The 101,101-nt window shown below is 28.4% G+C and carries 91 protein-coding genes and 4 pseudogenes; 84 read left to right on the top strand and 11 right to left on the bottom strand.

The annotated features are described in order from the left end of the window. Window positions 1-215: pseudogene (locus SY27_RS17570) on the bottom strand (hypothetical protein); the annotation flags it as partial. A 277-nt stretch (window positions 216-492) separates the two neighbouring features. On the opposite strand from SY27_RS17570, the pseudogene SY27_RS17565 reads away from it, so the two are divergent. The 8 genes and pseudogenes from SY27_RS17565 to SY27_RS17535 form a co-directional block, all read left to right on the top strand. Then, window positions 493-1,320 (top strand): annotated as a pseudogene (locus tag SY27_RS17565) (RHS repeat-associated core domain-containing protein); the annotation flags it as partial. A gap of 5 nt (window positions 1,321-1,325) precedes the next feature. Next, complete coding sequence (locus tag SY27_RS17560) at window positions 1,326-1,730, top strand: hypothetical protein (RefSeq protein ID WP_045972811.1); 405 nt, start codon at window positions 1,326-1,328, stop codon at window positions 1,728-1,730. A gap of 190 nt (window positions 1,731-1,920) precedes the next feature. Then, window positions 1,921-3,216 (top strand): RHS repeat-associated core domain-containing protein, encoded by a 1,296-nt coding sequence (locus tag SY27_RS19330; protein ID WP_045972809.1) that lies wholly within the window; start codon window positions 1,921-1,923, stop codon window positions 3,214-3,216. A 5-nt stretch (window positions 3,217-3,221) separates the two neighbouring features. Then, window positions 3,222-3,740 carry a hypothetical protein gene (locus SY27_RS17550; protein ID WP_045972807.1) on the top strand — a complete coding sequence of 173 codons (519 nt, stop codon included), beginning with the start codon at window positions 3,222-3,224 and terminating at the stop codon, window positions 3,738-3,740. 92 nt (window positions 3,741-3,832) lie between these two features. Then, window positions 3,833-4,093, top strand: a complete 261-nt coding sequence (locus tag SY27_RS19325) for a hypothetical protein (RefSeq protein ID WP_045972805.1) — start codon at window positions 3,833-3,835, stop codon at window positions 4,091-4,093. Next, on the top strand, window positions 4,078-4,266 hold the full coding sequence (locus SY27_RS19320; protein WP_369793081.1) for a JAB-like toxin 1 domain-containing protein: 189 nt from the start codon (window positions 4,078-4,080) through the stop codon (window positions 4,264-4,266). The genes SY27_RS19325 and SY27_RS19320 overlap by 16 nt, the downstream gene beginning before the upstream one ends. A 5-nt stretch (window positions 4,267-4,271) precedes the next feature. Then, entirely contained in the window at window positions 4,272-4,550 is a 279-nt protein-coding gene (locus SY27_RS17540) for a hypothetical protein (protein WP_045972803.1), read from the top strand. Between the two features lie 16 nt (window positions 4,551-4,566). Beyond that, window positions 4,567-5,151 carry a hypothetical protein gene (locus tag SY27_RS17535; RefSeq protein WP_045972801.1) on the top strand — a complete coding sequence of 195 codons (585 nt, stop codon included), beginning with the start codon at window positions 4,567-4,569 and terminating at the stop codon, window positions 5,149-5,151. Between the two features lie 316 nt (window positions 5,152-5,467). Here SY27_RS17535 and SY27_RS17530 read toward each other — a convergent pair whose 3' ends face one another. The 4 genes from SY27_RS17530 to SY27_RS18390 all read right to left on the bottom strand — a co-directional run bounded on the left by SY27_RS17530 (window position 5,468) and on the right by SY27_RS18390 (window position 14,750). Next, window positions 5,468-6,094 (bottom strand): hypothetical protein, encoded by a 627-nt coding sequence (locus SY27_RS17530; protein ID WP_045972799.1) that lies wholly within the window; start codon window positions 6,092-6,094, stop codon window positions 5,468-5,470. Window positions 6,095-6,148: 54 nt separating this feature from the next. Beyond that, window positions 6,149-8,197, bottom strand: a complete 2,049-nt coding sequence (locus SY27_RS17525) for an ATP-binding protein (protein WP_045972797.1) — start codon at window positions 8,195-8,197, stop codon at window positions 6,149-6,151. 616 nt (window positions 8,198-8,813) lie between these two features. Next, window positions 8,814-12,404 (bottom strand): hypothetical protein, encoded by a 3,591-nt coding sequence (locus SY27_RS17515; RefSeq protein WP_045972795.1) that lies wholly within the window; start codon window positions 12,402-12,404, stop codon window positions 8,814-8,816. 933 nt (window positions 12,405-13,337) lie between these two features. Continuing rightward, window positions 13,338-14,750: a hypothetical protein gene (locus SY27_RS18390; protein ID WP_052705420.1), complete on the bottom strand. Its 1,413-nt coding sequence runs from the start codon at window positions 14,748-14,750 to the stop codon at window positions 13,338-13,340. Between the two features lie 299 nt (window positions 14,751-15,049). Here SY27_RS18390 and SY27_RS17505 point away from each other — a divergent pair, with 299 nt between their 5' ends. From SY27_RS17505 to SY27_RS17475, 7 genes are all read left to right on the top strand, one after another. After that, entirely contained in the window at window positions 15,050-16,969 is a 1,920-nt protein-coding gene (locus SY27_RS17505) for a T9SS type A sorting domain-containing protein (protein ID WP_045972793.1), read from the top strand. A 68-nt stretch (window positions 16,970-17,037) separates the two neighbouring features. After that, a complete protein-coding gene (locus tag SY27_RS17500) occupies window positions 17,038-17,931 on the top strand; it encodes a 1-aminocyclopropane-1-carboxylate deaminase/D-cysteine desulfhydrase (protein ID WP_082084388.1) in 894 nt (297 codons plus the stop codon). Continuing rightward, window positions 17,928-18,794 (top strand): glucosaminidase domain-containing protein, encoded by an 867-nt coding sequence (locus SY27_RS17495; RefSeq protein WP_045972789.1) that lies wholly within the window; start codon window positions 17,928-17,930, stop codon window positions 18,792-18,794. The genes SY27_RS17500 and SY27_RS17495 overlap by 4 nt, the downstream gene beginning before the upstream one ends. After that, window positions 18,794-20,080 (top strand): glutamate-1-semialdehyde 2,1-aminomutase, encoded by a 1,287-nt coding sequence (gene hemL, locus SY27_RS17490; RefSeq protein ID WP_045972787.1) that lies wholly within the window; start codon window positions 18,794-18,796, stop codon window positions 20,078-20,080. Before SY27_RS17495 ends, hemL begins: the two co-directional genes overlap by 1 nt. Before the next feature lie 99 nt (window positions 20,081-20,179). Further along, a complete protein-coding gene (locus SY27_RS17485) occupies window positions 20,180-21,082 on the top strand; it encodes a LytTR family DNA-binding domain-containing protein (RefSeq protein WP_045972785.1) in 903 nt (300 codons plus the stop codon). Between the two features lie 89 nt (window positions 21,083-21,171). Further along, entirely contained in the window at window positions 21,172-21,780 is a 609-nt protein-coding gene (locus SY27_RS17480) for a hypothetical protein (RefSeq protein ID WP_045972784.1), read from the top strand. A gap of 398 nt (window positions 21,781-22,178) precedes the next feature. Continuing rightward, a complete protein-coding gene (locus tag SY27_RS17475) occupies window positions 22,179-23,462 on the top strand; it encodes a citrate synthase (protein ID WP_045972782.1) in 1,284 nt (427 codons plus the stop codon). Window positions 23,463-23,513: 51 nt separating this feature from the next. Here the strand turns inward: SY27_RS17475 and SY27_RS17470 are convergent, their stop codons facing one another. Next, window positions 23,514-23,879: a hypothetical protein gene (locus tag SY27_RS17470; protein ID WP_045972780.1), complete on the bottom strand. Its 366-nt coding sequence runs from the start codon at window positions 23,877-23,879 to the stop codon at window positions 23,514-23,516. A gap of 136 nt (window positions 23,880-24,015) precedes the next feature. Between SY27_RS17470 and SY27_RS17465 the strand changes: the two genes are divergently transcribed. The 29 genes and pseudogenes from SY27_RS17465 to SY27_RS17330 all read left to right on the top strand — a co-directional run bounded on the left by SY27_RS17465 (window position 24,016) and on the right by SY27_RS17330 (window position 53,742). Next, a complete protein-coding gene (locus SY27_RS17465; protein WP_045972778.1) occupies window positions 24,016-24,930 on the top strand; it encodes a dimethylarginine dimethylaminohydrolase family protein in 915 nt (304 codons plus the stop codon). A 55-nt stretch (window positions 24,931-24,985) separates the two neighbouring features. Then, window positions 24,986-25,120: a four helix bundle protein gene (locus tag SY27_RS18425; protein ID WP_082084387.1), complete on the top strand. Its 135-nt coding sequence runs from the start codon at window positions 24,986-24,988 to the stop codon at window positions 25,118-25,120. Between the two features lie 43 nt (window positions 25,121-25,163). Next, complete coding sequence (gene ctlX, locus SY27_RS17460) at window positions 25,164-26,099, top strand: citrulline utilization hydrolase CtlX (RefSeq protein ID WP_045972776.1); 936 nt, start codon at window positions 25,164-25,166, stop codon at window positions 26,097-26,099. 6 nt (window positions 26,100-26,105) lie between these two features. Beyond that, on the top strand, window positions 26,106-26,519 hold the full coding sequence (locus SY27_RS17455) for an Rrf2 family transcriptional regulator (RefSeq protein ID WP_045972774.1): 414 nt from the start codon (window positions 26,106-26,108) through the stop codon (window positions 26,517-26,519). Between the two features lie 74 nt (window positions 26,520-26,593). Continuing rightward, window positions 26,594-26,827 carry a DUF2061 domain-containing protein gene (locus SY27_RS17450; RefSeq protein ID WP_045972772.1) on the top strand — a complete coding sequence of 78 codons (234 nt, stop codon included), beginning with the start codon at window positions 26,594-26,596 and terminating at the stop codon, window positions 26,825-26,827. Next, window positions 26,815-27,540, top strand: coding sequence for a phosphoadenylyl-sulfate reductase (locus SY27_RS17445; RefSeq protein WP_045972770.1), 726 nt, complete (start codon window positions 26,815-26,817; stop codon window positions 27,538-27,540). Before SY27_RS17450 ends, SY27_RS17445 begins: the two co-directional genes overlap by 13 nt. Before the next feature lie 5 nt (window positions 27,541-27,545). Next, a complete protein-coding gene (gene cysD, locus SY27_RS17440; protein WP_045972768.1) occupies window positions 27,546-28,439 on the top strand; it encodes a sulfate adenylyltransferase subunit CysD in 894 nt (297 codons plus the stop codon). 2 nt (window positions 28,440-28,441) lie between these two features. Further along, the gene (locus tag SY27_RS17435; RefSeq protein ID WP_045972766.1) at window positions 28,442-29,686 is read left to right on the top strand and encodes a sulfate adenylyltransferase subunit 1; all 1,245 of its coding nucleotides are present in this window, start codon (window positions 28,442-28,444) and stop codon (window positions 29,684-29,686) included. Window positions 29,687-30,255: 569 nt separating this feature from the next. Further along, on the top strand, window positions 30,256-30,891 hold the full coding sequence (locus SY27_RS17430) for a RadC family protein (RefSeq protein WP_045972764.1): 636 nt from the start codon (window positions 30,256-30,258) through the stop codon (window positions 30,889-30,891). Window positions 30,892-31,308: 417 nt separating this feature from the next. Continuing rightward, the gene (locus tag SY27_RS17425; RefSeq protein ID WP_152640786.1) at window positions 31,309-32,280 is read left to right on the top strand and encodes a tetratricopeptide repeat protein; all 972 of its coding nucleotides are present in this window, start codon (window positions 31,309-31,311) and stop codon (window positions 32,278-32,280) included. A gap of 2 nt (window positions 32,281-32,282) precedes the next feature. Further along, entirely contained in the window at window positions 32,283-32,543 is a 261-nt protein-coding gene (locus SY27_RS17420; RefSeq protein WP_045972759.1) for a hypothetical protein, read from the top strand. A gap of 225 nt (window positions 32,544-32,768) precedes the next feature. Continuing rightward, window positions 32,769-33,215 (top strand): hypothetical protein, encoded by a 447-nt coding sequence (locus SY27_RS17415; protein ID WP_045972757.1) that lies wholly within the window; start codon window positions 32,769-32,771, stop codon window positions 33,213-33,215. A gap of 436 nt (window positions 33,216-33,651) precedes the next feature. After that, on the top strand, window positions 33,652-35,325 hold the full coding sequence (locus SY27_RS18740) for a DNA mismatch repair protein MutS (RefSeq protein WP_052705418.1): 1,674 nt from the start codon (window positions 33,652-33,654) through the stop codon (window positions 35,323-35,325). After that, window positions 35,326-35,730, top strand: a pseudogene (locus SY27_RS18735) (transposase); the annotation flags it as partial. Between the two features lie 317 nt (window positions 35,731-36,047). Then, a complete protein-coding gene (locus SY27_RS17400) occupies window positions 36,048-36,653 on the top strand; it encodes a hypothetical protein (RefSeq protein WP_045972753.1) in 606 nt (201 codons plus the stop codon). Window positions 36,654-36,826: 173 nt separating this feature from the next. Further along, window positions 36,827-39,961 carry an AAA domain-containing protein gene (locus tag SY27_RS17395; protein WP_045972751.1) on the top strand — a complete coding sequence of 1,045 codons (3,135 nt, stop codon included), beginning with the start codon at window positions 36,827-36,829 and terminating at the stop codon, window positions 39,959-39,961. 156 nt (window positions 39,962-40,117) lie between these two features. Then, window positions 40,118-40,297: a hypothetical protein gene (locus SY27_RS17390; RefSeq protein ID WP_045972749.1), complete on the top strand. Its 180-nt coding sequence runs from the start codon at window positions 40,118-40,120 to the stop codon at window positions 40,295-40,297. After that, the gene (locus tag SY27_RS17385; protein WP_045972747.1) at window positions 40,298-40,504 is read left to right on the top strand and encodes a hypothetical protein; all 207 of its coding nucleotides are present in this window, start codon (window positions 40,298-40,300) and stop codon (window positions 40,502-40,504) included. Between the two features lie 86 nt (window positions 40,505-40,590). Continuing rightward, window positions 40,591-40,809, top strand: a complete 219-nt coding sequence (locus SY27_RS17380) for a hypothetical protein (RefSeq protein WP_045972745.1) — start codon at window positions 40,591-40,593, stop codon at window positions 40,807-40,809. A 76-nt stretch (window positions 40,810-40,885) separates the two neighbouring features. Next, window positions 40,886-41,386 (top strand): DUF4280 domain-containing protein, encoded by a 501-nt coding sequence (locus SY27_RS17375; protein WP_045972743.1) that lies wholly within the window; start codon window positions 40,886-40,888, stop codon window positions 41,384-41,386. After that, entirely contained in the window at window positions 41,383-43,932 is a 2,550-nt protein-coding gene (locus SY27_RS17370; RefSeq protein WP_045972740.1) for a hypothetical protein, read from the top strand. The genes SY27_RS17375 and SY27_RS17370 overlap by 4 nt, the downstream gene beginning before the upstream one ends. After that, window positions 43,929-45,035 (top strand): SH3 domain-containing protein, encoded by a 1,107-nt coding sequence (locus SY27_RS17365; RefSeq protein ID WP_045972738.1) that lies wholly within the window; start codon window positions 43,929-43,931, stop codon window positions 45,033-45,035. The genes SY27_RS17370 and SY27_RS17365 overlap by 4 nt, the downstream gene beginning before the upstream one ends. A 242-nt stretch (window positions 45,036-45,277) precedes the next feature. Continuing rightward, a pseudogene (locus SY27_RS17360) lies at window positions 45,278-45,781 on the top strand (transposase). 139 nt (window positions 45,782-45,920) lie between these two features. Then, window positions 45,921-46,295 carry a hypothetical protein gene (locus SY27_RS17355; protein ID WP_045972736.1) on the top strand — a complete coding sequence of 125 codons (375 nt, stop codon included), beginning with the start codon at window positions 45,921-45,923 and terminating at the stop codon, window positions 46,293-46,295. A gap of 745 nt (window positions 46,296-47,040) precedes the next feature. Then, window positions 47,041-47,499 (top strand): hypothetical protein, encoded by a 459-nt coding sequence (locus SY27_RS17350; RefSeq protein WP_045972734.1) that lies wholly within the window; start codon window positions 47,041-47,043, stop codon window positions 47,497-47,499. Between the two features lie 1,859 nt (window positions 47,500-49,358). Continuing rightward, entirely contained in the window at window positions 49,359-51,146 is a 1,788-nt protein-coding gene (locus SY27_RS17345) for a serine hydrolase (RefSeq protein WP_045972732.1), read from the top strand. 297 nt (window positions 51,147-51,443) lie between these two features. Further along, a complete protein-coding gene (locus tag SY27_RS17340; RefSeq protein WP_045972730.1) occupies window positions 51,444-52,391 on the top strand; it encodes an FAD-dependent oxidoreductase in 948 nt (315 codons plus the stop codon). A 162-nt stretch (window positions 52,392-52,553) separates the two neighbouring features. Continuing rightward, window positions 52,554-53,132: a tetratricopeptide repeat protein gene (locus SY27_RS17335; protein ID WP_045972728.1), complete on the top strand. Its 579-nt coding sequence runs from the start codon at window positions 52,554-52,556 to the stop codon at window positions 53,130-53,132. A 127-nt stretch (window positions 53,133-53,259) separates the two neighbouring features. Next, complete coding sequence (locus SY27_RS17330; RefSeq protein ID WP_045972726.1) at window positions 53,260-53,742, top strand: YdeI/OmpD-associated family protein; 483 nt, start codon at window positions 53,260-53,262, stop codon at window positions 53,740-53,742. 165 nt (window positions 53,743-53,907) lie between these two features. Here the strand turns inward: SY27_RS17330 and SY27_RS17325 are convergent, their stop codons facing one another. Further along, window positions 53,908-54,531 (bottom strand): MarC family NAAT transporter, encoded by a 624-nt coding sequence (locus SY27_RS17325; protein ID WP_045972725.1) that lies wholly within the window; start codon window positions 54,529-54,531, stop codon window positions 53,908-53,910. 105 nt (window positions 54,532-54,636) lie between these two features. Between SY27_RS17325 and SY27_RS17320 the strand changes: the two genes are divergently transcribed. Further along, window positions 54,637-54,993, top strand: coding sequence for a CoA-binding protein (locus SY27_RS17320; RefSeq protein ID WP_045972723.1), 357 nt, complete (start codon window positions 54,637-54,639; stop codon window positions 54,991-54,993). Here the strand turns inward: SY27_RS17320 and SY27_RS17315 are convergent. Next, window positions 54,970-56,490, bottom strand: a complete 1,521-nt coding sequence (locus tag SY27_RS17315) for a sodium:solute symporter (RefSeq protein WP_045972721.1) — start codon at window positions 56,488-56,490, stop codon at window positions 54,970-54,972. The genes SY27_RS17320 and SY27_RS17315 overlap by 24 nt on opposite strands. A 77-nt stretch (window positions 56,491-56,567) precedes the next feature. Here SY27_RS17315 and recR point away from each other — a divergent pair, with 77 nt between their 5' ends. From recR to SY27_RS17275, 8 genes are all read left to right on the top strand, one after another. Then, window positions 56,568-57,188: a recombination mediator RecR gene (recR, locus tag SY27_RS17310; RefSeq protein ID WP_045972719.1), complete on the top strand. Its 621-nt coding sequence runs from the start codon at window positions 56,568-56,570 to the stop codon at window positions 57,186-57,188. A gap of 68 nt (window positions 57,189-57,256) precedes the next feature. Then, window positions 57,257-58,060 carry a polysaccharide biosynthesis/export family protein gene (locus tag SY27_RS17305; RefSeq protein ID WP_045972717.1) on the top strand — a complete coding sequence of 268 codons (804 nt, stop codon included), beginning with the start codon at window positions 57,257-57,259 and terminating at the stop codon, window positions 58,058-58,060. Between the two features lie 10 nt (window positions 58,061-58,070). Then, window positions 58,071-60,533 carry an exopolysaccharide transport family protein gene (locus SY27_RS17300; RefSeq protein ID WP_045972715.1) on the top strand — a complete coding sequence of 821 codons (2,463 nt, stop codon included), beginning with the start codon at window positions 58,071-58,073 and terminating at the stop codon, window positions 60,531-60,533. A 25-nt stretch (window positions 60,534-60,558) separates the two neighbouring features. After that, window positions 60,559-61,536, top strand: coding sequence for an SDR family oxidoreductase (locus SY27_RS17295; protein WP_045972713.1), 978 nt, complete (start codon window positions 60,559-60,561; stop codon window positions 61,534-61,536). A gap of 3 nt (window positions 61,537-61,539) precedes the next feature. Continuing rightward, a complete protein-coding gene (locus SY27_RS17290; protein ID WP_045972711.1) occupies window positions 61,540-62,928 on the top strand; it encodes a UDP-glucose 6-dehydrogenase in 1,389 nt (462 codons plus the stop codon). A 3-nt stretch (window positions 62,929-62,931) separates the two neighbouring features. Then, window positions 62,932-64,209 (top strand): nucleotide sugar dehydrogenase, encoded by a 1,278-nt coding sequence (locus SY27_RS17285; protein ID WP_045972710.1) that lies wholly within the window; start codon window positions 62,932-62,934, stop codon window positions 64,207-64,209. A 59-nt stretch (window positions 64,210-64,268) separates the two neighbouring features. After that, on the top strand, window positions 64,269-65,447 hold the full coding sequence (locus tag SY27_RS19315) for a sugar transferase (protein ID WP_045972708.1): 1,179 nt from the start codon (window positions 64,269-64,271) through the stop codon (window positions 65,445-65,447). A 14-nt stretch (window positions 65,448-65,461) separates the two neighbouring features. Next, entirely contained in the window at window positions 65,462-66,595 is a 1,134-nt protein-coding gene (locus SY27_RS17275) for an aminotransferase class I/II-fold pyridoxal phosphate-dependent enzyme (protein ID WP_045972705.1), read from the top strand. On the opposite strand, the gene SY27_RS17270 is transcribed toward SY27_RS17275, so the two are convergent. Continuing rightward, entirely contained in the window at window positions 66,588-67,322 is a 735-nt protein-coding gene (locus SY27_RS17270; protein WP_045972704.1) for a tyrosine-protein phosphatase, read from the bottom strand. The two genes, SY27_RS17275 and SY27_RS17270, sit on opposite strands and share 8 nt — an antisense overlap. Before the next feature lie 206 nt (window positions 67,323-67,528). Here SY27_RS17270 and SY27_RS17265 point away from each other — a divergent pair, with 206 nt between their 5' ends. From SY27_RS17265 to SY27_RS17145, 25 genes are all read left to right on the top strand, one after another. Continuing rightward, the gene (locus SY27_RS17265) at window positions 67,529-68,398 is read left to right on the top strand and encodes an ABC transporter permease (RefSeq protein ID WP_045972702.1); all 870 of its coding nucleotides are present in this window, start codon (window positions 67,529-67,531) and stop codon (window positions 68,396-68,398) included. A 23-nt stretch (window positions 68,399-68,421) separates the two neighbouring features. After that, window positions 68,422-69,714 (top strand): ABC transporter ATP-binding protein, encoded by a 1,293-nt coding sequence (locus SY27_RS17260; RefSeq protein ID WP_045972700.1) that lies wholly within the window; start codon window positions 68,422-68,424, stop codon window positions 69,712-69,714. Next, complete coding sequence (locus tag SY27_RS17255) at window positions 69,707-70,249, top strand: DapH/DapD/GlmU-related protein (protein WP_082084385.1); 543 nt, start codon at window positions 69,707-69,709, stop codon at window positions 70,247-70,249. Before SY27_RS17260 ends, SY27_RS17255 begins: the two co-directional genes overlap by 8 nt. Further along, a complete protein-coding gene (locus SY27_RS17250) occupies window positions 70,246-71,046 on the top strand; it encodes a hypothetical protein (protein ID WP_045972698.1) in 801 nt (266 codons plus the stop codon). The genes SY27_RS17255 and SY27_RS17250 overlap by 4 nt, the downstream gene beginning before the upstream one ends. Window positions 71,047-71,048: 2 nt before the next feature. Continuing rightward, window positions 71,049-71,873, top strand: coding sequence for a glycosyltransferase family 2 protein (locus SY27_RS17245; protein WP_045972696.1), 825 nt, complete (start codon window positions 71,049-71,051; stop codon window positions 71,871-71,873). Further along, window positions 71,874-72,986, top strand: coding sequence for a GDP-mannose 4,6-dehydratase (gene gmd, locus SY27_RS17240; RefSeq protein WP_045972694.1), 1,113 nt, complete (start codon window positions 71,874-71,876; stop codon window positions 72,984-72,986). It abuts the gene before it with no gap. After that, entirely contained in the window at window positions 72,986-74,071 is a 1,086-nt protein-coding gene (locus SY27_RS17235) for a GDP-L-fucose synthase (protein ID WP_045972692.1), read from the top strand. The genes gmd and SY27_RS17235 overlap by 1 nt, the downstream gene beginning before the upstream one ends. A 179-nt stretch (window positions 74,072-74,250) precedes the next feature. Then, entirely contained in the window at window positions 74,251-74,895 is a 645-nt protein-coding gene (locus tag SY27_RS18385) for an acyltransferase (protein ID WP_052705417.1), read from the top strand. Between the two features lie 31 nt (window positions 74,896-74,926). Next, window positions 74,927-75,559: a CatB-related O-acetyltransferase gene (locus SY27_RS17225; RefSeq protein ID WP_200894168.1), complete on the top strand. Its 633-nt coding sequence runs from the start codon at window positions 74,927-74,929 to the stop codon at window positions 75,557-75,559. Continuing rightward, window positions 75,543-76,706: a glycosyltransferase gene (locus SY27_RS17220; protein WP_045972688.1), complete on the top strand. Its 1,164-nt coding sequence runs from the start codon at window positions 75,543-75,545 to the stop codon at window positions 76,704-76,706. Before SY27_RS17225 ends, SY27_RS17220 begins: the two co-directional genes overlap by 17 nt. A 7-nt stretch (window positions 76,707-76,713) precedes the next feature. After that, a complete protein-coding gene (locus SY27_RS17215) occupies window positions 76,714-77,715 on the top strand; it encodes a glycosyltransferase (protein ID WP_045972686.1) in 1,002 nt (333 codons plus the stop codon). Beyond that, a complete protein-coding gene (locus tag SY27_RS17210; RefSeq protein WP_045972685.1) occupies window positions 77,716-78,387 on the top strand; it encodes a cytidylyltransferase domain-containing protein in 672 nt (223 codons plus the stop codon). It begins immediately after the preceding gene. Between the two features lie 6 nt (window positions 78,388-78,393). Next, window positions 78,394-79,434 carry an N-acetylneuraminate synthase gene (gene neuB, locus SY27_RS17205; RefSeq protein ID WP_045972682.1) on the top strand — a complete coding sequence of 347 codons (1,041 nt, stop codon included), beginning with the start codon at window positions 78,394-78,396 and terminating at the stop codon, window positions 79,432-79,434. Between the two features lies 1 nt (window position 79,435). Beyond that, complete coding sequence (neuC, locus tag SY27_RS17200; protein ID WP_045972846.1) at window positions 79,436-80,557, top strand: UDP-N-acetylglucosamine 2-epimerase; 1,122 nt, start codon at window positions 79,436-79,438, stop codon at window positions 80,555-80,557. After that, window positions 80,557-81,993 (top strand): MBOAT family protein, encoded by a 1,437-nt coding sequence (locus tag SY27_RS17195; protein WP_045972680.1) that lies wholly within the window; start codon window positions 80,557-80,559, stop codon window positions 81,991-81,993. Before neuC ends, SY27_RS17195 begins: the two co-directional genes overlap by 1 nt. Further along, window positions 81,993-82,886, top strand: a complete 894-nt coding sequence (locus SY27_RS17190; protein ID WP_045972678.1) for a hypothetical protein — start codon at window positions 81,993-81,995, stop codon at window positions 82,884-82,886. Before SY27_RS17195 ends, SY27_RS17190 begins: the two co-directional genes overlap by 1 nt. Continuing rightward, window positions 82,879-84,258 (top strand): hypothetical protein, encoded by a 1,380-nt coding sequence (locus tag SY27_RS18380; protein ID WP_052705415.1) that lies wholly within the window; start codon window positions 82,879-82,881, stop codon window positions 84,256-84,258. Before SY27_RS17190 ends, SY27_RS18380 begins: the two co-directional genes overlap by 8 nt. Then, a complete protein-coding gene (locus SY27_RS17180; protein WP_045972676.1) occupies window positions 84,258-85,409 on the top strand; it encodes a glycosyltransferase family 4 protein in 1,152 nt (383 codons plus the stop codon). Before SY27_RS18380 ends, SY27_RS17180 begins: the two co-directional genes overlap by 1 nt. Beyond that, window positions 85,410-86,201, top strand: coding sequence for a hypothetical protein (locus SY27_RS17175; RefSeq protein ID WP_045972674.1), 792 nt, complete (start codon window positions 85,410-85,412; stop codon window positions 86,199-86,201). Further along, on the top strand, window positions 86,191-87,024 hold the full coding sequence (locus SY27_RS17170; RefSeq protein ID WP_161794172.1) for a bifunctional 2-polyprenyl-6-hydroxyphenol methylase/3-demethylubiquinol 3-O-methyltransferase UbiG: 834 nt from the start codon (window positions 86,191-86,193) through the stop codon (window positions 87,022-87,024). Before SY27_RS17175 ends, SY27_RS17170 begins: the two co-directional genes overlap by 11 nt. Window positions 87,025-87,035: 11 nt before the next feature. Next, window positions 87,036-88,163 carry a glycosyltransferase family 4 protein gene (locus SY27_RS17165; protein WP_045972670.1) on the top strand — a complete coding sequence of 376 codons (1,128 nt, stop codon included), beginning with the start codon at window positions 87,036-87,038 and terminating at the stop codon, window positions 88,161-88,163. Between the two features lie 50 nt (window positions 88,164-88,213). Further along, a complete protein-coding gene (locus SY27_RS17160) occupies window positions 88,214-89,305 on the top strand; it encodes a glycosyltransferase (RefSeq protein ID WP_063124240.1) in 1,092 nt (363 codons plus the stop codon). Then, window positions 89,296-90,660 (top strand): O-antigen ligase family protein, encoded by a 1,365-nt coding sequence (locus SY27_RS17155; protein ID WP_045972668.1) that lies wholly within the window; start codon window positions 89,296-89,298, stop codon window positions 90,658-90,660. Before SY27_RS17160 ends, SY27_RS17155 begins: the two co-directional genes overlap by 10 nt. Further along, window positions 90,629-91,648, top strand: a complete 1,020-nt coding sequence (locus SY27_RS17150) for a glycosyltransferase family 4 protein (RefSeq protein ID WP_045972666.1) — start codon at window positions 90,629-90,631, stop codon at window positions 91,646-91,648. The genes SY27_RS17155 and SY27_RS17150 overlap by 32 nt, the downstream gene beginning before the upstream one ends. Window positions 91,649-91,717: 69 nt before the next feature. Continuing rightward, complete coding sequence (locus SY27_RS17145) at window positions 91,718-93,103, top strand: sugar transferase (RefSeq protein WP_045972664.1); 1,386 nt, start codon at window positions 91,718-91,720, stop codon at window positions 93,101-93,103. A 4-nt stretch (window positions 93,104-93,107) separates the two neighbouring features. On the opposite strand, the gene SY27_RS17140 is transcribed toward SY27_RS17145, so the two are convergent. Both SY27_RS17140 and SY27_RS17135 read right to left on the bottom strand, forming a co-directional pair. After that, entirely contained in the window at window positions 93,108-94,220 is a 1,113-nt protein-coding gene (locus SY27_RS17140) for a DUF4105 domain-containing protein (RefSeq protein WP_045972662.1), read from the bottom strand. Between the two features lie 6 nt (window positions 94,221-94,226). After that, window positions 94,227-95,297: a PorV/PorQ family protein gene (locus SY27_RS17135; RefSeq protein ID WP_200894167.1), complete on the bottom strand. Its 1,071-nt coding sequence runs from the start codon at window positions 95,295-95,297 to the stop codon at window positions 94,227-94,229. Between the two features lie 202 nt (window positions 95,298-95,499). On the opposite strand from SY27_RS17135, the gene SY27_RS17130 reads away from it, so the two are divergent. Genes SY27_RS17130 through SY27_RS17105 form a run of 6 tightly spaced genes read left to right on the top strand, consistent with a single transcriptional unit; the run spans window position 95,500 to window position 100,832 of the window. Further along, window positions 95,500-96,237 carry a phosphatidylcholine/phosphatidylserine synthase gene (locus SY27_RS17130; RefSeq protein WP_200894166.1) on the top strand — a complete coding sequence of 246 codons (738 nt, stop codon included), beginning with the start codon at window positions 95,500-95,502 and terminating at the stop codon, window positions 96,235-96,237. A 4-nt stretch (window positions 96,238-96,241) separates the two neighbouring features. Further along, window positions 96,242-97,108 (top strand): glycoside hydrolase family 25 protein, encoded by an 867-nt coding sequence (locus tag SY27_RS17125; RefSeq protein WP_082084384.1) that lies wholly within the window; start codon window positions 96,242-96,244, stop codon window positions 97,106-97,108. Between the two features lie 44 nt (window positions 97,109-97,152). After that, on the top strand, window positions 97,153-98,052 hold the full coding sequence (locus SY27_RS17120) for a MerR family transcriptional regulator (protein ID WP_045972659.1): 900 nt from the start codon (window positions 97,153-97,155) through the stop codon (window positions 98,050-98,052). A gap of 28 nt (window positions 98,053-98,080) precedes the next feature. Next, a complete protein-coding gene (locus tag SY27_RS17115) occupies window positions 98,081-99,544 on the top strand; it encodes an NAD(P)/FAD-dependent oxidoreductase (protein ID WP_045972657.1) in 1,464 nt (487 codons plus the stop codon). Further along, window positions 99,544-100,383, top strand: coding sequence for a phytoene/squalene synthase family protein (locus tag SY27_RS17110; protein ID WP_045972655.1), 840 nt, complete (start codon window positions 99,544-99,546; stop codon window positions 100,381-100,383). Before SY27_RS17115 ends, SY27_RS17110 begins: the two co-directional genes overlap by 1 nt. Continuing rightward, complete coding sequence (locus SY27_RS17105) at window positions 100,383-100,832, top strand: sterol desaturase family protein (protein WP_045972653.1); 450 nt, start codon at window positions 100,383-100,385, stop codon at window positions 100,830-100,832. The genes SY27_RS17110 and SY27_RS17105 overlap by 1 nt, the downstream gene beginning before the upstream one ends. Window positions 100,833-101,101 lie beyond the last annotated feature (269 nt).

The following is a 101,101-nucleotide window of genomic DNA, read 5'->3' as shown; positions in this document are numbered from 1 at the left end:
ACACTACTTAAAGCCGTTCTAAAAGCTTTACCCACTTTTGCCGAACCTCCAAACTCGGCATTGTTCTCTCTTGTTCTCACAAAGTTTGCACCTGTTGCAATCCTTTCTTTTGTGGGTCCTCCAGCTGTTCTAGCAAGATACTCACCATTAGAAGTATAAAAACTCATACCCCCAATATTACCAACTAACTTGATAATCCCTTTTTGCTTACTCATAATTACAAAATTTAAAGGTTAATAAAAATAGGTAGTCTTGGTATCATATAGCTTGTTCTTTAGTAAGCATTAACAAGTTACGTGCCAAAAAAGTAAGAAAATAAGTTAAAAAAAAGATAAAAAAATAATGACCAAATACAGGCGATAAAACAAAAAAAGTACTATTTTTGGGCTACGTTCTTACAAGGAGTAAACCTGTTTTTGTAAAAAAAGAGACCTAGAAAAAAGGAAAAAGAGGACATTTTTTGAAGTTATGACATACTAGTATAAATACAACGGTAAAGAGTATCAAGATGAATTAGGGCTTAATATGTATGCTATGGATATGCGTCAATATGATCCAGCAATTGCAAGATGGGTAGCGCAAGACCCTGTTGTGCATTATGATTATTCTACATATAATTCTTTTGATAATAATCCAATATTTTTTGCAGATCCTAGTGGTGCGGATAGTGAAGTAGGAAATCGAAATCAAGAAGATGATTTACAAAAAAGGAAAATTGAAAACAGTAATATTGGTGGACGTATTAAAGACTATTTTGATAAAGAAACGGGCGAATTTTTAGGAAGAGGAGGAACTGATGACATTAAGTTCATTGAAAGAAAGTTTTGGGACCTTAATTTACTAGGCTTAGCAGATAATGATGCAACACAATTAAGTGACGAAGCTTTTAAAAATGTATTGCTTCACTATGTAGGGAAAACTGATAAGAAAATACATAGTAATTTTGAAATAAGAGTAAGAGAAAATACAGGTATATATACTGGATATGATGAAAAGTTAGATTTAGTATATCTAGCAATTAGTAAAGACAGAATAGGAAAACAAATAATAAATAGGTTTGATGCTATAAACATGCATGAACACGAATCATTTTCTCACGGAAATGATTGGAGAAAGTTATGGTTTACATATAAAAGACGTTACGATTCTTCTTCACAATCAGATTTTGATCTTTTTGAAAGTAATGCAACAAATTACCAAATAAAGACTTCAAGTTGGAAAAACACAAGTAAACAATGGAATAGTATTATATATGACCATTATGGGCATTATGTACCCTCTTCTTTGCAGAAAAAATATTTTCCTAATTATACTAATTAAATAACATGAAATCAATTTTTATATATTGCTTTTTAGCTTTTTTGGCTTTTTCCTGTAAGTCAACATATAATTGTATTAACAAAGTAACTTTTGAAAGAGAGAAAGATGGTCCTTCTCCTGATTTAATCACATTAGAAACTTTTTTATCTGAGGAATACGTAAAAAAAATTCCTACAAATAAGTTTCTTAATTTGAATTTTTACATAGATAAAAATAATTCTTTTTCAACCCATGATTGGCTAATAAAAAAAGAAGATAGTAATTACGTTTTTTATATAAGAACTACTTTCTTTAATAGAAAAAAGGGGTTCAAGGAAATTGATTTTTATGATTTAATAGATTCATCTAAATCCCTAAAAGTAGAAATAGTAGATAGAAATGATAAATTTATTTTTATGAAATGTGATTAATTATAGTAATGGGTAATGTTTCAGATTTAGTGATACAACTTTTATTGGAGATTAATAATTTGATAATCAATAAAAAAAATAGAAACAGGTATTAAAAAGGAACGCAATATTGCGTTCCTCTTCCTGTTATATAAAGCTCTTAAAACGAAGAAAATGATAAAAAAGTCGACCTCGTGTATCAGAATTAGTGATGCSTTTTTTACTTATAAAAATAGTTGTAGGCATCAATACTATTACCTATATTTACAATGCAACAGGGCAAAAAGTAAGCAAAATAGTGACCGAAAACAGCACCATAACCCAAACCAATTATTTAGCAGGAGGCTTTCAATATAAAAACAATGTATTGCAGTTTTTTCCGCATGCTGAGGGCTATGTAAAACATGAAGCAGACAATTACAGCTATGTTTTTAATTATACCGACCATTTAGGAAACGTAAGGGTAAGTTATAGTGATATTAACAACAGCAATATCATAGATGCTGATGAAATAGTGGAAGAAAATCAGTATTATCCTTTTGGACTAAAACATGCTAATTATAACATGAGTAGAAAAGCATATTACAAAAGTGGTGGAGATCTTGTCTTAGAAGAACCTTGCCCTAGTTGTCCTATTGATTTTAAATATAATTATAAATACAACGGTAAAGAACTGCAAGACGAATTAGGGCTTAACATGTATGATTATGGTGCAAGGAATTATGATGCTGCTTTGGGTAGATGGATGAATATTGATCCACTTGCGGAGCAAATGCGCAGACACTCTCCTTATAACTATGTCTTTAATAATCCTATTAGATTCATTGACCCAGATGGGATGGCTCCTGATACAGATTATGGGATTGTAAAATCAACAGGACAGATTAAACAAATTGGACCAACAGATAATAAACCAGATAGGTTATTTGCTTTAAATGATGATGGCACTAAAAATACTAGTGTTAATGCTATTACAGTTAATGACAAAAAGTTACTGCCAAGTTTGACTAAGGATAATTTCAGTGTTAAAACTCTTTGGGGAGTTAAAACTGGTGCTTCCGCTGTAACAAAAAGTAAAACAGATGCATTTAATGTGTTTCATTTTATGTCTACTAATTCTAATGTTGAACTTGGATTACAAGTACATAAGAATAGTAAATATTTAATAGCAAATAATCATAGTCCAAACACTGTGGGTAGTGTTACAGCTGCTACGGCGAATGGTTTGAACTCTGAAACATTAATAAGTGACTATCATACACACCCAAATAAAAATTACACTGAAACAGACGATAGAGCTTCAGGTATGATTGGAGATCAAGGTCATGCATCAGGCATAATTAATGATAGGACAATGAATCATAATATTCCTTATACTACAGAAAATATGCCTAAATTCTACATATTTAGACCAAATGTAAAACAACCATATATGTTTGAATATTCACCTTGGACACAGAAAAAGAATCCAAGAAATGTTAACTCTGGAAATGATTTAAAAAGATAAATGAAATGAAAAAGAATTTATTAATAATTATGTTTTTTATTTTAATATCATGTAAAAATGAAGACAATAATTTTTTAAATAAAGTATTAATAGAGTATCATGAATCTAAAAACAATTATACCAGTATGATTACTTTAGACTTTAATAGTTCTGAACTTTATTTATTAAAGATATATAACAATCAAAATAGTTTATTAAAAACTCCTGATGAATATGCAGAAAATAATGGTTCTATTTATAAAACTGAAGAAAAATTAGATGAAGATTTAAAAAGAATAAATTTAACAAAACAAGAAGTTGACGAATTGTTAGGAATAATTGAATCTTTTGAAAAAGAAGATTATAAGTCGAAAAAAGGGATTGGTTTTATTGATGGGGGCTTTGTTAATTATCATTTAGTATATAAAGAAAAAGTAGTTAATATAAAAAGAATTAATGATTCTAGTGATAAACAGGTTAGGTTTAATAATTTAGTATTTGATATAATAAAAAAGTCAAATATTGATTTAAAAAAAGATAATTAGTTTTATAAATATAATGGGAAAGAGTTTCAAGATGAATTAGGTTTAAATCTATACGATTATCAAGCTCGTAATTATGACCCAGCTTTAGGCAGATGAATGTTGATCCACTTTCGGAACAAATGCGTAGACACTCTCCATATAATTATGCTTTTAATAATCCAATGCGATTTACTGATCCTGACGGAATGGCTCCAGAGACAGATTATGGAGTAATTAAAAAAACTGGAGAGGTGAAACAGATAGGGCCAACGGATAATAAACCAGATAGATTATTTGCTTTAAATGATGATGGTACAAAAAACACAAAAGTTAAAGCTATTCAGTTAATGATAAAAAAATACTACCAAGTTTAAGCAATGCTTCTGAATTAACACAGGACGATGGTAGTGCAAAGCACAACCAAGAACCTGTTTATTATGCCAAAACTAATAATTCTAAAGATGTAATGAATGTGTTTAAGTTTTTATCAGATAATTCGCCTGTAGAATTCGGTTTATTAGGAAATAAAAAAACGAATGGGTTATAGGAACAATGAGAAGTAATACTGTTGGAGCAATGCTAGAAAAAGTTAAAGGATTTGATTTTAAAAACCTTACAACTCATATTCATTCACATGGAGAAAATAATCAACATGCCTTTAGACCATCAGGAAATGATGTGTATATAGCAAAACAAATTAGATCATTTAATCCTTCGGCTGCTGTTAATATCTATATGCCACAGTTGAATATGAAAAACTGGAATAAAGCTTTCCCTAATCAGAAGATTAACTACAATCCAGACAAAATGTATAAGGTTATAACAAATTAAATTTAATGAAAAACAAATGAAAAAAATATTTTTAATTTTGATTTTATCCTTTTTTGTCAATTGTAAGAGGAATACAGATTTTAATAATGAAGATTGTGTCTCACTTTTTGAAACTATTTTCTATAGCTCGAATTTAAAAGAAAATATAGAATCAGTTAATTTATTAAATAATAAAATTCTAAAGAGTGAACCATATTATTACAAAATAATCATTAGTGATAGTCTAAAGAATGGTGTTGATTATGATTTTAAATTATTAAGGGATAAACAAAGGACTCCAGATATTAATCAATTATCAATTTGTTATAAAACCAAAGATTCCATATTAATTAATAATATAATTGAAAAACAAGCAAATTTAGATAAATATTTAAATATCATTAATTTAAATGGAGATGAAATATTTACTGAGTTTTCAATAGAATCTAGTAAGTCTGGAAAAATGAATGTAGCGGAATGGAAAAATAGTATTAATTTATTAAAAGTCATTTTAAAAAAAATCACAGAAAAACAAATTATAAAAAATGAAGATAAACCTTTTAGGATGTTATTTATTCTTAAAGGAGATTGTTATTTACAACCAGGACCTCCTCCCAAATAAAGTATGTTAGTGATACAATAAGTAAAAAAGGCGAGCTTAACGGTTCGTCTTTCACAACCAAACCCATTATAAGTCACATATAAACCTCAAAGACCATAAACAATAACAAACTTATAAATGGTTTAAAAGGTCTTAAATGAGGTGTATAAGGGTTATGGGAGTATAATAGTTAAGTTAATAAGAATATAAAACCACTTCATTAATTTGGAGTGGTTTTTTAATTTAGTTTTATCAACTAAAACAATATAAAAAGGTTAATTTTTCTAAGCTCAATTTTTTTTTGAGTAAAGTTTAGCTTTCGACCATTTTAAATGTTTTATTCCTTTTTTTGTTCAATTTTTAAATTAGGAAAATGATCGATTTTACTTTTTAAGAATGTTTGTGGAATTGAATAACTTAATAATAATGTAAGTATAATTGAAAAAGTAAAAACTATTAAAAAATTAAAATTACAAATAATAACAGAATTTAATTTATCAAATAATAGTACATTCCAAACGAGTGTTACAATAAATGAAAAAAGAATTGCAACTTTTGATGTTGAAATATTTGCTCCACTTATTGGGTTCCAATAATTATTTTGAGTTTCTTTGTTTGCAAACACATAATAGATTCTTTCTTCTGGGGCTAATTTTAATAAATCTTTTTCACATTCATTCACTAATGTAATAAAATTAATATTCCAATAATAGTAACCTTTTGTTGACCAATACCAAAACAATGAGGTTGTATAACCTAAAATTAAAAGTGCTATTTCTTCTTTTAATAATTCTTTTTGTTGTGTTACTAAAGTATAATAGCCAACAAATAAAGTACCAATTGCAACATAAAAGTAAGTTGTCCACTTATTAAAATTCTCATAATGAAAATTTCTTGCATTTATAAGAAACTCATATCGCTCTTTTGAAGTTATCTTTACTTTTTTTATTTTCTTTTTGGACATTTCTTCTATGGATTTAAAGTAATGTTATATTAAAAATATTTTTAGAACAATATTTTATTTAACCAATCTTAATTGAGCAGATATTTTTTCATCAATTAATTCAGCATACTCTTCTTCAAATTTTAACTTAACTGATTTGTCTTTAATGTTAAGCTTGTTAGACAAATAACCTAACTTTCTTTTGTTTTGCTCTATAAGTTCAGACCATTCCATTACATAAACTTCAATGTTTTTTTCAGTTTTAATATCATATAAAAAAGGATTGTCTGGAAAATTAACTCTTCTTGAATTAACTTGTGATTTGGCAAATTTTGTTAAATGGGAAGATATTAAAATAAGTTTGTATTTTACTTTATCATTGGGTAGTGCTGAATTTTGTTCAATAGTAAATGCATATTCATCAATTTGGTTTAATTCTTTTTTACTTATTGCGCATTTTGGAGCTTTTAATTCAACAACCATTATCTCTTTAACATTTGAATCAGTAATTTTTTCATTAAAAAAGAATAAATCAGTAATGTCATTTAGACCATCTCCATCTAATTTAATTAAGTTATCCTCTTCATCTGTTGGGAGACAGTTAAAGTACTTTTCTCTTAATTCTATTAAAATGTTACCAATCTTTTTATCTGACCACAATTTTGGTGTACCATTATAATTTTCTCCAAACAACCATAATTCATTTTCAACTATTTTGTGCAATTGACTCCTTTCTTTTAAGTGTTTTGAAATACTTCCATAGGTTAATTCATGAAGAAATTCTAAAAACTCTGTTTTTTCAGCTACAACACTTGCAAAATGAACAACGTCTTCCAAATCAGTCTTTTCTAGTAGGTTATGAAATTTTTCTAAACTTTCATCTGATAGTTTTAAAACTTTTTTGAAAATATATTCAATGTTTCCATTTCCTATTGCTTTATCAAGTAAAGGATATAAAAAATTTCTAATCTTATCATCTTTTTGAATGAGTTTATGTTCATCTTCTAATAGATAAGCCACTTTCTTGAATAAAACCTCTTGAGATTTGGACGCAGGATATTCATTATTTTGATAAGGATAATATTTATCCTTTTCTAAATTATTTAAAAATTTCTCAAACCTTTTATTTTTTGCTTTAAAAAAATCATTAATTGTTTCTTTTATACTATTCTTTAAATTATTAATCTCTGCTTCCCCTAAAGCTTCTAAGTCTAAGTTTCTAAATAAATCAGTGTTTAGAATTGGAGATTCAATATATATAAACCAAGTTCCCAAATCTGGAGTATACCAATCTGACGAGTATGTGTATTCGTGTGCAACACTCTTTAAACCTGCATTGTCTGTTTGAAAGAATACTTTTACTTTATTTAGATTAGATTTTATATTATAAAAATAAAAGTTTAAGGTGTGTTCTTTACCTTTTTTATCAATATAATCTATTGTCTTTTTTGAAGGTTTGTCAATGACAAAATGCTCCCTCTTTAGGTTTTTACCATTAACTATGAAATTAACAGTATTATGGAAAATTTCAAACGGGTAATGTTCAAAAATTGCTTGGTTTATATTTTTAGCAAGAAAGTTTTCATGAATACTATTTCGCTTAGCTATTTTTTCTTGTTTATTATGATGAAGTTCTTCTATTAATACTTTATAATAAGGGTTTAGTTTGTTCTTAAGGTACTCATAATCAACTTTAAATTCAGTTTCTTCTAATTGCGCATCGTTAAAATCTAATGTATCTATGCTGAATTTAGTTTTTGAAAATTGTTTTTTATCACTATCATATCCAACAGTTTCAATATGCATCAATTCTCCAATTTGTAATGAACTGAATCTGCCTATACCTTGACCACTTGCTTTAGAAGTTGTTCCAATTTCTAAAATTCTTTTATCAAATTCATTGAAAGGAACTCCATATCCATCATCTTTTATTTCAATACTCTTAATTGGAGATTTAATGTTTACTTCATTTACATATTCAATATTAATCTCGATATTTTTTGAATCAGCTTGTAAAGAATTGTTTATTAATTCACGAAAAGCCTGAAATGTATCTTTGTATTTGGTTAATAAGTCTTTTATGACTCTGGTATTTGTAGTAATCTTTTTAGATGTTGATTTCATTTTCTTCTTGTTAATGAGTAATTTTACAATGAAAATTTTACTTTTTTACTGAAATTGACCTAATGTAAATAATATTTTTAATGTTTTCAAATCTACTAAATTTTAGTAACATATTTGATTAAAATAATGACTGAAAAAGGGTAATGTTTCAAAGTTAGTGATACAACTTTTATTGGGGATTAATAATTTGATAATCAATAAAAAAATAGAAATAGGTATTAAAAAAGGAATGCAATATTGCGTTCCTTTTCCTGTTATATAAAGCCTTAAAAACGAAGAAAATGGTAAAAACTAAAACCTTGTATATCAGAATTAGTGATAGCTTAATTTGCCCAAACTGTAAAACTAAAAACTTAATAAAAAAGGGCTTTACAAAAACAAAAAGCAACAGTTTTATTGTAAAAATTGTCATAAAAGACGTATCGTTTTTTTGGGAAACTTACATTAGTAGTTCTTTTTCTATATGGTATGGTGTTGAATTTTTTCTGCGTTTTTTGCAATATAAAAATTGGAATTTGACTTATAGGAATATTTCGTTTGAAAGAGAAGCATATTCAAATGAAAATGACCTTAACTATCTAAAGAAAAGGTCATTTTGGATGTTTTTAAAATATATTTAGAAAATTACTTTTTTGTGAATGATATTTCCATTTACTAGTTCTATTTGAAGAATTAATGTTGTATTGTTTTTTTGTAAATTTTGAACGATAACTTCTGAAGTACTTATGTTTTGAATATCGGTTAGTTTTTTACCTAATACATCAAAAATTTGAATAGTCTTGATTTCTTTTTCTGTGGCTTTGATTGTTAAGTTTTCATTTGAAATTACAATTATATTATTTTCATTAGGTGTAACATCTAAATTGCTTAAAGTATTAGTTGTGTATCTTAATATAAAACGATTATCAATATTTCCAGAGTTTGATGTAAAGCTATATGGGTTTAACTTTAAGTCATGAATAATTTCATTTTGTAAATCTTCAATATATATATTGTTGTTAGAATCACTAAATAAACCATCAACAGCATTAATCGCAATTGAATAAGAACCACTTTGAGGAATATACATTCCAAGTTGAACCTGATCATCTATTACAAAAGGAAGTTTTCTACTTTGAATATTTAGTTTTGCAGTTTCTGCAATAGAGTAAATATCAAAATTGTTTTTATCAACTGCAGTTGCATCATAAAGTCTATCGATTTCGTTTGTTGCATTTGTAATATAACCGATCATTGTTCTTGCTGAACTTCCTGTTTGGTCAATAATATCTAGCCATATTCTGTTTTTTTCAATTTGAGTAGAACCCGAAGTTCTGAAGAATTGATTATTGCTATAAGTGTTATGTCTCATAGAGTTATTGAAAAGAACATTTTCAGAAGTTGATGAACTTGTGTGGTTCATTAAAACAAAAAATCCTTGACCAGCAGCAATATATCCATCATAAGTATTAGGACCTGATGAGCTACCAGCAGCGTTATAAGTAATGTAGTCATTAACAGTATAGTTGTATCCAAAGTCTTCATAGAATGGATCAGGAATTGCTAAACTAGGAAGTGTTCCGTGTGTCCAAACTTTTATGAAACCTGCTATGTTTGTGTTTAAAGTTAGAAAATCAATTGCATTAATTGATGATGGATATGGATTTCCTATTAAATTCCAATTGTCATCGTCTTTTGTTACAGGCGTAGTAGTTGGACCAAGGTAATTAATTCCGTTATAACTACTTCTAACTATAGGAACACTAATATTACCATTGTTTGGAGTTCCTGTGAATGTTCCTGTAAGAGTTTGAAATGTGTTCAGAAAATTACTTGGTGATTTAACAATGTATCCTTTTCCTGTTAACATGTTTTCTCCAGTACTTATCCAATTACCAAAATCACTAGTATATCCAGATGGGATAGTAGGTTCCCATTTGTATTTTGAACTTCCAAGAATGTTAGTTAGTGGGAAATTTGATACTGGTGATGACCAATATACATAGTCTAAACGTCTAACATTTGCATTTCTATGCATATTCATTATTCCTGTATTAGCAATATTGTTTATTTGAATTAAACTTGCATTGTCTTGTAATTCTAGATTTCCACCTAGATTTATGTTTACCCAATCGGTAATGGTTATGTTGTTATCTGATGTGACTGTTAAATTGGCATTATTGTGAATTAATAGATTTAATCCTAATCCATTATAACTAGTTCCGTTAATAATAGGATCTGTTGAAGTGCTAGGAATTACTACACAATCTAAATCTGTTGGAACACCTGTTGGAGTCCAGTTATTTGCGTTGTTCCAGTCGCTGTTTACTGAACCAACCCAAACTTTGTTGCTATTGATGGTTATAGTGGTTTCATCTATTTCAGTTAAAGTTGCTCCTCCACAAAGTTGATAAGTTACTTCCGCAGTGTAAGTAGTGGTGCTTGTTGGGCAAACATTGATTTGATCTGTATTTCCTACAATTAATCCAGAAGTTCCAGATCCTTCATACCAAGTTATTGATGTTATAGAATTTCCATCTGGAACAAATCTCCATGCTTCATTTGTTACAGCCCAGTTTGGGTCTAATCCGTTTCTGTTTGGAGCAACTGTTCCAATTGTTCCTGTTTCGTTTTGTATTCCTACAACAGCATTACCATCATTCCATGTTCCGGCACCTAAATTATCTATGTTTTTTTCTTTGATATAGACTTCAATAACATTTGTGTTTTCATACAACACAATCATTCCAGTATATAAACTGCTATTTTCTTCATACATTGGAACATCATTCCATGAAGCTACTAAAGCACGACAACCAGTATTTAAAGTGATTAATTCCCAACCAACTTCTCCTCCTTTTGAAGGGTCTATATCGTGGAATACTCCAAAAATGGAATTTTCAATTAATGAATTATCTCCACTTACAGGTAGGTTGGCATTAAAAGACCATCCACAAGTATCTCCTGGTAAGTTATTTGTAATGTCAAAAGTTATAACACCATTTGAACCTATTAAACATTGATTATATGTGTTTCCGTAAAAACAAAATTCGAAAGGTAAGTTTATTATTGGTGACCAAATATCATCTGTGTTGACACTAACAGGGTTTTTTAAGCAATTAAATTGATATGGTGGTTGATAGGGTATAGATTCTACAAGGTATGATGTGGTTTCTCCTAAATTCAAGTAAGTAGCTTCAAGATCAATGCATGTTGAGGTTGCTGAACAGCTTATAGGATCAGGGTCACTTCCGCTTAAATTGAGGCCTCCTGATGTTACAGATGGGCAACCTAAAGTTGTTGTTCCTTGACTATCTCCTTGTGTACAGGTAATAGATGTGTTAGGTGTGGTGGCACAAATTCCGAATGTTCCATAAGTATTGTTATAGCCCCATATTCTTACATATATAGTTGCGCCAGATGTTAATCCTGTTCTTGTTATCTTAGACATACTTCCATTTGTACTTCCGTCATCATTACATTCTAATAGTGATAAACTACCGCATGTTCCTGTGTACCATGCCATTCCTGCATCCGTCATGGTTCCTGTTTGCATGTCAACGGTAACATTTCCGCTTGGAGGAACTGTAAAAGAAAACCAGACATCTCCTCCTAAATAAGTAGCACAATTAGGATCTGGAGGTGTTGAAGGAGTTGTAGAGGCAGTTGCAGATGAATTAGAGTATGTGGTATAATTACAAGTTGCATTTATGGTTAATGGAATTGCACCTGTACAATTATCATTTGTTAAGGATGAGGATGTTACACAAATGCTACTTAAAGTCATATTATTGTTACTTCCATTATTGATAACTTTAATGTAGTATATTCCATTGGATAAAGTTGTACTGATGGTTTCGGTTTGAGCTCCATTCGTGGTGGTGGTATTTGCACAGTTTATTTGGCTTAAGCCTGTACATGATGATGTAGAAGATAATAATTGTAAAAATAGATTTTGATTAGTTGCATTAGCTGCAATGGATATGTTTAAAGGGCCTCCAGTGACCGTGAAACTATACCATCCTTCTCTTCTAAAAGTTCCAAATGAACATCCAGAAGCGTTTGGTGCACTTTGGGTGTTATCACTAATTGTACCACTTCCACATGCCCCGTTTATGGTTAGATTAGTGGCGGAAGAACAATTTGTTCCTTGAGAATATAATTTATTAATACCGATAAGACTAAAAAAAAATATTGCTGTGGTTAATAGAAAGTAATTTTTTTTCATTTTTTATTGTTAATTTTTCGTTAAAAAAATGTTAAAGTACGGCTAAGATAGATATATGTTTAACTAAATAAAAAATAATTGTTCGTTTTTTTTAATGTTTTAGATATAATGCATAAAAAAACCTTTAAACGGTAAAAAAATATTCTTTTTTTTATAAAATTAGGTTAATTATTGTTTTTTTTAGAAAAGGTAGAGTTGAATTTTGTTAACTCTAAAATAGAGAGCAGCTATGTGTGTCTTTTTTGGAGATTTTAAAAGTATGTTTCTCTGTTTTAGGATTGTAGTATGTTTCTGTGTATTTAAAATTTACTAACTTTTATTTAATAGCGTTTAAAAGTGATGATAGGTAAGAACCTATTTTTTATTGATTTGTTTTGGTGTTTCTGGTTTGAGATAAATTAAATTATTTTTGAAATATATCCTCTGTTTTGAAAAATTGCACAGTCAAAGATTTGTTGTTTTATGCTTTTAAAGGTTAATAGGTGTTTTTTTATTTTAAAAAAGATGGTGTTACGAGAAGTTTTTTATTCATGAAAGGCTCAAAAAAACATTGTCCAATTATATATATAATTGGACAAGTAATAAAGTGAAGAATTCACGGAAATAGGATGTTAACTTAATTTTTAATCTCTTTAGAAAATAAAATAATTTTCTCTTTCTTTTGTTGAAATATTTTTGAATTTATCAGATTTTAAATTTCATTAGAATTATGATATTATTTGAAAAGAAAAAAATCGACATTAATCTATAAGCCAAGAATTAATACAATACAATGGTTTTTAAATTAGGTGTTTTCTTTTAATTCTAAGTTTAGAATTTAGTGAACCCAATAGTTGTTAAAACTTTTGATTTGAGATAAGTATTGCTTGATTATATCAAGGTACTGAATTTTGGCGTTGAAGAATGTCTAGTCGATTTTTTAGATTTAAACGTTTATTTAATTTCTGGATTTTTAGATTTTGTAGTACTTTGTTTTAATGGTGTTGGTCCATAAGGAAGTCTTAAGTCTTCATAATAAGAAGTTATATTCCCGCTTGTGTCTTTTGAATTAGCTCTGTTTCCTACAATATGCCAAGAAAAATCAATATTACTTTTTCCGTTATTTAATTCTTTAACGAGGAAGCCATTTTTGCTTTTTTCAGAAACATAAACACCATTACATTCTCCTTCTAGTTGTATGAATACTTTTAAAGGGTGATTTGCATCTATTTTTAATGAGTTTGCTACAATCTTGTCTAATTCAATGTAGCTTTGTCCGTCGGTTAGCTTTCCAGTTCCATAGTCTTCAAATAAAACTTCGGGTGCTTCAGGACAAAACATTACTCTTGGAATATTGTTTTCGTCTGGAATTAATGTGGAAACCACTCCGTTACCTACTATTTTGTAATTTGTTCCTCCTGTTGCTGTAGCATCATTATTGTGATTATATTTTAAGCCTACATAACTATAAGAGATTCCTGCAGCAGATGTTCCTGCTGTAAAATATCCTCCGTATAATATTCTTCTTGAAGTTGCTCCTAATACTGCAATAATTTGTTCGTCCTTGCCTGCTATAGAAGCGTAAGCGCTTCCGTTGCTTGTTGCGGCATTATTGTCAGAGTCAAGACTAAAAACTCCTGCGCTATTTCCGTTATGTGCTGCATTGTTAGGGGCTCCATTTCCTGTATTTCCAAAGATTCCATGTCCATTTACAGCTGAACCTGCAACTCCAGCCCCTTTATTAGGATATACTCCATTAATTCCGTTTGCGGCAGCTAGTAAGGTTGTTCCGGTTGTATGAGAATTTCGTGCCCAAACTGAATTGGTTATATTGTCGTTATTTCTAGTAATAAGAGCATCGTTAGTTCCTGCTGCAACAATATCTACTTGTGAGCCAGTGTTTCCAGTGCTGTTGATACCTATGGTACCATTACTAAGAATTCGCATTCTTTCCAAATTATTGGTGTTGAAATGAAGGTTTACAGCATCTGTTGTTCCTAGGAAATTTGTGCCAGCAGTCGTGCCACTATTTCCAGCTAGTGACCAATCTAATCCACCTGGAGATCCTGCCAATGCAATCCATTTTGTACCATCCCAATAGTAAAGACCTGGAGCTACATTGTTTGGTGAAGTTCCTGCTGTGGCTGTATTCCAAACTATTGTTCCGGAAACTAATGCTCCAGTTTGTGGGTTTAGTACCGGTGCAGCAACAGTAGTTGAGGTTAATGCTACTCTTGGAGGTATAAAACCGTGTATAGTAGAACTTATATCTAATGCTCCTGTTGGGGTTGTAGTACCGATTCCTACTTGACTGTGTGCTAGTGATACACTAAAAAAAAATAATCCAATAAGTATTTGTTTTTTCATTGTTAAATATGTTTTTGATATTAAGGTTAGTTATCGTAAATATAAAAATTAAAACTTAATTAATAATTATATTAAAATTGTCATTTTTGTTAAAGTTTTAATTGATAAAGATTAACGTTGTTGAAAGTGTATCATGACTTTAGGTAGGTTTTTGTTTCTTTCTAAAGGGATACTGATAAATAGTTGGTGGAGATAATTAAAAGTGATGTGAGATTTGAAAAATAAAAATAATTTTAATGCGTAGATGATTATTTTTTGTTATTTTTGTAGCGTACTGAAATGAAGTTAAATTATTGAATATGAAAAAAATACTACTAATCTTTGGGGTTGTATATTTGGGTTTGTTAGATCTAAATGCACAAATGTATGTTAGTCCAAACAGTTATGTGTTTGTGAATGATCAATATGTTTATGTCACTCAAGATGTTAATCTTGCAAATAACGGTAATTTCTATTTAAGGAATTCATCACAATTACTTCAAGGAACTTCTGGAAGTGGGACTAATACAGGTTTAGGAAATTTGTCGATTTTTCAAGAAGGAACATCTAATAATTTTGGATATAACTATTGGTGTTCTCCAGTAGGGGTTCCATCTGCATCAACTGGAAATTCAAGTTTTGGAATTACAAGGTTGTTTAGGCCTACTACAATAACAACAAGTGTAGCTCCAACCATTTTACCTGCTGGACAAAGTAATGGGGTTGCGACTAATTCATCACTGTCAATTGCTCAAAAATGGATTTATAAATTTGTACAATCAAATCAATACGGTCAATGGACGTATGTTGGTAATGCAAATACAATTGCTCCTGGTGAAGGATTTACTATGAAAGGTGTTTCTGGTAGTGATAATACAGTTGCAGATGCAACAGAAGGAAAAGAAAACAATCCATCAAATAATCAAAGGTATGATTTTAGAGGATTACCAAATGATGGAACTATTAATATTCCAGTAGGGAACTCTGCTGGACCAAATCCAAATAGAACATTAACAGGAAACCCTTATCCTTCAGCTATAAATTTAAATTTATTTTTGTTGGAAAATAGCGGATATACAGTGGATTATTCAACAGGAGCTGTTACTTCTGGAGGTTCTGCTGTTATTGATGGAAACGCTTATTTTTGGGAACATTCAAAATCAGCCAATTCTCATTTATTAATAAATTATGTAGGAGGTTATGGTACTTATGCTCCTAATAATGTAAATGCGTTTTCGCCAGGAACATATACTGCTCCTACATGGAATACATACAATGAGGATGGAACATTAAATGTAACAGGAGCTTCAAGTGGTAGCACATATAAAAGAATGTTTGCTCCAGTAGGACAAGGTTTTAAAGTACAAGGTGTTGTAGCCTCTGGAAATGCTCAAATGAAAAATATTTACAGAGTTTTTACAAAAGAAAGTGTTGCAAATAACTCGCAATTTGAACGTGTAGTAAATCCAACTGCTTCTGTTCAAAGTGATAAATGGGAAAATGTTCCTAACGTTGCAGGTGTAGACTATACACAGTTTTCAAAAAGAGAAGTGCCTCAGTTTAAGATTCATACAATTATGAATAATCAATATACTAGAGAAACGGCTGTTGCTTTTAATAATAATGCGACTGATGGTTTTGATTTAGTAATGGATGCTGTTACTTCTGAGTCTACTTTGCCAAAAGATGTTTACTTTCCGTTAGATGGAAATAAGCAGTTTGTTATTAATACGTTAGCTTTTGATGAGGATAAAAAAATACCTTTAGCATTTAAAGCAGATGAGGAAACAACATTTACTATTACTGTGTCAGAATTGATTAATTTTGATTTAGCTGATAATATTTATGTTCATGATAAAGTAGCAGATACATATCATGATATTAAAAACAGTACTTTTAGTACAGATTTGCCAGCAGGAGTTAATAAAGATCGTTTTGAAATTACATTTAAAGATGCAAATAATACTTTAGTGAATCCAAGCGAAATTGCTAATACTTTTCAAGTGTATCAAAATAATGATAATAGCAGCTTAACAATATTTAATTCTCTGAATAAAGATGTAGTTTCATTAAATTTATATGATGTAACAGGTAAAAGAGTTATTAGTAAATATAATTTAGGAACTGATGAGCAATATGAAATTTCAACATCAGGATTAAGTGATGGGATATATATAGTTAAATTAGAAACTAAAGACAATCTTAATGTTGATAAAAAAGTTTCTATTTATAAAAAATAAGTAGAAAAATAAAAAAGATAGATACATTGAACCTCGATTTTTATCGGGGTTTTTTGTTATTTTGCAGTGTGAACGAAAAAATTAATTTGCAACTACCCAATAATATCGAACTCTATATTAAGAGAGATGATTTGTTGCATCCTTTAATATCTGGAAATAAGTTTAGAAAATTAAAATACAACATCAAAGAAGCCAAAAAAGAAGAAGCAAAATTATTAATAACATTTGGAGGAGCTTATTCAAACCATATTTTAGCAACTGCAGCAGCAGGTAAGGAATATGGATTGAATACTTTAGGAATTATAAGAGGAGATGAATTACAAAATAAAATAATAGAAAACCCTACATTGTTATATGCTCAAGAAATGGGTATGAATTTTGAATTTATTTCTAGAGAGGCTTTTTCAAAGAAAGAAGATATTTCGTTTTTAAATGAGCTTAAAAGAAAGTATGGAAATAGCTACATCTTGCCAGAAGGAGGAACAAATGAATTAGCAATTAAAGGATGTGAAGAAATTTTAACAAAAGATGATGCGATCTTTGATTATGTATGTTGTGCGGTAGGAACAGGTGGTACAATTTCAGGAATAATAAATTCATCAAGGGACCATCAAAAAATAATAGGTTTTTCTGCTTTAAAAGGAGACTTTTTATCTGATGTAATTTGTAAATTTGTAACCAAGAAAAATTGGAATGTAAATTCAGATTATCACTTTGGAGGATATGGGAAAATAACAGATGAGTTGATTATTTTTTTAAATGATTTTTATGATACAACAAGAATTCCTTTAGATCCAATTTATACAGGTAAAATGGTTTACGGTGTTTTAGAGTTAATAAAACAGAAAGTGTTTCCAGATAATTCTAAGATATTGTTAATTCATACTGGTGGTTTACAAGGGATAATGGGAATTAATCAAATTCGAAAGATAAAAAATAAAACAATATTAAAATACTTATGATTAAGAAAATAGTTTATGTTTTTATAGTAATCCTAATTACTAGTTGTGGTACTTCGAAGAATAGAAAAGGAAGTAAATCAAGTGGGAAAACATCAGTTGAAAACACTACTCCTAGAAAGAAAACAACTGTTACTACACGAAAAGTAGTGACTCAAAAGCCAGCTAATACATCTAACACTTCAACCGAAGAATTAGAAGCTACTTCAAAAGTTTCTGCAACATATAGTAATGTACAGGATTATATTGTCAGTTTTAAAGAAATTGCAAAACAAAACATGAAAGAATATGGAATTCCAGCGAGTATAACTTTAGCACAAGGAATTTTAGAATCAGGAGCAGGAAACGGTAGATTGTCTAGAGAAGCTAATAATCATTTTGGAATAAAATGTCATAAAGAATGGAATGGACCTTCAATATCACATGATGATGATGCCGCTCAAGAATGTTTTAGAAAATATAGTGATCCAGCAGAATCTTATAGAGATCATTCTTTGTTTTTAACATCAAGAAGTAGATACAGTAGCCTTTTTAATTTAGATAAAAGAGATTACAATGGATGGGCTAAAGGCTTAAAATCGGCAGGTTATGCGACAGATCCTAAATATCCAGCAAAGTTAATTGGAATTATTGAGAGATATGAATTGTATCAATATGATAATGAGATTTTAAACACAGAAAAAGGAGAATTGTTAGAAAGAAGTGAAATAGAATCGAATACTAAAGATTCTTCTTATACAGTTCAAAAAGGAGATACATTGTATTCATTATCAAAAAAATTCAATATTTCTGTTGATGAATTGAAAAAGAAAAATAGATTAAATGATAATTCATTATCAATAGGTCAGAAATTAAAAATAAAATAATGTTATATAAAAGAAGTAGCGAATTATTTGTTGAAGCAAACAAAGTAATTTCTGGAGGTGTAAATTCTCCTGTAAGAGCTTTTAAAGCAGTTGGAGGAACACCAATATTTATTAAAGAAGCAAAAGGACCATATTTATATGATGAAGATGGTAATAAATATATAGATTATATTAATTCATGGGGACCAATGATTTTAGGTCATGCTTATGAACCAGTAGTAAATGCAGTAATTGAAAGAGCTAAAAAAGGAACTTCTTTTGGAACCCCTACAGAGTTGGAAACTAAAATTGCTGAATTAGCTGTTTCAATGGTGCCAAATATCGATAAAATTCGTTTTGTTAGTTCAGGAACAGAAGCTTGTATGAGTGCTATTCGATTAGCAAGAGGCTTTACTAAAAAAGAGAAAATAATTAAATTTTCAGGATGCTATCATGGACATTCAGATTCTTTTTTAATTGCAGCAGGAAGTGGAGCTAGTACGTTTGGAATACCAAATAGTCCTGGTGTAACAGAAGGAACTGCAAAAGATACTTTATTAGCAAAATATAACGACATTGAAAATGTAAAAGCGTTATTTGAATCGAATAAAAACGAAATTGCAGCTTTAATTATAGAACCTGTTGCAGGAAATATGGGATGTATTCCTCCTCAGAATGAATTTTTAAGACAATTAAGAGAAGTTTGTACTCAAAACAAATGTTTGTTAATATTTGATGAAGTTATGACTGGATTCCGCTTAGCAAAAGGCGGAGCGCAAGAACTTTTTAATGTTGATGCTGATATTGTTTGTTTTGGAAAAGTAATTGGTGGAGGTTTACCTGTTGGTGCTTTTGCTGCAAGAGAGGAAATTATGAATTATCTTTCTCCTTTAGGACCAGTATATCAGGCAGGAACATTATCGGGAAACCCGTTAGCAATGGCTGCGGGATATGAAATGCTAAAGGCGTTAAATAATAATGCTATTATTTTTGATAGATTAGAAGAGAAAACAGCCTATTTAGAAAAAGGAATTCATAAAGTATTAACAGCTAAAAATATTGTTTATACTATAAATAGAGTTGGTTCAATGATTTCTGTACATTTCGATGAAGGAGCAGTTTATGACTTCGAGACTGCTAAAAATGGTGATAATGATACTTTTAAGAAATTTTTTCATGGATTGCTTAGGAAAGGAGTTTATATTGCTCCTTCTGCTTATGAGACTTGGTTCATTACAGACGCTTTAACCTATGAAGATTTAGACTATACAATTAAAGCAATTGATGAAGTTGCAGATGAATTATAATAAAGCTGTATAAAACAAAAACACTTACTAAATTTTTGGTAAGTGTTTTTTGTTTTATTGTTAAATTCGCACAAATGTTTTGCGAATCTTATTACAATAATGATACTTTCATATTTAAAAAAAGCTTACCCTCTAAACAACTCTTTAAAGCGTAATCTTTTAATAGGAACTATAGTCGGACTCTTTATCTTTGGAATAAATATATACTCTTATGATGATGAAGTTATGTCTCATTTTAGAATGTCATATACAAAAATGGCAGCTATTTTTGGATTCATTACTTTTATTTCAGTCATAGTTGTTCTTTATATATTGCCTCAATTTGTATTCTCCAATAAAATTAAAGAGAATTGGACAGTCTTAAAAGAAATAGGATTAATTATCTTTCTACATATCATAATAATTCTTTCAAATTTTATTTTCTTTATGTTGATAGTAAAAGAAGATACCATTTTATTGACAAGTAGTTTTATTTTTTGGTCAATTTTTTCAACATTTTTACTCGGTTTTTTCCCTTCAATGTTTATTCTTTGGATTGATTATACTTTAAGACTAAAAAAAGCTTTGCTAAAAGTATTGACTTATAATAATCAATTAGAACAAAATATAAAAGAAAGCACTTTTTTTCAAGAAGAATCAATAATACGATTACAATCAAATAAACTGAATGATTCCATAGTCTTAGATGTAAATGATTTGATATTTATTAAGTCTGATGGAAACTATATTGAAATTTTTACATCAGATAATGGTAAAATAGTAAAAACATTATATAGGTATTCTTTACAATTAATAGAAGAGCAGTTAAAACAATATCCTTTTATACTAAGAGTGCATAGATCTTTTATTATAAATATTTATAAGGTTAATAAAGCTTCAGGAAATGCAAGAAATTATCAACTTTATTTTAAAGGAATTGAAGAAAATGTTCCAGTTTCTAGAACTAAATTTGAGATATTTATAAATAAATTTAATAGCATTATGTCATCTAATCACAAATAAATGTCATTTCATGTCAAATAGTTGATATTGAATAGCCTATTTTAATTCAATATATAGTTTTGCGTTGTTAAACAATAAAAAATCAAGTTATGATTAAAGCAAAATTAGTAGTTATTGTGTGTGTTTTAATGACAAATTATTTTACATTTTCTCAAGAAAAAGAAAAAGACAAGGAAGAAAGGCATTATGTTTTTGAAACGTTTGATTCTGTAGTTGGCTTTGGTGGGCCTGTTCTGCAATTTTCGTCAATTGATAATAAATTTAGTTTATTTACAGGACTAAAAGGAGGAATAATACTCAATCATAAAATTGTACTAGGACTAGAAGGTTATTATTTAAATACGATAGTTGAGAGTAAAAATTATATTAATCGCGATTTAGATTTTACTTATGGAGGTCTTTTTATAGGTTGTATCTTTAATAATAACGCTAAAGTTCACTTGTCACCATCTTTGCTCATTGGTTGGGGAGGAATTGAAGATGAATTGATAAATGATGAAAATAGTTTCTTTAAATTTTCGGATGATTTAGTAGTATTGCAACCTAGTTTAGAACTAGAAATAAATGTTTCCAAATATTTAAGATTTGGTATTAGTACCAATTATCGATATGTTTCAGGTGTTGATTTACGAAATTATACGAATAGTGATTTTGCAAGTTTTGGAGGAGCAATAGCTTTAAAATTTGGAAAATTTTAAAATATCAAAACTATTTTATAAAATTTTAAGACATAAATATAGAAATGGGTCAATACAAGCTTTTTGGTTAAGGTGTTTGTCCTTAGGTGTTTATTGTTTTTTTAATTTTTGTGTTTAATAAAAAAAAATCTGTTTTAAAACGATAATATAACTTTTTAAGTCATAAAATTTTATTTTTATAGATATTAGAAATAGGAATTTGATAAAATAGATGAAAAATATTTTATTAAATGTAAAAAGTTATTCTTAATTAAACTATAAATTATCAAATTGTCATTTTGTAGTGATTTTACCTATCAAATTATAACAATATATTATCTTTAATTACTTTAAAATTAAATTAATATTCGTTAAATTCGCAAAATACTTTACAAATTTTCATAAAACACATTATATATATGTCGAAAACTGCAATATTAGAAATTGATGGCAAAAAGTATGAGTTTCCTGTTATCGTGGGAACTGAAAATGAGGTTGCTATCGATATAGACAAGTTGCGTGGTGCAACAGGTGCTATTACAATTGATCCAGGGTATAAAAATTCAGGATCATGTAAAAGTGAGATTACTTTTTTAGATGGAGAAGAAGGGATTTTGCGTTATAGAGGATATTCAATTGAAGAATTAGCAGATAAAGCAGATTTTTTAGAAGTTTCTTTTCTTTTAATTTTTGGAGAATTACCAAATAAAGCTCAATTAGAAAAATTTGAGAACGATATTAGAAAACATACATTAGTAAATGAAGAAATGAAAACCATATTAGAAGGTTTTCCAAAAACAGCTCACCCAATGGGCGTTTTATCTTCACTTACAAGTGCATTAACAGCATTTAACCCTAAATCGGTAAATGTAGAAAATGAAAAAGAAATGTATGAAGCAGTTTGCAAAACTATGGGTAAATTCCTAGTAATTGCAACATGGACATACAGAAGAAGAATGGGATATCCTTTAAATTATTATGATAATACAAAAGGATATGTTGAAAATTTCATGCGATTAATGTTTGAAATTCCAACAGAGCCTTATAAAATGGATAAGAAAATAGTTGATGCATTAGATAAACTATTTATTCTTCATGCTGATCACGAACAAAACTGTTCAACATCAACAGTAAGAATTGTAGGTTCTTCTCATGCAGGATTGTTTGCTTCAATATCAGCAGGTGTTTCAGCACTTTGGGGACCATTACATGGTGGAGCAAATCAAGCTGTATTAGAAATGCTTCAAGAAATTCATGATAATGGCGGAGATGTTGAGAAATTCGTTTTAAAAGCAAAAGATAAAGAAGATCCATTCCGTTTAATGGGATTCGGACACAGAGTATATAAAAACTTTGATCCAAGAGCAACAATTATCAAAAAAGCAGCAGATGATGTTTTAGATGCTTTAGGTGTTGATGATCCATTATTAGATATCGCAAAACAATTAGAAAAAGTAGCTTTAGAAGACGAATATTTCAAAGCAAGAAACTTATATCCAAATGTAGATTTCTATTCTGGAATTATTTATAGAGCAATGGGAATTCCTGTAGAAATGTTTACAGTATTATTCGCTATTGGTCGTTTACCAGGATGGATTGCACAATGGAAAGAAATGCGTTTGAATAAAGAACCTATAGGTCGTCCAAGACAAGTTTATGTAGGGAATGCTTTAAGACCTTTCAAAGAAGTAAAAGATAGATAAAACAAAAATCCGAGCTATGCTCGGATTTTTTTATTTAAAAGATATTTGTAATTACTCTGGAGATTGTGATTCCTCTTTAGTTTCTGTTGACCTCGAAGTTTCTTCTTTTTTATCTTTTGTTAGTTCATCAAATTTTTCTTCAGCCTTTTCAACAACCTCTACTATAGCTTCCTTTACCTCATGAGCTTTTTCTTCAGCCCATTCAGCCGCTTCGCCTGCTTTTTCTTTTGCAGTTTTTACAAATTCATCTGCTTTTTCAGATAAATGCAATTCATCCAATTTTTTTGAAGCAGATTCTGTTAACTCTTCTATAGATTCTTTTACTTCCGCAGCAATTTCTGCAACCTTATCTATAGTCTCATCAGTGGTCTTCTTTGTTTTACCAAATAATGAATTAAAAAAATTTGAAATTCCCATAATACTTTAAGTTTTATATAAATGTATAAATTTATTGATTACATTGTTCTAAGAAAGAATAAAATATATATATAATTTAATTAGTAGAATTAAACTTTTAGATTCCTTTTTCTATCTTTGTCAAAAGCTAAAAGCGATGTTACAATTAAATGTAAAAAACGAATCATCAAGATTAAAGGCAGTAGTTTTAGGAACTGCTATAAGTAATGGTCCAATGCCTACAGTAGAAGAGGCTTATGACCCAAAATCATTAGAACATATTATTGCAGGAACATATCCTGTAGAAGAAGACATGGTAAAAGAAATGGAAGCTTTTAACCAAGTTTTTCAAAAATATAATGTACAAGTTTTTCGTCCAAATGTTATTCAAGATTACAATCAAATTTTTTCAAGAGATATAGGATTTGTTATAGATGACATTTTTATTAAAGCAAATATTTTACCAGATAGAGAAAGAGAACTAGACGCAATCCAATATGTAATAGATCAAATTGATCCTAAAAAAGTAGTGCGTCCACCAGAAGAAGTACATATTGAAGGAGGAGATGTAATGCTTTGGAATGATTATATTTTTATAGGTACCTATAAAGGATCAGATTATAAAGACTATATTACTGCTAGAACAAATATGGCAGGKGTCAATTATATTAAAGAATTGTTCCCTCATAAAATTGTAAAAGAATTTGATTTAGTAAAATCTAAAATTGAGCCTAGAGACAATGCTTTGCATTTAGATTGTTGTTTTCAACCTGTAGGAACAAATCTTGGAATTATTTATAAAAGTGGTTTCCGTGAAGAATCAGATTATATGTATTTAGTAAATCTATTTGGAAAAGAAAATTTGTTTCATATTGAAAGAGAAGAAATGTATCACATGAATTCTAATGTTTTCTCAATAGCTCCAGATGTAGTTGTTTCTGAACGAAATTTTACTAGACTAAATAATTGGATGAGAAGTAAAGGGATTACTGTAGAAGAAATTCCTTACGCAGAGATTTCCAAACAAGAAGGCTTATTAAGATGTTCAACATTACCTTTAATTAGAGAATAAAGAAAGTTCTAAGTTATAGGTTCTAAGTTTCAAGTTGTAAAATTTAATTAAGGGTATGAAAAGCTATGAAGATTTAGATATTTATAAAATTAGTTTAGCATTGTTTTATGAAATTCATCAACCTTCATTACTTTTGCCAAAGCATGAATTGTACGAATTAGGTAGTCAAATAAGGCGCTCGTCAGATTAAAAAAACAGAAAACAGTCAACTGATAATAAAATTTTAAAACAAAATGAATCAAACTACAAATACAATATTAATGATTCGTCCGGTTGCATTCCGAATGAACGAGCAAACAGCAGTAAATAATTACTATCAAAAAGTATTAGATGGTTTATTGCCAGCAACAGTTAATGCAAAAGCACAAGCAGAGTTTGATGCTTATGTAGAAAAATTAAGAGCAGTAGGAATTAATGTCATAGTTGTAGATGACACAGTAAGTCCAGATACTCCAGATAGTATTTTTCCGAATAACTGGGTTTCTTTTCATGAAACAGGAGATGTGGTTTTGTATCCAATGTTCGCTGAAAATAGAAGACAAGAAAGAAGAGAAGATATCTTAGATATATTAGAAGAAAAAGGATTTCTGATTAATGAAATCATGGATTATACTTCAGCAGAAGAAGATGAATTCTTTTTAGAAGGAACAGGAAGTATCGTTTTAGATAGAAAAAATGGAATTGCTTATTGTGCTTTATCTCCAAGAGCCGATGAAGAGTTATTTATCGAATTTTGTGAAGATTTTGACTATTCACCTGTTATCTTCGAAGCCTTTCAAACAGTAAATGGGCAAAGAAAACATATTTATCATACTAATGTGATTATGTGTGTAGCAGAAACTTTCGCAGTTATTTGTGCCGATTGTATAGATGATAAAGCAGAACGAAAAATGGTGCTTTCTAATTTGAAAGAATCAGGTAAGGAAGTTATTTTAATTACAGAAGAACAAGTGAATAACTTTGCAGGAAATATGTTGCAAGTACAAGGAAAGGATAATGAACGTTTCTTAATTATGAGTAATGCAGCTTATGAGAGTTTAACTAAAGAGCAAGTAGGTAAAATAGAAAAACATTGTAAAATTGTACATGCAAGTTTAGACATAATTGAAGCTTGTGGTGGAGGAAGTGCTCGTTGTATGATGGCTGAAGTTTTTTTACCAAAAGCATAATATAAAATGTTATCAAGAAAAACAAAATACGGACTTAAAGCATTAATTTATATGGCAAAGCAAGATAAATTAATGCCAGTCCTTATTTCTGAAATATCAGAAAAAGAAAATATATCTAAAAAATTCTTAGAATTAATCCTATTAGACTTAAAAAAAATAGGATTATTAGGTTCTAAGAAAGGCAAAGGAGGAGGTTATTATTTACTAAAAGATCCTAAGGAAATTTCTGTAGCAAAAATTATCCGATTTTTAGATGGACCAATTGCTTTGTTGCCTTGTGTAAGCCTAAATTTTTACGAAAAATGCAACGATTGTCCTAGTGAAGAAGCATGTGCTTTAAATAAATTACTGATTGAAGTAAGAGATAATGCTCTTAAAGTATTGGAAAACAAGTCATTATACGATTTGTCTTCTTTTTGATTTTTTTTACCAAAATAGACTACTAAATCAATAGACTAATAGTATCTTTGAAAAATTAAAAATAGGAAGTCATTATGTTATTAGATTTATTAAAATTTAAAAAACAAATTGCAATAAATAAGGAAGTTAAAATTTCAGCATATAAAACAATTACTTGGCGTATTTTAGGTACAATAGATACAGTAATAATATCATATTTAATGACAGGAAACTTTAAAATTGCATTTTCAATAGGTGGTTTTGAAGTATTCTCTAAAATGATATTATATTTTATTCACGAAAGAGTATGGACAAAATGGACAAAATAAAAAACGAATTATCAAATTATAATAGCATTCTTGAGAAATTAAATCTCGAAGAAAGCTTAAGCTATGTTATAGATAATATTGAAGGAAAGAAAGTATTTTCCACTTCATTCGGAATTGAAGATCAATTATTAACACATTTTATAAACTTAATTAACAAAGAAGTTTCTGTTTTTACATTAGATACAGGAAGACAGTTTAATGAAACCTATGAAGTGTTTGATAAAACTCAAAACAAGTATAAGAATATTGATTTGAAAGTATATTATCCAAATGAAGATCAAATACAAGAATATGTAAAAGAAGAAGGAATTAATGGATTTTATAATAGTGTAGAAAGTCGTAAAAAATGTTGTTTTGTTAGAAAAGTAGTTCCCTTAAAAAGAGCATTAGAAGGAGCAGATATTTGGATAACAGGATTAAGAGCAGAACAATCGGCAAACAGAGAAACCATGCAGTTTTTAGAATGGGATGAAGACAATAAGTTAATAAAATTTAATCCTTTACTAAAATATACTTTGGAAGAAGTTGAAGAAGTAGTAAACAAATATAATATTCCAATTAATAGCTTATATAAAAAAGGTTATCTAAGTATTGGATGCGCACCATGTACAAGAGCAATTGAAAAAGGAGAAGACTTTAGAGCTGGTAGATGGTGGTGGGAAAACGGAAAAAAAGAATGTGGACTTCACATTCATGTAGATAAAAATAATTAATAAAAATGCGAAATCATTTAGAAGAATTAGAAAACGAGAGTATTTATATCCTGAGAGAAGTTGCAGCACAGTTTCAAAAACCTGTTTTATTATTCTCAGGAGGAAAAGACTCAATAACAGTAGCAAGATTAGCCCAAAAAGCATTCTATCCAGCTAAAATTCCATTTACTTTTATGCATATAGACACAGGACACAATTTTCCTGAAACTATAACATTTAGAGATAAATTAATAAAAGAACTAGGAGTTGAACTTATTGTTAGATATGTACAAGACAGTATTGATACCAATAAAGTACAAGAAGAAACGGGGAAATATGCAAGTAGAAATTCACTTCAAACAGTAACACTTTTAGATGCAATAGAAGAGTTTGGTTTTGATGCATGTATTGGAGGTGCAAGAAGAGATGAAGAAAAATCGAGAGCTAAAGAAAGAATATTTTCAGTTAGAGACGATTTTGGACAATGGGATGCAAAAAAACAAAGACCAGAAATGTTTACCATTTTAAATGGGAAAATCAATTTTGGTGAAAACGTTAGAGCTTTTCCTATTAGCAATTGGACAGAAGAAGATGTATGGAGCTATATTAAACAAGAAGATTTAGAACTACCTTCAATATATTTTGCACACGAAAGAAAACTAGTAAAACGTGATGGAACATTTTTAGCGCATTCAGATTACTTAAACCTAACAGAAACAGATGAAATTGTTACTGATGTAGTAAGATTTAGAACAGTTGGAGACATGACTTGTACAGCAGCATTAGTATCTAATGCAAGTTCGATAGAAGATGTAATGTATGAAAACAAAACGTCTAAATCATCTGAAAGAGGAGCAAGAATTGATGATAAACGTTCTGAAGCTGCTTTAGAACAAAGAAAAAAAGGAGGGTATTTTTAATTATGGAATTACTTAAAATTAATACAGCAGGAAGTGTAGATGATGGAAAGAGTACTTTAATAGGACGATTTCTATATGATAGTAATGCATTAACTATTGAGCAAGAAGAATTAGTGCGACAAAAAACCAAAGAAAAAGGATTAGAAGATCTTGATTTTTCAGTTATTACAGATGGTTTAATAGCAGAAAGAGAACAAGGAATAACAATAGATGTAGCTCATATTTATTTCTCATCAGATACTAGAAAATTTATAATTGCAGATAGTCCTGGACATGTAGAATATACTAGAAACATGGTAACAGGTGCTTCAAATTCAGATTTATCCATAATCTTAATAGATGCTAGAAAAGGGTTGCTAGAACAAACACATCGTCATTATTTTATTAGTAGATTATTACGATTAGAATCGGTTATTTTCTGTGTTAATAAAATGGATTTAGTAGATTATGACGAAGATGTCTTCTTAAAAATCGCTACAGACATTAATAAAATGGTAAATGAGTTTGAAGAATTAAATCAAACAATATCTATTATTCCTATTAGTTCATTGAAAGGAGATAATATTGTGCATAACTCTAAAAACATGAACTGGTATACAGGAGAAACCTTATCAAATGTTCTTCATAGTTTTAAAAAGAATACCCAATTTACAGATAGCTTTAGAATGGATATTCAGCAAGTATATCATGTTCAAAATACTGAATTTGTAGATTATAGATCTTATGCAGGTAGAGTAAATTCAGGACAATTAAAAGTAGGAGATAAGGTAACGGTTTTACCATCTTGTAAATCATCTGAAGTTGTAGAAATTAGAAAGTTTACTTCTTTGTTAAATGAAACATCAGTTGGTGAATCTGTACAAATTCGATTAAAAGACGATCTAGATATAAGTAGAGGAATGATGTTTGTAAAAGAACAAAATGACGCTCTATTCGAAAAGGAAATTACAGCTAAAATGGTATGGTTAGATGAAAGACAGGCAAATAAAACCTCAAAATATTTTATTCAAGCCAATTCAAGAACAGCAATTTGTAAAATTCAAGATTTTATCCATCTTATAAAACCAGAAAATCCACTTGAAAGATTTCCTTGTGAAAACATACGACTAAATGATATTGCTTTAGTGAAATTAAAATTAGCTAATCCAATTTATTTAGACAAGTATGCCGATAATAAAGCTAATGGAGCATTTATTATCGTAGATTCTCAAACCAATAATACTGTTGCAGTAGGTTTTGTAGAATAATTAAAAATTGGTAAAAAAACCCTAAATACAAATGTGTTTAGGGGTTTTTGTGTTTTTATACGCATCTAAAAGAGTAGCTCAAAATACCATCAGAGTAGTAAACCCAAACCAAACCCACAATCTTGTCATGCTGAAAGCATCTCATTAGAATAGCACAAACCAAATCCACCATCTTGTCATGCTGAAAGCATCTCATTAGAATAGCACAAACCAAATCCACCCACCATCTTGTTATACTGAAAGTATTCCATTAGAATAGCACAAACCAAATCCACCATCTTGTCATGCTGAAAGCATCTCATTAGAATAGCACAAACCTAATCCACCATCTTGTCATACTGAAAGTATTCCATTAGAATAGCACAAACCAAACCCACAATCTTGTCATGCTGAAAGCATCCCATTAGCAGCTCACGTTTATCTTGTCGATTATCCGTTGTTCGTTTTCAACATACAACATACAACTTCAAAAAAAACACCATAGAACGTTTTGAATATACCAACAAATATTATAAATTTATCCCACTGCAAAAGCCAAAATACACGCTATATAAAAAGGAAACACACTAATGGATATTACACTAACCGATGAACAACGCATAAAAATTCTCAATTCCGATGATATTTATGGCATTATGCAGCAAGTGCTCTTGCGAGAAAACAAAATAGACCAAGACAAAGAACATTTTTGGGTAGTGGGGCTTGCCAACAACAATAGAGTGTTGTTTATAGAGTTAGTAAGTTTGGGCACCGTAAACCAAACATTGGTAGAACCTATGGAAGTTTATAGTTTGGCATTACAAAAAAGAGCCGTAAAAATTATACTTTGCCACAATCACCCTAGTGGAGAATTGAAACCTTCAGAAACCGACAAAGACGTTACCGACCGCTTAATACAAGTGGGCATCATTGTAGATGTCTTGGTCATAGATCATTTGATTATTTCTACCAAAAGCTACCTTAGCTTTAAAGACATTGGGCTTCTTGGCGAACTAGAAAAAAGCACCAAATATGTGCCAAAATACGTATTGGAAGAAAGAATGCGAAAAGAAGCAACAGCAATTGCTAAACGTGATGAAAAAATTGAAATCGCCAAGCAATTCAAACGAAAAGGCATTGCCAACGAAACCATAGCGGAAGCCACAGGACTCTCTTTAGAAGAAGTGGCAAAACTGAGAGTAAAAAAAGCAAACAATATAGAATAGTACTCCTTAAAAAATATTTTTTTTACTCGTTTACGGATTACCGTACAAAACAGAAAAAGTACTGCATTACCTTTGAAAAAGCAGCCGAACTGTCTTTCGTACGTATTTATGCGTACAAAAAACACCCAAAAATACGTATTTATACGTATTGTGGGTTTAGAAAGAATGGTTTAGGTTTGTGAAAAGGAAATATGACGTTTGTTATACATATAAACGAGTTGCTCACAATAATAAAAAAAGTGACAGCAGATTAAAAGTACTTTTGATGATTTATAAAAAATAAAAAGCAACGATAATTGAGCCAATCTATACAAAAATGGATAGCTATGCTCAACTAATTTGCAAAAAACTGAGTATATAAATGAGTTAGCAGACATATTAGAAAAACGAAACGTTAATCAACAAAAAACAAGAAATATGAAAAAAATAATTTTAACATTACTATTTTTAAGTAATTTATCCTATTCACAAAATAGATATTCACAATCATCAACTTCAACATATACACCTATGACATTAAGTGAGATGATGGTTGTTCCTCAAAACTTAAGTAATAAATATAACGAAAATCAAAAATATTTGTATTCTTTAAAAAACTGGATTTTAGAATTAAAACCACAAGTAACAGAACAATCATTCATTGACAGATTTAATAATGAATATAATGACCTTGTAAAAATTGAAGATAAAGATTTGTCTAAAGCAACCCAATATTTACAACAAACAGAAAATGCAATAAGAGAAATAATTTCAGATTATAACATTTACGTTGCAAAACTAAATAAAGAAAATCAAGCTAAACAAAATCAAACTTCAACAAATAATTCATCAGAAAACTTAATCCAAGTTGCCTTTAAATATTATGAAGAAAAAGATTTTGCTAAATCTGTAGCCACTTTTTCAAAATATTTAGAAAATGACAAAAATAACACAGATGTGATTTTTTATCGTGCCTTAGCAAAAACTGAATTAAATGATTTCTATGGTGCTATATCTGACTATGAAAAAATCATTGAGTTAAACTCTAATTATCCTTTACAACATAACAAATTTGCAACAGTTTATAATAACAAAGCATATACTTTAGTTAGACTTAAAAAATTCCAAGAAGCTTTGCCTTTTGTTGAAAAAGCATTAGAACTTGACAAAACAGAATGGTTTATTTGGGACACAAGAGGGGAAATTTATTATAATTTAGCTAATTATGATAAAAGTTTAAAAGATTTAAACAAAGCAATTGAATTAAAAGAAAATGACAACTCGTATTTTTTAAGAGGTTTAGTTTATATCAAACTAGGTCAAAAAGAAAAAGGATGTAAAGATTTATCAAAATCGGGAGAACTTGGTAATACAGAAGCATATGAAAAAATTAAAATTAATTGCAAATAAATATGATAAATAGCCAAACTATAGAAAGTTATAAAACAAGTGATTTTGAGAAATTAATGAATTCTAAAATAAAAATTACTTTAAAAAAAACATTAAAAATTAAATCAACAGAAGAAGTAGGAAACGTATTTATTGGACAAATTGTTAGTTTAGGTTTATCAGCTAATTCACCTCATTTACCTGTAAGTATTGATTTTTTAATTGAAAATACAGATGATAAAATATCTCCAAATATTTTTCAAATAGATAGTATAGAAATATAAATACGTCCCCAGCTAGCGCGAGCATCTTGCTCGTGCCTACAAACAGAATCAAACAAAATCAGGTTAAATAGGTTTTAATAGTTTTGTTATTTTTACAAAATGAGTAGAAAGTATAAATTTGGAGAGCAATCAGGAGCCTATTTTATTATTTTTTCAGCTAGCACGAGCAAGATGCTCGCGCTATAGATGGGTATATAAACAAGTTAGCAGTAATATTACCAAAAAATGAACGAAAGAAAATTTAACGAAATTCAAAATCTACTAAAGCTAAAACTTGGTGATAAAGTTATCTGTTCAGAAGAAAACGGAACAAAATATTTACAAATAAAAAATACAGAATTTTGGATGTCAACAGAATTCGAGGAACTTGTTGTTGGAATTGGATTAAATCACACTCATTTTAGTGAAAAATATGGAAATCTAAACGAAGGAATTATTCAAACATTTGATTTATTAACTAATAAAATAAAAACAACAAATTTTATAAAAGGAAAAACGATTTTTAAAAAAATAGTTGAAATTGAATATCCAAATTTTGAAATTGCAAATATTGGAGAAACAGGAATATTAATCTTTCCTTTTTGGAAAAAAACCAGAATTGAAACAACAATGACTGAGCCTATAATTAGCAAAAAAGAGATTGAAAACGAAGTGAATATTATTATTAACTAAAAATACTACCTCCAGCTAGTGCGAGCATCTTGCTCGTGCCCACAAACAAAATCAGGTTTTAATAGTTTTGTTATTTTTACAAAATGAGTAGAAAGTATAAATTTGGAGAGCAATCAGGAGCCTATTTTATTAGCTTTATTCACGGTTTATTATTTTTATAAAGGAGTTCATGCATCCGCTTTGCTCAAGTGCAACAGTTAATTGGATAGACGTATTTTACGAGAATAGAGTATTTTGATTTAATTATAGAATCAGCTCCTTAAAATCTCCTGACTTTGAGGATTAATAATATATTTAATACAAATAAGAATAAAAGAAGGTTTTTTAGACGACTGGAGTTAGCGATAATGAGAAAACATTCTGTTAAAATTCACAAGATTAACAATAGACAGAATTTTTTTGTAACATTAAATAGAAAATCAATACTAACTATTTAATGATTAAAGACATAATATTTCAAATAGAATATACTTTTTCTCAAATAAAATTCAACCGAAAAAGAGAGTTAAATAGAAAGCTGAAAGAATCATTTGGAAAGCTGAAAGATGATTTCTTTGACTTTGACAGTATTGAAAAATACTTTAGAAAGAAAGACAACTCAAAAGTTTATCAAGTATTATCAGACAAAACTTGTAATGATTTGGATTTTGATGATTTGTTTATGTTCCTAGATAGAACTCATTCAAAGATTGGTCAACAATATCTATACAATCATCTTCGTACTATTGGAATAAATGAAAAGAAGACCAGACTAAATGAAGAAATAATAACAGCGTTTTTAAAAAATTATGAATTAAGAATTTCGGTTCAAAAAGAACTCGAAAAGCTAAAACATAAAGATGTATATTATATATCTTCTTTGTTTCAAGATGAGCATCTCAATCCACCAAAATGGTTTTTTGTAATAAAGTTATTATCGTTTGCTAGTTTAGTGTCGCTCGTTTTGGTTTTTTTCAATCCTATATTTTTTATTGTTCTTTTAGGTATTTTTTGCGTGAATTTTGTACTTCATTATTGGAATAAAAATAATTTAGTTCAATATGTAGGTTCAATTCCACAACTTTTAAGACTTAATAATGTTGCCTCACATTTATTTACCAACCCGTTATTAAAAAAAATAAATCCTGACTTACCCAAGTCAATAAAACTAATAAATGAAGTTAAAAGTAGAATGTCTTTTTTCTCACTCGAAGCCAAACTTCAAGGTGAATTTGAAATTATAGTTTGGTTTGTATTTGAGATTTTTAAAACAATGTTTCTACTTGAGCCATTATTGTTATTTGGTGTTTTAAAAAGACTAAACACAAAAAGAGAAGAAATAGAAAGTGTTTTTAAATTTGTTGGGCATATTGATATGTTAGTTTCCGTAGCATCTTTAAGAAAAGGACTTGAAACATTTTGTTTGCCAATTATTAACGATGGAAATAAAATTATTGCTAAAGATATAAGTCATCCTTTAATTTTTAAATGCACAACTAATAACATTGAAATAACTAAAAAATCGATACTTCTTACAGGCTCAAATATGTCTGGAAAAACGTCTTTTATTCGTGCCATTGGTCTCAATGTAATAACTGGGCTTACAATTAATACTTGTTTTGCTAAATCAATGACTTTTCCTTTATTAAAAGTGTTTTCAGCTATTCGAATAAGCGATGATTTGATGAATAATAAAAGTTATTATTTTGAAGAAGTATTAACCATCAAGGAAATGCTAAAAGAAAGTGAAAATGGAAATAAAAACCTCTTTCTTTTAGATGAAATATTTAAAGGAACAAATACTGTTGAACGTATTTCTGCTGGAAAATCTATTTTGTCTGCTTTGGCAAAACATAATAATAAAATATTAGTCTCAACCCACGACATAGAATTAACAGATATGCTTTTGAACGAATATGAATTATATCATTTTAGTGAAACAGTAAACGAGGACAATATAGGTTTTGATTACAAATTGAAAGAAGGAAAGCTAAAAAATAGAAATGCTATTAGAATACTTGAAATTAATGACTATCCAAAAGAAGTTGTGAAAGAAGCAGTCAAAATAGCCAAAAAAATAGATGAAACATATTTAGTAAAAAATGTTACTGGGAGCAATTTGTATATGTGAATGGAGATTTATGGCTATTGTATAATGCCAAGTCATATTCATTTAATTTTTCGTTCATCACATGCTGACCCTTCTGGATTGATTCGAGATTTTAAAGGTTTTACTTCTAGAAAAATAATAAAAGCGATAGTTGAAAATGAACAGGAAAGCAGAAAAGAATGGATGCTTTGGATGTTTGAAAGAGCAGGGAAAAAAAATAGTAATGTGAAACAAAGACAGTTTTGGCAACAAAACAACAAACCAATAGAGATTTGGTCTTTAAAAGTTTTTGAACAGAAATTAAATTATGTTCATTATAACCCTGTACAAACAGGTTTTGTAACAGATCCAATAGATTGGAAGTATAGTAGTGCTAGAAACTATGGAAACAACGATCAAACAATTTTAGAGATTGATATAAATTGATTTTTCTTTGTGGGCACGAGCAAGATGCTCGCGCTAGCGGAGGGAAAAAAGCAAACAACATAGAATAGTACTCTTAAAAATATTTTTTTAACTCGTTTACGGATTACCGTACAAAACAAAAAAATTACAGCATTACTTTTGAAAAAGCAGCCGAATTGTCTTTTGTATGTATTTATACGTATAAAAAACACCCAAAAATACGTATTTATACGTATTGTGGGTTTAGAAAGAATGGTTTAGGTTTGTGAAATAAAGAATGACGCTTGTTATACATATGAACAACTTGTAAGCAACCCAAACAGACGAAACCAAATAGAATGAAATTAACAATCGACTTGACAAGAGAAATATTTGATGACGTAAAAAGTGTTAGCTTTTACGACAGCAAGACTATTTTTTTTGACCCAACAAATTTTTTACCTACGACTGTTTCATTTAAGGTTTGGGGAGCAGGCTTAATGCCTGGTTTCGACTGGACACATTACTTGAATTTAGATAAAGAAATTAATTTAAAATCAATAATTCAGAAATCTTCTGGTAATGAAACGACTATTCAGGGCTTCGGAACTTTGACATTAAACAATGTTGTAGCTGGAAAAATTTCCATTTTACCATACGATAATAAAGAATTCTTAAAAGACAAAAAAGGCAGACAAATAGAATATAAAAGAGAGTGGACGCTTGAAAATATAGAAAATGATTGTTATGAGTATTGGTTTGACACATCAATCTATTTTCCATATGGAGCTTGTGACTTAAAATTATATGCAAAGGGAAATGTAACTTTCGAGTTTGACACAAATGATTGCGTAAGCGGAATCGAATACATTACTAATTCAAATCGACACGACACTTTTTGGGGCTATTTAAAAGACAAAACTTTGACAACAAACTCTTATAAATATGAAGACCTTGATAATTGAAATACGAAGGGTAGCCTATAACAGGCGTTTGGCAAGATTGCGAATTTTGCAGTAAATTCACGTTCACATTTCGCAAGAAATTTCACCTTTAACTGAAAATAATCGGTTCCGAAACTCGCAACCTTGCCAAGCTGCGGAACGTTATACCTCATACAATAGTAAACAGCTCTTAAATGAATGAACATCAAAAAATATTGTCTTGTTGGCATAAATTAGAACATTTTAGTCCTGCATCAACACCAAAGATTTCAGAATATGGTTTTGGATTATTACCAGACAACGAATTTTGGAAAATTCCTCTTAAATCTAAAGACCAAAATAAAACAATTGAATATTCTATTTTTTTAGGGGTATTTGATTCAAAACACGTGAATGACTTTATCAATGAATATTTTAAAGTAAATGAAAAAGATGAAAATTTTAGAAGTTCGAAAATTTGCTATGCTTCCTTAAAATTAGATAAAGATGGAAAATACATAAATGATTCTTTCGGAATTTCTACTCTTACTTGGGCATTAGGTCAACTTGAAAAAAATAAAATCAAAAGTAATAATTGGGAAAAAGATTTTGATGATATTAAAAATGAACTACTTGAACACATTGAATTAACGTTTAAAGAAACAATTATTAACTCTGATGGTGAAATTGAAAAAATATCAAGAATTCTAAATAATAGTCAACTTTTACAATTTCAAGACAAAATTGAAAAAGAATGTAATTGGAGTATAAAACCAAAGAAAGAGATATATGTTAAACGAATAGAAAAATTCAAACCTAAAAACAATAAAGATAGCAAGCCAACAAGTGATATTCTCAATAGTTTCTATATAAAAGATTTAGAAAAAATCATTACTAATTATAGTGAAAAATCAACTCCAAAAGCATTTAAACGATATTTAGATGGAAGTTTAAACCACCATTCAGGAAGAATTGATGTGTCAAAAAGTATTGAGAAATTAAAAGATACTTTATCGCCAAGAAATATTCCAGACGGTTGTTGGCCATCAGAATATACTTTAAGTTTAATGCAACAATTTGCGGTAAATTCGATTTTTAACGAATTGGAAAATGAGAATCAATCTGGATTATTTTCTGTAAATGGCCCTCCTGGCACTGGAAAAACAACATTATTAAGAGATATTATCGCTCCTATAATTGTGAGTAGAGCGAAAGAATTATTTAAAATATCAAACCCTTCAGATGCTTTTAAAAAGGTTGGACAAATTGAAATTAACGAAAATTATTCGCCTTGGATTTATAAACCTGTACAATCAATTTCCAACGGTGGTATTGTAATAGCATCTTCTAATAATGGTGCTGTTGAAAATATTTCAAAAGAATTACCCTTAAAAAAAGAAGTTTCAAAGGGGTATCAAGAAGACATTTCCTATTTTAAAGAGGTTGCAGAAAACTGCATAAACAAAGATAATTGGGGAATTATTTCGGCTGTTTTGGGCAATAAAGAAAACAGAAACAATTTAGTTAGTTCATTATGGTTTAATAATGATTGTAAAGATTTACAAAAGACTTTAAAGGAAAATAAATTATTCGATAATATAGAATGGGATAAAATCAGAGAAATATTTAAAAATAAATTATCTGAAATTACAACCGAAAAAAATCGTTTAGAACTTTTTAGAAAAAATTATAATGATTTTGTTTTAACTAATGAAAACTTAAATACGTTAAATCAAAATTTAGGACTTATTGAAAATGATTATAATACATTAAAAAAGGAATTAGAAAATCAAAAAACGAAAGTTGAAATTCTTGATAAAAGGAAATCGGAAATTCTTTCGGAATTGTCTATTATAAAAAGTAGTAAGCCTAATTTCTTTGTTTATTTATTCAATTCAAAAAAACGAAATATATACAAACAAGCTTGTAGTAATGCTTTGCATTCTTACAATCAAATTACAAATGAGTTCAATGTTGAAAATGCTACTTTATCTGAAATTGAAAAAAAATATTCCAAATTAGAAACCTTATTATTATATCAAAAAGAGCAAAAGAAAGTTTTAACCCAAAAACTTACAACTTTAACTTCAAAAGTTTCAATAGCTCAGGATGAATTAAAAAAGAATTATGCAGATATTAAATTTTGGGATAATATTGAATCTCAAAAAACACAAGAATCTTGTCCTTGGTATTCCCAAAAATTAAAAAAACTTAATTCAGAATTATTTATCATTTCTTTAAAATTACATGAAGTATTTATTTTAACAGCCAATGCAACATCAAGTAGAATTTCTACAACCTTGGCTGGTTTTTTTGAATATCTAAAAGGAGACAAAAGTGTGTCAAGAACAGAAGTAAAGGCAATGTGGGATACCTTTTTTTTAGTAATTCCCGTTGTTTCTTCAACTTTTGCTTCAATTCAAACTATGTTTAAAGATTTGGGGCAAGAAGATTTATCTTGGCTATTTATAGATGAAGCTGGTCAAGCTGTGCCACAAGCTGCAATTGGTTCAATTTGGCGTTCAAAAAGGGTTGGGATTGTTGGAGATCCATTTCAAATTGAACCAGTAGTTACTATTCCGAACTCGATTACTGATAATATCAGTAAATATTTTGATTTAACCAATCAACAAGTTAATTCTGAATTATCTGTTCAATCAATGGCAGACAGAAGTAATCCATTAGGTGCATATTTAACCATAAACAGTAAAAAAGAATGGATTGGTATTCCTTTGAGAGTTCACAGAAGATGTATTAGCCCAATGTTTGAGATAGCAAATTCGATTGCTTATGATAATACAATGTATAATTCAACTCAAAACCTCAAAAATGTATCAATAAAATTTCAAACAGAATTTATTGATTGTAAAGGAAATGTTGAAGGAAGACATTTTGTTCCTGAACAAGCAGAAATAATAAAAGATTTATTGTTAATTGAAATTAATAGTATTGGGAACTTTCCAGATGTTTTTGTAATTACCCCATTTAGTGAAGTAAGTTATAAACTTAATTCTTTTCTATTCAAGTATCTGATAAATGAAATTAAAAAGTATAAAGAGATAAAAATCGAAGAAATGAGTGATTGGCTAAAGAGCCATATTGGAACAGTACATACATTTCAAGGTAAACAAGCAGAAGGTGTAATCTTATGTCTTGGGTTGGACGAAAAATCAAAAGGAGCTGCAAATTGGGCTTCTCAAAAACCAAATCTATTGAATGTAGCTATTACAAGAGCAAAATATAGATTTATAGCTGTTGGAGACAAAGATATTTGGTTTAATCAACCGTATTTTAATCAATTGAAATTTTTGGAGAATAATGTACGAACGTATAACAATGTGTATGAGTAATAACGGTTTAAGTGATAAAACGAAAGTATAAACATAAAACAAAGGTCAGTGAAAAACTGAAAGGTTTGTGGGTAGAAATCCGCTTCTTCCCTTTCCTCTGCTAGCGCGAACATCTTGCTCGTGTGATGAGAGTGTTACGCTTCTAAAAAAAACTCGATGCTGTTTATTTTTTTAGAATTGATAAAAAAACAAATTCTAGAGAGGGATAGTTTTGGAATGCTGGAAGAATTGGAAGCCAAAATACAAGAAATGCTTTGTCCTTTAGAAATAGAGGTTGATGATGATGGTTTTTTTATTGGAATTGCAAATTATGGGCAGATTTTAGAACGTTGGTAAATGACAAAAGAAAAATTATTAAATGAATTTGAAGGTGTTACTGTGCTTAAAACTATATTGTTTTATGATGCTATGTTCTGTGATGTGATGTTGCTTTTTGAATCTTTGCAAAATAACTTGTTTTTGAAAACCTATTTTTTTGGTTTGTATTGCAATTATGCTTTGGGCTATACTTTTGAAAATTGTTTGGATTTTCACATTTTGTAAGGGTATAGGAATACGAAATATAAAGTATTAAATAGTGTTGATCCTTATTTAGTTGAGGGGATTTTTTTGTTATTACTATAGAAGGTGTGTTAGAAGACGAACGGTCATTGTTAGATTTTGAAGAAAAATTAAATGAGCCCTATTTTACATTATTAAATGCAAAAGAAGAGAAAGCTATCGGAGGCTTTATGAGGCAGTATGTTTTGAACAATGTAACGCATTTTATTGAAAATATTAGCTTAGAATGCAGTTTAGATTTAGAGAAAAAGCACATGATAAAAATGACAGTGAGATTGCTTGATTAAGTGATATTTTTTATACTTTAGTCCTCAACAAATACAACAAATACAACAAATAAACACAATAAAATAAACATGAAAAATGAGCGAGAAACATATAATAGTACATGGAGCTACGTTTCAATGTAAATTTAGTGTAGCCCCCCAGACCGATGTTTTGCAGGTGTTGTCTCAAACAAGACCTTTTCAATATACCAATGATTCAGACGGTTCTGAAAAGTTAGTGGCTTCTACTATGGATATTGGTCAAACACTGCAAAAAAATACTTTTGGTAACTGCAAAAAACAACCCAAAGGTTCTAGTTATAATCCTTGCCAGGCAGTTATTACAGAATGGAAAGGTTTTTATGATAAGGTGACTTTGGCAAACAAAGGCAAAGTGTTGCTGGAAGACAGTAAGGCTACTTGTCCTATTGGCGGTCCCGATTGTATAAGTATTATAAAACACGGACAAAAAGCCAAGCCCAGCCAACAAAATAATAGAAAAAAAGACGAAGACGTTGTTAATGCTATTAATCCTATGGCAAATGCTACCCAACAAAAGCAAGAAAGCGAGCAAGAATCTAATGTTGAGGTAGAATGAAACAAGGAGTAAAAGCCATAGAAGGCAAAGCCGAGATAAAAGCAGGGGTTTGGGAAAGTTATACGGTGAGCGAATGGTATCCAGATACCCCTATGGGAGTGCGCAATGAAGCGAATGTGAAATGGAGAGCCTACAAAATAAACAATAATGGTTCCTTAACCTTAGCATTAGAAAAAAAGGAAGGCGTTTTTCGATTTGGACAAGCAGGAATAGGCTCAAAATATAAAATAGTTGCCTTTTTAAATACACCCGAGCTTGATAATGCAAGTAGTATTGCCATTACGGTTGTGGCTACAGAGCAACCCGATATTATTAGTATTGTGTTGAGCGATATGAAAGGAATAGTCCTAACAAAACCACTTGCTGGGGGACAAATAGTGAATGCCCATGTGAATACCGTGGGCATGAATAGCAAACACAAAGTAGTTATTTCTTTGTGGGAAGACGTGAAAGACAGTCATAAAGTAATCGAAGAAAAATCGGTATTTGTAGGCAGTATGGGTGTGGCACATGCACAATTTATCATTCCAGTAGATTTTAAGAAACACATGGAAGCTTTAATGGGCAAAGTGATAGAAGAAACAAGCTATCATATAACAGCCTATGCACTTGGAGAGCTTTCGAGTGCAGCAGCTTTGCAAATGAAAGCAAAAGGAGAAAAACCCGTTTTAGTAGAAGAACGCAAAAAACAAACCCAAGAGCATTTGGAAAGCAAGACCAAAACCAAAACAACTACACCGTCCTATAAAGGTAAAATTGCACCAGCTACTGCAAAACCAAAGTTGTCCCCTTTAGCAGAGCGTGGTGGTATAAAGTTGGTTTATTTTGTTGACCAAGCAGGAAAAAAAATAACCGAAAATAAAACGAGCAATTTGAGAGTCATTATAGAATCGGAAGGACTTATTGACCGAGAAATCAACCTGAAACTATTTGAAGATGACAAATATGCCATGAGTGATGATGATTTTCTATTTGAAAAAAACTATACCCTAACCTCAAACAAAAGTTATATAGACATTACTCTAACAAAGGAAATGCAACAAAAAGGTTATGAATTAGGCGAAGGTTGGGAACAAGAACTCTATGTAAAAATCCACGTTTTAAACTTTTACCCAAAAATAAAAAGTGAAGCCTTAAAAGTAGATTATAAATCGCATACTATTGATGTTCCTGATGGTGTGAGTACTATGAAGATTGGGAAAATAGAAATTAAAAAAGAAAAATTTGATAAGGTAAAAGATAAAGGAGAGGAAGCAATAATTTATATTACTAGTGAAATTGCAACAGCAATTGAGGTTGATAAAAAAGGAAATGTAACTTTTTATCCTGATTATGGTGGATATAATGGGCAAGAAGAATATATTGAAAATGAAAAAATATATTGTAAAAAAATATCAGCTACCCAAAGTGCTTTTCCAACCTATAAAGCTTACATATATAGAGGAAATGTTGTTGGTGAAGCATTAAGAAAGTTAAAACAAGATTTAGAGTTTAAAACATTTGAAAATGCAGAAAGTACAGTTTTAGAATTAGCTAGACATGCAATGTTAAATAATAAAAATTATGGAGACAGTGGTCCAATACCACCTAATAAGATAGAAAATTTATATGAACTTAAATATCAATATGGAGTAAGTAAAAAAAGACCAAGTTACAGATATAGAATAGTTGAAAATAGGAATAAAAACAAAGGTAACTTTCCTGAAATAAAAGATATAACAAAAGAAAATACAAATGGAAGTATGAGTATCGGTACTAGAGGATCAATATCAATTGACCCATGGAAATCAAAAGATTTAATTGGCTGTGTTGGACTAAAAGCTTTAGGAGGTGGATATCATTCAAGCTGTGCAGATAGAATTAAAGATGTTAGTAATGTTGAGAAATATAAATTTATATATCATTCCATAAACAATTATCTCGAAAGTGTAATTCCTGAACTTACTGGAATTTATGGAAGAAGAGGTTATACGTCTACAGACGAAGTTCCTGTTTTTTCATCTAAATATGATCATCAAACAAAAGTATTTGTTTTAGTAGATGATTTGCCAGAATTATCTCAAAAAGGATTATTTAATGAAGAAGATGCAAGAATAGCTTTAAAGTTCATTTATGATAAATATGGTGAAGAAATTGCTATAATTGTTGAAAAAATGTATAGACTTGAAACTTCACATTTTAAATCTCTCCAATATAAACACTGTGGTACAGGAGGAATGGAAGTTTTTGGAGAACCACCTTATTATGGTTGGAATTCTACAACTTATGTCTCACATCCTGAGCACACACCAATTGGTACATGGAGCGCAATGGAAGGTAAAGGGTTAAGTGGTAAAGGAGGTAATACTCAAGAAAAAAATAAAGCTAAGACTTTTGTTAAATTGCCAACTGTCTTGGCTGGTATGGAATATAAAGCAGAATACATTGAACGATATGATGGTAATTATGCTCGTTGGTATAATGCAACTGATGTTAATGCACAAGAAGAATACAAAAAATCATTAGTGGGAATAATCCCTAGAATTGTTAATTCTTTTAAAAAATGAAAAAGATAACTTATATATTTTTAAACATAACTTTATTTTTTATATTCTCATGCAAATATGAAAATGAAAAGAAAATTACAAATTTAAAGCAGCAAGAAATTAGCGAGGTTAATTGTGATAAAACTTTAACTCGTTTAATTGTTAACTCTGATATTAATAATGTTTTTAAAGATGAAATGAAAATAATAATTGATGAAGAAGATAATGAGAAATTAAGGATAAAATTATTTGTAAAATCTATAAATGGTGTAAATGAAGATAATACTATTGGCTGGGTAATAATTGATTTAATTAAAAAGAAAGTTCTCGATATAACAAATGATATTGAAAATCCAATTTCATTAAATTATAGCGACGTGGATTGGAATAATTTCATTTCATGTTATAAAAAAACTAATACTACAAACACTATGAATACAGAAAAAATAGATTTTAATCAATTATTCAATGATGGTTCTATTATAGAATTTTCTCCAAAAGATATAAATAATGACAAATCTGAAATTAAAGAGTTTAAGAGTAAACTAAATGCTTTTATTTTAGAATATCCACTAAAAGAAAATTTTGATAATAAAAATCTTTTAAAATTAATAAATAATGAAACTTTTTTTGATTCTCAACATTATTCAAATAGTCTTTGGTTAGCATTTTTTATAGAAAAATATACTATAGACGTTACAACTTTAAACGAATTAATGAACCTAGCAATTTCACAAGAAGACTTTGAAGCAATTAAGATTTTAATTAAAAAAGGCTATGTGGTATCAATGAGTGAATTAAATAAAATTAAAGAAACGAAAGAGTTTATTAATACTAAAATCGAACAAGATAAAGACGAACCATTTGAGTCATATCTAAAAAAAGAATCAAAAATTAGAGAAATTGAAGTATTATTAAATCAAAAATATGCATCAAACCACATTCAAGATTCAGACGGGTACACAAACTTAAGAAAAGGAAAAGGAACTAATTTTGATGTTATCGAAAAAATCACGACTAATACAAAGATTAACGTTTTAAACAATACAGATGATTGGTATCTAGTGAAAACTAAATCAGGTGTTGAAGGCTATGTGCATAAGTCAAGAATAGTGAGTGAATAGTAGAACTTAAGTTAATATTTGTAACAAGAACTCTATGTAAAAATTCATGTTTAAATTTTTATCCCAAAATAAAAAGCGAAGGCTTAAAAGTAGATTGCAAATCGCATAGTATTGATGTTCCCGATGGTGTGAGTATTATGAAGGTTGGAAGTAGTGAGGTGGTAAAAGGAAGTAATTGTGGAGGAAAATATTGCATTAAAAAAGGAGATAAGAGCGAACTCAAGTTTTGTTATTTTTACAACATGAGTAGAAAGTATAAATTTGGAGAGCAATCAGGAGCCTATTTTATTAGCTTCTCAACAGTTAATTGGATAGACGTATTTACGAGAATAGAATATTTTGATTTAATTATAGAATCTTTAGAGTATTGTAGAAAAAACAAAGGGATGGAGATTTATGGCTATTGTATAATGCCAAGTCATATCCATTTGATAAAGGTTTTACTTCTAGAAAAATAATGAAAGCGATAGTTGAAAATGAACAGGAAAGCAGAAAAGAATGGATGCTTTGGATGTTTGAAAGAGCAGGGAAAAAAGAATAGTAATGTGAAACAAAGACTGTTTTGGCAACAAAACAACAAACCAATAGAGATTTGGTCTTTAAAAGTTTTTGAACAGAAACTAAATTACGTTCATTATAACCCTGTACAAACAGGTTTTGTAACAGATCCAATAGATTGGAAGTATAGTAGTGCTAGAAACTATGGCAACAACGATCAAACAGTTTTAGAGATTGATATAAATTGATTTTTCTTTGTGGGCACGAGCAAGATGCTCGCGCTAGCAGGGGATTTATAAAAATTTAATATTTGTTACTGGTTCTCAAACTTTCAAAAGAATTGGAAACTATTATAATACTAGTCAAAAACCAAAAAAGAGGAAAATAATGAAAATTAAATTAAAAGATTTGATTGCTATTTTAATAATTATATGCTTATTTATTTTTATTTTAAAAGGCATTTTTAAACAAGCTTTTAATCAATTTGAAATTAAATCAAATAATGCTAAAACGGTTGGAATTGTTTATAATTTAAAAATTTCAACAAGATCTTGTATCTTACATTACAAATACTTAGTTGATAAAGATACTTTATTTGGAGCAGTAGGAATAAATCCTTCTAAATGTGATTTTTTAAGAGAAAACTGCTTAAATAGAAAATTTTATGTCTACTATTCTCTAAAGAGTCCTAAAAAGAGTTTAATAAATTTAGGTAAATATAACGAAGAAAAGAAGACAGTTGAGTTTTTTAAACCATATTAGACTTCCCTCAGCTAGCGCGAGCATCTTGTTCGTGCCTACAAACAAAATCAGGCAAAATCAGGTTTTAATAGTTTTGTTATTTTTACAAAATGAGTAGAAAGTATAAATTTGGAGAGCAATCAGGAGCCTATCCCCGCTCCTCAAAGTCTCCTGATTTTGAGGATTAATAATATATTTAATGTTTAATTAATTTTCTATAAAAAATAACTTCATTTATAAAAGATTTACCGAAGCCACAGGACTGTCTTTAGAAGAAGTGGTAAAACTAAGAGTGAAAAAGCAAACAATATAGAATAGTTCTCCTCAAAAAATATTTTTTTAACTTGTTTACGGATTACCGCACAAAGCAAAAAAATTACTGCATTACTTTTGAAAAAGCAGCCGAATTGTCTTTTGTACGTATTTATACGTATAAAAAACACCCAAAAATACGTATTTATACGTATTGTGGATTTAGAAAGAATGGTTTAGGTTTGTGAAAAGTAAAAATAAAAAGAGACTAATCCATCCATTCAGGTTCATCTTGTAGCAGGTTTTTTTAGAGTAAACTTAAAAAGATATTCTTCAAGGAATACTTTTTAGAGTTTAAAACTAAATTGAAACTTGGTTGATGATTAGAAAAAATGCTATGTAATAGCGTAGATATACACCCGAAATGGGGTAGATTGGTGCTATAGAGCAGCGAATATAAATAAGTTAGGTAACTTTAAACCAACCCCGGCAAAAAATAACTTAAAACAATAAAATGGAATATTTTTTAGAACTAAAATTTGAAGATTCAAATTACAATGCATTGATTCATTTTGCAACAACTTTCTTAACAAATTCTGAAGCTGAAGGTAAGCTGTTCGTAGAAGAATTATTATCAGCTTTTCAAAGAAGAAAAGTTATGATTTTGTCATACTCATATAATCGAATTGATAATAATCCTGAACTTAGAGAAAGAATGTATGAATATCACGACTTCTATTTAAACCGAGCAACTGCAAGTATTCAAGTTGAACAATTTCACGTTGAGAATCCTAATCAAGAAAAGTCACTGTGGGACAACTTAATTGGGAAATTTTTTGAAGGAGAAGATTCTACAGCGAATATTGGCAATAAATACGAAATTCCAGTTAGAGTTGTTGATAAGAAAACAAGAAACCCTATTAATAGCGAATTTTATTATTTTTCAGTAGAACAGTTAATTCCAAAAGGCTAAAGCTACCCTGCTCTGCAAAGTTTCCCGACTTTGAGGTCTAATAAAAAAAGTTAATTTGTTACTACAAAAGAATCTTTAATCATAAAATATTTAAGTCAATGACTTTTTATAATTTATCCTGCCCCGCTAGTGCGAGCATCTTGCTCGTGCCTACAAACAAAATCAGGCTAAATTAGGTTTCAATAGTTTTGTTATTTTTACAAAATGAGTAGAAAGTATAAATTTGGAGAGAAATCAGGAGCCTATTTTATTAGTTTTTCAGCTAGCACGAGCAAGATGCTCGCGCTAGCGGGGTTTTTCTCTTAATTGCAACAGCTCTTTCTTATACAATAAAACTATTTTGATTGGAACATCTATGCTCGTTTTATACATGATTTTCATTGTCTTAATCCATATCTACAAAGGAAACCCATCTGAAATTGTAATTCTAATTCTTATATCAACCATATTCGCTTCGTATATAAGAAAACCACAATTATTTCATCAAAAACCAAATTAAATCACTACTAAACAATACTTTCAAAATTTAAAAAGTTATACATTTTTTTAGTCATTAGTGAATAATTATTAGTACTAAACAGTTAGAGAAAATTAAGTTGTAAGGTTAACATCTAGAATACCAAAACTTTTTCACTTTACTTCTCGCTATTCACTAATCACTATTTACTAGACATCAACAACTTTGCCAAAATCACTAAAAACAGGGCTCGTGAATGGTTTTGACGTGTTTTGACCGGTTTTGACGTRTTTTGATGTRTTTTGACGTAYTTAAAGGGGTTAAATARGGCCTTTGTTCGGAGATTGTTCGGAAAAGCTTCGGTCAAGYAGCGGTAAACAGGCACTTTTTCGCAACAACTTCCGAACGAAACTGCTACTTGACTGCTACTAAACCTAAAAAATTAGTGGTTAGTGGAAATTAAAAAAAAGTAACACACTTCATCTTTTCTTCTTCAAATTTCAAACATTTTATCACAAAAGTGTTACCCTGTAAAGGGTTTTATTAGCAGTTTCTCAAGGCTATTATAAATGTTGCCTTTATGAAAAGAATGTTGAGTTCTTGTATAACTTCTCGATACGCTTCGCACTCGAAGGGACGAGTATCGAGAACTACAAACTTGTCATGCTGTAAGCATCCCATTAGCAATGGAAGTTCTTGTATAACTTCTCGATACGCTTCGCACTCGAAGTGACGTAGTTTGAGTCGTCTGTTCGAGTGTTTTTTATGGAATAAAATGGAATAAAACTTCTCGATACGCTGCGCACTCGAAGTGACGAGTATCGAGAACCACAAACTTGTCATGCTGTAAGCATCCCATTAGCAATGGAAGTTCTTGTATAACTTCTCGATACGCTGCGCACTCGAAGTGACGAGTATCGAGAACTACAAACTTGTCATGCTGTAAGCATCCCATTAGTAATGGAAGTTCTTGCATAACTTCTCGATACGCTGCGCACTCGAAGTGAAGTAGATTGTGTTTACTATGTATTGAAAAGAAATTTTAGTTTTTGCACCACGTCTGTTTGAGTGTTTTTTGTGTAGTAAAACGGAACAAAAAATGTATCGAGAACCGTTTTTAATGAAATTTTTCTTGTTTTCGATACGATTTTCTGTCGAAAACACTCGAACTGATAAAAAAAATCATCAAAAATTAATTACACCCAACGGGTTTTTATTATAAAATTGCAGCATAATAACAAGAAATTCTTCATACAAAAGCAAATCATTACTCCCAATATTCCAAACAAAAAATCAATTAAAAAAAACAAAAAAACACACAAGTCAATTCATATAAAAAAATAATAGAAATGTAGAAAATGCATTTAATTTTTATAAATTGCTATAACTAAATAAATTTAATATGTCTAGAAAATATTTTTCGCTACTTTTTCTTTTTATCAGCATTTCCATTTTTTCACAAACCAAGCTAAATGAAAAAAATCTTGATAAACAACTATTAAAATTACAAGAAACCACTCAAACAGTTGGTTTTTCAGTTGCCATTGTTAAAGACAATCAAGTAATCTATTCCAAAGGATTTGGTTATAGAGATGCAGAACAAAAATTAAAAGCAAACGAAAATACTTTATATCCTATTGGTTCCACTTCAAAAGCATTTACTACTGCTTTATTAGGTATTATGGAAGAAGAAAAAGGATTAAAATTTACCGATAGTCCTATAAAATACTTACCTGAGTTGAAATTTTACAACGATGAATTAAATAATAAAATCACCATTTTAGACATGATAAGCCATCGCACAGGTTTACCACGTCATGATTTTTCATGGTATTTATTCCCTATCGAAAACAAAGACAGCCTTTTGTCTCGTGTAAAATATCACGAACCTTTTACAGGCATAAGAGAAAAATGGCATTATAACAATTTCATGTACTTAGCACAAGGTTTAATCACAGAAAAACTAACAGGAAAAAGTTGGGAAGACAATATTAGAGAACGTTTTTTTAAACCATTAAATATGTCAACTTCAAATTTAAGCATTGAAGAACTAAAAAAACAATCAAATATTTCAAAAGGATATTCATTAGAAAATTTTGAAACCAATGAAGCAATTCCTTATTATGATATTGCAGCAATTAGTCCAGCAGGAAGCATTAATAGTAGTGTAAAAGAAATGGCAAATTGGCTTAAAATTTGGCTAAATGAAGGAAAATTAAATGAAGTTCAAGTATTACCTAAAAGGTATGTAGAAAAAGCCATTAATCCATTAATGTTAGTTGGTAACGGTATTGCAGACAAACAATTTCCAAACCAACATTTAAATAGTTATGGTTATGCTTGGTTTGTTTCTTCATATAAAGGACATTATAGAGTAGAACATGGAGGAAATATTGATGGTTTTTCTGCAAATGTATCTTTTTTTCCTACCGATAAAATTGGAATTGTTGTACTCACAAATCAAGATGGATCAGCTTTACCAACTCTAGTAAGAAACGCAATTTCTGATGAAGTTTTAAATTTAGAAAAAACAGATTGGGTAGCCTATTATGACAAATTAATAGCACCTTTAAAAAAACAAATTAAAGACAAAAAAGAAAAAGAAGCAGAAAGCAAAGTTAACCATACAACCCCAACACATAATATAACAGAATATACTGGGAAATATAACCATAAAGGCTATGGAACATTTCAAATTGAAGTTAAAAATGATTCGCTTTGGGCAAACTTTACAAGAGAAAAAGTATATTTAAAACATACACATTATGATGTTTTCAAAGGATTTGCTCTAAAAGGCAATAAAGTAAGCAGCGACGAAGTAGGTTCAAATTTCAATTTTCAGACTAATGATTTAGGAGATATTGAATCAGTTAAACTAAATATAGAAACTACTTTAGATCCAATTATTTTTAAAAGGAGTCCTTTAGAAGTGGCTGTTTCTACAGAAAAATTGAATAAATATGTAGGAAGCTATTTGCTTTCTGGAGTAGAGCTAAAAATTTCTATTAAAAATGACAATTTAAAACTTTTTGTTCCTGGGCAACCAGAATATACTTTAATTCCAATAAAAGAAAATGAATTTTCAATTAAAGGATTATCAGGATACAAAGCTGTTTTTGAAGAGAAAGACAATAAATTAAATGTAGTATTACACCAACCTAATGGAGTGTTTACTGCTGTAAAACAATAACCATAATTGTATTAAGCAAAAGTATAATATTAGCACTTTTCATTAGTCTAGCTTCTTGTAATGTAAACAATAAATAACCTATGATATTGTGATTGAAAATGCAAGAGTTATTAATCCAGAAACCAATGCTAATGAAAAATGGAATGTGGTAACTTCTGGAGATAAAATCCTATAAATAATTAAAAGCAAACTAAAAGAAAAAAAACATAAACGGAATAGATGTATTTTTTAATTGAAAAGGGTAAAAATGAAAGCTAAAGCACTCCTTGAAAAAGTAATTAAAAGTGAACTGAAAAAATGAAAACAGTAACCGTTTTAGGATGTGGAATTGTAGGCTTAACAACTGCCATCAAACTACAAGAACAAGGATACAAAGTAACAATAATTGCTAAAGAGCGTTTTAACAAAACACTTTCTAGTAAAGTTGGTGCAATTTGGTTTCCCTTTGAAGTTCATCCAAAAGAAAAAGCCAACAAGTGGGCAACACTTGCCTACCAAGAATACTTGTTAGATATAAAAGAAGGAAATGGCATTGCTTTTATTCCATTTATAACCTCATATAATAACGAAAGCAACACCGATTGGACAAACCAATTACCCAAAGAATCTGTTAGAAAAGCTTTAGCATCAGAATTACCAAAAGGAATAGAAATGGCATATATTTCAATAGTTCCCTTGGCAGAACCACTTTTATATTTACCTTATTTATTTACCCGTTTTACAAATAATGGAGGAGCATTTAAAGAACAACAAATTATAAGTTTACAAGAAGCAGCAAATCTAAATACATTAGTAATTAATTGCACCGGTTTAGGTGCAAAAGAATTATGCAATGATACTGATTTACAACCAATGCGGGGACAAATATTACGCTGTGAAAAAATGGATATTCCATCTTATGCTGATTCAATAAAAAAAGGAGCATTGAGTTATATTATTAACCGAAGCGAAGACTGTGTAATTGGCGGAACTGATTACGAAAATGATTGGAATACCAATGTAGAAATAAATGATACAAACTTAATTATTAAACGCCTTTTAGACATTGGATTATCACAAAAAACGCCCAATATAATAGAAGAAATTGTAGGTTTAAGACCAAAAAGAAGCGCTGTTCGTTTTGAGTTTGACGAAAATTTCTCCAATATTTTTCACAATTACGGTCATGGTGGAGCTGGTTTTACAGTAGCTTGGGGTTGTGCCATTGATCTTGTTGAAATAGTAAAACATGAAATTTATTACTGAATAAATAATTATAATTAAAAGCAGTTAAAAGTAATGACTTAGGTAAAAACATACTTTCGAGTCTTCTCTAAAGACACAAAAGGTTGCGTTATATTTGTTTTAGTTTAGACTAGTCTCCACTTCTTTTAGCTGTAAAACGTTGTGTTTAATGTAAAAAAACAAATGGAATATAAATTACCAGAAGATAAAATCCCAATTTTCAACTTAAATTTTGAGAAAGGAAATGAGTTGGTTGATGGTTTGATTATAACAAAAGGAGAAAGAAGACCGAAATTAGGATTTTGGAATAAAAGAAAAGCTAAAAAAGCAATCAAATATTATTCTAAATGCTTGTCTATGATACCAAATCATTGGCAAACGAATTGGTTGATAGCAAAGGTTTACCAAGCAATGTCCGAAAATAAAAAAGCTTTAAATCATTTTGAAACAGCGGTTAAAATAGAAAAAACAAATCCCGACTTACCACGCGAAGCCTCAATTTCTGCAATGGATTCAGGAAATGTAAAATTAGCGGTAGAATATTCTCAAGAAGCAATTAATCGTGAATCAAATGACGCTGGACTTTATTGTAATCATGCTTTAAACTTGATGGTTTTAGGTAATGATGATAAAGCTAAAATTTATATTGATAGAGCAATAAAAATGGCTCCTGATGATGAAATAAATAAAAATGTTTACGCACTAATAAATGCTGTTGCGAGTGGTGAAAGAAAAAGACCAAAATACAATGAATTGAACTAAAAATACGAAACACAACAAAGTTGAAGAAAAAGGAATAAAACAAAAGGGAGTATATAGATCAGTATTAAATCTTCAACTTACAATAATCAAGATCGTTAGCAAATATCCAGACAAATACTCAATTTAAATGAAAGAATTTAGTGCAAAAATTGAAATTATCGGAATAAATCCCTTCGTTTTTATTCCAGACGACGTTTTGAATTATATTTTTGAAAAGGCAGAAAAAAATAAAGGAAAGATTCCAGTTCGCATCAAAATTGAAGGACACGAGTTTGAACAGACCTTGATAAAATACAGCGGACATTGGCGACTTTATTTAAACACTCCAATGAGGCAATCTGCCAAAAAAGAAGTTGGACAAATAACACGAATTGAAATCGAGTTTGATCCAAACGAAAGAAAAGTACCCTTTCATCCAAAATTTAAAAAAGCGTTGGAAGAAAATGAGAATGCAAAAAAGATATTTGATAATTTATCACCTTCCTTACAAAAGGAAATTTTGAGATATTTGTCATTCCTAAAAACAGAAGAAAGTATAGACAGAAATGTAAAAAAAGCCGTAAATTTTCTTCTTGGAAAAGAGAGGTTTATTGGAAGAGAAAAACCATGAGATTATTTTCTATTGATATGTAACAAAATAGTGAAATGAATATTAATATGCAATTACATAAGGATATAAGATTGAGCATGATAAATAGTATTCTAATCTCTTTTGTAGTTGAAAAGAAGTAAAGTCTGTCAAAGTATTTAAGGATTTTTTTATATTGCGAAAGAATTAAATACTTTGAAAAATATTTACAACAGAACTACTGATGTATTGAATTCCAATTGCAATAACTATAAATCCAATAATCCTAGAAATGGCTACAATACCTGAAGCTCCTAAAATTCTAGAAATGTAGTGAGCACTTCTTAAAATTAAAAAGATGGTTAGAGCAACACATAAAATAGCAATACAAGTTATCATTTTTTGTGTTATTTCGGGTTGTTCTTGATACATAGCAATTAATAATGACATAGAACCAGGACCAGCAAGCATTGGCATGGCTAAAGGAGTTAATGCAATGTCATTTCTACGCATAGCATCATTAGTTACTCTTTTATTTACTCCTTTTTTCTTGCTAACATTACCAGAAAGTAAACTAAAACCAGAATTAACAATCAATAAACCTCCAGCAATTCTTAGAGCATCTATGCTAATTCCGAAAAAAATAAGTACATATTTTCCAATGAAATAAGAGATAATTAATATTATTGCTACGTTAATGGCTGCCCAAAGAGAAATTCTAGATCGTTCTTGTTTAGTATCATCTTGTGTAAGTCCTACAAAAACAGGAACAGCTCCTAAAGGGTTTAAAACAGAAAATAAGGCGGCAAAAACATAAATAAATAATTCCATTCGATTTTTTTACAAAGTAAGTTGTACTTTTTTAGTTAAAGTTTAAAAAAATGTTATTTCAAAGTTATGATTAATTTTTATTAAATTTATAAAAAAAATAGATAAATGAAAACATTAGTTATAGGAGCTACTACAAATAAAGAGCGATATGCATATAAAGCAATTCATAATTTAGTAGGAAAAAGCCATCAAGTAGTTGCTATAGGTGCAAAATCAGGAATGGCTTTAGATGTTAAAATAGAAACTGAAAAAATTCCATTTTTAGGAATTGATACAGTAACACTATATATCAATCCGAAAAGACAAGAAGAATACTATGATTATATCATTTCTTTAAAACCTAGAAGGGTAATTTTTAATCCAGGAACAGAAAATCCCGATTTTTATAAATTATTAAACGATAATGGTATTAAAAATGAAATTGCTTGTACACTTGTTCTACTTGCGACTAATCAATATTAATCCTAAAAAAGTTAATATTCCATTTATTAATAATAGTTCAAAACCAAATTGATAATAATTGTTTTTTGCAAATAAGACAGCACATTCCCATTTGGTTTGTGCGATACTACAATCTGTAAAATCAAATTTTAAGTAGCTATATATTGCTGTTGCAATGCTAATTATATATGTTAAAATAGGGGATAGTATTGCAACTATTGGAACGTACTTATCTTTAACTTTAATTTTGGTAAACAATCCAAAAGCGTATAAACCTAGTAATGGACCATAAGTGTATCCAGCATAAGTGAAAAGTTTAGAAATTACACTAGCATCGTTAATTAAATATTTGAAAGAGATAATTACTAAAATTAAAATTAGAGAAATTAAAACATGTATTTGTTTTCTAACTTTTACTTGTTTTTTAATGTCATATTTTTTTTCAATATTTAAAATATCAATGCTAAAAGAAGTTGTTAAAGAAGTTAAAGCGCTATCAGCACTACTATAAGCAGCAGCAATTAATCCTAATAAGAAGAAGATGAAAATTCCTGAACCTAAATAGTCTTTTGCTAAAACAGGAAATAAATCATCTTTATGAGCATCTATTCCGTTTTGTTGTGCATAAACAGTTAATAATAAACCTAGACATAAGAATATCAAATTAACTATAGTTAAAACAATAGTGAACCAAAAGATATTTTTTTGCGCATCTTTCAAACTTCTACATGTTAAGTTTTTTTGCATCATATCTTGATCTAACCCAGTCATTACAATAGCAATAAAAGCTCCCGATATAAATTGTTTCCAAAAGTAATCTTTAGATAAAATATCATCGAAAAAGAATGTTTTAGACAAGTCACTATTTGAAATAAAATGGATTAATGTATCTCCTCCTAAATCTAATGAACCGCTTACATGATAAATCGTAACACCTAATGCAATTAACATAAAAAGAGTTTGCAAAGTATCGGTCCAAACAATTGTTTTAATACCAGATTTAAAAGTATATAGCCAAATTAGAAGTACTGTTATTGTAACTGTTTGCCAAAATTCAATTCCTAATTCATCAAATAAAATAATTTGCAATACGTTTGCTACAAGATATAATCTAAAACTAGCACCTACAATTCTTGATAATAGAAAGAGAGAAGCTCCTGTTTTATACGAATAATTTCCAAATCGACTGTCTAAATAGGTGTATATTGAAGTCAAGTTGAGCTTGTAATATAAAGGCAATAATATTGTTGCTATTACAAAATAACCAACAATATATCCTAGTACAACTTGCATATAGCTAAATTGAGAACTTTCAATCCAACCAGGTACAGAAATAAAGGTAACTCCAGAGAGCGAAGCGCCAATCATTCCAAAAGCGACTAAATACCAAGGAGATTGCTTATTTCCTTTAAAGAAGGATTCATTGTCATTTGTTTCTTTTCTTCCAACAAAAAAGGAAAAAACGATTAAAAGAAGGAAATAAGAAAGAATTATAGTTATAATTGTAATGGGTTGCATAAATAGTAATATTGAGAAACAAAGATAATAGAATAAATAAATTATTCTAAAGTGTTACTTTTGTATTTTTGTAAACTATGGAATTACCTTCAAGATTATTAGAAAATGCTGTCGATGAAATCTCTCAATTACCAGGAATAGGTAAGAGAACTGCTTTACGTTTAGCATTGCATCTTTTAAGACAGCCAGAGAATCAGACTTTATTGTTAAGTTCTGCATTAGAAAAAATGAGAAAAGAAATTCAGTATTGTAAACAATGTCATAATATTTCAGATTCAGAAACATGTAAGATATGTGAAAGCAATACAAGGAATAAATCGATAATTTGTGTTGTTGAAGATGTTAGAGATGTTATGGCAATAGAAGGAACAGGTTCGTTTAAAGGAGTTTATCATGTTTTAGGTGGTAAAATCAATCCTATTGAAGGAATTGGTCCATCACAATTGAATATAAGCTCATTAGTTGCTAAGGTATCAAAAGGAGATATTAGTGAGGTAATCTTCGCATTGAGTTCAACAATGGAAGGAGATACTACAAATTTCTATATATATAAGCAATTAAAAGAATATTCAGTTTTAACGTCTACAATTGCTAGAGGAATTTCTATAGGTGATGAATTAGAATATGCAGATGAAGTGACTTTAGGAAGAAGTTTAATGCATAGAATACCTTTTGAACAGTCAATCAAACAAGTTTAATGAGATTTTTCAGAATATATTCAGAAAGATATAATTCTAACAACTATATTTGTTTTTTTTAAAGAAAAATGATGAAAATAAAACACATCTTACCATTCATAGTTTTGTCAATATTGTTTACTTCTTGTATTCCAAATAAAGATTTGGTCTATTTGCAAAACCCAAAAAAAGATAATCAAGCAATAGAAGTTAATGCAGCAGCATCAAAACCATATAGAGTACAAACTAATGATATTTTAAACATTTCTATTAAAGCTTTAGATCAAAAATTAGTTGAAATGTTTAATCCATCAACTTCTCAAAATCAAAGCGCAAATCAAGTGTCTCCACAAAATTTATATTTTAATGGATTTAGTGTTGATGATCATGGGAATATTCGAATTCCAGTTTTAGGAGAAGTAAACGTAATGGGATACACTGTTGAAGAAATAAGAGAAACAATTGAAAAAAGATTGTTAGATGAGTATTTTAAATATGAATCTAGAATTTTTGTTACAGTAAAATTAGCAGGACTTAGATACACTGTTAATGGCGAAATAGGAAGTCCAGGAACAAATGTTTTATATCAAGATAAAGCTACAATAATGGAAGCCATTGCAAACTCTGGAGATATAACTTTGACAGGAGATAGAAAAAATGTGCAAATTATACGTAAATATCCTCATGGTTTTGAGACATATACTATTAATCTAACTGAAGCTTCTGCAATAGAATCGCCTTATTTTTATTTACAACCAAATGATTATATCTATATAAAACCATTAAAACAAAAATCTTGGGGAACTGGAACTACAGGAGTTCAAACAATAAGCACAATAATCACAGCCCTATCACTTATTACAACAACTATTTTATTAACAAGAAATTTGTAATTATTTTAAAATGTTAGATATTAAAGATTTTACTTTTTTTGAATCTCAATCCAACTTCGATTTTAAAGGATTTTTTTTTAAAATTATAAGATATTGGAAATGGTTTCTATTGTCTTTAGTTATTGCATTTCTCATTGCCTATAATGTAAATATCAGAAAAGAGAAAATATATGGAATGGAATCTGTAATTGTTGTTAAGGATGAAAATAATCCTTTTTTTACATCAAATACAAGTTTAGTTTTCAATTGGGGAGGCGTATCAGATAAAGTGCAAACGGTTATTACTACTTTAAAATCGCGTTCGCATAATGAAATAGTAGTAGAAAAGTTACAATATTATATTCAATATAAAGTTAAAGACAAATACTTTTTTAAAGACGCTTATGGAAATGTGCCTTTTACTGTTCAAATAGATAAAAACAAAGGGCAATTAGCATCAACACCTATTCAAATTAAATTTATAAATGAAAGTCAATACGAACTAAGTGTTGATTTTGCAGAATATCCTTCAAGATCATTAATTCATTATATTGATAATTCTAGAAGTGAAATAGCTATTGATGAAGAAATTTTTAAAAAAGTATATAAAATAAATGAAGAAGTTAATCTTCCTTTTGCACATTTTAGAGTACAATTAAACCCAAATGCTAGTCAATATACAGGAAAAGAATATTATATAGGATTTGAAGATTTTAATAATACAGTCATAAAATATAAAAGTATTAATATTGAAGCCGATAATAAAGCACAATCGGTTGTAAGTCTACAATTACAAGGAACAAATAAAAACAGACTAGTTGAGTATTTAAATACAACCGTTAATGTATTGAGAAAAAATCAATTAGACAGTAAAAATCTTTTTGCAACTAATACTATTGATTTTATCGATAGTACTTTAGTTATAATGGAAGGACAGATTAAAGATGCAGAAAGTGAGTTAAAAGATTTTAGAAAAGGGAAAAATGTATTTGAAATAGAAGGAGGTGGACAAATATTAACAGAAAAATTATCTGAGTATGATGTTCAAAAAGACGAAGTAGATAGAAAAATAAGATATTTAAACAATTTAAAATCATATTTAGATAAAAGCATCGATTTTTCAACGTTGCCAGCTCCAAGTGTAGCCAGTATAGAAGATCCAAATATCATTTCTAATGTTTCAAGATTAATTGAGTTATCAAAACAAAGAGATGAATTAAATTATGCAGTTAAAAGCGGTAAAATGTTTACCGAATTTGACGTTGAAATGGATGCTATAAAGAAAGTGCTTTTAGAAAATATTTCTAGTTCAAAAAGTGCATTAATGATAGATTTAAGTATCATAAATAAAAATATTTCTAAAGCAGAATCTGAAGTAAGTGTTTTACCAGAACAACAACAAGAGCATTTAAAAATATCTAGAAAATATAACTTAAAAGATAATATTTATAATACGTTTTTACAAAAGCGAAGTGAAGCTGAAATTGTAAAAGCAGCAAACATTTCAGATATAGATTTTATTGATCCAGCAAAAGATGTAGGAGGAGGATTAAGGGGCCCAAAAACAAGTATCAATTATATCTTAGCAGTATTATTAGGTGTTTTAATACCTTTAATAATCATATTCATTTTAGTCTTGTTAGATAATAATTTAAACACTATTGATGATATTCAAAAGCTAACAAAAATTCCAATAATAGGAGTTGTAGGAAAGAAAAATACAGAAAATAATTTATCGGTTTATGAAAAACCAAAATCACCTTTAGCAGAATCCTTTAGAGCTATTCGCTCTTCATTGCAATTTTTATATAAAAAACAGAAGAATGAAGGATCAAAAATATTAATGCTTACTTCATCTATAAGTGGAGAAGGAAAAACATTCTGTTCGATTAATTTGGCAACCGTTTTTGCATTAAGCGAAAAGAAAACAATTATTGTAGGATTAGATTTAAGAAAACCAAGAATATTTGGAGATTTTAATATTGATAATGTAACAGGAGTTGTCAATTATTTAATTGGACAAAAAAAATTAGATGAGGTAATCCAAGAAACACATATTCCTTATTTAGATTTAATATCATCGGGACCAATTCCTCCAAATCCAGCAGAATTATTGATGGGTGAAAGTATGAAAGAAATGATTGATGAATTAAGACTTCGTTATGACTATATAATTTTAGACACACCGCCAGTAGGATTAGTTTCTGATGCATTAGAATTAGCACATTATTGTGACGCTACATTGTATGTTACTAGACAAGGTTTCACAAAAAGAGGTATGCTTTCTGTTGTGAATGAAAAACATAGAAGAGGAGAGTTACACAATATCAGTATTTTGTTTAATGGATTTCATAATAAAACAAAATATGGCTACGGCTACGGATATGGTTACGGCTATGGTTATGGTTATGGAGCTTACGGTGAATCATATCATGATGAACAAGAAGAACAAAAAGGATGGAGAAAAATTTTGAATAAATGGAGGAAAAAATAATCTTCATTATTCTTAAAAGATAAATATGATTACAAATAAAAAAATACTTATTACAGGAGGAGCTGGTTTTATCGGTTCAAATCTTTGTGAATATTTTTTAGCAAATAATAACAAAGTTGTTTGTTTAGATAACTTTTCTACAGGACATAAATATAATATTGAATCATTTTTGTTGAATAACAATTTTACTTTAATTGAAGGAGATATTAGAAATATAGAAATATGTAGACAAGCAACAAAAGGAGTTGATTATATTTTACATCAAGCAGCTCTTGGTAGTGTGCCAAGATCAATAGCAGATCCTATAACGTCTAATGAAGTAAATGTTTCAGGATTTTTAAACATGCTTGTAGCAGCAAGAGATGAAAAAGTTAAAAGATTTGTTTATGCAGCAAGTTCATCTACTTATGGAGATTCAGAATCATTACCAAAAATTGAAGATGTAATAGGAAAACCATTATCTCCTTATGCAATTACTAAATACGTTAACGAGTTATATGCAGACGTGTTTAGTAAAACATATAACATTGAAACTATTGGTTTAAGATATTTCAATGTTTTTGGAAGGAATCAAGATCCAAACGGAGCTTATGCTGCCGTCATACCTAAATTTGTAAAACAATTAATGAATTTAGAAAGTCCAGTTATTAATGGAGACGGAAACTTTTCTAGAGATTTTACATATATTGATAATGTTATTCAAATGAATGAATTAGCATTATTAGCAAATGATAAGAAAGTAATAAATACAATTTATAACACAGCTTGTGGAGATAGAACAACACTAAATGATTTAGTAAAGTATTTAAAAAGTATATTGTCAGAATATAATTCTGAAATTGCAAATGTAGAGGTTATATATGGTTCTAATAGAGCAGGAGATATTCCTCATTCATTAGCAAGTATAGAAAAAGCAAAAAAAATGTTAGGTTATAATCCGCAATACACATTAGAAAAAGGATTACAAGAATCTGTCAAATGGTATTGGGATAATTTAAAATAAGTTATGATTAAAAATATTTGTTGTATTGGTGCAGGGTATGTTGGAGGACCAACCATGGCTGTTATAGCTCAAAAATGTCCAAATATTAAAGTTACCGTTGTTGATTTAAATCAAGATAGAATTGATGCTTGGAATAGTTCAAATTTAGAGAATTTACCAATTTACGAACCTGGTTTAGATAGAGTCGTAGAAGAAGCGAGAGGACGAAATTTATTTTTTTCTACAGAAGTAGATAAAGCAATTGATGAAGCTGAAATGATCTTTATTTCAGTTAACACACCTACAAAAACGTATGGTGTAGGAAAGGGAATGGCTGCTGACTTAAAATATATTGAACTTTGTGCACGTCAAATAGCAAGAGTTGCAAAATCAGATAAAATTGTAGTTGAAAAATCAACATTACCAGTAAGAACAGCCCAAGCAATAAAAGACATTTTAGACCATACAGGAAATGGTGTTAACTTTCAAATATTATCAAATCCTGAATTTTTAGCAGAAGGAACTGCAATCGATGATTTATTCGCGCCAGATAGAGTTTTAATTGGAGGAGATACAACAGAAAGTGGCCAAAAAGCAATAAACCAATTGGTTGATATTTATGCAAATTGGGTTTCAAAAGATAGAATATTAACAACAAATGTTTGGTCTTCTGAACTTTCAAAATTAACGGCTAATGCTTTTTTAGCGCAACGTGTTTCTTCTATTAATGCTATGAGTGAATTATGTGAAAAAACAGGAGCAGATGTAAACGAAGTTGCAAAAGCTATTGGTATGGATAGTAGAATTGGATCAAAATTTTTGAAAGCATCAGTCGGATTTGGAGGGTCGTGTTTTCAAAAAGATATATTAAATCTAGTCTATATTGCTAAATCATACGGATTAAACGAAGTTGCAGATTATTGGGAACAAGTTATTATAATGAATGACCATCAAAAACGTCGTTTTGCAAAAAATATGATAAGCACATTATATAATACTGTTTCAGGTAAAAAAATTGCTTTTTTAGGTTGGGCATTTAAAAAGGATACTAATGATACAAGGGAATCGGCTGCAATATATGTTGCTGATGATTTAATAAGTGAACAAGCAATGGTTTCAGTTTTTGATCCTAAGGTAGATGAAACACAGATTTTATTTGATTTAAATTACCTTGAAACAAGATCAGATATTGAAAATAAAAAGTATATTAAAATAGAAAAAGATCCATATTCTACTGTAGAAAATTCGCATGCAATTGCAATTCTAACAGAATGGGATGAATTTAAAACTTATGATTGGAAACGAATCTACGATTCAATGTTAAAGCCAGCATTTGTTTTTGATGGAAGAAATTTATTAGATAAAAAAGAATTAGAAGAAATTGGTTTTGTATATCAAGCCATTGGATCATAAACCATGAATATGAAAATTGCAATAATAGGGTTAGGATATGTAGGTTTGCCTTTGGCAAGATTATTTGCAACTAAATTTTCTGTTGTAGGTTTTGACATTAATAAGATTCGAATAGAAGAATTAAATAAAGGGATAGACTCTACTTTGGAAATAGATAATAGTACTTTAAAAAAAGTATTATTATCCTCAAATGCTAATGAAATAGGACTTTATTGTTCTTCTGATTTAGAAGATATTAAAGATTGTCAATACTATATCATTACAGTTCCTACACCAGTTGATAAGCATAATAGACCTGATTTAACACCACTTTATAAAGCAAGTGAAACAGTAGGGAAAGTACTTAAAAAAGGTGATGTTGTTATTTATGAATCTACAGTTTATCCTGGTGCTACAGAAGAAGAATGCATTCCTGTTCTTGAAAAAAAATCGGGACTTAAATTTAATATTGATTTTTTTGCAGGATATTCACCTGAAAGAATTAATCCAGGAGATAAAGAACATACTGTTGAAAAAATATTAAAAATAACTTCAGGTTCAACCCCAGAAATAGGAAAAAAAGTAGATGATTTATATAAAACGGTTATAACTGCCGGAACACATTTAGCGCCGACAATAAAGATAGCTGAAGCTGCAAAAGTAATTGAAAATTCTCAGCGTGATATAAATATTGCTTTTGTAAATGAGTTAGCTAAGATTTTTAATTTATTAGAAATAGATACTCAAGCTGTTTTAGAAGCAGCGGGAACAAAATGGAATTTTCTTCCGTTTAAGCCAGGATTAGTTGGAGGTCATTGTATAGGTGTTGACCCTTATTATTTAGCACAAAAAGCACAAGAAAAAGGATATCATCCAGAAATTATTTTAGCAGGAAGACGTCTTAATGATAGTATGGGAGAATATGTAGCTTCTCAGATTGTTAAATTAATGATTAAGAAAGGAATAAGTGTTAATGAAGCAGAATTACTAATGATGGGAATTACTTTTAAAGAAAATTGTCCAGATGTTAGAAATACTAAAATAACAGATGTTATTTCATCTTTGGAAGAATATGGAATAAAGGTTACTGTTTTTGATCCATGGGCAAATAAAGAAGAAGTAATGCATGAATATGGTATAACAAGTATTACTGAAAAACCATCTAGAAAATTTGATGCTATTGTACTAGGAGTAGCTCATAAAGAATTTCAAAATATTGATTTTGATTTGTTGAAAAAAGAAAATAGCGTCTTGTATGATGTGAAAGGAGTTTTGAGTTTACCAGTTGATGGTAAATTATAGACTACAATTATTTCTTTTTTAGTACTAAATAAGTAAAAGAGATTATATAAAATTAGAGTATGTACAAAAAATGGATTAAGAGATTAGTAGATGTTTTATTTTCCATTATTGGATTATTTCTTCTTTTTCCTATTATACTTATTTTAATATTATTCCTAACTTTAACTAATAAAGGGAATCCTTTTTTTATTCAAAAAAGACTAGGGAAAAATAAAAAAGTTTTCAAGATTATCAAGTTCAAAACTATGAACGATAAGAAAGATAATAATGGAAATTTACTTCCCGATGAGAAGCGATTAACTCCAATTGGAAATTTTATCAGAACAACTTCTCTAGATGAAATTCCTCAACTTATAAATGTTATTATTGGTACTATGAGTTTAGTAGGACCAAGGCCATTATTAACGCATTATGCCAATTTATATTTACCCTTTCAAGATCGAAGGCATGAAGTGCTTCCTGGTATAACAGGTTGGTCTCAAATAAATGGTAGAAACGCATTAGATTGGAATAGAAGATTTGAACTAGATGTTTATTATGTTGAAAATCTCTCATTTTTATTAGATATTAAAATCCTTTTAAAAACAATAATAAAGATTTTTAATAGAGAAAATATTACTGATAATAGTATTACTATAGAACCCTTTTTAGATTCTACAGATTTGTATTTATACGGAACAGGAGAATGGTGTGAATCATTTATAAATTTAATATTATCTGAAGGAAAGTATAATATTAAAGCAATTTTTGATGATTTTCCTAAAGTTGAAAAAATATTAGAGTTTCCAGTAATTAAAATGGAAAATATAGAATTATTAGAAGATAAAAACATTATTATTACTATAAAAGACAATAAAATAAGAAAGAAAAAAGCACTATTTTTTAAATCGAATTTTGTAACTATAATTCATCCTAAAGCTACTGTTTCTAAATTTTCAAGTATTGGAAAAGGAACCCAAATTATGGAAAATGTTATTGTTGAAGATAAAGTAACAATAGGAAATCATATTGTTATAAATGAAAATACAAGTATAAAAAAATCATCTGTTTTAGAAGATTATGTGTATGTTTCTTCAAATGTTATTTTAGAAGAAAATGTTGTAATAGGAGAGTTAACAAAAATAAATGAAGGAGTAAAAATACTTGAAAATGTTATAATAGGAAAGAATGTCATAATCAAAAGCAATGCTATTGTGAGTAAAAATATTCCAGACAATTCAATTGTTGAAAAGGAATAGCAATTATAATAAGTATGAAGCAAGAGAAAAATAGAATATTACTTTCTCCTCCTCATATGGGAGGAAATGAACAGAAATACATTGCTGAAGCTTTTGTTAATAATTGGATTGCACCATTTGGACCAAATATTAAAAAATTCGAGAAAGATTTAGAATACTATTTGAAAGAGAATAGCAATGTTGTTGGTTTAAATTCAGGAACAGCAGCCATACATTTGGGACTAATTTTATTAGGAGTAAAATCAGGAGATGAGGTTCTTTGTCAAAGCTTAACTTTTTCAGCATCAGCTAATCCTATTGTATATCTTGGTGCAAAACCTATATTTATTGATAGTGAAAAAGAGACTTGGAATATGTGTCCAATAACTCTAGAAAATGCTATTTTGGATAGAATTGAAAAAGGAAATAAACCTAAAGTTATCATTGCTGTTCATTTATATGGAATGCCTTTTAAAGTTCAAGAAATTAAAAAAATTTCAGAAAAATATAATATTCCCATTTTAGAAGATAGTGCAGAAGCTTTAGGAAGTACTTATAATAATCAAAAATGTGGAACATTTGGAGATATTTCAGTTTTATCATTCAACGGAAATAAAATTATTACTACTTCAGGAGGAGGAGCACTAATTGCAAAATCAAAAGAAATAAAAGATAGAGCTGTTTTTTTAGCAACTCAAGCAAAAGATAATGCACCTCACTATCAACATTCTGAAATTGGATACAATTATAGAATGAGTAATATATGTGCAGGAATTGGAATAGGGCAAATGGAAGTTTTAGATTCTCATATTTTAGCAAGAAGAGAAATAAATGCTTTTTATAAAACGTTTTTTGAAAACAATAAAAATATTTGTCTTTTAAAAGAATCAAATGATAACTTTTATTCAAATCACTGGCTTAGTATTATACTTTTAGAATCGTATGAGAAAAGAGAAATATTACGAAATGCTTTTGAAGAAGCAAATATAGAAACAAGACCTGTTTGGAAACCAATGCATTTACAGCCTATATTTAAAGAATATCCATATTATGGAAGTAAGAATTCAGAAAATTTATTTGAAAGAGGACTGTGTTTACCTTCAGGATCAAATTTAACAGATAATGATAAAACTCGAATTTCGAAAGTAATCAGTTCATTTATTAACTAAAAAAGACATTTTTACTTATTGCTAATTCAAATTTGTCTAAAGATTTTATGAGAATTTTATTTTTAAAAAATTCAATATGATTTTTATGATGAATATCAGAACCTACAAAATCAATTAAATTATGATTAAGTAACTTTTCAGCTATCATAGTTACATCTTTTCCATAATAACCAACACTTGAAAGTAAGTTCATTTGAAAAAGACAACCAGCTTTTTTTAATTCTTCGTAAGTAGAAAATTTCGAATGGAAAAAAGTATAACGTTCAGGGTGCGCTAAAACAGGCTTATATCCTTTTAGTTGTAATTCAAAAAGAATATCATATAATTGAATAGGCGCATTTAAATAAGACATTTCAACTAAAACATAATTGTCTTTTAAAGTAAGTAAATCCTCACTTTCAAACTGTATTACAAAATTTTCATCCATGTAATATTCAGAAGCACAATCAAGTTGAAGTCTACTGCTCTCAAAAGTGAGTTCTTTCTCAACTTTTTCCTTAGTCTCAATTATAGTTTCCTTTGAATTATTCCATACATTTTTTATAGTATGTGGAGTTGCAATTACTTTTTTAAAACCTAAATTAATCATCTCATTCATTAAAAAACGAGAATCATCCATTGTTTTTGCACCATCATCAATACTAGGAAGTATATGAGAGTGAATGTCAACATAGTCATTAGGAATTAATTCGGAAAGTTTAGGTTTTGATTTGAAAAAGGGAAACATACTAAAAATTTACATTGCAAATATAAAGATAGTTTAATTAAAAAACAGTTTTAATAAAGGTGTAAATCTTTACCTCATGTAACTTCTTAATAAATTATATTTTAATTGAATTTTCGGGTTATGAGAGACTAGTTTTAATTTAAATTATTTGTTACCTCTAGAAAATAGCTTATTTTTGGTGCGACTACAAAGCAAGCCTCTAATTTATGAACAAATCAGAATATATTGAAGAAGAATGGTTATTTGAAATTAAACCTAAAAATAAATTTTTCTCTCTTAATTTAAAAGAAGTTTGGAGATATAGAGATTTGTTGCTACTTTTTGTAAAAAGAGATATTGTTACTGTATATAAACAAACAATATTAGGTCCACTATGGTATTTAATTCAACCATTATTTACTGCCATAACATTTACTATTATTTTTAATAATGTAGCAGGAATAGAAACAGGAAAAGTACCTTCTTTTTTGTTTAATTTAGCAGGGATTATTGTATGGAATTATTTTACATCCTGCTTAAATGAAACATCCGATACTTTTAAGAAAAACGCAGCTATTTTTGGAAAAGTTTACTTTCCAAGGGTAATTATGCCTATGTCCATTGTAATAACAAACTTGGTGAAATTAGGAATACAATTACTAATTTTTATAGGCTTTTATATGTATTACATGACACAAGGCATGCAAAATACACTTTCAAAAACTATTTTTCTTTTTCCTTTTCTTGTAATTATTATGGGCTTTTTAGGACTAGGACTTGGTATGATTATTTCTTCTTTAGTAACTAAATATCGTGACTTAACCTTTTTGGTTAGTTTCGGAGTACAGTTATTGATGTATGTTTCAGCAGTTATGTATCCTATGACTTTAATTAAAGAAAAACTGCCTCAATTTGGCTGGTTAATTGAATATAATCCATTAGCTTATGTTGTTGAAACATCACGCTATATTTTGTTAAATGAAGGAAGTTTGTCAGTCAATGGATTAGTTTATACATTGGTTTTTACTATAGTTATTTTTCTTTTCGGATTGATTATGTTTAATCAAACAGAAAAGAAATTTATTGACACAGTTTAAAATAATATGATTGTAAATAAGAAATGAAGAAAAATAATATCATATTAAAGGCTGAAAATATTTCTAAACAATATCGTTTAGGAACAGTTGGTACAGGAACATTAAGTCATGATTTAAATCGTTGGTGGCATAAAATAAGAGGGAAAGAAGACCCATATTTAAAGGTAGGAGAAACAAACGATAGAAGTATTAAAGGTAATAGTGATTATGTATGGGCTTTACAGGATATTAATTTTGAAGTTGAAGAAGGAGAAGTTTTAGGTATTATTGGTAAGAATGGAGCAGGAAAGTCTACTTTATTGAAAATATTATCTAAAGTTACCGCTCCAACTACCGGAGTTATAAAATCAAGAGGAAGAATTGCCTCATTACTTGAAGTAGGTACGGGTTTTAATCCTGAATTAACAGGAAGAGAAAACATCTATTTGAATGGAGCTATTTTGGGAATGACCAAAAAAGAAATCACTTCAAAGCTGGATGAAATTATTGAATTTAGTGGATGTGAACGCTACATTGATACACCTACAAAACGCTATAGTAGTGGAATGACGGTTAGATTGGCATTTGCTGTTGCTGCTTTTTTAGAGCCAGAAATTTTGGTAGTAGATGAAGTATTAGCTGTTGGTGATGCTGAATTTCAAAAGAAAGCTATTGGTAAGATGCAAGATATCTCTCGTGAAGGAGGAAGAACAGTTTTATTTGTAAGCCATAATATGGCAGCTGTGAATGCATTATGTGAAAAATCGATTTTGCTAGAAAATGGTAAAATTATTAAATCAGGATTAACATCTGAAATAGTACCTTATTATCTCTTGTCATCTCAAAAAGAAGAGATGATGACATCAGAAATTATCTTTGAAGAAGATAAAGATAAAGATTTTCAATTTTTAAGCATGAGAATGGTTGATTCAGAAAATAGTTTAATTAAAAATTCTATAATTTCTACAGAGCAAGCTTTTTTTCTACAAATTAGGTATCTATTTAACATGGAAGTTCTTAAATGTCATTTAACCATAATAATTAAAAATTCGCTTGGAGAAGTTGTGTTGTTTTTAGATAGAACGGATTTTTATAAAGAATTTTTTGTAGCTGAGAAAGGAATTTATGAGACAATTGTAAGAATTCAGAACCCTCTTCTAAAACCGGGAGAGTATTTTTTAACATTCGGTTTAGCTAATCAATATTCAAATAGTAATGATCATAAATTTGATATTTTAAAGTTTAGAATAGAAGATATCAGTTCAATTAGAAAAACTAGAGAAGGAGATTTATTTATTCCTACTAAGTGGGAAATGAAAAAAATATGTTATGAATAAATTAATTGGTAACTTAATTATTAAGTTTATATGTAAAGCTGATAGAGAGTTAAGGAGTAGTTTGTTTAATTCTTTAGAAGAAAATTATTTTTCTCAAAAATATAAACGGTATCGTGAGAGGTATAAAATTAATTCTGATTTTAGATTTAATGGTCTTTATATAAATTTTTATGGAGAAGGTGAATTAATTTGTGGGAGTAATTCTTACATTGGAAATTTTTCAACAATTCAAATCAATAAAGGCTGTAAAGTGAGTATTGGTAATAACTGTGCGATTTCACATAATGTCAGGATTTATACAGAATCCTATGAGGCTGATCAAGATTTTAATCAAATTCAAGATAAAGCATTTTATAAAGGTAATGTCATAATAGGAGATGGAGTTTGGATTGGAGCTAATGTTTTAATTAATCCAAATGTTACCATTGGAGATAATGTTGTCATAGGAGCTAACTCAGTTGTTACAAAAGATTTGATGCCTTTTTCAGTTTATGGAGGTGTACCTGCGAAATTAATTAGAAGCAAATCAAAGTGAAATTAATAACTAAAATAAAAAAGAAAATTAGAAGCCTTTTTGTTTCTTCAGCTATTTATCCTGAGAATAAGGAGTTGAGAACGCTATTTAATTCTTTTGAAAAAGCTGTAATTCTCGGTTCTGCGGAGTCTATTAATAATTTAGATATAACTCTTTTTAAAAATGATTTTGTAATTACAATGGGTAATTTTTATGAGCATCCAGAAATAAAAATTATAAACCCAAAAGTACATGTTTTTGCTGCTTCTCATCCTCCTATAACAGAAAAAGTATTAAAGAACTGGTGGAGAAGATGTAATGATATTCTACCTAAAAATACAATTTTGTTAATTGAAAAAAGAGATGAAAAAATAGCAAAAGAAATTTTTGCGGATAGAAAAATATTTTTTTATTCTTACGGAGGAAGTTTACCAGTTGATTTAACGAAAAAGATTTTATCTCCTTGGAGTGTCACAGTTGTAGGAATACAACTAGCCATTTATTGCAAGATTCCTAAAATTATTTTATTAGGCGTAAATCATGATTGGCAATGTATTAAAAAATATACTCATTTTTATGAACATGATAAACCTTCGTTAGAATATTATTTGAAAGAAGAAAATATAAAAATTAGTTATGAAGAACAGAAACAGCCTTTTCCTAAAGAAAGATTATATAGAGAATATGAATTATATCAACAATATGAAAGTTTAAAAGAGGAAAGTGTTAAATTAGGATTGCAGATTGTTAATGGAGATCCTTTTTCTTTTTTTGATGTATTTCCTTTTGATAAACAAAAACAAATTATAAAATCTTAGCAATGAATCCACTATTACTTTCCATAATAACTATTAATTATAATAATTATTATGGTCTTCAAAAAACTATTCAAAGTGTAATAAATCAGAATTGTAAGAATTTTGAATATATTGTAATTGATGGAGGTTCAACGGATCTTAGTGAAAACCTTTTAGAAGAGTATAAAGATTTTATTTCTTATTCCGTTAGTGAAAAAGATAAAGGCATTTATAATGCAATGAATAAAGGTATAAATAAAGCTAAAGGAAAATATATTTTATTTCTTAACTCAGGAGACGTTCTTTATGAAAATAATGTTATTGAAAAAATTGAAGATTATCTTTATAATGATTTTGATTTCATTTGCGGTAATTTACATTATATTGAAGATGGAAAAACCTTTATTAGGAAACATCCAGAAGTTTTAACTTTTAGTTATATTGTATCAAAGATTATTTCTCATCCTAGTACTTTTATTAAAAAAGAAATGTTTGAGGTGTATGGATTGTATAATGAACAAAATAGAATTGTGTCTGATTGGGAGTTTTTCTTTAAAGCGCTAGGTTTAAATGGTGCTTCTTATCAGTCAATTAACGTTACCATCACCAATTTTGATATGACAGGGATATCCTCAACAAATTATAAAATGGTAGAGGATGAAAAAAAGAATGTATTGAACAAATACTTACCAACAGTTTTTAATAATGAAAATGATAGTTATATTTTTAATAAATTTATAGAATCTAATAAAAGAATAAATTTACTTAGAGAAATAGATCAAAAACCCTTTGCAAGGAAAATAACAACAATATTATTAAAAGGTATAAATTTTTTTATAAGATTATAAATGAAAAAAGCATTTATTACGGGAGTTACAGGACAAGATGGAGCTTATTTAAGCGAGTTTTTATTGAAAAAAGGCTATATTGTTCATGGTCTTAAGCGTAGATCTTCCCAATTCAATACAGATAGAATTGATCATTTGTATCAAGATCCACATGTAGAAAATCGCAATTTTTTCTTGCATTATGGAGACATGACTGATAGTACAAATTTAATACGCTTAATTAAAGAAATTCAACCAGATGAGATTTATAATTTAGCAGCAATGAGTCATGTTCATGTATCTTTTGAGATTGCTGAATATACGGCTAATGCTGATGGATTAGGAGCACTAAGAATTTTGGATGCAGTACGAATGTTAGGATTAGAGAAGAAAACACGTATTTATCAAGCTTCAACTTCAGAATTATATGGAAAAGTCAGTGAAGTACCGCAAACAGAAAGAACCCCTTTTTATCCGAGATCTCCATATGCTGTAGCAAAGCTTTATGCTTATTGGATTACAGTAAATTATCGTGAAGCATATGGAATGTATGCATGCAACGGAATATTATTTAACCATGAATCACCAATAAGAGGAGAAACTTTTGTAACAAGAAAAATTACTAGAGCAGCTTCTAGAATTGCTTTAGGATTACAAGATAAATTGTATTTAGGAAATTTAGAAGCACAACGTGATTGGGGACATGCTAAAGATTATGTTCGAATGATGTGGCTGATTTTACAAGCAGAAGTTTCTGAAGATTGGGTTATAGCAACTGGTAAGACAACAACAGTAAGGGAATTTGTGAAAATGGCTTTCAATGAAGTTGGCATAGTATTAGAATTTAGAGGAGAAGGAGTAAATGAAAAAGGATATGTATTAGAATGTAAGGATAAGAGATTTAATATTAAAAAAGGAACTGAGGTCATATCAGTGGATTCTAAGTATTTTAGACCTACAGAAGTAGATATATTGAAAGGTGATGCAAGTAAAGCTAAAGAAAAATTAGGATGGGTTCCTGAATATGATTTGCAAGATTTGGTTAAAGAAATGATGGAAAGTGATTTAAAATTGATGCAAAAGCAGTTGTATTTGAAAGAAGGTGGCTTTAACACCAAAAACTATTTTGAATAATGGATAAAAATTCTAAAATATTTGTTGCTGGACACAAGGGATTAGTTGGAAGTGCTATTGTTAAAAAATTAGAATCTGAGGGATTTAAAAATATTATTAAATACTCACATTCTGAATTAGATTTAGTTGATACTCTAGCAGTAAAGAATTTTTTTGAAATTGAAAAACCAGATTATGTTTTTTTAGCAGCTGCAAAAGTTGGTGGTATAATAGCAAATAATGTATATAGGGCAGAATTTATATATGAGAATTTAATGATTCAAAATAATGTTATACATCAAAGCTATGTTAATGGAGTTAAAAAATTATTATTTTTAGGAAGCACATGTATTTATCCAAAACATGCACCACAACCTTTAAAAGAGGAGTATTTGTTAACTGATACTTTGGAATATACTAATGAACCTTATGCAATTGCGAAAATTGCAGGAATTAAAATGTGTGAGAGTTACAACCTGCAATATGGAACCAATTTTATTTCAGTTATGCCAACTAATCTTTATGGGCTAAATGATAATTTTGATTTAGAAAAATCCCATGTTTTGCCTGCTTTAATAAGAAAAATACATTTAGGAAAAGCTTTAGAGCAAAATGACTGGAATACAATAAAAAACAATTTAGATAGATTACCAATTAAGGGATTAACTGGTAAAAGTTCAGAAAATGAGATATTAAATGTTTTAGAATTATTTGGAATAAAAAGGGATAATGAAAAAGTAATTGTTGAAATATGGGGTTCAGGTAAGCCATTAAGAGAATTTCTGTGGTCAGAGGATATGGCGGAAGCATGTGTTTTTTTGATGCAAAATGTAAATTTTAATGATTGTGTTACAAATTTTAATGACGGAAAAATAATAAATACACATATTAATATTGGAACAGGAAAAGAAATTTCTATATCAGATTTAGCAATATTAATTAAAAACACCATTGATTTTAAGGGAGAATTTTTATTTGACAGTTCTAAACCAGACGGTACCATGAGAAAACTGACAGATACAACTAAAATAAATTTATTGGGTTGGAAATATAAAACGGAAATAGAGCAGGGGATTGCTAAACTTTATGATTTTTATAAAGGTTAAAAATAGAGCTTCAAGTTTTAAAATATAATTATGTTTAAATTAATCATTGTGAAAAACCAAATAAAAAAAGTAATCAATTCACTTCTTTATATAAGAGATTTATATACTTTTTCTGAAAAATATAAAACACAAACTTATTTTTTACTAGGGTACTATTCTTCGACAATAATCTCGTTCAGATGAGAAAAATCATTTCCTTATATAGAAAATGTAACAAAGTAGAAAGTATATTTGTATTTTCATTAATTAAGTATCTTAAATACAAATGGTTTTTTTCTAAGAATATTACTCCTCATCATAGCGTGACTATAAAAGGAGTTGCCAATATTTTTTCTGATTTCCCGTTGAGTATTGGAATGGAATATGTTGGATTTTCTCATAAGTCCGATATAACTTTTTTAAATATTTGTGGAAGATTACAAATAAATGGTTCTTATTCTATTGGGAGAGGATGTCGTTTTGATATTGCTGAAAAAGCAATTGTAAATATAGGTAAAGGAGGATACATTAATGTAAATTCAACATTTATTATTATGCATGGTCTTACTATAGGCGACAATTGTATAATATCATGGGGTTGTCAGTTTCTTGATGAAGATTTTCATCGTATTGAGTATGAAGGACAAAAGAAGGTAGCCAATGAAATAGTAATTGGTAATAATGTATGGATAGGATGTGGTGTAAAGATTTACAAAGGAACAAGGATTCCTGATGGCTCAGTTATTGCAGCAAATTCTGTTGTTAGGGGTGTTTTTACAAAAAAGAATGTTTTAATAGGAGGTCATCCAGCAAAAATAATCAAAGAAAAAATTAATTGGAAATAATCTGATGTTAAAAAAAATATGTTCAAAAATCTTGATAAAATTAGTGCCACAATTATCATTGATAATAAGAGATAAAGTTGGGTTACACTGGATTGAAAATTTGGAACAAAATGTAGAGAGGGATGTGATAACACAATTCCATTCTCCATATACATTGATAGATTGTAAAATTGGAAAAGGAACATATATATCTTCTAATAGTAAAGTGTCTAATACAAGAATTGGACGTTTTTGTTCCATAGGACCCAATTTCGTTTGTGGTTGGGGAATTCATCCAACAGAAGGAGTTTCAACCAGTCCTTATTTTTATAGTACTGCCAAACAAAATGGTTTTACGGTGGCGACTGAAAATTTGATAGAAGAAAGAAAACCTATAGTAATTGGAAATGATGTTTTTATTGGGGCTAATGTTACAATTTTAGATGGAATCACAATAGGAGATGGAGCAGTTATAGGAGCTGGAGCAGTAGTTTCAAAAAACATTCCTGATTATGCTATCGCTGTGGGTTGTCCTATTGAAATAAAAAAATTCAGGTTTTCTAATGAAAAAATAGAAGAACTAAAAAATATAAAATGGTGGAATTGGGAAGATGAAGATTTAAAATTGATTAATTTATATTTTTTTGATATAGATAAAATTATAGAAATTGCAAAAGAAAAATAAAATACTATTAATCGGTCCAATAGGCGATTTTGGAGGAAGAGAAATTGAAGCTGGTTTCATAGCAAATTCATTATCTAAAATAGCTTATGTAACTATTTTGACTACTATTAATTGTTCATCAAAATCTCAAATTTTTAGTTTTATTGATAAAAAACAATTCATTAGTTTATATTCTTTACTTTTTAAAAAGTATTTTAGTTTAAGGTTTTTTGCCTTTTTAAGTTATTTTAAATCGGGTTTTAAGAATCAACCTCATTTTTATGTTAATAATTCAATATCTAGGAAAAGAGGATTTGCTGAAATATCAAAAGAAATAATTTTATCCCTTTTGAAAGATTATGATTTAATTTTTATTTGTGCACAACCATCAAGTACCTATATTAAAGATATAATTGAACATAGTACTAAACATAATATTCCAGTTATTTTTAGACCGTCAAATACTATTAAAAAAACAGATTGTCAGTATAAAGATTCGTTGAAAAAAGTATCAGTTTTTATTCATCATTCTATTAGTAATGCCACCAGATTTGATTTCATTAAAGAATGTAATTATTTAATAATTGATCAATGTTGTATAAATGAAACAGAGCTACTAAAAGTTAGTCCAACTCAAAAAATGAATAAATTATTATTCATAGGAAGATTGTCTGAAGAAAAAGGAATTCAAGAGTTAATTGATTTTTGTTCAAAAATTAAAACAATCTCATTAGATATAGTAGGTGACGGGTTTTTAATGAAAAAGCTAAAAGATAGGGTTGAAAAATTAGACAATATAAAATTATTAGGATTTAAGACGCAGAGAGAAATTATAGATTATATAAAATTGTCTGATGCAATAATAATTTCATCTTATGAAGAATCAGGACCTTTAACAGGATTAGAGGCTATGGCATCTGCTAGAGTAGTAATTTCTACGAAAGTTGGAGCAATGGAAGAACGATTTTATGGTTTGAAAAATCAATTTTGGTTTTCCATTAACGACTTTTCTTCTTTTGAAAATTTAATTTTGAAGTTACAAAATATAGAAAAAGAAGAATTAATAAAAATAGCGAATGAAAATAGATTAAAGTATAATCAGCACTATTCTAGGCAAATAATAGAACAACAATATATAGATGTAATAGAACCATTTTTTAAAAAATGATACTTGTATGAGAATTGGAATGAATCCACAAAAACAGTCAAAAAAAATAGATTTAAAATACCAACATAGGTTAATAATTGTGGTATTTATTCCTAATTTAGAAGGATATTATCAAAATGTGTTTGAAGTTTTTAAATTATGTTTAGAATCTGCAATAACAACAGTTAATGATAAATGCGCAATAACTATTGTTAATAATGCTTCTTGTGAAGAAACCACAAATTATCTTAATGAAAGTTTTAAGAAGGGTAAGATAGATACTTTGATTCATCACAAAGAAAATATAGGTAAAATGGACGCATTAATTGGTGCTGCTAAAGGAAGTCGTGAACCATTAATAACACTATCAGATGTAGATATTTTATTTAAATATGGTTGGCAAAATGAAATTGAAAATATATTTGCTTCTATGAAAAATGTAGGTTCGGTATCTCCAATACCTGTTAGAAAATCAATGCGCTATGGAACAACATCTACCTTGCAAAAGGTTTTTACAGGTAAAGTTAAACTAACTTTTGAATCAATTAAAGCTAATTTTGATGATCATAATAAATATTTAAAGAGTATTAACTGGGAAATAGAAAATGAAGAAAATTTAAAATGGCCAATTATTTCTCAAAATGGAGTAAAAGCAATTTTGGGAAGTGGTCATCAAATCATGACTTTAAACCGTTTAATTTTTCATAATACAGTTCCTATTGAACCTTCTTTAACCTTAGTAGGTAATAACTCTGAGTTTCTATATTGCGATGAACCAGTAGATATTTCAGGCGGAATGAGATTAGCAACATATAATAACTTTGCTTTCCATATGGGAAATAAAGTTGAGAATTGGATGATAGAAATTCAAGAAGAAAATATTAAAAAAAGAGAAAATAATAAATTTAAAAGTGTAGATATATCTAAGCTTATTTTTAAACCCAAAAGGCAGAGTAAAAAACAATTCTTACTTAAGCAACGAATTATTATAAAATTTTTTAATTTGTTCTACAGTCATAAAATTAATTAAATGAGTACTAATACTATTGCTATAATTCCAGCTCGTGGTGGTTCAAAAAGATTACCAAAGAAAAATATTAAATTACTAGGAGATACTCCTCTTGTTGCTCATAGCATTTTATATGCAAAAAAGCATTCCTTTATAAAAGATGTTTATGTTTCAACAGATGATGAAGAAATAAAAAAAATAGCTTTAGAATATGGAGCAAAAGTTATAGATAGGCCAAAGGAAATTTCGGGAGATAATGAGCCAACTGTTTCAGCATTAAAACATGTTTTGGAAACTATAAGTGTAGAAATTGAAAATGTTGTTTTACTACAAGTAACAAATCCATTAAGACAAGCTGATTTGTTGCAAAATGCTTATCAGGTTTTTAAAGATAATAATTGTGAAAGTTTATTTACTGTTTCCCAAAATCATCACAAATTAGGTAAAATTAAAAACAATAAATTTGAACCTTTTAATTATGAATTTGGTCAAAGAAGTCAAGATTTAGATCCTCTGTTTTACGAAAATGGACTATTGTATATAACCAAAGCTAATTTAATTTTTGAGGATATCATTATTAGTAAAAATGCCTTCCCTTTTCAAATAAATCATATTTTTGCAACTGTAGATATTGATACAAAAGAAGACTTTGAATATGCAGAATACCTGTATAGTAAATATATAAAAATATAATTGAGAATGAACCCTTATATAGAAATTTCAGGAAGAAAAATTGGACAAGATTTTCCACCTTTAGTTATTGCCGAAATTGGTATTAATCATGAAGGCTCTTTACAAGTAGCGAAACAAATGGTTGATGCTGCATATAAAGCAGGAGTTGAAGTAGTAAAGCATCAAACGCATATTGTTGAAGATGAGATGAGCGGTGCTGCAAAAAAAGTAATTCCAGGAAATGCAGATGTTTCTATCTATGAAATAATGGAGCGTTGCGCTTTAAATGAACAAGAAGAGTTAGAACTAAAAAACTATGTTGAAAGTAAAGGCATGATTTTTATTTCTACTCCTTTTTCAAGAGCTGCTGCTGAAAGATTGAAGAAATTTGATATTCCAGCTTATAAAATTGGTTCGGGAGAATGTAATAATTATCCTTTATTAGAGCATATTGCTTCATTTGGTAAACCTGTTATTTTAAGTACAGGAATGAATACTATTGAAAGCATTCAAAAAGCAATTGCTATTTTTGATAAGCATAAAGTTCCAGTTGCATTATTGCATACAACTAATTTATATCCAACGCCTATTCATTTGGTTCGTTTTGGTGCTATGGTAGAGATGCATAATGCTTTTCCAGATAAAGTTTTTGGTTTATCCGATCATACTTTAAATAATAATGCTTGTTTAGGTGCGGTTGCTCTTGGAGCTTCTATTTTAGAACGTCACTTTACAGATCATATGCAAAGAACAGGACCAGATATTATTTGCAGTATGGATGAGAAAGCTTGTAAGGAATTGATTGTTAGTTCGGCTGAAATTGCACTTATGCGAGGTGGAACCAAAAAACCTGCGAAAGAAGAACAAGTAACTATCGATTTTGCTTTCGCAACAGTTTGTTCTATAAAAAAAATTAAAAAAGATGAAATTTTTACCAAAGAGAATATTTGGGTAAAGAGACCAGGAACAGGTAAAATCTTAGCCGAACATTTTGAATCATTATTAGGGAAGAAGGCGACTAGAGATATCGAAAATGATGAACAATTAGATTTTTCTGATTTTGAGTAAAATAAAAAAAATATTATTTCTTACAGGAACTCGAGCTGATTTTGGTAAAATAAAATCATTACTTCAAATTTTGGAAGAACATTCAAATTTTGAACCTTTTGTTTTTGTTACAGGAATGCATTTACAAAAAGAATATGGTTATACTTTGTTAGAAGTAGAACGTTGTGGATTTACAAATATATGCACATTTGAAAATCACACGCATGAAACTACAATGGATTTGACATTAGCTAAAACTATTGAAGGTTTATCTACTTATGTAAAGGAATGTAACCCAGATATGATTGTTATTCATGGAGATAGAGTAGAAGCATTAGCAGGAGCAATTGTAGGAAGTTTAAATAATATTTTAGTAGCACATATTGAAGGAGGTGAAATCTCAGGAACAATTGATGAGTTAATTCGACATTCTACAAGTAAAATGAGTCATGTACATTTTGTTTCAAATAATCAAGCAAAAAAACGACTTATTCAAATGGGAGAAATAAAAGATTCTATTTTTGTTATAGGATCTCCAGATGTTGATATTATGTTTTCAGCAAATTTGCCTAACTTAAATGATGTTAAAAAGTATTATGAAATTCCTTACAAAGAGTATGGAGTAGTAATGTTTCATCCAGTTACTACTGAAGTAAAACAAATGGAAGAATATGCTACAAATTTTGTAGAAGCTTTATTAGAAGATATGCATAACTATATCGTTGTTTTTCCTAATAATGATTTAGGAAGTAAAGCTATTTTAAAAGCATATGAAAAATTAAAGGAAAATTCAAGATTTAGAATTTTTCCATCTTTACGTTTTGAGTATTTTTTAACATTATTAAAAAATGCACAATTCATTATAGGAAATAGTAGTGCAGGAATAAGGGAAGCTCCATATTATGGTTTGCCAATTATTAATATTGGAACACGTCAACAAAATAGAGCCATTCACGCAGATATTATTCATACGAATTATTCTAAAGAAAGTATTTCGGATGCTTTAAAAAGAATAGATACTCATAATGTTGTTAAAACGAGTGGAGATTTTGGAAAAGGGAATAGTGCTCAATTATTTTTGAAGTCACTTTTAAATAATGAGATTTGGTTATTAAACCATCAAAAACAATTTAGAGATATTTAATGTTATTCAATTCTATTGATTTTGCCATATTCTTGCCAATAGTATTTTTATTATATTGGTTTGTAGCTCAAAATAACTTGAGGTTGCAAAATTTACTTATTGTTGTTGTAAGTTATATTTTTTATGGATGGTGGGATTACCGATTTTTATCATTAATTGTTTTTAGTACTATAATAGATTATACTGTCGGAGTGTTACTTTCAAAAGAAAAAAGTATAACTAAAAGAAAAGTTTATTTATGGATTAGTATTGTTATTAATTTGGGTTTCCTAGGTTTTTTTAAATATTATAATTTTTTTCTAGATAATTTTGTAACTGCCTTTTCTTTTTTTGGACAATCAATATCAGGAAACAGTTTAAAAATTATTTTGCCAGTTGGTATTAGTTTTTATACTTTTCAGACGTTAAGTTATTCTATTGATGTTTATAAAAATAAACTAGAACCAACAAAAGATTTTATTGCCTTTTCAGCTTTTGTATGTTTTTTTCCTCAATTAGTTGCAGGACCAATAGAAAGAGCTACTAATTTATTACCTCAATTTTATAAGAGAAGATTTTTTGATAAAGAGCAAGCTATTGATGGATTGCATTTATTTATATGGGGACTTTTTAAGAAAATTGTTATAGCTGATAGTTGTGCTGTATATGTAAATACTATTTTTGAAAATTATGAAAACTTAAATTCATTAAGTCTCTTTCTTGGAGCTGTTTATTTTGCTTTTCAAATTTATGGTGATTTCTCTGGTTATTCTGATATGGCAATTGGATTATCTAAGTTTTTTGGGTTTAATTTAATGAAGAATTTTAACTATCCCTATTTCTCAAGAGATATTGCAGAATTTTGGAGGCGTTGGCATATTTCACTCTCAACTTGGTTTAGAGACTATTTGTATATTCCACTTGGTGGTTCAAAAGGAAATAAATTAAAACAAGTAAGAAATGTATTTGTGATATTTGTCGTTAGTGGATTTTGGCATGGAGCTAATTGGACCTATATAATTTGGGGATTTTTAAATGCTCTATTTTTTATTCCTTTATTAGTGATTAATAAAAACAGAAAGAATATTGATATTGTTGCTTCAACATCTTTTTTTCCAAATATTTATGATTTCATAAAGATGCTTGTAACATTTTTAATGGTTGTTTTAGCATGGGTTATTTTTAGAGCAGATTCTATTTCAACAGCAATTAAATATTTAACTAAAATTTTTCAAGTAAATTTTGATGGAGGTATTAATTATTTATCAATAGAAAGGTATTCTGTCGAGAATTTATTATTAATTTTTGTTTTTATTTTTATTGAATGGATTTCAAGAAAAGAAAGTCATCCTTTTTTCGGAAAACATATTTTAGTCAAAATTAGTTTTGTATTAATTAGTTTATTCTTATTTGGTGTATATTCACAAGCTAAGGACTTTATTTATTTTCAATTTTAATGAGAAGCTTTATAAAATATATAGTTAACCTAATAGTTATTAGTTTATTAATATTAATTATAGGAGATATAATCTATACTTATACTTTCTATAAATGTATACCTAGAAATAAATTACAATATGTTTTAAAAAACTATGATAAAAACTATGATAAAAACTATGATAATGTTTTTATAGGATCATCAAGAGTCGCAAATCATATTGATGTGAAATATTTAGATTCTCTTTCAGGTCAAAAAAATCTAAATTTAGGTGTTGAAGGAGCTAATTATGCAGATAATTTATTAATGCTAGAATTATTTATTAATAATAAAAACAAGGTTAATAAAATTTTTCTTCAGTTAGACCATTTTTATGAATACAATGAAATGTCCGCAATTGCTAATTCAGATGCTTTACCATTCATCAGAAATGAAGTAATTAGCTCTCATTTTAAAAAATATGACAAGCAATATTATTCTTATTATTACTTACCTTTTTATAGATATCAATCAGCAGATTTTAAAATAGGATTTAGAGAGTTCTTTATGAGTGCAATTAATAAAAGATCAAAAATAGATTTTAATTATGGATATATCCCTAAATATGATAGTGGAGATATTACAATTCCTGAAGAGTTTCCAAAAAAAATTGCTGATAAGAATATTTTTGTAGAAGAAATAATTAATTTGTGTAAAGAAAACGATATTGAACTTATATTGTTTTGTTCTCCATTTTGTTCTTATACAAGAGATTTAACTTATGTAGATAACTTAAAAAAGAGATATTCTAGTTTGAACAATTATTCAAAAGCTATGGATGATACTTTTTTTAGTAACTGTAGTCATTTAAACTATAAAGGAGCTAGAGTATTCACTCATATAATTTTTGATAATCATATAAAAAATGAATAAAAAAAATAAAATATTGCTCTTATTCCCAGATGGAGTTGGGATACGTAATTACCTATATTCAGATGTGTTTAGAAATTCGGAAGACGATTTGGTTTTATTTCATAACTTTGATGAAGTTACTATTAAAAATATTTCTACAATAACAGATATAAATTCCGTTTATAAAATTCCTGTTTATAAAGAAACTATTAAAGAGAAGTTTCTTAGAGAGCTAATTTGTTTGTTGCGATTAAAAAATAATTCTAAAATAACTCAAAATAGCTCTATTTTATCCAATTGGAAAACAAATCATAAGACTATAAAAAACAAGGTTTTTTATAAAATGATAGAGTATTCTTCTACTTTTATAAATAGTTATAATCAAATTCTTTTTTTTGAAAAAAAATATCAGAAAACGATTAGAAAGACACAATATTATCGAGAAATAAATCAAATTCTTAATGAGATAAAACCCGATGTAATCTTTTGTTCACATCAAAGAGGTGTTCAATGTGCTACTATTTTTGCAGCAGCGACTGATTTAAATATTAAAACCAAAACCGTGATTTATTCTTGGGATAATTTACCAAAAGCTCGCTTGGCATTAAGAGCTGATAAGTATTTAGTTTGGTCAAATTACATGAAGAAGGAAATAGAAAACTATTATCCTGAAATTAATCAAAAAAGTGTAATTGTAACAGGAACACCACAATTTGAATGCTACCAAAATAAAGACAACATAATTCCTAAAGAAGCGTTTTATAAAAAGTATGATTTAAATCCTTTAAAAAAGATAATTTGTTTTTCTGGAGATGATATAAAAACGTCTCCCGATGATCCAAAATATTTAGATGATTTAGCAGATGAATTAATTAAAAATGATTTAGATAAAGAGTATCAAATCTTATTTAGAAGATGTCCTGTAGATGTTACAGGACGATATGAATCAATTATAAACAAATATCCTGAATTGATAAAAGAAGCTCCTCCTCAATGGAATTTTGACAATAGTAAAAGCTGGACTACTATTTATCCTCTAAAAGAAGATGTGAAGTTATTAGTCTCAACAGCTTTTTATTGTGATGTTGTTGTAAACGTTGGTTCTACAATGGCTTTTGATTTTGCAATGTTTCAAAAACCTTGTGTTTTTATTAATTATGATCAAATAAATAAAATAGATAAAAGTTGGTCTGTTAAAACAATTTATCAATTTCAACATTTTAGAAGTATGCAAAATCCTAATGCTGTTTTTTGGTGGAATGAGAAAACAGATTTTAAAAATATATTAAATCAAGAATTTGATAACAAGGCAATGAATGATTGGAAAGAAACTATACTGTCAGATTATAAAAATGTTTCATTAAAAATAAGAAACACCTTAAATTTACAATAATGTTAAAACATATTTGCTTTATACCACCTTATGCTTATCCAAAAGAAGGATTTTCTCATGGAGGAATTGGTAGCTTTACCAAAAGTTATTTGCCAGACTTAGTAAATAGAGGATTTAAAGTAACTTTGATCGAGTTTAATAAAAAAGAATCAGTAAAAATAATTGAAGGAATTACCATTATTCATTTAAAAAGGAGTAAAATAAGAGGAATTTCATGGTTTCTCAATGCTCTAAAAATAAATAATAAACTTAAAGAAATTCACAATGAACATCCAATAGATATTGTAGAATCTGCGGAATTAGGACTAGCTTTTATTAAAAAAAGAACCAATATAAAGTATATAATTAGACTTCATGGCGGACATCATTTTTTTGCTGAATCAGAAAATAGGAAAATAAATATTTGGAAAGGATTTCAAGAAAAAAGATCCTTTAAAAAATCAAATGGGTTTATAGCAGTTTCAAATTATGTAAAAAAACATACGAATTTTTTTTTAAGTTATCATAATAAACCAATTGAAGTTATACCTTCAACCGTGAATTTTAAATTGTTTACGCCTAAAAGGGATGTGGTTATTAATGAAAATGTCATTTTATTTGCAGGGCGACTTTGTGAAAAGAAAGGAATAAAAAATTTAATTCTTGCTATGCCTCTAATCCTAGAAAAATATCCTAGTATGGAATTGCATATTTATGGTAAAGATTCTTTCAAGGAAAACAGGTCTTATATGAGATTTTTACTAGAAGAAATTATACCGCAGATTGGATTGGCAAAAAAAAATGTAATTTTTAAAGGAGAAATACCTATTGAAGAATTAGTAAATAGATATGCTTCTTCAAAAATTTGTGTTTTCCCTTCTTACATGGAAACTCAGGGGCTTGTTGTTATTGAAGCAATGGCAATGAAAAAAGGAGTTGTTTTTTCTAAATATGGACCAGGATTAGAAGTTATAAATCAATATGTTAACGGACTGTTATGCGATCCTTATGATATCAAATCAATCGCAAATGAAGTTCTTTGGATGTTGGATAATCCAGAATCTTTAAAAAATATTGAAGAAAAAGCACTAGAAACAATAACTAAGAACTATAATTTAGATAATATTGCAAATAGAAATATTAATTTTTACCTCAATCTTTTATCTCAATAAATGAATTTCAAATCAATATTTAAAAAACGAAATTATAACTATTTCTTTCAGTTAATCAAACCTTACAATGATTCTGTTAGAAATATACCAACAGATATTTCTGAAATTAATGATATTGATAAACTTTCAGATTATTTTGATGTTACGCATTATAAAAAAATAGTTGTTGTAGCTAGTGGACCATCTTCAAATAAAATAAAGCTGGAAGATGATGCGTTGTATATATGTACAAATAGCTCGCTTCAATTAGTTAAAAAACAAAGTTTTATATATATCATACACGATCCGTATTATTTAACAATTTATTTAAAGTCATTTCCAGGATATCAATTTTGGAAAGGAACTGTTTTTTGGATAGTTAATAACAATTCTAAAATAAATAATACTTCATTTCAAAAGGTATTTAGGTATTTATTAAAGAAATCTAGAATAAAAAAAGAAATCTTGATTACTGATTTTGATTACAATGAAAACTCTAAAACTTTGGACAAGTCTTTGAAAACGTATTTAAAATCTAAATTTGATTTCCAATATAAAAGTATTAATTCAGGATTTAATTGCGTTTTAATAGGATGTGTTTTAAGTCATTTTAATAATATACCTATTGAAGTTTTTGGATTAGATATGGGTGAAGGTGGAGATGTATATTTTAATAAAAAGGCAAATATAGGAAAGAGCATTAAAGGAGAAAATAATAAAATAATTGTAAAAGATTTTTTACTTAAAGCATATCAATCAGATATAAATATAATTAATTATTCAAATTTTATGAATTATGAAAATGGGAAATGAATTTACAACTTGTAAAGTGTGCAATAGCAAAATAGACGCTGTAAATATAAAGTTTGATCTTGTAAAATGTAGGTCTTGCGAATTCGTGTTTTCTAAAACAATTTTTACGGAAGATGAGTTTATTGCAACGTATGACCGACTTTATAATTCTAAAGAAGATTTAAAATACAATAAACATACAATTGAAGAATATAATAAATTAAAAGATAATTTAATTGAGATAGGCTATAATCGAAAAAGGATTATCAATAAAATTATTTCTAATACACCTCAAAATATATTAGAAATAGGATCTGGTATTGGTTTAATAGGAATGTTTTTAAAGAAATTTAGTTCTGTGACTTATACAGGTTTAGAATTAGATAAAAAAACACATGAGCGAGCTTTGTCTTTAGGAGTAAATTCTGTCAATGGAGATTTTTCAAAAATGAAAACGCTTGAACAAAAATTCGATGTAATTATGATGTGGGAAGTTTTAGAACATTTGCAAGATTTAAACCTATTTTTTCAATTGACTAAAGAACGACTAAAACCAGAAGGTCTTTTCGTTTTTTCTGTTCCTAATTTTGATAAAATAAAAAATTATTCAAATCCAGGAGATGCTATACATCAAAGTGGACCTCCTATACATTTGAATTTTTTTACTAAGAATTCCGTAAAAAATGTATTGAATAATTTTGGTTTTGAAATAGTTAATTTAAGAGAGAAAAAAATGCCATATTTTAACTATAAAGATTTAAATTTCTATAAAATGTTTTTCAAATCTTTATTAGGCAAATATAATGGACCTACACTTTATGTGGTGGCTAAACTAAAAAACTAATAAAGATAATTTTGGCATTCAAATTTTTAATTGTTACTCACGTTCAACATATCTCAAAAGACAATGATTTTTTTGGGTATTCTCCTTATGTAAATGAGATGAATATTTGGAATAAATACTGTGATGAAGTTATTTTAGTAGCTCCTTTAATTAAAGAAGATTTAAACCCTATATATACTAAGTATGCTGCTAAAAAGATAACTTTTATAAAAATTCCCAGTTTTAATCTGACAAATTTAAAATCGGTAGTGTTATCTTTTTTTGTAATACCAATAATAATTTGGAAATTAATAAAGAGTATGAAAATGGCAGATCATATTCATCTTCGTTGTCCAGGGAATATTGGTTTATTAGGTTCAATTGTTCAGATTTTTTTTCCAAATAAAAAGAAAACTGCAAAATATGCAGGTAATTGGGATCCAAAGAGTAAACAACCTTTGAGTTATCGTTTGCAGAAATGGATACTAAGTAATACTTTCCTAACAAGAAATATGCAAGTATTAGTGTATGGAGAATGGGAAAATCAAACAAAAAACATCAAATCTTTCTTTACAGCTACTTATCGTGAGGAAGAAGTACAAAATGAAAAATGTGAAATAAGGAGCTTAGAAGATAAAGTTATACAGTTTCTGTATGTAGGTACTTTATCTAAAGGGAAACAACCTTTGTATGCAATCCAAATAGTTGAAGAACTAAGTAATCTAGGCAAGAATGTTAAATTAAACTTATACGGAGAAGGTGTATTAAGAAATGAGATTGAGACTTATATTTTAAAAAAAGGATTAAATTCTATTATTACGTTAAAAGGAAATCAAGCAAAAGAAACCGTTTTAGATGCTTATCAAAATAGTCATTTTTTAGTTTTACCGTCTAAAAGCGAAGGTTGGCCAAAAGTAGTTGCAGAATCTATGTTTTGGGGTTGTGTACCTATCTCAACTCCTGTTTCTTGCGTTTCTTACATGTTAGATAAAGGAAATAGAGGTATTATTTTAAATCAAGATTTAGATAACGATGTCAATCAAATAAAGAATCTTATTGAAAATCCTTTATCATATTTTCAAATATCTAAAAATGGAATGCAATGGTCACGTCAATTTACAATGGATAAATTTGAGATTGAGATTAAAAAATTACTATAAAAAAATACCTATTTTTACAAATTAGAGTTAAAAAATATAAATTCAATTCCTTGCTGAATAAAGAAAATATACGAGTTGTTCAATTAATCGATAGTTTGGATATTGGAGGAGCTGAACGTATGGCTGTTACTATAGCTAATGTGCTAACGGATAAAATTTCTTTTTCGGGATTAGTGTGTACAAGAAAAGAAGGAGATTTGAAAGGAACTATAAACTCATCCGTTAATTATACCTTTTTAAATAAACGAAAGAGTATTGATATAAAAGCACTTTTTAAATTTAGAAATTATATTATTGTCAATAATGTAAACTGCATTCATGCACATGGAAGTTCTTATTTTTTTGCAGTTTTAACTAAATTCATATTACCAAGTGTTAAAATTATTTGGCATGATCATCTTGGAAATAGAGTGTCTCAAAAAGAATCAAATTGGTTTCTTCGATTTTTTTCATTATTTTTTAGTGGTGTCTTAGTAGTTAATGAAGAACTTGAAAAATGGGCTATTCAAAATTTAAAAACTTCAAATATTTCTTTTTTATCTAATTTTTACAATACAAAACAAAATGAAGTAAATCAAACTTTTTTGGAAGGTGAAAAAGACAAGAGAATTGTTTGCTTAGCTAATTTAAAAACACCTAAAAATCATTTATACATATTGAAAAGTTTTTTAGCTAGCGATTTATCTAATAAAGGATGGACTTTACATTTTATCGGAAAAGATTTTAGGGATGAATATTCAGAAATATTAAAACTTTATATAGAAAATAATAAGATTGAAGATTCTGTTTATTTATATGGAAGTTGTTTAGATGTAAGTCACATTTTATCTCAAGCAAAATATGGAGTATTAGCTTCTACTTATGAAGGGTTTCCTGTTACATTATTAGAATATGGTTTTGCAAATTTAACTGTTTTAAGTACCTCTGTAGGATTCTGTTCTAAAGTTATTGTACCTAATGTAAATGGTTATTTATTTAATCCAAATGAAGATAATGCCTTAATAAGTCTTTTTAAAGCTTTACCAAATTCTGAGTCTAAAAATAAAGAAATGGCTACTAATTTGAATACATTTGTACATCAAAATTATACAGCAGTCAAAGTAGTAGAGCAATTGTTAAATTATTACCAAAAATGGCTTTAGAAGAAAAATCAACAAATCTTTATCTTAAATATGTATTATTCCACTTAGTATTAGGTGGCTTAGTATATGTAATGCCATTCTTATCTAAAATTTATGCAATAGCAATTATATTTTTTGGTTTTCGCTATGTTATTTTAAGAAAAAATGCAAATGAAGAAGCTCTTTTTGTTGCAGCATACATAGTAGGCGCTGAAGTTTTTTTACGGATGACTCATGGAAATTTTTTTGAACAATATGCTAAATATGGAGTCATTAGCGTTCTTTTTATTGGGATTTATTTTAAAAGTTTTTCAAAAAGTGGATTAATCTATTGGATGTATGGGTTATTATTAGTACCAGGAATTCTCATTTCTTTTTTTACACTAAATTTTGATACTGATATTCGAAAAGCCATTACATTTAATATTATTGGACCTATAACATTAATGGTTTCGGCAATATATTGTTACCAGAGAAAAATTACATTTAATCAGGTTAAAACAGTTATAGATGTATTGGCTTATCCATTAATAGCAATGTTGTCATATATGTTTCTTTATACACCAAGTATAAGAGATGTGGTTACAAGTACTGAATCTAATTTTCAAACCTCTGGTGGTTTTGGACCAAATCAAGTTTCAACGATATTAGGATTAGGGATTTTCTTGTTTTTTGTTAAACTCGTTTTTAGTAAAAAAAATAAAACCGATTTTATAATAAATATGATTTTGTTAATTACTATAACCTTTAGAGGAATAGTAACCTTTTCAAGAGGAGGAATAATTACTGGTTTTATTATGGTTATCTTATTTTTTGGGATAATTTTTATGTCATTAAAAACAAATGCGAAATTTAAATTACTAACATCATTTTTACTTTCCTCTTTTTTCTTAATAGGTATTTGGTTTTATAGTTCAATTCAAACAGGAGGACTTATTGATAAAAGATATGCAAATCAAGATGCAAGAGGAAGAGTTAAAGAAAGTAAATTAACAGGAAGAGAAAAATTAATTGAATCCGAGTTTACAATGTTTTTAGATAATCCTATTTTTGGTGTTGGTGTTGGTAAAAATAAAGAATATAGGGAAGAAACTACAGGAATAGAAGCTGCATCTCATAACGAAATTTCTAGAATGCTTGCAGAACATGGCTCATTAGGACTATTTGCCTTACTTATCTTATTAATTACACCAGTGGTGTTGTATTTAAATAATAGACAAAATATTTTTCTTTTTTCTTTTCTATTCTTTTGGCTACTAACAATAAACCACGCAGCTATGCGATTGGCAGCTCCTGCTTTTGTATATGCTTTATCACTTTTAAAAGTCCAAATTATAAATAAGGATGAAGAAGAACTTACTCTACATAGGGAATAAGCTTTCTAAACATGGTTTGAATAAAACTACTATCGAAACATTAGGAAAATCTCTTGAAAAAGAAGGTTTTTCCATCTTTTATGCATCAGAAAAGAGGAATTTTTTCTTGCGAATTCTAGATATGATCTTCACACTTTTTAAAGTATATAAAAAAATAGATTATATTGTAATAGATACTTATAGCACAAAAGCATTTTGGTATTGTTTAATAATGAGTCAGCTAGCCAGATTTTTATTTTTTAAAATTAAATACATACCTATTCTCCACGGTGGTAATTTACCAGTAAGATTAAAGAAGAACCCAGTTTTATGTAAGTTAATTTTCAAGAATGCATTTAAGAATGTTGCACCATCTAATTATTTAAAAAACGAATTTGAGAAAGCAGGATTCGATAATATTATACATATTCCAAATACAATTGATATAGATTCTTATACATTTAAAAAAAGAGAGTTTTTTACACCAAATTTGTTATGGGTTAGAGCTTTCGCATCTATTTATAATCCTAAAATGGCGGTTGAAGTTTTATATGAGCTTAAAAAAATATATCCTGAAGCAACCTTAACAATGGTCGGACCTGATAAAGACGGAAGTTTGTTAGAAACTAAAACAAGAGCAAATGAGCTAGGTATTATAGTAAATTTTACAGGAAAACTAGATAAGGAAACATGGTGGCAGTTAGCAGCAGAACATGATATATTTATAAGTACAACACATTTTGATAATACTCCTGTTAGTGTAATAGAAGCCATGGCGTTAGGACTGCCTGTCGTTTCAACAAATGTAGGAGGAATTCCATACTTATTAACGGATAATAAAAATGCCTTTTTAGTTAACGATAATGATGTGAATGAAATGACAAATGTGATTGAAAATGTAATTAAGAATATAAATAAAACCATTGAAATAACTTTAGAGGGTAGAAAATTGGCTGAAAGTTTAGATTGGGAAATAGTAAAGAATTATTGGATATCTTTATTAGAATAGAAAATACCTTTTTTTGTTCAATTCCTGAATTTTTATTTCTTAATTTGCACAAGAATAATTCCCCAAATTATGACTAATAAAAAGAAGATGCATTTTGAGATATCAGAAAGGAAAATTCTTTTGCGTGTTTTTGATATCTTTTTTGTACTATTTACACTTTACTTTATAGGCAAATTTTTTTATTTTGATTACTTTCAAATAAATTCAAGCAATTATTACTGGACGATTGTCTTAGCTTGTTATATTAATGTAATAGGAACAATATTTGAAATGTATAATTTACAAGTTGCAAGTAATAAATTTCAAATTTTAAAAAGTATAATACTAACAACAGCAGTTACTACATTACTCTATTTGTTAACACCTTTTTATACTCCTATATTACCCTCAAATAGATTGCAAATTTTATTGTTTTTCTTTGCTATTTTAGTATCATTATTAATTTGGAGAAATGCTTATATTGTTTTTTTAGCAACTAATAGATTTATAAAAAGAGTCATTTTTGTAGGAAGTAGTAAAAAAATAGAAAAATTAATAGAGGAACTAACGAAAGTAAATCCACATTATAAAATAGTAGGTCATGTCTCTATTGATGATAAAAAGACTAAAGGAAATATAAAGCAAATTGACCTTGAATCATTAGCAGATGAGGTTTCAAAAAATCATGTTTCTGAAATAATTGTTACTAGTGATTTATCTAAATCAGTTTATTCAGAGTTATATACTCATTTATTACAATTACTTGAAAAAGGAGTAGTAATAAGAGAATATTCAGAACTATATGAATATAGTACAAATCGACTTCCTATACAGTTTGATGATAATAAAGAGCTATATAAATTTTTCCCATTTAGTAGAAATAATCAAAACGCATTATATATATATTATAATCGGTTTTTAGATATTTTATTTTCATTTATTGGGTTACTATGTTTAGTGTTATTAATTCCTTTTTTATCTCTTTTAAATTTAATTTGGAACAAAGGACCTTTATTTTATACACAAGAAAGAGTAGGTAAAAACAATATTCCTTTTAAAATATATAAACTAAGAACCATGATTGTTAATGCAGAAAGCAAAGGAGCTGTTTTTGCTACAACAAATGATGTAAGAATTACCCCTTTTGGAAAATTTTTAAGAAGATTACGTATTGATGAGGTTCCACAGTTTATAAACGTATTAAAAGGAGAAATGGCAATTATAGGACCCAGACCAGAGCGACCAGTTTTTGTTGATGAAATAGCAGCAAATATTCCGTTGTATCAAATAAGACACGTTATAAAACCAGGATTAACAGGTTGGGCACAAGTAAATTATCCTTATGGTGAAAACCTTGAAGACAGTTTAATGAAACTTAGATATGATTTATATTATATAAAACATAGAAGTTTATTTTTAGATATTAATATTGTAATAAAAACATTAAGTACTGTCCTTTTTGCAAGAGGTCAATAATATGTTACCTTTTTTTATTCGATAAAAGAAGTCTACCTACTAAATATAAATGACTAATTATAAAAGGAAGAAGTAAGTACAAGTGAACCTTGTTAAGCATATAAAGAACATAAATAATATGTAAACCAAAGATTACTTTCCCTATTAGAATTATTTTCGCCTTATTCTCTTTGAATAAATAATAACTTAAAATTAAATACAAAGGATTAAATAATAACGCATTATAATTCCATGTAACTTCCTCATGAAAAGAATAAAATCCTACCGAGCAAAGGAATAAACCTATTAAACCAATACTCGTAAAATAAATTAAATTCAACGATTTTTTATTGACTAAAACAATAAGAAGTAGAACAACAATTACAGTATATATACTATTTAAAATTGAAGGTGTAAAAGAAGACGGTTTTGCTTCAAAAAGTGTTTCAGTATTTGTAATAAGTAATTGATTGTTGTGTTTTGTTTCTTTTAATACTTCTAATAATTCAAAAGGAAGAAATAATCGATCCGCTTTCTTATCTACCTTAGCTCCAAAAATAATATTAATGCCTAATTGTTCAAAAAAATGATCCTTTGAATAAGGAAATAATATTTCTCTATAACTAATTTCTACAGGTTTTTTAGTAGTAATCACAGAATCTTTTAAAACATAATTGATTTTATCCACTACCATATTCGTACAATTCTTATCTATAAATTTATACATATAGAATCGTTCTTCACTTTTTAATGAATTATTTAAATTGTCAAATAGAAATTGTTTCTTCTCTTGAGAAAGATTTAATGTTTGTTGATAAATAGACCTATTTTCGTATCTATATGAATATTCAAAATCAGGATAGTAACTTGTAGAAACAAAATATTGTAAGTCGCCTTTTACAAACTTTAAAATGAAATTGGGAGTGTTAAAATCGAAAGTACCATAATTATAAACGACATCAATATTATTTATTTCATCTTTAATCCTAATACCAGTATGACCATAAAGAGAATAAGATTCATTTCCAGTTCCACAAGTTAGAATACTTACTTTTGCTTCATCAGATAATTGAATAGTCTGACAAAAACTAATAGTAGAAATAAATAATAAACAAAAGAAGTGTATTTTTTTAATCATAGTTTTCTATCTAAAAACATCAAAATCTACTTTCAACGAGAAAATATTAGAATATAAAGCCGCACTTTGATCGCCTAAATCTGTTAAAGCATAATCTACTTGTATTCCTTTATATTTAAAACCTAAACCAATATTCGGTTGAAAACTCAATTTATTTGAATCGTCAATTTGTGTGATTTTTTGAAAATTACCAACACCAGCACGAAGAAATACTAAATCTACATAACCAAATTCAAAACCTAATGCAGGATCAATACTTACAATATCACTTGAAATAATATCATTTGTTCTGGCAAACTGCATATTTAAATTAGCAGCAGCCGTTAAACTATAGTCATATCTAAAAATATATTTTTTAGCAATTCCTAATTGCGCTTTTGGTAATGTCACTTCACTAGTCTCAGGTAATTCTTGATTCTCACCAAGAACAGCATCTTTAATTTTTTGATATTCTTCCTCGTTAATTATCCAAGTATTATATGTTGTAGTAATATCTCTAAGCATTAAACCAAAAAGCCACTCATTATCACTTTCATATTGAATACCAATATCAAAACCAAAACCCCATGAACTTGCAAAATCTCCAATTATTCTATGAATTACTTTAGCGTTAACACCATAATTAATACCATCCAAAGGAAGTTTTCTAGCATAAGAAACCGTTAAAGCATAATCGGCTGTTGAAAAAAGTGAAATTCTATTGTAGTCAATATTTCCTTGATTATCAATAAGCTGTGTGGTGTTTAGAATGTCATCTACACCAAAACGGATTAATGAAACGCCTAAAGCACTTCTATCATCAATAGGCATTGCAAAACCAGCATAATCATATTGCGCTATATTTGCAAAATAATTAGCATGCATTAACGAAAACTGCTTGTCTTCAAGTTTTAATAAGCCAGCCGGATTCCAATAGCCAGAATTAACATCACTTGTTTGTGCTGTTACTGCATTACTCATTCCAAGAGCAGCAGCATCAACACCAATACTCAAAAACTCATTAGAATACTTTCTAATCGTTTGACTATTCGATAATAATGTGAATAAGCATGAAATTATTAATAGGGACTTTTTCAAATCTAATATAAATTTTTACAAAGATGAAATAAAATTCTTAATTACTAAACTCTAAATGTATTAACTTATTGTATTACATTTGTTCTTAATTTAGATAAAACCTAATATATCGTTCTTTTTTACCTATAATAATTGTATTTCTGAAGTACTTTTGCATATATAACTATTATAAAAAAGAACATTTTTTAAAAGTAAATATTGTATGAATATTAAAAGATTTATTCCTAACGCTTTAACATTGTTGAATTTATTAAGTGGCTTATTAGCCTTAATTAGTGTTTTTAACGGTTTTTATGACCATGCATTTTTGTTTGTATGTTTAGGTATATTTTTTGATTTTTGGGATGGATTCTTAGCAAGAAAATTGAATGTACCAAGTGAACTAGGATTACAATTAGATTCATTAGCAGATATGGTAACAAGCGGTGTTGTACCTGGTTTAATGGTTTTTAAACTATTTGAAAACATACAATTAAATAATCCAAATTTTATGCTAACAGAAGAAACCTTTTATATGGGATTTGTACCCTATTTAGGATTCTTAATCACCTTAGCATCATGCTATAGATTAGCTAATTTTAATATTGACACAAGACAAACAGATTCATTTATAGGATTGCCAACACCAGCTAATGCTTTGTTGATTATGAGCATTCCTATGATAGAATACGTAGATGCTTATCCATGGTTAACAGGAATGTTAGATAATCCTTACATTCTTCTAGCAGTTACAATAGTGAGTACTTATTTGTTAAATGCCGAAATTTCACTTTTCTCTTTAAAATTTAAAAAATTTAATTGGGAAAACGCAAAACTTCAAATCGTATTCTTATTATATTCAATACTATTATTATCAATATTAAACTTTGTGGCTATTCCTATTATCATATTTAGCTACATCATTGTTTCAGTTTTCTTAAATAAGCTTTCTAAAAAGTAAATTTGTGACAATTAGAAAAGGATCAAAACCTGTTACCAGGAAAAAATCAAAACCAAAGAAAAAAGCATTTTCTATAGGTAAACTATTTCTAATTCTGTTCTCTATAGCCGTTTTTACCTCTTTAAGTGTTACAGCTTATCATTTTAGAGATGGATTTCTATACTATCTAGGATTCAAAACGAATAAAAATGTAAGCGAACTTTCAAAAGAAGATCGTAAAATTGCCGATATAAGAATTTATGAAGTATTAAGTTCACACAATGATTTTATTTTCGGGTTTGATGTTTCTGAATATCAGGGAAATATCCAATGGGATAAATTAGGAAAAGTAGAAGATACATTTAAACTTTCTTTTGCCTTTATTAGAGCTACAGCAGGAAAAGATAAAGTCGATTCTAAGTTTAAAAAAAATTGGCAAGAATCTAAAAAAAATGAAATAATAAGAGGTGCTTATCACTATTACCGACCTAATGAAAACTCCATACAACAAGCTAATAACTTTATTAACACGGTTAAGTTAGAAAAAGGAGATTTTCCACCCGTTTTAGATATAGAGAAATTACCTAAAACACAATCTATAGATAGTTTAAAAGTAGGTTTAAAAAGATGGTTAATTAAAGTAGAAAACCATTATAAAATGAAACCTATAATATATTCAGGTGAAAGCTATTATAATGATTTTTTAAAAGACGAATTTTCAGAATATACCTTTTGGATTGCTAATTACAATCTTTGGAGAAAAGAACTAGATAAAGAATGGTTGCTATGGCAATTTACTGAAAAAGGAAAGGTTTCAGGTATAAACGGACTTGTAGATCTAAATGTGTTTAATGGTGATTTTGTTACATTTATTAGTGCATTAAATCATTAAATCAAAAAATAGCTTTATATTTGTTTAACGATTATTTAAAAACGATGAACAATTTAAAAGCTGTTTTTAGTGTAAAAGATCTTGAAAATTTATCAGGAATAAAAGCACATACTATTAGAATTTGGGAAAAAAGATATGCTATTTTTTCTCCTAGTAGAGATGAAAATAACATAAGGTCTTACAACTCAGACGATCTCTTAAAACTGCTTAACATCTCTTTTTTAAATAGTTTTGGATATAAAATATCTAAAATATCATCATTATCCATTGAAGAAATAAATGATTTAGTAAAACAAATCTATTCAGATAAAAACAATGCCTCCTTAGCTATTACGTCATTAAAATATGCAATGTTTAATTTTAATGATACATTATTTCATGAAAATTATGAGAAACTAGCTAAAACTAAAACATTTGAAACTATTTTTTATGAAGTATTTGCACCACTTCTTGATGAAATAGGTGTTTTGTGGCAAACATCTACCTTAAAGCCCATTCATGAACATTTTATAAGCTCCTTAATAAGACAAAAACTATATACTGAAATTGAACAAGTAAGTAAAAAAGAAAAGAATAATAAGAAAAAAGTTTTTGTTCTCTATTTACCATTCAATGAAATACACGAATTAGGATTACTTTTCATAAACTATATATTACTCAATAGAGGGTATAATACCATTTTTTTAGGAGAAAGCGTTCCAATGGAAGATTTAGAAGATATGGAAACCTATTTTGAAGAAGTCTGTTTTGTTTCTTATTTCACAGTACAACCAGAAAACGAAGAAGTAGACAACTACCTAGAAAAATTTAGTGAGAGAATTTTAAAAGGAACACCAAATAAATTATTTGTCTTAGGGAAAAAAGTTCAGCAAGTAACTAAAAAATATAATGGTATTACATTATATTCTGGAATACAAAATTTAGCACTCGATTTAGAAAATTAAATAATAGTAAGTATAAAACCGATAATTAATGAATAATAAAATCATAATAATTGGCTCAGGATTTGCATCACTTTCGGCAGCTTGCTATTTAGCAAAAGCAGGAAATGAAGTTACTGTTTTTGAAAAAAATGAAACAGTAGGAGGAAGAGCAAGAAGATTATCAAAAGAAGGCTTTCATTTTGATATTGGACCAACATGGTATTGGATGCCAGATGTCTTTGAGAAATTTTTCAATGATTTTGGAAAGAAAGTATCCGATTATTATGAACTAGAAAAATTATCTCCAGCTTATGAAGTATATTTCGAAGAGAATGAAAAAATTACTATTTCAGATAACTTAGAAGATATTGCATCCACTTTTGAAAATATAGAAAAAGGAAGTGCTGAAAAACTACGTGCTTTTATTAAAGAAGCACAAGAAAATTACAAAATTGCAGTAGAAAAAATGGTATATAAACCAGGCGATTCACCTTTGGAATTAGTAAATGCAGAAACAATTGTACGTGTTAATCAATTCTTCTCTACAATAAGTCAACAAGTAAGAAAGCGATTTAAAAATGAAAAAATAATTAAAATTTTAGAATTTCCAGTTTTATTTTTAGGAGCAAAACCATCAAATACACCTTCGTTCTATAGTTTTATGAATTTTGCCGATTTTGGATTAGGAACTTGGCATCCAAAAAAAGGAATGTATGCCGTGATAGAAGCAATAGAAACACTAGCAAAAGAATTAGGTGTTGAAATTATAACGAATGCAAATGTTACTAAGATTTTAGTTGAAAATAAGAAAGCAAAAGGAATTTGTGTTAATAATAAAAACAAGTTTGCTGATATCATTTTAAGCGGAGCCGATTATCATCATTCCGAACAATTATTAAATGAAGAAGATAGAATGTATTCTGAAAAATATTGGAACAAAAAAATATTTGCACCATCATCATTATTATTCTATGTTGGATTTGATAAAAAATTAAAAAATGTATCGCATCACACATTATTTTTTGATACACCATTTGAAGCACATGCAAAAGAAATTTATGACACAAAAGTATGGCCAAAAAAACCATTATATTATGCTAGCTTTCCATCAATAACAGATTCCTTTTTTGCTCCCGAAGGAAAAGAAGCAGCTACATTTTTAATACCGATTGCACCAGGATTAAAAGATACACAAGAAATTAGAAATGAATATTTTGATAAAATTATAAATCGATTAGAAAAAACAACGAATCAATCAGTTAAAGAAAACATTATATTCGTAGAATCATATTGTATAAATGATTTTATAAAAGATTATAACTCCTATAAAGGAAATGCCTATGGATTAGCAAATATATTAACCCAAACCGCATTTTTAAGACCCAAAATAAAGAGTAGAAAAGTTCAAAATTTATTTTTTACAGGACAATTAACAGTTCCTGGACCAGGTGTTCCACCTTCATTAATCTCTGGAAAAATTGTAAGTGAAAAAATCATAAAAGAATTCTCCTAATGAAAGTATTATTTGACCAAGCATCTTTAGAATGCAGTAAAAAAATAACGAAAAAGTATAGTACTTCTTTTTCATTAGCCATAAAAATGTTATCTCCTGATATTCAGGATGAAATTTATGCTATTTATGGATTTGTTCGTTGCGCAGATGAAATTGTTGATTCTTTTGAAGGATACGAACAAGAAACCTTATTAGATGAGTTTGAAAAAGAATATCAAAAAGCATTGGATAGAAAAATAAGTTTAAATCCCATTTTAAATGCTTTTCAAAAAGTGGTTCATCAATATGGTTTGCACGATTTAGTTCCTCCATTTATGCATAGCATGCGAATGGATTTAACAAAGAAAGAATATACTTCAATAGAAGAATTTGAAACCTATATTTTTGGATCTGCCGATGTTGTCGGTTTGATGTGTTTAAAAGTGTTTGTAAAAGGTGATGAAACCAAATACAATGAATTAAAACACAGTGCAATGAAACTAGGATCTGCTTTTCAGAAAGTAAATTTTTTGAGAGATTTAAAACATGATTATGAAAATTTAGGTCGTATTTATTTTCCAGGTGTTAATTTTTCTTCGTTAACCAATGAAAATAAAAAACAAATTGTAGCCGAAATTAACGCTGATTTTGAAGAAGCTTTTAAAGGAATTTTAAAATTACCAACAGAAGCAAAATTTGGAGTTTATACAGCGTATAGATATTATAAAAGCTTAATGAAAAAAATAAATAAAACCGAACCAGAAGAGTTTTTAAGTAAACGAATTCGCGTTTCAAATCCTTTAAAATTACTAATTTTGGGAAAATCATACGTTCGCTATCAATTAAATATTATTGCCTAATGACTATTCTATTCTATTTTATAACAACTCTAGTTACTTTTTTACTCATGGAAGCAGTAACTTGGCTTACACATAAATTTGTAATGCATGGTTTTTTATGGTATTTACATGAAGACCATCATCAACCAAAGTATAATGGTGTTTTTGAAAAGAACGATGCTTTTTTTATCATTTTTGCCATTCCAAGTATTGCCTTATTCTATTTTGGAGTAAATCCAACTTTGAATATTTTGTTTTTTATAGGATTAGGAATATTATGTTATGGGATAGCCTATTTCTTAATTCACGATGTATTAATCCACCAACGATTTAAATGGTTTAAGAATACAAAAAATAAATATTTAGTAGGATTAAGAAAAGCACATAAAATACATCATAAACATTTAGGAAAAGAACATGGAGAATGTTTCGGAATGTTATATGTACCTTTTAAATATTTTTCGATGTAAACTATATTCCAAATGATAAAATATTTGTTTTTAGTTTTACAGAGAAAATAGATTAAACAATAAAAACTTCACATAAATTAATATTTTCAATTTCTATTATAGAAATACTTATCAATACACGTTGTTTCAAGCTCGAAGTCTATTGAGAAGTTTTGTAATAAAAATATTAAATACAAAATAACTAAGCGAATAATGTAATAGTTGTTGAACTTGTAGCTTACTTTAAGCCACTATATTAAGTTAAATGCTAATCCCTAAGATGATTTTTT

The sequence above is a fragment of the Flavobacterium sp. 316 genome, from assembly GCF_000967805.1.
GTDB classification, from domain to species: domain Bacteria; phylum Bacteroidota; class Bacteroidia; order Flavobacteriales; family Flavobacteriaceae; genus Flavobacterium; species Flavobacterium sediminilitoris.
The sequence above is the reverse complement of the archived record's forward strand: the minus strand, read 5'-3'. Positions and strand labels throughout refer to the sequence as shown.

Excerpts from the sequence above, each read along its gene's own strand:
- SY27_RS17560 (WP_045972811.1), top strand. The coding sequence starts at position 1,326 with ATGAAATCAATTTTTATATATTGCTTTTTAGCTTTTTTGGCTTTTTCC.
- SY27_RS17550 (WP_045972807.1), top strand. The coding sequence starts at position 3,222 with ATGAAAAAGAATTTATTAATAATTATGTTTTTTATTTTAATATCATGT.
- SY27_RS19325 (WP_045972805.1), top strand. The coding sequence starts at position 3,833 with ATGAATGTTGATCCACTTTCGGAACAAATGCGTAGACACTCTCCATAT.
- SY27_RS17540 (WP_045972803.1), top strand. The coding sequence starts at position 4,272 with ATGAGAAGTAATACTGTTGGAGCAATGCTAGAAAAAGTTAAAGGATTT.
- SY27_RS17535 (WP_045972801.1), top strand. The coding sequence starts at position 4,567 with ATGAAAAAAATATTTTTAATTTTGATTTTATCCTTTTTTGTCAATTGT.
- SY27_RS17530 (WP_045972799.1), bottom strand. The coding sequence starts at position 6,094 with ATGTCCAAAAAGAAAATAAAAAAAGTAAAGATAACTTCAAAAGAGCGA.
- SY27_RS17525 (WP_045972797.1), bottom strand. The coding sequence starts at position 8,197 with ATGAAATCAACATCTAAAAAGATTACTACAAATACCAGAGTCATAAAA.
- SY27_RS17515 (WP_045972795.1), bottom strand. The coding sequence starts at position 12,404 with ATGAAAAAAAATTACTTTCTATTAACCACAGCAATATTTTTTTTTAGT.
- SY27_RS18390 (WP_052705420.1), bottom strand. The coding sequence starts at position 14,750 with ATGAAAAAACAAATACTTATTGGATTATTTTTTTTTAGTGTATCACTA.
- SY27_RS17505 (WP_045972793.1), top strand. The coding sequence starts at position 15,050 with ATGAAAAAAATACTACTAATCTTTGGGGTTGTATATTTGGGTTTGTTA.
- SY27_RS17495 (WP_045972789.1), top strand. The coding sequence starts at position 17,928 with ATGATTAAGAAAATAGTTTATGTTTTTATAGTAATCCTAATTACTAGT.
- hemL (WP_045972787.1), top strand. The coding sequence starts at position 18,794 with ATGTTATATAAAAGAAGTAGCGAATTATTTGTTGAAGCAAACAAAGTA.
- SY27_RS17485 (WP_045972785.1), top strand. The coding sequence starts at position 20,180 with ATGATACTTTCATATTTAAAAAAAGCTTACCCTCTAAACAACTCTTTA.
- SY27_RS17480 (WP_045972784.1), top strand. The coding sequence starts at position 21,172 with ATGATTAAAGCAAAATTAGTAGTTATTGTGTGTGTTTTAATGACAAAT.
- SY27_RS17475 (WP_045972782.1), top strand. The coding sequence starts at position 22,179 with ATGTCGAAAACTGCAATATTAGAAATTGATGGCAAAAAGTATGAGTTT.
- SY27_RS17470 (WP_045972780.1), bottom strand. The coding sequence starts at position 23,879 with ATGGGAATTTCAAATTTTTTTAATTCATTATTTGGTAAAACAAAGAAG.
- SY27_RS18425 (WP_082084387.1), top strand. The coding sequence starts at position 24,986 with ATGAAAAGCTATGAAGATTTAGATATTTATAAAATTAGTTTAGCATTG.
- ctlX (WP_045972776.1), top strand. The coding sequence starts at position 25,164 with ATGAATCAAACTACAAATACAATATTAATGATTCGTCCGGTTGCATTC.
- SY27_RS17455 (WP_045972774.1), top strand. The coding sequence starts at position 26,106 with ATGTTATCAAGAAAAACAAAATACGGACTTAAAGCATTAATTTATATG.
- SY27_RS17450 (WP_045972772.1), top strand. The coding sequence starts at position 26,594 with ATGTTATTAGATTTATTAAAATTTAAAAAACAAATTGCAATAAATAAG.
- SY27_RS17445 (WP_045972770.1), top strand. The coding sequence starts at position 26,815 with ATGGACAAAATAAAAAACGAATTATCAAATTATAATAGCATTCTTGAG.
- cysD (WP_045972768.1), top strand. The coding sequence starts at position 27,546 with ATGCGAAATCATTTAGAAGAATTAGAAAACGAGAGTATTTATATCCTG.
- SY27_RS17435 (WP_045972766.1), top strand. The coding sequence starts at position 28,442 with ATGGAATTACTTAAAATTAATACAGCAGGAAGTGTAGATGATGGAAAG.
- SY27_RS17430 (WP_045972764.1), top strand. The coding sequence starts at position 30,256 with ATGGATATTACACTAACCGATGAACAACGCATAAAAATTCTCAATTCC.
- SY27_RS17425 (WP_152640786.1), top strand. The coding sequence starts at position 31,309 with ATGAAAAAAATAATTTTAACATTACTATTTTTAAGTAATTTATCCTAT.
- SY27_RS17420 (WP_045972759.1), top strand. The coding sequence starts at position 32,283 with ATGATAAATAGCCAAACTATAGAAAGTTATAAAACAAGTGATTTTGAG.
- SY27_RS17415 (WP_045972757.1), top strand. The coding sequence starts at position 32,769 with ATGAACGAAAGAAAATTTAACGAAATTCAAAATCTACTAAAGCTAAAA.
- SY27_RS18740 (WP_052705418.1), top strand. The coding sequence starts at position 33,652 with ATGATTAAAGACATAATATTTCAAATAGAATATACTTTTTCTCAAATA.
- SY27_RS17400 (WP_045972753.1), top strand. The coding sequence starts at position 36,048 with ATGAAATTAACAATCGACTTGACAAGAGAAATATTTGATGACGTAAAA.
- SY27_RS17395 (WP_045972751.1), top strand. The coding sequence starts at position 36,827 with ATGAATGAACATCAAAAAATATTGTCTTGTTGGCATAAATTAGAACAT.
- SY27_RS17390 (WP_045972749.1), top strand. The coding sequence starts at position 40,118 with ATGCTGTTTATTTTTTTAGAATTGATAAAAAAACAAATTCTAGAGAGG.
- SY27_RS17385 (WP_045972747.1), top strand. The coding sequence starts at position 40,298 with ATGACAAAAGAAAAATTATTAAATGAATTTGAAGGTGTTACTGTGCTT.
- SY27_RS17375 (WP_045972743.1), top strand. The coding sequence starts at position 40,886 with ATGAGCGAGAAACATATAATAGTACATGGAGCTACGTTTCAATGTAAA.
- SY27_RS17370 (WP_045972740.1), top strand. The coding sequence starts at position 41,383 with ATGAAACAAGGAGTAAAAGCCATAGAAGGCAAAGCCGAGATAAAAGCA.
- SY27_RS17365 (WP_045972738.1), top strand. The coding sequence starts at position 43,929 with ATGAAAAAGATAACTTATATATTTTTAAACATAACTTTATTTTTTATA.
- SY27_RS17355 (WP_045972736.1), top strand. The coding sequence starts at position 45,921 with ATGAAAATTAAATTAAAAGATTTGATTGCTATTTTAATAATTATATGC.
- SY27_RS17350 (WP_045972734.1), top strand. The coding sequence starts at position 47,041 with ATGGAATATTTTTTAGAACTAAAATTTGAAGATTCAAATTACAATGCA.
- SY27_RS17345 (WP_045972732.1), top strand. The coding sequence starts at position 49,359 with ATGTCTAGAAAATATTTTTCGCTACTTTTTCTTTTTATCAGCATTTCC.
- SY27_RS17340 (WP_045972730.1), top strand. The coding sequence starts at position 51,444 with ATGAAAACAGTAACCGTTTTAGGATGTGGAATTGTAGGCTTAACAACT.
- SY27_RS17335 (WP_045972728.1), top strand. The coding sequence starts at position 52,554 with ATGGAATATAAATTACCAGAAGATAAAATCCCAATTTTCAACTTAAAT.
- SY27_RS17330 (WP_045972726.1), top strand. The coding sequence starts at position 53,260 with ATGAAAGAATTTAGTGCAAAAATTGAAATTATCGGAATAAATCCCTTC.
- SY27_RS17325 (WP_045972725.1), bottom strand. The coding sequence starts at position 54,531 with ATGGAATTATTTATTTATGTTTTTGCCGCCTTATTTTCTGTTTTAAAC.
- SY27_RS17320 (WP_045972723.1), top strand. The coding sequence starts at position 54,637 with ATGAAAACATTAGTTATAGGAGCTACTACAAATAAAGAGCGATATGCA.
- SY27_RS17315 (WP_045972721.1), bottom strand. The coding sequence starts at position 56,490 with ATGCAACCCATTACAATTATAACTATAATTCTTTCTTATTTCCTTCTT.
- recR (WP_045972719.1), top strand. The coding sequence starts at position 56,568 with ATGGAATTACCTTCAAGATTATTAGAAAATGCTGTCGATGAAATCTCT.
- SY27_RS17305 (WP_045972717.1), top strand. The coding sequence starts at position 57,257 with ATGATGAAAATAAAACACATCTTACCATTCATAGTTTTGTCAATATTG.
- SY27_RS17300 (WP_045972715.1), top strand. The coding sequence starts at position 58,071 with ATGTTAGATATTAAAGATTTTACTTTTTTTGAATCTCAATCCAACTTC.
- SY27_RS17295 (WP_045972713.1), top strand. The coding sequence starts at position 60,559 with ATGATTACAAATAAAAAAATACTTATTACAGGAGGAGCTGGTTTTATC.
- SY27_RS17290 (WP_045972711.1), top strand. The coding sequence starts at position 61,540 with ATGATTAAAAATATTTGTTGTATTGGTGCAGGGTATGTTGGAGGACCA.
- SY27_RS17285 (WP_045972710.1), top strand. The coding sequence starts at position 62,932 with ATGAATATGAAAATTGCAATAATAGGGTTAGGATATGTAGGTTTGCCT.
- SY27_RS19315 (WP_045972708.1), top strand. The coding sequence starts at position 64,269 with ATGTACAAAAAATGGATTAAGAGATTAGTAGATGTTTTATTTTCCATT.
- SY27_RS17275 (WP_045972705.1), top strand. The coding sequence starts at position 65,462 with ATGAAGCAAGAGAAAAATAGAATATTACTTTCTCCTCCTCATATGGGA.
- SY27_RS17270 (WP_045972704.1), bottom strand. The coding sequence starts at position 67,322 with ATGTTTCCCTTTTTCAAATCAAAACCTAAACTTTCCGAATTAATTCCT.
- SY27_RS17265 (WP_045972702.1), top strand. The coding sequence starts at position 67,529 with ATGAACAAATCAGAATATATTGAAGAAGAATGGTTATTTGAAATTAAA.
- SY27_RS17260 (WP_045972700.1), top strand. The coding sequence starts at position 68,422 with ATGAAGAAAAATAATATCATATTAAAGGCTGAAAATATTTCTAAACAA.
- SY27_RS17255 (WP_082084385.1), top strand. The coding sequence starts at position 69,707 with ATGAATAAATTAATTGGTAACTTAATTATTAAGTTTATATGTAAAGCT.
- SY27_RS17245 (WP_045972696.1), top strand. The coding sequence starts at position 71,049 with ATGAATCCACTATTACTTTCCATAATAACTATTAATTATAATAATTAT.
- gmd (WP_045972694.1), top strand. The coding sequence starts at position 71,874 with ATGAAAAAAGCATTTATTACGGGAGTTACAGGACAAGATGGAGCTTAT.
- SY27_RS17235 (WP_045972692.1), top strand. The coding sequence starts at position 72,986 with ATGGATAAAAATTCTAAAATATTTGTTGCTGGACACAAGGGATTAGTT.
- SY27_RS18385 (WP_052705417.1), top strand. The coding sequence starts at position 74,251 with ATGAGAAAAATCATTTCCTTATATAGAAAATGTAACAAAGTAGAAAGT.
- SY27_RS17215 (WP_045972686.1), top strand. The coding sequence starts at position 76,714 with ATGAGAATTGGAATGAATCCACAAAAACAGTCAAAAAAAATAGATTTA.
- SY27_RS17210 (WP_045972685.1), top strand. The coding sequence starts at position 77,716 with ATGAGTACTAATACTATTGCTATAATTCCAGCTCGTGGTGGTTCAAAA.
- neuB (WP_045972682.1), top strand. The coding sequence starts at position 78,394 with ATGAACCCTTATATAGAAATTTCAGGAAGAAAAATTGGACAAGATTTT.
- SY27_RS17195 (WP_045972680.1), top strand. The coding sequence starts at position 80,557 with ATGTTATTCAATTCTATTGATTTTGCCATATTCTTGCCAATAGTATTT.
- SY27_RS17190 (WP_045972678.1), top strand. The coding sequence starts at position 81,993 with ATGAGAAGCTTTATAAAATATATAGTTAACCTAATAGTTATTAGTTTA.
- SY27_RS18380 (WP_052705415.1), top strand. The coding sequence starts at position 82,879 with ATGAATAAAAAAAATAAAATATTGCTCTTATTCCCAGATGGAGTTGGG.
- SY27_RS17180 (WP_045972676.1), top strand. The coding sequence starts at position 84,258 with ATGTTAAAACATATTTGCTTTATACCACCTTATGCTTATCCAAAAGAA.
- SY27_RS17175 (WP_045972674.1), top strand. The coding sequence starts at position 85,410 with ATGAATTTCAAATCAATATTTAAAAAACGAAATTATAACTATTTCTTT.
- SY27_RS17170 (WP_161794172.1), top strand. The coding sequence starts at position 86,191 with ATGGGAAATGAATTTACAACTTGTAAAGTGTGCAATAGCAAAATAGAC.
- SY27_RS17155 (WP_045972668.1), top strand. The coding sequence starts at position 89,296 with ATGGCTTTAGAAGAAAAATCAACAAATCTTTATCTTAAATATGTATTA.
- SY27_RS17150 (WP_045972666.1), top strand. The coding sequence starts at position 90,629 with ATGAAGAAGAACTTACTCTACATAGGGAATAAGCTTTCTAAACATGGT.
- SY27_RS17145 (WP_045972664.1), top strand. The coding sequence starts at position 91,718 with ATGACTAATAAAAAGAAGATGCATTTTGAGATATCAGAAAGGAAAATT.
- SY27_RS17140 (WP_045972662.1), bottom strand. The coding sequence starts at position 94,220 with ATGATTAAAAAAATACACTTCTTTTGTTTATTATTTATTTCTACTATT.
- SY27_RS17130 (WP_200894166.1), top strand. The coding sequence starts at position 95,500 with ATGAATATTAAAAGATTTATTCCTAACGCTTTAACATTGTTGAATTTA.
- SY27_RS17120 (WP_045972659.1), top strand. The coding sequence starts at position 97,153 with ATGAACAATTTAAAAGCTGTTTTTAGTGTAAAAGATCTTGAAAATTTA.
- SY27_RS17115 (WP_045972657.1), top strand. The coding sequence starts at position 98,081 with ATGAATAATAAAATCATAATAATTGGCTCAGGATTTGCATCACTTTCG.
- SY27_RS17110 (WP_045972655.1), top strand. The coding sequence starts at position 99,544 with ATGAAAGTATTATTTGACCAAGCATCTTTAGAATGCAGTAAAAAAATA.
- SY27_RS17105 (WP_045972653.1), top strand. The coding sequence starts at position 100,383 with ATGACTATTCTATTCTATTTTATAACAACTCTAGTTACTTTTTTACTC.